The 88,300-nt window shown below is 42.3% G+C and carries 57 protein-coding genes; 30 read left to right on the forward strand and 27 right to left on the reverse strand.

The features are described 5' to 3' along the window. On the forward strand, positions 1 to 406 hold a 406-nt coding region (locus AS141_RS23140; protein ID WP_157243559.1), incomplete at its 5' end, for a zinc ribbon domain-containing protein. A gap of 16 nt (positions 407 to 422) precedes the next feature. On the opposite strand, the gene AS141_RS23145 is transcribed toward AS141_RS23140, so the two are convergent. Continuing rightward, positions 423 to 1,127, reverse strand: a complete 705-nt coding sequence (locus tag AS141_RS23145) for a 2OG-Fe(II) oxygenase (RefSeq protein WP_057940092.1) — start codon at positions 1,125 to 1,127, stop codon at positions 423 to 425. Positions 1,128 to 1,566: 439 nt separating this feature from the next. Between AS141_RS23145 and AS141_RS23150 the strand changes: the two genes are divergently transcribed. From AS141_RS23150 to AS141_RS23220, 15 genes are all read left to right on the forward strand, one after another. Continuing rightward, positions 1,567 to 2,256 (forward strand): head GIN domain-containing protein, encoded by a 690-nt coding sequence (locus AS141_RS23150; RefSeq protein ID WP_057940093.1) that lies wholly within the window; start codon positions 1,567 to 1,569, stop codon positions 2,254 to 2,256. Between the two features lie 198 nt (positions 2,257 to 2,454). Beyond that, positions 2,455 to 4,881, forward strand: coding sequence for an ABC transporter permease (locus AS141_RS23155; RefSeq protein ID WP_057940094.1), 2,427 nt, complete (start codon positions 2,455 to 2,457; stop codon positions 4,879 to 4,881). Positions 4,882 to 5,098: 217 nt separating this feature from the next. Further along, on the forward strand, positions 5,099 to 5,794 hold the full coding sequence (locus AS141_RS23160) for a head GIN domain-containing protein (RefSeq protein WP_057940095.1): 696 nt from the start codon (positions 5,099 to 5,101) through the stop codon (positions 5,792 to 5,794). 432 nt (positions 5,795 to 6,226) lie between these two features. Then, positions 6,227 to 6,469, forward strand: coding sequence for a type II toxin-antitoxin system HicA family toxin (locus AS141_RS23165; RefSeq protein ID WP_057940096.1), 243 nt, complete (start codon positions 6,227 to 6,229; stop codon positions 6,467 to 6,469). Beyond that, entirely contained in the window at positions 6,466 to 6,807 is a 342-nt protein-coding gene (locus AS141_RS23170) for a type II toxin-antitoxin system HicB family antitoxin (RefSeq protein ID WP_057940097.1), read from the forward strand. The genes AS141_RS23165 and AS141_RS23170 overlap by 4 nt, the downstream gene beginning before the upstream one ends. A 446-nt stretch (positions 6,808 to 7,253) precedes the next feature. Next, a complete protein-coding gene (locus tag AS141_RS23175; RefSeq protein WP_057940098.1) occupies positions 7,254 to 8,585 on the forward strand; it encodes a cytochrome ubiquinol oxidase subunit I in 1,332 nt (443 codons plus the stop codon). A 9-nt stretch (positions 8,586 to 8,594) separates the two neighbouring features. Then, complete coding sequence (locus tag AS141_RS23180) at positions 8,595 to 9,605, forward strand: cytochrome d ubiquinol oxidase subunit II (RefSeq protein WP_057940099.1); 1,011 nt, start codon at positions 8,595 to 8,597, stop codon at positions 9,603 to 9,605. Between the two features lie 351 nt (positions 9,606 to 9,956). Further along, a complete protein-coding gene (locus AS141_RS23185) occupies positions 9,957 to 10,889 on the forward strand; it encodes a DUF4097 family beta strand repeat-containing protein (protein ID WP_057940100.1) in 933 nt (310 codons plus the stop codon). Positions 10,890 to 11,065: 176 nt separating this feature from the next. Beyond that, positions 11,066 to 13,522, forward strand: coding sequence for an ABC transporter permease (locus AS141_RS23190; protein ID WP_057940101.1), 2,457 nt, complete (start codon positions 11,066 to 11,068; stop codon positions 13,520 to 13,522). A gap of 226 nt (positions 13,523 to 13,748) precedes the next feature. Further along, positions 13,749 to 16,109, forward strand: a complete 2,361-nt coding sequence (locus AS141_RS23195) for an ABC transporter permease (RefSeq protein ID WP_057940102.1) — start codon at positions 13,749 to 13,751, stop codon at positions 16,107 to 16,109. A gap of 195 nt (positions 16,110 to 16,304) precedes the next feature. Further along, entirely contained in the window at positions 16,305 to 18,734 is a 2,430-nt protein-coding gene (locus AS141_RS23200) for an ABC transporter permease (RefSeq protein WP_057940103.1), read from the forward strand. Between the two features lie 241 nt (positions 18,735 to 18,975). Next, positions 18,976 to 21,411, forward strand: a complete 2,436-nt coding sequence (locus AS141_RS23205; protein ID WP_057940104.1) for an ABC transporter permease — start codon at positions 18,976 to 18,978, stop codon at positions 21,409 to 21,411. 33 nt (positions 21,412 to 21,444) lie between these two features. Further along, positions 21,445 to 23,868, forward strand: a complete 2,424-nt coding sequence (locus AS141_RS23210; protein ID WP_057940105.1) for an ABC transporter permease — start codon at positions 21,445 to 21,447, stop codon at positions 23,866 to 23,868. 122 nt (positions 23,869 to 23,990) lie between these two features. Next, the gene (locus AS141_RS23215; RefSeq protein WP_057940106.1) at positions 23,991 to 26,360 is read left to right on the forward strand and encodes an ABC transporter permease; all 2,370 of its coding nucleotides are present in this window, start codon (positions 23,991 to 23,993) and stop codon (positions 26,358 to 26,360) included. Positions 26,361 to 26,521: 161 nt separating this feature from the next. Then, entirely contained in the window at positions 26,522 to 28,888 is a 2,367-nt protein-coding gene (locus AS141_RS23220; RefSeq protein WP_057940107.1) for an ABC transporter permease, read from the forward strand. 91 nt (positions 28,889 to 28,979) lie between these two features. Here AS141_RS23220 and AS141_RS23225 read toward each other — a convergent pair whose 3' ends face one another. Genes AS141_RS23225 through AS141_RS23235 form a run of 3 tightly spaced genes read right to left on the reverse strand, consistent with a single transcriptional unit; the run spans position 28,980 to position 30,084 of the window. Further along, a complete protein-coding gene (locus AS141_RS23225; RefSeq protein ID WP_198293596.1) occupies positions 28,980 to 29,567 on the reverse strand; it encodes an ABC transporter permease in 588 nt (195 codons plus the stop codon). Beyond that, positions 29,540 to 29,758, reverse strand: coding sequence for a permease prefix domain 2-containing transporter (locus tag AS141_RS26930; RefSeq protein WP_057940109.1), 219 nt, complete (start codon positions 29,756 to 29,758; stop codon positions 29,540 to 29,542). Before AS141_RS26930 ends, AS141_RS23225 begins: the two co-directional genes overlap by 28 nt. Further along, positions 29,758 to 30,084, reverse strand: a complete 327-nt coding sequence (locus AS141_RS23235) for a PadR family transcriptional regulator (RefSeq protein WP_057940110.1) — start codon at positions 30,082 to 30,084, stop codon at positions 29,758 to 29,760. The genes AS141_RS26930 and AS141_RS23235 overlap by 1 nt, the downstream gene beginning before the upstream one ends. A gap of 522 nt (positions 30,085 to 30,606) precedes the next feature. Here AS141_RS23235 and AS141_RS23240 point away from each other — a divergent pair. The 9 genes from AS141_RS23240 (at position 30,607) to AS141_RS23280 (ending at position 48,673) form a co-directional block, all read left to right on the forward strand. Continuing rightward, complete coding sequence (locus tag AS141_RS23240; protein WP_057940111.1) at positions 30,607 to 32,967, forward strand: ABC transporter permease; 2,361 nt, start codon at positions 30,607 to 30,609, stop codon at positions 32,965 to 32,967. A 286-nt stretch (positions 32,968 to 33,253) separates the two neighbouring features. After that, complete coding sequence (locus AS141_RS23245) at positions 33,254 to 35,623, forward strand: ABC transporter permease (RefSeq protein ID WP_057940112.1); 2,370 nt, start codon at positions 33,254 to 33,256, stop codon at positions 35,621 to 35,623. 262 nt (positions 35,624 to 35,885) lie between these two features. Beyond that, positions 35,886 to 36,194: a hypothetical protein gene (locus AS141_RS23250; RefSeq protein WP_057940113.1), complete on the forward strand. Its 309-nt coding sequence runs from the start codon at positions 35,886 to 35,888 to the stop codon at positions 36,192 to 36,194. 374 nt (positions 36,195 to 36,568) lie between these two features. Further along, on the forward strand, positions 36,569 to 37,870 hold the full coding sequence (locus AS141_RS23255) for an ATP-binding protein (protein WP_057940114.1): 1,302 nt from the start codon (positions 36,569 to 36,571) through the stop codon (positions 37,868 to 37,870). Between the two features lie 5 nt (positions 37,871 to 37,875). Further along, positions 37,876 to 38,082 (forward strand): ABC transporter permease family protein, encoded by a 207-nt coding sequence (locus tag AS141_RS23260; RefSeq protein WP_057940115.1) that lies wholly within the window; start codon positions 37,876 to 37,878, stop codon positions 38,080 to 38,082. 426 nt (positions 38,083 to 38,508) lie between these two features. Beyond that, positions 38,509 to 40,860, forward strand: coding sequence for an ABC transporter permease (locus AS141_RS23265; protein ID WP_057940116.1), 2,352 nt, complete (start codon positions 38,509 to 38,511; stop codon positions 40,858 to 40,860). Between the two features lie 161 nt (positions 40,861 to 41,021). Then, positions 41,022 to 43,406: an ABC transporter permease gene (locus AS141_RS23270; RefSeq protein WP_057940117.1), complete on the forward strand. Its 2,385-nt coding sequence runs from the start codon at positions 41,022 to 41,024 to the stop codon at positions 43,404 to 43,406. Positions 43,407 to 43,581: 175 nt separating this feature from the next. Continuing rightward, positions 43,582 to 46,023, forward strand: a complete 2,442-nt coding sequence (locus AS141_RS23275) for an ABC transporter permease (RefSeq protein ID WP_057940118.1) — start codon at positions 43,582 to 43,584, stop codon at positions 46,021 to 46,023. Between the two features lie 286 nt (positions 46,024 to 46,309). Beyond that, a complete protein-coding gene (locus tag AS141_RS23280; RefSeq protein WP_057940119.1) occupies positions 46,310 to 48,673 on the forward strand; it encodes an ABC transporter permease in 2,364 nt (787 codons plus the stop codon). Between the two features lie 33 nt (positions 48,674 to 48,706). Here the strand turns inward: AS141_RS23280 and AS141_RS23285 are convergent, their stop codons facing one another. From AS141_RS23285 to AS141_RS23295, 3 genes are all read right to left on the reverse strand, one after another. Beyond that, a complete protein-coding gene (locus AS141_RS23285) occupies positions 48,707 to 49,183 on the reverse strand; it encodes a DUF6644 family protein (RefSeq protein WP_087149460.1) in 477 nt (158 codons plus the stop codon). Positions 49,184 to 49,185: 2 nt separating this feature from the next. Then, the gene (locus AS141_RS23290) at positions 49,186 to 49,539 is read right to left on the reverse strand and encodes a DUF6152 family protein (RefSeq protein WP_057940143.1); all 354 of its coding nucleotides are present in this window, start codon (positions 49,537 to 49,539) and stop codon (positions 49,186 to 49,188) included. A 238-nt stretch (positions 49,540 to 49,777) separates the two neighbouring features. Next, the gene (locus tag AS141_RS23295; protein WP_057940121.1) at positions 49,778 to 50,938 is read right to left on the reverse strand and encodes an FG-GAP repeat domain-containing protein; all 1,161 of its coding nucleotides are present in this window, start codon (positions 50,936 to 50,938) and stop codon (positions 49,778 to 49,780) included. Between the two features lie 260 nt (positions 50,939 to 51,198). Between AS141_RS23295 and AS141_RS23305 the strand changes: the two genes are divergently transcribed. Together AS141_RS23305 and AS141_RS23310 are read left to right on the forward strand one after the other, a co-directional pair. Continuing rightward, positions 51,199 to 53,577 carry an ABC transporter permease gene (locus tag AS141_RS23305; protein ID WP_057940123.1) on the forward strand — a complete coding sequence of 793 codons (2,379 nt, stop codon included), beginning with the start codon at positions 51,199 to 51,201 and terminating at the stop codon, positions 53,575 to 53,577. Positions 53,578 to 53,728: 151 nt separating this feature from the next. Continuing rightward, positions 53,729 to 56,137, forward strand: a complete 2,409-nt coding sequence (locus AS141_RS23310) for an ABC transporter permease (protein ID WP_057940144.1) — start codon at positions 53,729 to 53,731, stop codon at positions 56,135 to 56,137. 306 nt (positions 56,138 to 56,443) lie between these two features. On the opposite strand, the gene AS141_RS27315 is transcribed toward AS141_RS23310, so the two are convergent. Next, positions 56,444 to 56,737 carry a zinc ribbon domain-containing protein gene (locus AS141_RS27315; RefSeq protein WP_082632402.1) on the reverse strand — a complete coding sequence of 98 codons (294 nt, stop codon included), beginning with the start codon at positions 56,735 to 56,737 and terminating at the stop codon, positions 56,444 to 56,446. Positions 56,738 to 57,042: 305 nt separating this feature from the next. On the opposite strand from AS141_RS27315, the gene AS141_RS23320 reads away from it, so the two are divergent. Continuing rightward, positions 57,043 to 57,984, forward strand: a complete 942-nt coding sequence (locus AS141_RS23320) for a PD40 domain-containing protein (RefSeq protein WP_057940125.1) — start codon at positions 57,043 to 57,045, stop codon at positions 57,982 to 57,984. Between the two features lie 87 nt (positions 57,985 to 58,071). Here AS141_RS23320 and AS141_RS23325 read toward each other — a convergent pair whose 3' ends face one another. Then, the gene (locus tag AS141_RS23325) at positions 58,072 to 58,671 is read right to left on the reverse strand and encodes an HD domain-containing protein (protein WP_057940126.1); all 600 of its coding nucleotides are present in this window, start codon (positions 58,669 to 58,671) and stop codon (positions 58,072 to 58,074) included. Positions 58,672 to 58,869: 198 nt separating this feature from the next. Then, positions 58,870 to 59,424, reverse strand: coding sequence for a hypothetical protein (locus AS141_RS23330; protein ID WP_057940127.1), 555 nt, complete (start codon positions 59,422 to 59,424; stop codon positions 58,870 to 58,872). A 628-nt stretch (positions 59,425 to 60,052) separates the two neighbouring features. Between AS141_RS23330 and AS141_RS26160 the strand changes: the two genes are divergently transcribed. Beyond that, complete coding sequence (locus AS141_RS26160) at positions 60,053 to 60,334, forward strand: hypothetical protein (protein ID WP_082632403.1); 282 nt, start codon at positions 60,053 to 60,055, stop codon at positions 60,332 to 60,334. A gap of 123 nt (positions 60,335 to 60,457) precedes the next feature. Continuing rightward, on the forward strand, positions 60,458 to 62,938 hold the full coding sequence (locus AS141_RS23340; protein ID WP_232424994.1) for an ABC transporter permease: 2,481 nt from the start codon (positions 60,458 to 60,460) through the stop codon (positions 62,936 to 62,938). Positions 62,939 to 63,154: 216 nt separating this feature from the next. Here the strand turns inward: AS141_RS23340 and AS141_RS23345 are convergent, their stop codons facing one another. The 17 genes from AS141_RS23345 to AS141_RS23425 form a co-directional block, all read right to left on the reverse strand. After that, complete coding sequence (locus AS141_RS23345; protein WP_082632404.1) at positions 63,155 to 63,877, reverse strand: DUF4197 domain-containing protein; 723 nt, start codon at positions 63,875 to 63,877, stop codon at positions 63,155 to 63,157. Between the two features lie 250 nt (positions 63,878 to 64,127). Next, positions 64,128 to 64,685 (reverse strand): phosphoribosylglycinamide formyltransferase, encoded by a 558-nt coding sequence (gene purN / locus AS141_RS23350; protein WP_057940130.1) that lies wholly within the window; start codon positions 64,683 to 64,685, stop codon positions 64,128 to 64,130. Between the two features lie 268 nt (positions 64,686 to 64,953). Beyond that, positions 64,954 to 66,195, reverse strand: coding sequence for a glutamate-5-semialdehyde dehydrogenase (locus AS141_RS23355; protein ID WP_057940131.1), 1,242 nt, complete (start codon positions 66,193 to 66,195; stop codon positions 64,954 to 64,956). Continuing rightward, on the reverse strand, positions 66,188 to 67,270 hold the full coding sequence (gene proB, locus AS141_RS23360; RefSeq protein WP_057940132.1) for a glutamate 5-kinase: 1,083 nt from the start codon (positions 67,268 to 67,270) through the stop codon (positions 66,188 to 66,190). The genes AS141_RS23355 and proB overlap by 8 nt, the downstream gene beginning before the upstream one ends. 222 nt (positions 67,271 to 67,492) lie before the next feature. After that, on the reverse strand, positions 67,493 to 68,365 hold the full coding sequence (locus tag AS141_RS23365; RefSeq protein WP_057940133.1) for a geranylgeranylglycerol-phosphate geranylgeranyltransferase: 873 nt from the start codon (positions 68,363 to 68,365) through the stop codon (positions 67,493 to 67,495). A 411-nt stretch (positions 68,366 to 68,776) separates the two neighbouring features. After that, the gene (locus AS141_RS23370) at positions 68,777 to 70,363 is read right to left on the reverse strand and encodes a glucoamylase family protein (protein ID WP_082632405.1); all 1,587 of its coding nucleotides are present in this window, start codon (positions 70,361 to 70,363) and stop codon (positions 68,777 to 68,779) included. Between the two features lie 162 nt (positions 70,364 to 70,525). Continuing rightward, the gene (locus tag AS141_RS23375; protein WP_057940134.1) at positions 70,526 to 72,007 is read right to left on the reverse strand and encodes a RagB/SusD family nutrient uptake outer membrane protein; all 1,482 of its coding nucleotides are present in this window, start codon (positions 72,005 to 72,007) and stop codon (positions 70,526 to 70,528) included. Between the two features lie 12 nt (positions 72,008 to 72,019). Continuing rightward, positions 72,020 to 75,034, reverse strand: coding sequence for a SusC/RagA family TonB-linked outer membrane protein (locus AS141_RS23380; RefSeq protein WP_057940135.1), 3,015 nt, complete (start codon positions 75,032 to 75,034; stop codon positions 72,020 to 72,022). 260 nt (positions 75,035 to 75,294) lie between these two features. Further along, positions 75,295 to 77,172 carry a 7TM diverse intracellular signaling domain-containing protein gene (locus tag AS141_RS23385; RefSeq protein WP_057940136.1) on the reverse strand — a complete coding sequence of 626 codons (1,878 nt, stop codon included), beginning with the start codon at positions 77,170 to 77,172 and terminating at the stop codon, positions 75,295 to 75,297. 315 nt (positions 77,173 to 77,487) lie between these two features. Beyond that, positions 77,488 to 77,877: a DUF1801 domain-containing protein gene (locus AS141_RS23390; RefSeq protein ID WP_057940137.1), complete on the reverse strand. Its 390-nt coding sequence runs from the start codon at positions 77,875 to 77,877 to the stop codon at positions 77,488 to 77,490. A 167-nt stretch (positions 77,878 to 78,044) separates the two neighbouring features. Beyond that, on the reverse strand, positions 78,045 to 78,851 hold the full coding sequence (locus AS141_RS23395) for a glycerophosphodiester phosphodiesterase family protein (protein WP_087149461.1): 807 nt from the start codon (positions 78,849 to 78,851) through the stop codon (positions 78,045 to 78,047). 283 nt (positions 78,852 to 79,134) lie between these two features. Continuing rightward, entirely contained in the window at positions 79,135 to 79,419 is a 285-nt protein-coding gene (locus tag AS141_RS23400) for a TFIIB-type zinc ribbon-containing protein (protein WP_057940138.1), read from the reverse strand. 512 nt (positions 79,420 to 79,931) lie between these two features. Further along, entirely contained in the window at positions 79,932 to 82,592 is a 2,661-nt protein-coding gene (locus AS141_RS23405; RefSeq protein WP_057940139.1) for a DUF7133 domain-containing protein, read from the reverse strand. A 135-nt stretch (positions 82,593 to 82,727) separates the two neighbouring features. Then, complete coding sequence (locus AS141_RS23410) at positions 82,728 to 83,969, reverse strand: hypothetical protein (protein WP_057940140.1); 1,242 nt, start codon at positions 83,967 to 83,969, stop codon at positions 82,728 to 82,730. 42 nt (positions 83,970 to 84,011) lie between these two features. Next, complete coding sequence (locus AS141_RS23415; RefSeq protein WP_057940141.1) at positions 84,012 to 85,193, reverse strand: FG-GAP repeat domain-containing protein; 1,182 nt, start codon at positions 85,191 to 85,193, stop codon at positions 84,012 to 84,014. A gap of 24 nt (positions 85,194 to 85,217) precedes the next feature. Next, on the reverse strand, positions 85,218 to 88,073 hold the full coding sequence (locus AS141_RS23420; RefSeq protein WP_057940142.1) for a PVC-type heme-binding CxxCH protein: 2,856 nt from the start codon (positions 88,071 to 88,073) through the stop codon (positions 85,218 to 85,220). A 47-nt stretch (positions 88,074 to 88,120) separates the two neighbouring features. Further along, on the reverse strand, positions 88,121 to 88,300 hold a 180-nt coding region (locus AS141_RS23425; RefSeq protein WP_157243560.1), incomplete at its 5' end, for a family 16 glycoside hydrolase.

The raw sequence follows: 88,300 nt of genomic DNA on the forward strand, positions 1-88,300 counted from the left end.
CCATTGCCTTGCACAGGCAATGGGCGATGTTTCGTTGGGTGCATTTTACAGTATGCTTGAATATAAGTCCAATTGGAACGATAGGGCATTCGTTAAAATCGACCGATGGTTCCCATCAAGCAAAAGCTGTTCAACCTGTGGATGGATAAAACAAGACTTAACCCTTTCCATAAGAGCGTGGGTCTGTGGATCTTGTGGTGAGATTCATGATAGGGATGTCAATGCGGCAAAGGAGAACATCTTAACACAAGGTATAAACGTATTGTCTGGTTGTGGGATACAGTCGGACACAAAACAAAAACGGGATGAGGCGTTGCCATTGGGCGAGTCTATGATCCCCGAAGCCCAACCCATCGGCTCCGGCCGTGGGTGGGTAATTCACCTAGTAAATCTCGGGCACTTATAGCACTATGTAGTATCATTTAACTCAAGGCATCGTGAAAAATTATTCCCAGCGTATGTCTTTCACCTGCAAGAACCTCACTGATTCCATGTTTCATATTTACCCGATAATAGCCCTTCGAACCTTTCACAGGACGAAAATTAGTTGTGAAAATCAGCATATCACCTTTTTTTGGTTTTAATACGGTAGCTTTTGATTGTGCCCGGGGAGTTTGTTGGGTCAATACAAATTCACCTCCTTTGAAATCCTTATCAGGTTGATTTAAAAACAGGACAACTTGTATCGGAAAGTATATATCCCCATACAAATCTTGATGTAAGGTATTGTACCCGCCTTTACCGTATTTCAATATCAAAACGGTTGCTTTTTCTTGGCCATGTGAATGGCACTGCTCCAGAAGTTGCTGGTGGGTATCCGGAAATATCTTTTCTATTTTTAATGCCTTCATCCAAAGGTTTGCAATAGATGCAAGTTTGGGGTAGACACTTTCTCTGATACTTTGTATGGGGTCGGGCAATGGATAATTGAAGTATTTGTATTCGCCTAATCCAAATCTGTAACGTTCCATCACTACTGTTTTTCTGTACAATTGATGGGTGTTGTACCCTCTTATCAGTTCATCGCACTGATCGTTTGTGAGAAGGTTTGGCACTATGGTAAACCCCTTTTCGTGCATTTGCTCAGCTATTTCCAACCAATTAAAGGAAGCTATTTTTTCTTTCATTGTATCGTATTTGATAATTCTCCATAAGCTACTATTACTGTCCTGAGCAGGCAGGAGGTGTCCATGGATACTATTGCAGTTATATTTTTAATTTTCTTTCCGGCAACTGTATTCCCGGTTCAACTGATGCTGCCTGTGATGAAATCTACGTTGTGTCTGATTTTTTGCATTTCTGTTTGCGCTGATATGAATACAAAGGTTCACCGGATGACATGAAGATAAAACCCGAAACTTGCTCACTTCATACTGCATTTGCTCGCATCTTTTTGGCTAGAACTACCATCAACAGAAATGATAGGTGTTCGCCTGCGAACAAAACACTGTTCCTTCGGACAGGATAAAAATGTGAAATACTGTTAATTAAGCCTCGCAGGCTTTTTTTGGCATTGGCACAATCTCTGAAAAAGTACCGGAAGAATATGACTGAATCCAATTTGCTATGAACTTCTCTAAAATCTCCGCCTTTGTCCTTCTACTTTTCCTGTTGGGCACTACAGCACAGGCACAATCCGAAACCCATACTCCAGGAGCCTTCACCGGGGTGGAATCCAGTGGAAGCTGGAATGTTTACATCACTATCGGCTCCAAAGATGAGGTAAGACTGGAGTCCAATGGTTTTGACCTCAGTAAAGTGATCACAGCCGTGAACAACGGTAAGCTGGAAATCAAACTGGAGAAAGGAAACTACAGAAATGTCAATTTTGATGCTTATGTGACGGTGCGGGAACTGGAAAATATAGGTTCGGGTGGATCTGGCGATATGATCGTAGAATCAGCTATTAACTCAGACAGATTGAATATCGGCCAATCCGGAAGCGGAAATTTGAAATTAAAAACCATAAATGTAGGCTCACTCCATGTGGGTATGAGTGGCTCCGGAAATTTGTTTATAGAAGGCGGGAATGCTGACACTGCCGATATCGGCCAGTCTGGATCAGGAGATTTCAACGGATTGGAAGTAATGGCTAATTCGGTTAAAATAGGCAAATCTGGATCTGGCGACACTTCCATTGGAGCAAGCGAAAAATTAACTGTGGGCTCTTCTGGCTCCGGAAATGTGTATTACAAAGGCGATCCTGACAATAAGAAAATAGCAAGCTCTGGCTCAAGCAAGGTGATTAAGAAGTAGTAAGAGCCAAGACACTTAGGTGAAAAATAGGACGTGAGGTTTGAACTATGCAAACTAATGGAAAAAGACTTCGACTTACATGCCTTTGGCAGTCTAAAAGCTCAGGCTGACACAACTTACTAAAGGCTCCATATCAACTTTACAATCTTGAGGTTTTACCATCTTCCAATCCTTAATTAATCTTTCAATCCAAACAATATGCTCAGAAACTACCTTAAAATATTGATCAGAAATACACGGAAAAATCCACTCTACATGTTTATCAATGTGTTTGGACTTGCCGTGGGAATGGCCGTGAGCATCCTTATATTCCTTTTTGTACAGCATGAACTGAGCTACGACACTTACAACGTCAAATCGGAGAGAATATATAGAATTTCCAGAAGTTGGAGTAATGCCAATGGGGAGGTGAGCTTGCATCTAGGTCATTTGGCTCCACCTTTCGGGCCATTGATCAAGGCGGACTTTGAAGATCAGGTAGAAGAGGTTGTCAGGTTTTTTAATGCAGGGCTTCTGATTAAATCCGGTGAGAACTCGTTTGTGGAAGATGAGTTTTTCTTTGCGGATCCAGAAGTGTTTGATGTGTTTTCCTGGAGAATGCTGGAAGGAGATCCGAAAACTAGCCTTATGGAGTCAGATGGAGTTCTGATCTCTGAGGATATGGCCAGAAAATATTTTGGGGATACAAAGGTCATAGGAAAGGAGTTCTTGGCAGAAGTGGATGGTATGACTATGACGTTCCAGGTTCGTGGGGTTTTTGAGAATATTCCTGACAACTCGCACATGCACCCGGATTTTATAGCATCTATGAATCCTGTGGTTCAGTTTTATGGTGGGTTGGAGCCGTTTATGAAGAATTTTGGTTCCAATAATTTTTCTACTTATGTCTTAGTGAAAGAAGGTTATGATTTCAAAGCCTTGGAGTCTCAGTTGCCGGCAATGATTGACCGTAATATGGGAGAAGCACAGGCAGGCATCCCGATGTCCAAAACAACAGCTTTAACCCTTTGGCCACTTGAAGATATCCATCTTTATTCCAACCTGGATTCGGAGATTGAGGCTAACAGTAATATAGACTACGTGTATATTTATCTGGCGGTCGCTCTGTTTATCCTGCTGATTGCCTGCATCAACTTTATGAATTTATCCACTGCCAGATCATCGATGAGGTCTATGGAAGTCGGCTTGCGCAAAGTGATGGGAGCGGACAAAAGCCGCCTGATCAGGCAGTTTATGGGAGAGTCGATAATGATGACGATTATTTCCATGATTTTCGCGCTTGTCTTGGTGTATTTATTTTTACCTGTTTTTTCCAATTTTACGGGCAAAGAACTTAGTCTCAACTTCCTGCAAAACCCTGAGTATATTTTAGCCTTAATTGGACTGGTGGCAATTGTGGGGTTGATCTCCGGAAGCTATCCTGCCTTGTTTCTTTCTGGTTTTTCTCCTGCCAAAGTACTAAAAGGGGCTTTCAAAGCGGGGAAAGGCCATGAGAAGTTCAGAGCTGTATTGGTAGTAGGGCAATTTGCGATATCCGTTGTGCTGATTGTAGCGGTACTTGTGGTAGTAAGGCAATTGGATTTTATGCAAAGCAAGGATCTTGGATTTGAAAAAGAGGACATTGTACTGCTTCCCTCCAGCCCTTCCATTGAAGAAAATTATTTGATACTCAAGGATAGGTTGGAGAGGCACCAAGGAATCAAATCTGTCAGTATTTCCAGCCGGGCACCATCCGGAAGACTGTTGGATTCCCAAGGAGGTACTGCGGAAGTCGATGGTGAAATGAGCCAACTCAACGTGCGGGTAGCGGATATCGAAGTCAGTCATAATTTCCTGGACACCTATGGAATTCCGATTGTGGCGGGAAGAGACTTTGACTATAATCTGGCAAGTGATTCTACAGAGGCCTTTATTTTGAATGAAGTTGCGGTCAGAGAGATAGGTTGGGCAAATCCGGAAGAAGCCATCGGTAAAAAATTCCTGTATGGCGGGCGACGTGGTTTTGTGACAGGTGTAATGAAGAATTTTCATTTTGAATCCTTACACCAACCGATTGTGCCTATCGTATTTATGGTTTCCCAAGACAGGAATAACCAGGTTAGCCTGAAGATAGATTCTGAAAACAAGGAACAGACCTTAGCATACTTAAAAGAGGAATGGGCCGCTTTAAGACCGGACTTTCCCTTCGAACCGACCTTTGTGGATGAAGGATTCAACAGACAATATGAAGCTGAAGAACGCGTCAAAGTCATCTTCACCTTTTTCTCTGGATTAGCGGTAATTATATCCATATTGGGCTTATTAGGTTTGACTACCTTCGCTACCCAGCAGCGGACACGCGAAATCGGCATAAGAAAAGTGATGGGTGCAGAAACCATGAATATCCTGATTTTGCTGGGTAAGGACTTCATAAAGTTGGTTTTAATTGGATTTCTGATCGCCATACCTATTTCCTGGTTTGGAATGTCCAGTTGGCTAGAGGATTTTGCCTATAAGATCGGAATTAGCTGGACCGTGTTCCTGTGGGCTGGTTTGATAGCAGGAGCAATCGCCGCGCTCACCGTGATGTCCCAGTCACTAAAAGCGGCCTGGGCAGACCCAGTCAAGAGCATTAAGAGTGAGTGATATTTCAGTATCAAATAGCAAAATAGTAGAGTCAAGGGCCATGTATTAAAAAAAGGCGAAATTTAGATGTTAGTGCAACCTTGTGATGAATAACTGCATCTAATAATAGGAGGATAGAATTTATAGCTTTTTTAAAGCTAGCACTTTACCACCTTTTAACTTTATAACCACTAAATTTTCCGGTTTTAAAATTTCACAATCTTTCAATTACAATACAATGAAAACCTATTCAAAACTTATCGCGTTTGCAGTCTCTGCTTTGGTGATGGCATCCTGTGTACAGGCACAACAAACAGAAACCAGAACTCCTGGGCATTTTACCAAAGTACATTCCGGAGGTAGCTGGGAGGTAATCCTGACTGAAGGAAACAAAGATGAAATAAAAATAGAAGCCAGAGGGGTGAGTATGGACAAAGTCCGGACCGAGATTGATGGGGATGTATTGAGTTTGGGATTGGTGAAAGGAAATTATAACAACGTGAAGTTGAAGTTCTACGTCACCTACCAAGAACTGGAAGGAGTAAAATGTTCTGGCTCTGGAACTATGGAGGTGAATTCTCCTGTGCGCTCAGAAGAGTTTTATGCAGCTCTTTCCGGATCAGGCGATATCATGATGGACATGCTTGAGGCGGAAGAGCTTTCTGTTTCTATATCTGGTTCTGCTGACCTTAAGATCAAGGGAGGAGCGATAGATCAGGCTGAAATCAAACAATCCGGCTCCGGTGATTTTCACGGGGAAAACCTTGCAATCGGTGTTTTGGAAGTAAGCAAGTCAGGTTCTGGTGATACGCATGTAGGTGATCTAGGCAAAGTATCGCTAAGCGCTTCAGGATCTGGAGACGTGATTTACTCTGGTTCTCCCACTATAGGGGATATTAGAACTTCAGGTTCAAGTAGTTTAAGAAAACGGTGAATCTTAAAAGCCTATTTTTCAATCCCTCAAGCGAAAGTTCGAGGGATTTTTTCTGAAAGTATTAATGGTTTAAGCAGTGAAATTAAAGTGCTAAAAGCCCTAGCTATTAAAGCCCAGCTCGACAGAGCTGGGCAATAGAGAAGATAGATTCCGCAAAGGGTGCTTCTACTGTATTACTTTTTATGATGGAATTGGATGCCTGAAAACCAGAGTTATCAAAGCCTATCCCATCGGGATGGATGAGCAATCTATAACTTTGGCGCAAGCCACATGACTTGTGCAAGGAGGCTATACAGTCTTAGAACCGCCCATTTATAATGCTAGTAGAAGTCCAAAGACTTCATATCGAAGGTTTAAGGCGTCAGACTTAAACCAGATTAGTTAGGTTTAAAAAATTTGGAAAATGCAACTAAATTCAGTTACTTTGAGTTTATGTCTAAGAAGGAAAAACTGATCGTCAGGTTTTTGGGCGTGCAATCAGACTTTCATTATGACGAGATGGTTAAACTGCTTGGGTACTTTGGTTTTAAGGAAGTAAAGAAAGGCAAGACCTCTGGTTCGAGGGTGAAATTCGAGAACGATGAAGGGATTCCTGTTATGCTTCACAAACCTCATCCAAGCGGAATCATGAAACAATATCAAATGAAACAGGTCAAGGAACTATTGGAGTTATGAAAAATCTGGAATACAAAGGGTATACGGGCAGCATTGAGTACAGTCCTGAGGATAGTCTGCTCTATGGGAAAGTGTTGGGAATCAGGGGGATTATATCCTACGAAGGAGAGACCGGAAAATATCTTGAAGAGGATTTTAGAGAGGCCGTAGATGCTTATCTGGCTGATTGTAAGGAAGCGGGGAAATCTCCTGAGAAGCCGTTTAAAGGCAGTTTCAATGTAAGGATACCGGCTACCTTGCATCAAAGGGCTGCTATATTGGCCATGGAGGCCAAGACCTCCCTGAACAACTTTGTGGCCGAAGCGATCCGATATAGGGTCGACAAAGAACCTGCCTGATTATTTTGTCAAATTCAAAGCAGAATTCATCGATGAAATAGAAAATATCCGTATTTTTTTTCATCTGAATTCTCACTTTTTTGCAGTGGATTTAAAGGGCCGAAAGCCCAAGCTATTAAAGCCCAGCTCGATAGAGCTGGGCAATAGAAAAGACAAAAACTCGCCATAAGCTCTGAAAGAGCGGAATCCGACGTACGCATGTTTCTTTAACCACAAATATTCCGCAAAGGGCTCGGCTACTATTTTTAATGATGAATGCCGAGTATTCAAAGTTGAATAATGAGATGACAGTTGACACTAGGGAATAGGCTGAATCTTGAGGTAAATTTCATGAAATTAACTTCCAATTTGACGAACTAATCCGGTCGTAATTGCGTCATTGACTAGAGAACCTTAACAGTTTTTCATGGAAGTTTTTCCTTCAAAAACCAATTGCTTGTAGTCCTATGGATGATCTTTTTGCCGCCAGATCCCAAATGGCCCTTTCGCTGGGATTTCACATTATTTTTGCCTGCATAGGGATGGTGATGCCTTTTTTCATGGCGACCTCACATTTCAAATTTCTTAAGACAAAAGATCCTGTTTATAAGGATCTCACTAAAGCCTGGAGCAAGGGCGTGGCAATTTTCTTTGCCACGGGTGCCGTGTCAGGTACCATGCTTTCCTTTGAATTGGGTTTGCTTTGGCCAGAGTTTATGCTTCATGCCGGCCCTATATTCGGAATGCCTTTTTCCCTGGAAGGAACGGCATTTTTTATTGAAGCGATTGCGCTGGGATTTTTCCTGTATGGCTGGGGTAAATTTAACCCTTGGTTTCACTGGTTTACAGGTGTAATTGTGGGAATCAGCGGCTTGGCCTCAGGGATTTTGGTAGTGGCGGCAAATGGTTGGATGAACAGTCCAAGTGGTTTTGATTATGTGAATGGGGAATTCCTCAATATTGATCCTATCGCGGCCATGTTTAACGATGCATGGTTTACCCAATCGCTACACATGACATTGGCTGCTTTTGCGGCGACAGGATTTGCTGTGGCGGGAATCCACGCTTATTTATTAATGAAAGGAGAGAATAAGACCTTTCACAAGAAAGCATTTACCATCGCCATAGTTTTTGGAGCCATTGCTGCAGTCCTTCAGCCTATTTCAGGGGATATTTCTGCAAAAGATATTGCAATTCGGCAGCCTGCGAAATTGGCGGCCATGGAAGCGCATTACCATACTGAACAGAGCGCGGATTTGATCATCGGAGGAATTCCCGATGAGGAAGCCAAGGAGGTGAATTATGCCCTTCGTATTCCCGGAGCCCTGAGCTTTCTGGCGCATGGGGATTTTGATGCTGAGGTGAAAGGCTTGGATCAGTTTGCTGAGGAGCATCATCCTCCGGTTACGGTCACGCACTTTGCCTTTCAGATTATGGTAGGCTTGGGAATGATTCTGGTTGGCTTGAGTTTGCTGTATTTCATTTCCAGTTGGAAAAAGAAAAGCTGGCAGGCTCAGCCCTGGTTTTTATGGCTTTTCGCTTTAGCTACCCCCTTGGGATTTATAGCCCTGGAAGCTGGATGGACGGTGACTGAGGTGGGAAGGCAGCCTTGGATCATCTATGAGATCATGCTGACCAAAGATGCGGTGACACCTATGCCGGGTATCCGATATTCCTTCTACATCTTTACAGCGATTTATCTTTCCCTTTCTGCAATTGTTGGCTTCTTGCTCGTGCGGCAGATTAAGGCAGTTTCTCAAAAGCCACCCTTGAAACACAGTACATCCGCCGACTCTTAACCTGATCTTATGCTGTACGTTGTCATCATTTTTCTTTGTTTATCCCTGGTCATGTACGTGATCTTGGGCGGGGCTGACTTCGGGGCCGGAATACTGGAACTATTCACTCCTTCTAGTATGCGGGATAGATTTCGGGACACTACTTATAAGACCATTGGGCCAATCTGGGAGGCCAATCATATGTGGCTGATTATTACCATTGTAATCCTTTTTGTAGGTTTTCCACGGATCTACACTATGCTTTCGGTTCATTTGCATATTCCACTGGCACTGATGCTGATTGGGATTATCGGCAGGGGAACTGCCTTTGTTTTTAGGCATTATGATGCCTATCAGGATGAAATGCAGAAAGTTTACAATCTCATTTTTACCTATTCCAGCTTTATTACCCCATTATTTCTGGGGCTGACTTTCGGAGCAGCGGTGGGTGGAGAAATCGATCCTGAGGCCAGGACTTTTTACGGGGCATATATCCATCCTTGGTTTAACCTTTTTAGCCTGGCAGTTGGACTGTTCACGGTGGCAATTTGTGGATTTTTGGCAGCAGTTTTCTTGGTAGGAGAGGCTAGAAAGGTGGAGGTTCGAAACCTTATTATTAAAAAAGCAAAGCTTTTTATGATTTTGGCTGTAGTGGCAGGGGGATTGGTTTTTATTTCTTCTATCATCGAGGATGTGCCTTTAGTAGATTTAATTCTGACCGAATGGATTACCATCGGGGTATTGCTTCTTGCAACTGGGGCCATGATTTTGCTATGGTTTAAGTTGGGAAAAGGAAATCGGAAGCTGGATCGATTTCTAGGAGGATTTATAGTTTCGGCTATATTACTGGCTTTTGGTTACCATTACTATCCGGATATTATTATCGTAAAAGCTGGAGAAAATCTTTCGCTGTTTAATTCAGCTGCACCCGAGAACTCCATTTCTTCACTGGCTTGGGCATTGATGATCGGGAGTGTGTTTATTCTGCCAGCACTTTTTTATTTACTGTATAGTTTTCAGAAACCGAAGGTGTTGGAATAGCATACTAGATCGGCAAGCAATCCTGTCTGTCGAGAGTAGGAATCTCCAAGTTTTTAAGATTTGCAAATGACGATATACTGGGGCTTGGATAATCTTTGAGATTAAACCCCTAAAGGTTAGGGCTTCAATCCTTACAAATAGCGAATGATAAAGTATTATAAAGCAGTGTAACCTTACAACCTTCTATCCTACAACTTTTTTCCTTTTGCCCGAGAGCGAACAAAACTGTCCGAGAAAAATTGTGAATGAATCAAGAATGTCCATTTACAGCCGGATTTCATCATTTTTTTTAATGGCATGCTAATGGGAATTAGAGACTCATTATCAACAGTGAATCTTACTCCCACACGTATGAAACTCTCAAAAATAGCCTCAGCATCCCTGCTTATAGTTTTGTTATCTGTACAGTTCGCGGCTTTTTCAGCGGATTTCAAGGTAGATCCCTACCTCACTAAAGAGTTCACAATCAAGGGTTCAGGTAATCTCAAAGTAGAAACCTCAGGTTCCTCAGTTGCTGTCACCGGTGCAGGAGGAAATCAAGTGATCGTCGATATGTATGTGAAGCTGAATGGACGGGAAATAGAAATTGAAGACGCGGAAGTAGAACGGGAACTGGACAACTATAACCTGGATATCAGCCAGAGTGGAAATACTATTTCTGTAATCGTGAAAAAGAGAAATAACAGCAGTCGAAATAAATTGAATCTATCATTCAAGATCCAGGTACCTACCGAAATGTCTTCCCAATTTCAATCCAGCGGAGGATCGATTTCAGTTGATGGGTTAAACGGAGAGCAGGAGATAGCAACCAGTGGAGGAAGCATCCAAGTGGTAAACAGCAGCGGATACGTGAATACACACAGTTCCGGGGGCTCTTTTAGACTTGAAAACTTCGAAGGAAATGTAGATGTGCAGACTAGTGGAGGTTCGATAAAGGTAAACCAGCTTACCGGTGATCTGAAAGTGAATACTTCTGGAGGCAGCGTCAATTTAGCGGATATCAATGGTAGCATTTCAGCAAATACCAGCGGGGGATCTATCCGGGCCGAGCTTTCCAATGTGGAGAAAGAACTTACCATGAAGAGCAGTGGGGGAAGCATTACCGCGGTTGTTCCGGATGGTTTGGGCCTTGACCTTGATCTTAGTGGAGGAAGGGTAAATTCTAAACTTTCCAATTTCAGCGGAGAAGTCAAAAAGGATAGAATTCTGGGTAAAATCAATGGAGGAGGGGTTCCGGTAACCATGCAGAGCTCCGGTGGAAGTATCAATCTGGAGTTTAATTAGTATTGAGTATAAAGTAACAAGGCTTAAGTGTTTAGTGTCTAGACTGCTAAAGCCCAGTATAAGGGAAAGCCTTCGATGTCAGGAATAAGGAAGGTTGAAAGCCACTCTTTTAACTTTCCAACATTAAAAACTTCACCACTTTCCAACTTTTAATACCAATATTTTAATTTTCAATCATGTTCAAAACCTACCTGAAAATAGCCTGGAGAAGCCTGAAGAAGAATAGGTTGGTGTCGTTCATCAATATTCTGGGACTGGCATTGGGTATAGCTACATGCTTGGTGATTAGTCTGTATGTGATTGAGGAATTTAGCTATGACCGTTTTTTTACAAATTCAGAGCGGATTTTCAGAGTTACCCTAGATGCTAGGATTGGAGAGCAAGCGCTTAAGGAAGCCAGCGTAATGGCTCCTGTCGCAGAAACTTTTAAAGAGGAAATACCTGAGGTAGAAATAAGCACCAGAGTCTTGAATCTACATTCCAATACTAAAGTCAGGATTGGGGAGAAGGTTATCAGAAAAGGCAATACGGCTTTTGTGGATCCTAATTTCTTCGAAGTTTTTGACCTACCATTTACTAGCGGAGACCCTGCCACCGCACTTGCTAAGCCTAACTCGATAGTACTTACAAAAGTACAAGCTACCGCTCTTTTTGGAAAGCAAAACCCCATTAATCAGGCAATCAAACTGGAAGGGATTGGGCACTATTCAGGCCAATATATAGATTTGTCCGGGGATTATACTGTCACCGGGATAATCGAAAACATCCCTGAAAATTCCCATTTCGATTTTGCTATGCTTGCATCTATGCTGGGTAATCCGGATTCCAAAAATCAAAGCTGGCTCTCAGGAAATTACATCACCTACTTGCTGCTGGATAGAGGCGCGAATGCTGATCAAGTGGAAGCTAAATTTCCTGTGCTTACCAAAAAATATATGGAGGATCAGATGAAGCAAGGTTTGGGACTTGGTTTTGATGAGTTCTTTGAAAAAGGAAACCACGTCTATCTAAAACTTCAGGCGCTTACGGATATTCATCTGACTAATCAGTTTGCAGGAAAAGGCGACTTTGAAGCTGGGGGAGATATGCAGACGGTATTGATTTATTGTGCTATTGCAGTTTTTATGTTGCTGGTTGCCTGTATCAATTTCATGAATCTTTCTACTGCCGGGGCCTCTCAACGGGCTAAGGAAATAGGAGTTCGTAAAGTCATGGGATCCGGCAAGCAGGATCTTATCTTTCAGTTTTTGTCAGAATCACTTATTGCTGTTTGCATTGCTATGGTTTTAGGGATTTTGCTGGCCAAACTAGCACTTCCGTTTTTCAATGATTTTGCTGACAAATCCCTTTCACTTGCGTTCTTATTCCAACCTATAGTTCTCCTTTCCCTTATTGCCCTCATTCTTCTGGTCACACTGATGGCAGGCGGGTATCCTGCATTCTTTCTTTCCGCATTTCAGCCTATAGAATCCTTGAAGAAGAAAATTTCCAGAAGCAATAGAAGCGGTTTGAGAAGTAGTCTTGTAGTATTTCAATTCTCGGTTTCAGTGGTACTGATCATCGGTACTCTGGTGGTTTCCCAACAGATGAATTACATCCAGAATAAAGACCTGGGTTATGATAAAGAGCAATTGATTGTCCTGCGGGATGCGGGACTTTTGGGAGAGCATCTGGATGTATTCCGGGATAGACTGAAATCAGATCCTCGGATTAAAAATGTCACTAAATCCGCCTTTATACCCTCTGGCCCAACTGATACAAACAGCCAAAATCTGGTAACGGATGAATCCACGTCAAGCACTTTACGGATGATCCAATATGGGATTGATGAAGAATATATCCCTACACTTGGGATGGAAATGGTGGCTGGGAGAAATTTCTCCTTAGGGCTAGGTTCGGAAGAGAATAACATAATTATCAATCAGACTGCAGCCAAGAAACTGGGGATCGAGGATGATCCGATAGGACAGGTTTTTGAAAAAAGAACCGATAACCAAGGTGGTAGAGAAGAGGTGAAAATTGTGGGGGTAGTGAAGGATTTTGTGGCCAGATCCCTTAGAGAACCTATTAAGCCTCTGATGATGGTTTACAATCCCTACTATAGTCTGATCCTCAAAGTAGAAAAATCGGAGCTTCAGCCTTTGCTCTCAGACATGGAGCAAACCTGGAATGGCTTTAATACAGGAGAGGCTTTTCACTATGCTTTTTTGGATGAATTGTATAATGAGACCTACCTACAGGAGGCGAAGATGGGCTCTTTCCTTACGGTGCTTTCCCTGATGACAATTTTCGTAGCATGTTTAGGTTTGTTTGGGTTGGTGACTTTTACTGCTGAGCAGCGGATCAAAGAAATCGGTATCCGAAAAGTATTGGGTTCTACTGTACATCAAATAGTTGCAATGCTCGCCAAGGACTTTATCAAGCTGGTCGGAATTTCCTTGATCATAGCCTTCCCCGCAGGCTATTTCTTTATGGATATGTGGCTTGAGAATTTTGCTTACCATATCGATATAGCCTGGTGGATTTATGCCTTGGCGGCGGGCATTACCCTGCTTATTGCTTTCGGTACAGTCTGTCTTAGAAGCGTAAAAGCGGCATTGATGAACCCGGTGGATAGTCTGAAAAGTGAATGAGATGAGTATTAAGTAGCTAGTATCAAGACATAGAATTTAAGATGTTTGAACCAAGATTTGAGAAAATAGATATCAGACAAGATAATTTAAGAGAGCAATGATTACCCGCCAACCCGTGGAACAATATAACCTTAAAACTTAACCACTTTCCAATTTTACAATCTTACCACTTCTTTGCACCTAATCTTCCAATCTTTCAATTTTCAACTATTTCAATCCTCTCAAAATGCTCAAAAACTACTTTAAAATCGCCTGGAGGAATATAGTCCGAAGCAAAGGATATGCTCTTATAAATATTGGTGGATTAAGTATAGGAATGGCTTCTGCAATTCTGATTCTTCTATGGGTGCAGAATGAAGTAAGTATGGATAGGAATCATCCTAAGTCCGACCGTATTTACAAAACGTACAATAGAGACACCTTCAGTGGGGAACGTTGGGTATGGGGCTCATCACCAAAAATTTTGGGTCCCACCCTTAAAAAGGATTATCCGGAAGTAGAGCAGGCGGTGAGAATTAATAATGCCAATTTCCTCTTTACAATAGGAGATAAGAAATCTAACGAATCAGGGGTCTTTGTCGATCCTGAGTTCTTGGATGTTTTTGATTTTCCTGTGCTTGAAGGGAATAGTTCCACTGCCTTGGGTGATCCCTATAACATGGTGGTGACTGAAGATTTTGCCAGGAAGCTTTTTGGTGAGCAAGACGCTGTGGGCCAAACAGTAAAAATCGACAGTACTGATATTTTTACAGTAACTGCAGTGCTGGAGAACATCCCCAATACTACCCGCTTTCAGTCGGATTTTTTTCTCTCCTGGGAATACATGAAGAAACTGGGCTGGGATGACGAATGGTGGGGAAACAATTCCGTGGAGACCTTTGTCTTACTTACAGAGAATGCCTCTCTGGAGTCATTTAATGAAAAAATAGAAAGCATTACCAAGGAGCATACAAATGGGGAATCTTCCACAGAAGTTTTTACCTATCCACTCTCGCAAATCCACCTCTACGGCAAAAGCGAGAATGGCAGGCTTGTAGGAGGCCGGGTGGTGACGGTGCGGATGTTTGCATTTATCGCCGTGTTTATTCTTGTCATTGCATGTATCAACTTTATGAATCTCAGTACAGCCCGAAGTGAAAAGAGGGCAAAAGAAGTGGGTTTGAGAAAAGTGGTAGGCGCAAGAAAAACATCACTAATAGCACAGTTTATAGGAGAAAGTACATTGATCGCCTTTATTGCAGGGATTTTAGCAATTCTAATTGTTGAGCTGACTCTGCCATCTTTCAATACGTTGGTCGATAAGCAGCTTTTTATTTCCTATGGCAGTTACGTTTTCTGGTTGCAATTGATTGGTTTTATATTGCTCACAGGGCTTCTGGCAGGAAGTTATCCTGCATTCTTTCTTTCCTCATTCAGCCCTGTGAATGTCTTGAAAGGCACGTTCAGATCTGCCGCATCTGCGGTTAATCCACGCAAAATATTGGTAGTGTTGCAGTTCAGCTTTGCCATCGTGCTTATAGTCTCCACCATCATCATCCAGCGTCAGATCAGCCATGCCCAAAAAAGGGAGCTGGGTTATGATAGGGACAACCTTATCTATGTAATGATGCAAGGTGACATTGAGAAACACTATGGCGCCATCAAACAATCTCTGCTTAACAGTGGGGCTGTCCAGGCAATGACTAAGTCTATGAGCCCGATCACCCAGCGTTACAGCGACGGTTGGGGCTATTCTTGGGAGGGCAGCACCCCGGAAGATGAGAAACTTGATTTCATCAGATTCAGTACAGATGCAGATTTCATGAAAGTGATGGGAACTGAGTTGGTTGAGGGAAGGGATATCGATATCCATCAGTTTCCAAGTGATTCGACTGCCATTTTGTTAAATGAAACTGCTGTGAGAAAAATGCGATTGGAAAATCCACTTGGACAGATCGTATCTGACGGAGATGACAACTACACTGTTGTAGGTGTTATTAAGGATTTTATTTTTGAATCCCCCTATGATCCCGTCAATCCTTTAATGGTATTTGGGCCTTCTTCCTGGTTTGGTGTGGTACATATACGCCTCAAAGCAGACCAGCCTGTCGCTGAGAATATCGCTTCAATTCAGGGAGTTTTTGAGGACTTCAATCCAAATTTCCCCTTCGAATATCATTTTGTAGATGAGCAATACGCAAGGAAATTCAATGATACTAGGCGTACCGCCAGCCTCTCAATACTTTTCACCATACTTACTATTGTGATTTCCTGTCTAGGGTTATTTGGCCTTTCCACTTATATGGCTGCAAATCGGATCAAGGAAATCGGCGTGCGAAAAGTATTGGGGGCAAGTGTGGGAAGTATCTCTTTATTGCTTTCCAAGGATTTCTTAAAGCTTGTCGGGATCGCGTTTCTCCTGTCCGTTCCGGTGGCTTGGTACGTCATGGATCAATGGCTTGAAAATTATCAATACAGTGTGGGGATAGAATGGTGGGTGTTTTTCGCCACAGGTACGGCTACGATGCTCATTGCTTTATTTACGGTAGGGTTTCAGTCGATCAAAGCGGCTTTGACCAATCCGGCAAGAACGCTGAAGAGCGAGTAATAGTAATATCAAGTAGCAAGACGAAAGTAGCTAGATAGGATAGCCTAGAGTTAAGAACCAAGTGCCAAAAAAGAATATAGGCATGAGATAATTAAGAGAGCAATGATTACCTGTGGGCCGGTGGAATAGTATAAGTTTAAAACTTTACCACTTTCCTGCTTTACAACAACTTCTTTTTACCTAATCCTTCTGAAAATGCTCAAAAACTATATCAAAATCGCTTGGAGAAATTTCATCAATCTAAAATCCTTTGGGATTATCAATCTGGTTGGATTGACTGCGGGTACTGTCTGTAGCTTGGCTATACTTCTTTATGTTCAGTCACAATTTGGATTTGAGGAGCAGTTTGACAATTTCGAAAATATCTACAAAGTCACCACTTTTATCAACAACAGAGGAGAGTTTCCGGATTCTGAATTGATTTCAGCCAGTCCATCCATAGGGCCAGGTTTAGTAGAGGATTTTGAAGAAGTCATTCGCCAGGCGAGGGTAGTAACTATGGGTGGAGAGTTCCTTATGAAACCGGAAGGATCGGACAGGTCTTTTTTCGAATCCAATAGCTATTTGGTGGATTCTACATTTTTCGATTTGTTCAGCTTTTCCCTGATCGAAGGGAATCTGAAAACCGCTTTGAAGGAACCTAGAAGCTTGGTGCTTTCATCTGGGCTTGCTGAAAAGCTTTTTGGGAAAGGCAATTCTGCCTTTGGAAAACAAATCCAGCTTACCAGTGGTGATGATGATCTGTCTGCCAAAGTCACGGCAATTTTTGATGAAACGGTAGGTAGTACCCACTTAAACCCCAACTTCATGCTAAGTATGTCGAGTACTGGCCTGGGGAACTTTGTATTGACCAACAATGGCTGGGCAGGAAACAATTTTGTTCATACATACCTGGAACTCCATCCGGAGGCCAATCCCAATGACTTAATTAAAAAGCTACCTGATTTTTTGCAAAGACACGGCGCCGAACAGCTCAAAGCCGGGAATATGGACAAAACGTTGGGTCTGTTTCCGATTAAAGATGTAAATCTGAAATCCACCAATTTTAGCCCTCCTCTGGGCAAAATTTCTGATATCAATTACTTATATATTTTGATTGCTATTGGCTTTTTTATCCAGCTAATGGCTTGTATCAATTACATTAATCTCACTACTGCGCAGGGTATGCGTCGAGCCAAAGAAATTGGAGTGAGGAAAGTAAATGGGGCTTCTACCAAATCGCTGATGTTTCAATTCGTTACAGAATCTATCTTCTTTTCTTTGCTTGCAGTGCTGTTTGCTATTCCGATTTTGATTTTAGCACTCCCGTACTTGAATCAGTTATTTGACAGCTCACTGATTATTCAAGATATATTATCTTTTAAAATGCTGGTTTCGATATCTCTGGTTGGGTTTACAACTGGAATCATCTCGGGAGCATATCCGGCATTTTATCTTGGTATGATCAATGTGAACAAAGTCTTTAAGGTCAAAAGCCAGTCTTCTAGATCTTCTTTCTCTCTTAGGAATGGACTGGTAGTTTTTCAGTTTGCGATGGTCTTTCTTCTCATTTATGCTGTTTCGGTAGTTTCCCAACAGCTAACTCATCTAAATGAAAAAGACGCCGGATTCTCTAAGAATCAGAAATTGGTGATTCCACTTAAGACCGCTTCCGCCTCAGCTAATTATGAAACGCTTAAAACTGAATTCGAAGCATTAGCCCAGGTGAACTCAGTCTCAGCCTGCGAATTTTATCCTTCCCAAAATATTTGGTACGACAATAAGATCTTCAAAAAAGGAACTTCTGTAAGTGAAGGCAAAGTAGTCCAATTGAACATGGCAAGAGAGAACTTCTTTGAGACCATGGGAATAGAACTTCTGGAGGGAAGATCAATTGCTGAAAATGACAGTAATCAGATGGTAGTGAATGAGACGTTTTTGAAAACTTTTGGAATCGCCCAAGAAGAAGCAGTGGGAACACTATTTGACCAATGGAGCTCGGATGGAGAAGTCAGTGAGCCTTGGGAGATAGTGGGTGTAATCCAGGATTACAATTACCTGTCGTTGAAAAGTGAGATTCTTCCCGTAGCCACTTTTTATAACACCCAACTTTCTAATGCTGTGGTAAGCTTCAATGCAGAAAGCCCTACTGAATTGCTAAGCACAATCGAAGAAAACTGGCAGGCTATTAATCCAGGAGTACCATTTGAATACTCCTTTTTAGATGAGGAGATGGCCAAAGTATATGCAGAGGAAGTACGCCTAAAAAAGGTAGCCTATACCTTCACCAGCCTTGCTATTTTGATCAGTCTGTTGGGGATTTGGGGACTGGTATCCTATAGTTTGGATCAGCGGACAAAAGAAATTGGAGTTCGCAAGGTTTTGGGCGCTTCCGTCACTGAATTGACCCAGTTGCTGTCCAAAGAGTTTGTTGTTTTGGTAGTAATTTCTATAGTGATAGGGGCACCTTTGGCATACCTGGCTATGGATTCATGGCTTTCTGGATTTGCCTATAAAATTAACAATACCAGCTTCTTATTGATTACCTCGGCAATTCTTACTCTTAGTGTAAGTATAGTCACGGTCATCTATAAAACTATCAACGCTGCAAATGCGAATCCCATCGATAGTATCATGAAAGAGTAGGCGGGAAGTTTTCGAAAATTCTATACTTTGCCCGAGAGCGAACAAAATTGTTCGAGCTGTAGATTTTTGAAATTCTAAATATGCCTTTTTGAGTGTTTTGAGACCATTTTAAGTGGCATAAAAGTAGACCTTACTCATGAGGTTAGCATCCAGAATCAAGAGATAAAAGTTCGGTTCATTGCGAGCGACGAAAGAGTGAAGCAATCGTTCAAACCTTATCACTTTAGAAAATTTCAAAATCATGCTGAAAAACTACTTTAAAATTGCCTGGAGAAATCTTTTGAAAGCGAAGGGTTTTTCATTTATAAATATTGCTGGTTTGAGCATTGCTATCGCAGCATGTATTCTTATTTCGATCTACATCCTTCATGAGACGAGTTACGATAAATCTGTCCCTAATTCAGCTAACATCTATCGTGTTGTAAACATGATAAATCTGGGTTCCACCACTGAGCTCGGCGTACATTTTTCTGCAAATATGGCACGTACAGTGGAGTCTGATTTTGATGAAGTGGAAAAGGCTGGGAGGATCATGGACAGCGATCTATTCTATGGAGCAGGAACCAACGAAATACAGATCGACGATGAGCAGATGCAGCATCATGAAGAAAAATTTGCTTACGCAGATCAGGCAATCTTGGATATTTTCAGTGTGCCAATGGTATTTGGCGATGCAAAGACTGCCTTGTCAGAGCCCAAAACCATACTAATTTCCGAGTCCGTATCCCAGAAATTCTTCAAAAATCAAAATCCGATCGGACATGTAATCTATTTAAACGGAAATCGGGAAGATCCCCACCGAATCACCGGTGTCATGCAGAATTTTCCGACCAATTCTCATTTGGACTACAACTATTTTTTAACCTTGTCAGGAGTAGAATTCGGTCAAGGTGAGCAGGATCGCTGGATTCAGTCTAATTATTACACCTATCTCACAGTCCGTCCTGATACGGATGTGACAGCTTTTAGCAAGGTACTCGGATCCACTATTATTGGCAAATATCTCAAACCGGCTATGCAGGCAGCCGGAATGACTTTGGCAGAGGGGCTCGAAGAGAAGGCTGACATATACCTTCAGCCGATGACGGATATCCACTTGTATTCTGCAAACATCGGTAAGGAATCAGGGTTTAGAAACGATATTAAAATCATCTGGATTTTTGGTACTGTTGCTTTGTTTATCCTGCTTTTAGCGTCGATTAATTTCGTGAACCTTTCCACTGCCAGATCAGCCAATCGAGCTAAAGAAGTTGGCCTACGTAAAGTAGTCGGATCAGGCCGAGCAAATTTAGTTGTTCAGTTTCTTGCAGAATCCATGCTCTTGACCCTCATTGCTTTTGTGCTTGGGGTCGTTTTAGCACAGTCGGTCATGCCGCTGTTTCAAGAAATGACCGGGATAGAGCTTGCTATGCCATGGGCAAATCCTTTTTTTATACCAGTACTTTTTCTTGCTGCACTATTGGTTGGCGGTCTTGCGGGATTTTATCCATCCCTTTATCTATCGGCATTTTCTCCTATCCATGTCCTGAAAGGGAAATTGAGATTGGGAAGTAAATCCGGAGGATTCCAGAGCAGTATGGTCGTGTTCCAATTCACCGTTTCGATCATCTTGATTATAGGCACGCTGATCATTAACGAGCAGATGTCTCACATTCTCAATTCAAAGATAGGTTTTGACAAGGAACAGGTGATTCAGCTATATGGCACCAATATGCTTGGAGACAAAGATGAGATTTTCAAGGACGAACTAGCTAGGATTAATGGGATAGAATCTGTGAGTATCAGTGATTATTTACCATTGGCAAATACCAAGAGAAATGGGAATCAATTTAACAATGAAGGAAAAGAAAATATAGAGGAAGGTATCTCTGGCCAGGTCTGGCAAATAGATGAAGACTATGTTGAGACACTTGGAATTGAATTGATAGCAGGTAGAAACTTTGATCCAAGTATAGCTTCAGATCAGGAAGCCACTATTGTAAATGAACAAATGGTAAAGGAGCTGGGATTGAGTGATCCAGTTGGTAAGAAAGTATCCCGATACGGGCAGCTAAATGAAATAATCGGAGTAGTAAAGGACTTTCGCTTTGACAATATGAAAGAGCGGGTTAAGCCATTAGCGATGTTCTTGGGAAAAAGTAATACCATCATTTCCGTCAAAACCAATACAGTAGATATGCCGGGATTACTAAAATCCATTGAGGAAAAATGGACTGGTTTTGCTCCTAATTTGGCCTTTCGCTATGCCTTCATGGATGATTCCTTTGCTCAGATGTACAGCAATGTACAGCGGATTAAAATCATCATGATGAGTTTTTCATTTTTGGCGATACTGATCGCTTGTTTAGGACTGTTTGCCTTGTCTGCCTACATGGTAGAGCAGCGGAACAAAGAAATGAGCATACGGAAAGTCCTGGGAGCTTCCATCCAAGGGATCTTTAGAATGCAAACCCAAAACTTCATTTTTTTGATCCTGATTTCATTGGTTTTGGCCATTCCAATCGCTTACTACCTGATGGAGAATTGGCTAAAAGACTACGAATATAAAATTGAAATAGGTTGGCATACATTCCTTATGTCCGGGGTTTTGGCGGTCACCATTGCCTTACTCACGATAAGTTATCACGCGATTAAGTCTGCCATGATCAACCCGGTAAATAACTTAAAAGGAGAGTAAAACAATTTAATAAACACACAATCCACTGCCATTATGCTGAAAAACTACTTTAAAATTGCCTATAGGAATCTTCTCAAAAAGAAGGTCTATTCCTTTATCAATATTGTGGGATTAGGAATCGGCATGGCTTGTTGTGTGCTCATTTTTATGTTTGTGCAGGATGAGCTTTCCTATGACAAGTACCATGAAAAAGGTGATCGGATTTATCGTGTCCTCCATGGTGAATTAGCTGGAGATGGAGTAGAAGAAGGATCTTCAACTGAAGATTATTGGGTTTGGGGGAATGCGCCTATTGGACCTGCCCTGCAGTTGGATTTCCCTGAAATTGAGAAGGTAGTTCAGTTTTCAGGAAAGGCAGATATCCTGTTTACGGTGGGGGATGTGACCCAGCAGGAAGATGGAATTGTATTTATGGATTCCACTGTATTTGATGTGTTCAGCTGGGAGTTAGTCGAAGGTGATCCTAAAACTGCTTTGGTTGCTCCCTACAGTGCAGTTTTGAATGAAACTACTGCCAAAAAATACTTTGGTGATGAAAAAGCCTTAGGCAAAACGTTAAAAGGAAGCGAAGTGTCGGGAAGATCAGCTGCTGGAGATTATACTGTCACAGGTGTCCTGAAAGATTTTCCATCTAATTCACATCTTAAATTTAACACGCTACTTTCCAGGAGTACATTCAAACAGTCCAGACCTGGGGTGTTTGACCAATGGGGCTATGTGGATTCTTATACTTATTTTCTTGTAAATGAGACATTTGATAGAGCTTCGTTTGAAGCTAAAATTCCTGGGTTTTTGGATCAGAGAAATCCGAACAAAGAATATCCTTATACAATTGCCATAGAACCTCTTAGTGATGTATACTTAAAAACATCCGCTCAAAGACAGCCTGGTGATACAGGGTCCCTGGCTAATATTTATGTGTTTTCGATCATTGGCCTTTTTATTTTGGGAATTGCCATCATCAACTTTATGAACCTCTCTACTGCAAGATCCATGGAGCGGGCGAAGGAAGTAGGGATACGAAAGTCCATTGGTGCGGATAAAAACAGTCTGATTTTCCAGTTTCTGGGCGAATCTCTGATCATTGTGCTGCTTGCTGCAGTAATAGCTGTTATTCTTGTATCAATTTCATTGCCGATGATGAATGACCTTACAGGAAAAGTGCTGGAGGTTAACCGTATCCTTAACTGGCAAACCATTCCTTTCTTTTTGGGTATTATCATACTGGTTGGGCTTTTGGCAGGATCCTATCCAGCTTTGGTCTTGTCCAGTTTCCGTCCGGTAATGATTCTCAAGGGAATTAATAAATCTGATGCAAGAGGGGGAAATCTTCGCAAGGGATTGGTAGTTTTTCAATTCAGCCTTTCAATCGCACTGATCGCAGGGACGATCATCGTCTATTCTCAAGTGAGTCACTTGCTGGATAAAGACATGGGTTTTGATAAAGAACACATGGTGGTGGTAGATTATAATTATGATGAGCAGGTCAACAATGTCTCTTCTTCTTTGGAAAATGAGCTCGAGAAAAATCCCAATATTCTTTCTGTTGCATTCTCACGGAGCGTTCCGGGAAGTCATTTTCCCAATGCAGGTACAACAATTGAGGGGCTTGACGGGGAGATGGTAGAGCGAGGACAGGCCATATTTCAGGTAGGATTGGATTTTATCGATCATTATGGTCTGGAGTTGGTGGCAGGAAGATCGTATTCGAGAGATTATCCTTCGGATTCTACCTCGGCTTTGGTCATTAATGAGGCGGCAGCCAGACAGTATGGTTATTCCAATCCCGCAGATATAGTAGGGAAAAAGTTTGACCAGTGGGGAAGGGCTGGAGAAGTGATCGGGGTGGTGAAGGACTTTAATTATATCTCGTTACACAATACCGTTGAACCATTGACTTTACCTTTTGAAGCTTATGCAAGTAGGTATGTGAGTCTAAAAGTAAAGGGAGAAAACCTATCGGCAACATTGGCTCAGATTGAATCCGTTTGGAAAGAACTGGCACCACATAGACCATTTATCTATAGCTTTCTAGATGAGGATTTCAATAAGCAATATGAAGCAGATTTCAGATTCAGACAGATCTTTACCACGTTCTCGGTATTAGCGATTTTGATCGCCTGTTTGGGGCTGCTGGGCTTAGCTACTTATACGGCAGAACAGCGTACCAAAGAGATCGGAATCAGGAAAGTACTAGGAGCAAACATCGGAAGCATTGTAGGCTTGCTATCCAAAGATTTCATCAAACTTGTCTTGATCGCTATTGTCGTAGCCACTCCGCTGGCTTGGTATGCCATGAATAAATGGTTGGAAGGCTTTGCCTATCAGGTGTCTATCCATTGGTGGATATTCCTGATCGCGGGAGCACTTTCTATCGTAGTGGCACTGTTGACCATCAGCTTTCAGTCCATCAAAGCTGCAATGATGAATCCGGTGAAGAGTCTGAAGAGTGAATGATACGTTTTCGGAGATAGGACCTTATCGTCATTGGTAACAACAAAGAACCGTGACAATCTCTTAATTAACCAGTATCATTTGGGTAACCTTGTACTATTTAAACGCTTTAAACGCGCTAACCTATGTTAAAACATAATTTTCTCCTAATTTACCGCAGCTTCAAGCGTTTCAAAAGCACCTTCTTGATCAATCTTATCGGGCTGTCTACAGGATTAGCCTGCGTGTTGTTTATTTTTCTATGGGTGAACGATGAGCTGCAGGTGGACAAGTTTCATGAGAATGATCCACGGCTATTGCAGGTAATGAAGAATCTTGATGAGCCTCAGGGAATCAGTACGGGAGAACATCTCCCGGGTTTGCTTGGAAGGGCACTTGCAGAGGAGATGCCCGAAGTGGAATTAGCTGTTTCGGTATTTCCCCCTGCTGAGCACACCTTTAATGGAGTGCTATCCCTTGATGATATCTATGTGAAAGCCGAATCGAAGTATGCAGACAGGGATTTTTTCGAAGTATTCACTTATCCACTTCTATGGGGTGGCAAGAGCATGGCCCTTTCCGATCCGTCTTCGGTAGTCATTTCCGAGACCTTGGCAGCAAGCCTGTTTCAAACGCCTGAGGAAGCGGTTGGCAAGTCCGTGTCTTGGAAAGGAGAAAGGCTTGAAGGGAAGTTTATGGTATCCGGAGTTTTCGCATCTCTTCCCGCCAACGCTTCCATCCAATTTGATATCCTCTTCAACTATGACCTACTTTTAAAAAACTCACCGGGTTTATCCGAATGGGGAAACAGCGGTCCAAGTACATTTGTACTTGCAAAGGAGGACTTGGATGTTTCCAGGTTCAATGATAAAATCCTCAATTTCGTCAAGTCGAAGAACCCTGAATCACAAATTACCCTGTTTACTCGCCCTTATTCAGACAGGTATCTGTATAATACCTATGAAAATGGCGTATTGATAGGGGGCAGAATTGAATATGTAAGGCTATTTTCTATCATTGCCGCTTTTATTCTCCTGATTGCCTGCATCAATTTCATGAACCTGTCCACGGCTAAAGCGACTGGACGCATAAAAGAGATAGGTGTTAAAAAGGCGATAGGTGCAGGCAGGAAAACACTTGTGTTCCAATATTTGGGAGAATCTCTGGCGATGGTTTTTTTATCTTTTCTTGTTGCGATTACTCTAGTGGTGGTATTGCTGCCACAGTTTAACCAGATCACAGGGAAGCATCTGTACATGGAAATGAACGGATGGTCAATTTTGATAAGCCTTGCTCTATTGGTCTTAACCGGAGTAATAGCCGGCAGTTATCCGGCACTGTATCTGTCCGGTTTTAATCCCGTAGCGGTATTAAAAGGGAAGTTGCAGGTTTCCACAAGTGAAGTTAGGGTAAGAAAAGGCTTGGTGGTCTTTCAGTTTGTACTATCTACGGTATTGATAGTAGCCATGGTAATCATCTCCAATCAATTGGAGCTTGTGCAGACGAAAAATCTTGGCTTTAGCCGTGATAATGTTATCACATTTACAGCAGAGGGAAAGGTAGCTGAAGCACCGGAAACTTTCCTGTCAGAGATAAAAAAGCTGGATGGAATCATCGATGCATCCTATATGGACGGAGATCTTGTTGGCCTTCACAGCGGCACCCTTGCCGTTGACTGGGAGGGTAAAGCACCTGACAAAGTTGTTGATTTCGAGCTTTTAGGGGTTGGTTATGACCTGATAGAAACTCTTGGAATAGAACTGGCCGAAGGGCGATCTTTTGAGCGGGAATTCGGTTCGGAAGATTCAAAACTCATTTTTAACGAAACAGCCATTAAAGATATGGGGATTACGGATCCTATCGGTAAAACGGTCAGTTTATGGGGTGAGGAAAAACAGATTGTCGGTGTGGTCAAAGATTTTAATTTTGAGTCACTCTATGAAAAAGTGAAGCCTTTATTTTTCAGGCTATTGCCAAAAGCCAATAACATAGTGGTCAAAATTAAGGCAGGAGCAGAGCAGGAGACTTTGGCCCGGCTTGAGGGGTTTTATAAGGAGCACAACATGGGTATTCCTTTTGAGTATAGCTTTCTTGGCGAGGATTTTCAAAAGTTATACGTGTCGGAAATGCAGGTAGCTGCCTTATCACGCTATTTCGCCGGATTGGCCATACTCATTTCTTGTTTGGGGCTGTTTGGTCTCGCGGCTTTTACTGCCGAAAGGAAGACAAAGGAAATCGGTATACGTAAGGTAATGGGAGCCAGTGGCTGGATAATAGTCAGGCTGCTGTCCTGGGATTTTGCAAAAATGGTATTAGCGGCCATTGTGGTTGCCTTGCCTTTAAGTTTCTATATGACCAAGACCTGGCTGGACAATTTTGCATACCGGATCGAACTGGAATGGTGGATGTTTGCTGGAGCAGGCCTACTGGCCATGGGCATTGCTTTGTTAACTGTAGGTTTCCATTCTATTAAAGCTGCAATGATGAATCCGGTGAAAAGTCTGAAAAGTGAATGAGTAGCAAGTAGTTATTAGTATCAAGACGCTAGAGTCAAGATCAAAGCTTTTAGATGACCAGATATTGAAGATTAGACAACTAATTAATCCTTAACCATCTTTGTCAGTATCAAGATTCCAGACCCTAGAGTCACGAACCAAAAGACTAAACTGATCTGTCTATGTTCCGACATAACCTCCTTCTGATCTTCCGAAGTTTCAAGAGGGATAAGAGCACTTTCTTTATTAATCTAATTGGCCTCTCTACAGGGCTTGCCTGCGCCCTTTTGATTTTTTTGTGGGTCAGCGATGAATTGGGTTTTGATCAATTTCATGAAAAAGATAAACGGCTTTACCAGGTGATGGTGAACAGGCAATCCGGAAATGGGGTTCAGACAGAAAATTTTACACCGGCATTTTTAGCGGAAGCTTTGGCTGAAGAAATTCCAGAAGTTGAAATGGCTGTTACAACTGCCTCCATACAGGGCTTTGAAGACATTAAGCTTTCTATTGCTTATGAAGATGTGGTACTGAAAGAAAAGGGAAGGTTCGTAGGAAAAGATTTTTTCAATATGTTCTCCTATGAGTTGATCCAGGGAAATACAGGACAGATATTGGCCGATAAAAATTCCATTGCTCTGTCTGAAACACTTGCAGTCAAGTTGTTTAAATCTGCAGAAAATGCTATTGGAAAAGTTGTGACACTAAAGGTTAAAGAAGAGGGATATGTGGTCTCCGGTGTTTTTAAAGATATACCATCAAATTCTTCACAAAACTTTGATTTTTTAATTTCTTGGGATGCGTATAAAGGGTATCTGCAGCCACAATGGTATGAATGGGATGAGTTATTATATCGAACCTATGTTTTGTTGTCGGAAGGGTCAGATCCTGAGCTGCTAAATGAGAAAATTGCCGGGTTTATTAAATCAAAGTATAAAAACTCTCCGGACGAACTATTCATTAGGCCTTATTCCTCCGGATATCTACATGGAAAATATGAAAATGGTGTTCAGGCAGGTGGACGTATTGAATACGTAAAATTGTTTTCAATACTTGCTGTATTCATTTTGGTTATAGCATCAATTAATTTCATGAATCTCTCAACGGCCAAGGCCTTCAGCCGTGCAAAAGAAGTGGGCATCAAGAAATCGATGGGAGCAGGAAGGAAAACAATGATTCTTCAGTATTTGACCGAATCACTAGTGCTCACCCTCTTTGCGCTAGTTTTGTCCATAGCCGTAGTACAACTTCTTCTACCTCAGTTTAATCTATTGACTGGAAAAAACCTTTCCTTGGTCTTTGACTTAAAGATGTTCATTGCTATTTCTGTAGTTGTTGCTTTTACAGGACTGTTGGCCGGAAGTTATCCGGCTTTTTATCTTTCCGGATTTAATCCAGCACTTGTTCTTAAAGGGAAATTAAAAACCGAAAAGAGTGAGGTTTCTGTTCGTAAGGGATTGGTAGTGTTTCAATTTGCCTTGTCTGTACTATTTATAGTGTCGGTAGTGGTAGTGTACAAGCAAATCGATTTAATCCAGACAAAAAATTTAGGATATAATAAAGACAATGTAATTTACTTTGATTCTGAAGGATTTAAAGGGGGGCAGGATTTAGCGTTTATATCAGAGTTGCGTAATATTCCCGGTGTATCCCATGCTTCAGGTACATCTGAGATTATAGTTGATCCGGGCGCTATCATGACTGGAGTTAGCTGGCCCGGCAAAAATCCGGAGGAGGAATTTGTATTTCACGGCGCCGGTGTCATGGAAGGAATGATAGAGCTGCTTGGGATTGAAATAAAAGAAGGCCGCTCATTTTCCTATGATTTTCAATCAGAAAATGATCAGTTGATTATTAATGAAACCGCTTTGGAACTTATGGGACTGAACAATCCCATAGGTCAGGTTATAGATTTTTATGGCAATGCCGAAATAGTAGGGATCGCCAAAAATTTCCACTTCCAATCTTTTTATGAGGAAGTTAAACCCTATGTTTTTTTATTGGAACGTGGAGCTATGCAATTTATGGTGAAACTTGAGGCCGGAAATGAACAGGAAAGCCTGTCAAAGATTGAAGGACTTTACAGAAAATTTAATCCTGAGTATAACTTTAATTATAAATACCTTGATCAGGATTATCAAGCCCTATACGCTTCAGAACATCGTGTTGCGGCACTTTCCAGATACTTTGCAGGCATTGCTATCATAATTTCCTGTATGGGATTGTTTGGACTGGCAACTTTTACCGCCGAAAGAAGGATCAAAGAGATAGGTATTCGCAAGGTTTTGGGCTCCAGTGAGTGGAAAATTTTGACCCTTTTGACCCGGGACTTTGCGAAAATGGTTTTAATATCGGTTGTTGTCGCAATACCTATAAGCTACTATGTGACCAAAAGCTGGTTGGATGGATTTGCATTTAAAATAGAGCTTGAATGGTGGTTTTTTATCGGGGCAGGGGCATTGACTATGTTGATTGCTCTACTTACAGTTAGTTTTCAGTCGATCAAAGCTGCATTGATGAATCCCGTGAAGAGCCTGAAGAGTGAATAAGAAGTCAGAAATATAAAGTTTGAAGTACGAATTTTAAAGATGAAAAGTAACGTATTTGTTAATAAGATTGGGTCTTGAAGAACTGTTAAACTTATTCTGACCGAAGGCTAGTTATTGGGTTTGCCAGAGCCGTCTTTATTGCCTGTCCACTGACAGTCAACAAAGCAATTATGACCGCACCGACAGCAGCGGCAATAAATATCCACCAGTGGATAGTAATCCGGTATTCAAAGCCTTCAAGCCAATTATTCATAACATAGTAGGCAATAGGCAATGAGAAAAGGATCGAAACAAATACAAGCTTCATGAAATCCTTTGACAGCAAAGTAGTTATCTGAGTTACACTTGCTCCCAAAACTTTCCTGATGCCGACTTCTTTGGAACGTTGCTCAGAGGAAAAAATCACTAACCCCAATAATCCCAGACAGGAGATGAAAATTGCAAGAAAGGCAAAATAGCCTGAGATCTTTTTGACTACTTGTTCGCTTTTATACAAAGAGGCGTATTCATCATCTGCGAACTGGTAAGTGTAGGGAAAGTCGGGATTTAAGCTTTTGTGAAGTACTTCCAGCGATTCGATTATTTCTGTGGTCTTTTCAGGATCGATCCGGATGAGGGCTACACCCCATAAGTATCCGTCATCCAGCCTGATTACCAACGGTTCAATGGGGACATGCAATTTGTAAAGGTTTTGATGAATTCCGGTCGGAAGTAGTTGAGCACTCTCCAAGAAAATTTCCACTTGGCCTTACGGGCAGAGTCCTCCACTTCTTTTCTGAATACCTCGAAGAGATCACCCTCGATCTCTTCGAGATAATCCTGCCGGCAAAACCAGCGGAGGAATTGAAGTGCTTTTTTTGGAGGTTGCATCAGCCAAAGGAGATTTTTGGAATCCTGTTGTAGATAGTGTTTCTTAAAGCAAACTGCTCATCGAGAACCCTTTTGCCAAGTGCAGTAATAACATAATATTTTTTGCGTCTGCCACCACGTGCTTCGGTAATGCCTCCGAATCTTGATTTTACATAATCTTTTTCCTCCATCCGTTTCAGTACTACATGTACCGCGCTGATGTTCAATGATTTGTCCAGCTCTTTTTCAAGACCTTCAAGAATCGATACACCATAGGCCTCATCGTGAAGTGCCGCCACCATCAGTAGTACCAGTTCTTCAAATTCTCCCAAAGAATGTTGTGCCATTTTACATTTATTTACTTAACAAAAGTGAAAGTAATGTATTTGATTCATATTTGTTAAGTAAATACTGATTTTTTTGTCAAAGAATCCCAATTATATGTTGCCATCGAGGACTCTGACTCCGGCGGAGAGATAACTCTTTGATGGACAGCTCAAATCGGCAATACAATTGATTTGCCCGACTGCGGACATTATTGTCCGTACTTTTTCGATCTGACATCTATTCTTACCCCTTGATCGCGGAATTTGGCCTATTTCGCATGGCATGAATGTGGAAGAGTGGACTAATGGTGTCTAGAGTAGGTAAGTGCTTCATGTACTAAGAACAACGAAGAAAGTATCAAGAGGTGAAATTTAAAGCAAGAGTTAGGAAGGGGAAAACGAAGATAGAATCATCGGTCCTCTATCCGGGATACCCCAACAAACTGAAATCTTGATCACCGGCAACTATTCAACTCTCAATCTTCCTTCGCCTGAGCACCTGCGGTGTATCGGACAATTTCTTCTGATCTTTTTATCAAAACCATGCTGAAAAACTATTTTAAAATTGCCTTTCGCAACTTGATGAGAAACAAGATTTTCTCCATGACAAATCTTGTTGGGTTGTCGCTCGGTTGTACCTGCACCATTTTTATACTCCTGTGGGTGTACGATGAACTTACCTACGATAAGTTTCATGAAAACTACAGAGATATCTATCAGGTGATGGCACATCGTGATTACAATAACCAGATTTTCACAGATAAAAACATGGTTTTTCCACTTGCTGCAACTTTAGAGCAAGAACTGCCAGAAGTAGAGAAGGCGGTCATGACTTCCTATGCAGAATCTCATGTTTTAGGTTTTGGGGATACAAAACAGCGGAAAGACGGGATGACAGTAAGTGAAAATTTCTTCGATATGTTTTCCTGGCAATTTCTTCAGGGTAATGCCCAAACAGCCCTACCGGATCCCAGTTCCATTATTTTGACAGAGTCTGCGGCAAAGGCATTTTTTGGAGATGAGAATCCTCTACATAAGACGCTGAAGATCGATAATGACAAGGAGGTAACTGTCACCGCCATCCTCAAGGATCTGCCGGGAAATTCCAGCTTTCAGTTTGATTACATCCATCTATTCAATTATTCGGATGAGAGTTTGCTGCAGGCGATGACCAACTGGGGGAATTCATCCTGGAATGTCTTTCTTCAAGTAACTCCAGGCACCAATCCGCAGGAACTTTCACAAAGAATTACGGACATAAAAATCGAAAACAATCCGCCAGATAAAGAAATCAGTGAATATTTCGCTTTTCCGATGAGCAAATGGAGGCTTTATGGGGAGTTTAAAGATGGGGTAAACACTGGTGGTATGATTGTTTATGCCCGGCTTTTTTCAATTGTCGCAGTAATTATCCTTTTGATTGCCTGTGTCAATTTTATGAACCTATCCACAGCCCGCTCTGAACGAAGGGCAAAAGAAGTTGGTATACGGAAAACGTTGGGCTCAGGCAAGAGGCAACTCATGCTCCAGTTCTTTTTTGAGTCTATGATACTGACTTTACTTGCTTTTCTTGTGTCAGTGCTTACTGTTTACCTGTTGATGCCTTGGTTCAACCAGCTTTCAGGCAAGACACTTTCTTTAGACCTTAGCTCTCCAGTATTTTGGATTATCTCGTTGGCTGTTGTGACATGTACAGGTGTGATTGCCGGCAGTTATCCCGCGATTTACCTTTCTTCTTTTAATCCGATTAAGATCCTCAAAGGCACTTTTCTGGCAGGTGGTAAGGCTGTATTGCCAAGGAATATTCTGGTAGTCGGACAGTTTGTTATTTCCATTTTGCTGATTTCCTGCACACTCATTGTCTACCAGCAGATTCAGCATATCAAAAACAGGGATATCGGGTACAACCCTGATAACCTCATCATGATATCATCCTCTGAAGATATACAGAAAAACTTTTCGGTAATCAAAGATGAGCTTCTCAAAACAGGAATGGTCCAGGCAGCCACCCGCACATTTTCACCTATTACGAGTATCTGGTGGAGGTCTCCATCCCCTGACTGGGAGGGAAAACCTACGGACATGAACCTGCTTATGGCGGGTATGTATTCAGATGTTGATTTCTCAGAGACTATGGGAGTCAAAATGCTCCAAGGGACAGATTTTGCGGGAATGCCTAGCGACTCATCGGCTTTGATTCTTAATTTGGCGGCGGTAGAAGCCATGGGCTTAGAGGAACCTGTGGGCATGCAAATGAGATATGGTAACTCTTCTTACACTGTCGTTGGCGTGACAGACAACATCGTGATGGATTCGCCTTTTAACCCAGTAGATCCCATGATGGTCTTCTTTGATCCTACAAGTACTTATTCGATCAGTATAAGGCTTAGGGAAGGTACTTCTGTTCAGGCTGGATTGCAGTCTGTGGAAGAAATATTTCGAAAATATAACCCTGCAGTCCCATTCGAATACCAATTTGTGGATCAGGAATTTGAACGAAAGTTTTTGTCTGAAGACCTAGTGAGCAAAATCATCACAATTTTCTCAGGCATAGCAATATTTATCTGCTGCATTGGATTGGCAGGACTTGCTTCATTTACGATTGAAAAAAGGACTAGAGAAATCGGTGTACGTAAGGTTTTGGGGGCTACAGTTTCCCAGGTTCTTCTACTTGTTTCTAAAGACTTTCTGAAGCTTGTGCTGATTGCCTTTATCATTGCGGTACCATTCGCTTACTGGCAAATGGATAACTGGCTGAAAAGCTACACTTATCATATTACCATCAGCATCTGGGTGTTTGCACTAGTGGGATTTGCCGTGTTGTTTCTTTCTCTGGTAGTTGTAAGTCTGAATACATTGCGTGCAGCTATGACAAATCCGGTGAATAGTCTGAAGAGTGAATGAGGGTATGGGGTGAAGTACCAAGAAGCTAAATCCGGGATAAGAGAATTGAGACTATCACCTTAGAATACACGATAGCCTGATAAACCATCACTTTCCAGCCTATGACTTCCTACATACCTTCGCGTGGACTTGTTCGACCGTACACGGACAAACCTGTCCGCAGATGTTTCCAAATAATGGATGAATAGCTGTTTTTGAGGGAATTGAGCCTTATAATACTGGCATAAAAGTGGAAATGCGACACTAAAACGTTTTCATTTCAGACTGCACATTTTCCCCAGAAATTATGCTAAAACATCAACTTATTCTTATCTATAGAAATCTCCGAAAGGACAAAAGTACTTTTCTGATCAATCTCATCGGGCTTTCCACAGGCCTTGCAAGTGTCCTGCTGATCTTTCTTTGGGTCAATGATGAACTTCAGATTGACAAAGGGTATGCTACAGATTCACAACTCTATCAAGTGTTGGAAAATGTGGATCAGGCTGGTGGAATGATCACCAGGGAAACCACCGCTGGACCTACTGCACAAGGATTGAAAGATGACTTTCCTGAAGTGGAATATGCAGTGACCACATTTTCCAATAATATCAACAGTAGTATCCTGTCAGTAGAGGATCACGATATAGCCGCCCGAAAGCTATATGCCAGTGCTGATTTTTTTAAACTTTTCCCCTACAAAATCACTCAAGGCAATAAGGAAGAAATTAAGTCAGCCCCCAACACGATTGTTATTTCTGAGAGTTTAGCTGTCAAACTTTTTGGTTCTTCTGAGAATGCAGTGGGCAAAGTGGTAGAGTGGGACCATGAAAAGGATCTGACTGTTGCTGGAGTATTTGAAGACCTACCGTCCAGAACATCCATGAAGTTTGATTTTGTGATGTCATTTGAGGATTTCTGGACTGAAAACGAATGGGTGCAAAGTTGGGGAAATACTGCACCAACCACTTTTGTCCTGTTAAGGGAAGGAACTAATGTGGATGAATTTAATGCCAAAATCAAGGATTATGTAAAAACCAAGACTGAGGGAGACGTCACGCATAGATCCCAATTTGTGGCTAAATACTCAGACAGGTACTTACATGGTACCTACGAAAATGGAATACAAACAGGCGGCAGAATATCCTATGTGAAGCTATTCTCCGTTATTGCCATTTTCATTTTGGTGATTGCATGCATCAACTTCATGAACCTTTCCACTGCCAAAGCATCCAAACGAATCAAAGAGGTGGGAATAAAAAAGGCTGTAGGTGCAAGACGGGGAGAATTGATAGCTCAGTATCTAGGAGAGTCCACTATGATGGCGTTTCTGTCGCTTTTGTTGGGATTGTTATTGGTTATTTTGCTTTTGCCCCAATTCAATATCATTACCGAGAAGCAACTTTCTCTTGATTTCAGCCCTATGCTGATAATGGCAATCCTTGCCATAGTATTGGTCACTGGTCTGATCGCGGGAAGTTACCCGGCACTGCATCTTTCTGGTTTTAGCCCTTCTACGGTTTTGAAGGGGAAAATCAGCAGTGCTGCAGGAGAGCTGTGGATCAGAAAGGGATTGGTCGTATTTCAGTTTGCGCTTTCAGTGATTCTAATCGTCTCAGTCTGGGTGGTGTACTTGCAGATAGAATATATACAAACTGAGAATCTGGGTTATGAAAAAGATAATGTTCTACTGATTAATAAAATAGGGGAGCTAGGGGATACCGATAAAATGGAAGCCTTTATTTCTGAGCTGAAGGCTGTCCCGGGAGTAGTGGGTGCTACCAGTTCCGGCCATGATATGACAGGGCATAATGGAGGTACTTACGGAATCCAGTGGCCGGGCAAAGACCCGAATGACAAGACGGAGTTCGAGCGTATGGCGGTCAATTACGGTATGATTGAGATGATGGGGATTCAGATGAAAGAGGGAAGGATTTTTTCCGATGAGTTTGGAACAGAGTCAGAAAAAATCATTTTCAATCAAGCTGCTATTGAATTTATGGGAATTGAAGACCCGATAGGGAAGGTTATCAATTTATGGGGGGAAGATAAGGAGATTATTGGCGTGACTGAAGATTTCCATTTTGACTCGTTTCATGAGGTGGTCAAACCACTGTTTTTCTACTACAATCCCGGGGCAACCAATTTGGTGGCAGCGAAAATCAATGCAGGTGATGAAATAGAAACTATCAAAAATATCGAAGCGCTACATAGCAAATTCAATCCCGGATTTTTGATGGGCTATCGCTTTTTGGATGAGGATTATCAGGCACTTTATGTAGCGGAGCAACGTGTAGCTACTTTGTCAAAATATTTTGCAGCGATAGCCATATTGATCTCCTGTTTGGGACTGTTTGGCCTGGCTACATTCACAGTAGAAAGGCGGGCCAAAGAAATTGGGATCAGAAAAGTACTGGGGGCAAGTGAACTAAAAATAGTCAGCATATTATCGGGGGATTTCACCAAAATGGTTATGGTGGCAATTTTGATTGCCTTGCCACTGAGCTTCTTTATAGCTCAGGAATGGCTGTCAAGTTTTGCTTTTAAAATAGGCCTGAAATGGTGGTTCTTTATTGGAGCAGGAGCATTGACTATGCTGATTGCCTTACTAACGGTTAGTTTCCACTCCATCAAGGCTGCGCTTATGAATCCGGTGAAGAGCCTGAAGAGTGAGTGATGTTAGTAGCGAGTAGCTAGTATCAAGTAAGCAAGTAGTTAGAATCAAGGGCCAAGGGTCAAGAATCAAGTGCTACGAACCAAAAACCAAAGATTTCGGAGTCCGAAGATAGTTGTAGAAAGCCCACGGTCAACAGTCTACAGCCTTCAGTGGAATAATTATAGGGTTGAAAGCCCGAATTATCAAAGCCCAGACCACCGGGCTGGGTGATTATAGGCAAGAAGCATGCTTCAAACTCTGAAAGAGCGGGATATTAACAATCATGGAATTCCTGACCATAAAGTTGGAAGAAGACCAGACGAGACCGGTACCGGATGTGCACCCTAATGCCAGGCAATGGCAGATATTGGAAACCTTTTTATGCTCGCCCATAGAACAAGTATTTGATTTTCGCAGAAATCAGCATGAAAGGAATGAACTGGAAATGGCCATTATGAATGTGGTCATAGATCTCCACACCGAGACCATAAAAAAGGCTCTCCCCATAAGCTACGCATCATCAAAACACAAGCGGCTTGTGATAAGCAAATGGGTGAATGGCAGGAAGATGTGGTTTTGCTGGAAAAAGTAAAGAGAGAAACAGCCTAAACCGCTGGACTAAAGTCCATGGGTTTGCACCCATGGTTAAGCTTATTCAAGCCCTTCAGGCTTGGGACATGTGATTGAAGCATGGAAAAGCACGAGTCAATACACCGTTTTTTATGATTGCTTGGGTTGCACAAAGTTCCCCGCCCTGCTGCTTCATATTCTGCTGCGCAGTTGCGTGAAACCAAAAATCCCCAATTTTACTGACCGCCGATCTGCCTTAACAGAACAAAGTTTCATGTTATTTCCTTTGAAAAAGTGTTAATATTTGCATTAAATCATTTGAAAAAGTGTTAATATTTGCATTAAATACTTTGATAAAATGTATATTTCCATTCTGGACAATGTAAATATATCCTTATGAAGAGAACCGCAACATCAGAATTGATCAAATGGAAAAACAATATCAACCGTAAGCCTCTCCTTGTCCGGGGAGCAAGGCAGGTGGGGAAAACATGGTTGATCAAAACCTTTGGCAAAGAGGAATACAGACAGGTCGCCTATGTGAATCTTGAAAGCAACAAATCATTACAAGCTGTTTTTTCGGAGGATTTTGATGTCAGGCGTATAATAACTGCTTTAAAGATAGAAACAGGTGTCAACATTGAGCCTTCCGACACTTTAATTATATTGGACGAAATTCAGGAAGCTGAGGGAGCATTGACATCCCTGAAATATTTTCAGGAAAATGCACCCGAGTACCATGTTATTTCCGCGGGGTCATTGCTCGGAGTAGCTTTGGGTAAGCAAACTTCATTCCCCGTCGGGAAGGTTGATTTTTTGGATCTCTATCCCTTAAGTTTTTCAGAGTTCTTGATGGCTCTGGGAGAGAATGATTTACTCGATCTTTTGGAAAGCAGGGATTGGGTTTTGATCAAAACCTTCAGAACCAAATTTATTCAGCTGCTAAAACAATATTATTATATCGGTGGCATGCCTGAAGTAGTTTGGAGGTTTTCGGAAAATGCTGATTTCAATGAAGTGAGACAAATACAAAGGCGGATTTTGGAAGCTTATGAGCAGGATTTTTCCAAACATGCACCTCATGAAATTGTGCCCAGGATCAGAATGCTCTGGAACTCCATTCCCTCACAATTGGCCAAAGAAAACAAAAAATTCATCTATGGAATAATCAAACAGGGGGCCAGAGCAAAAGACTATGAATTGGCAATGTCCTGGCTGATTGATTGTGGTTTGGTGTATAAAATCAAAAGAGTAGCCAAACCGGCCATTCCTCTTAAAGCCTATGAGGATTTGAGTGCCTTTAAATTATTTGTGGTAGATGTAGGTCTTTTGTGTGCCATGGTGGAAATGGATGTGAGGACATTGCTGGAAGGAAATAACTTGTTTGAAGAGTTTAAAGGGGCATTGACAGAACAATTTGTGCTACAACAATTGATACTAATGAAAGAAATGTCTGTCTATTACTGGTCTGCCGAAAAGGCAACTGCTGAAATAGACTTTTTGGTGCAGTTTTCCGGTCAGATTATCCCCATAGAAGTAAAGGCCGAAGAAAACCTGAAAGCTAAAAGCTTAAAACTGTTTTGCCAGAAATATAAACCGATCATGGCTATCAGAACCTCGATGTCCGATTTTAGAGAAGAGGATTGGATGCTCAATTTACCTTTATATGCCATTGGTAAATTTCCAATTGAGGAATAGGCTTTTTGAATTCAGGACTAGTGATTGTCTTGCCATTAAGTTACTATCTGATCAAAAACTGGCCGGATAATTTCGCCTTCAAGATCGACCTTGAATGGTGGTATTTTACCGGGGTGGGTCTGTTGACGATGTTGATTGCCTTGCTGACGGTGAGTTTCCAGCCGGTGAAGTCGGCGTTGATGAATCTGGGGAAGAGTTTGAAAATTGAGTGATGTTAGTAGCGAGTATCGAGAGTCAAGAGGCAAGAACCTAGATATTTATGTGAAAAGCAAGATGTTAGATGAGAAGTTGGAGAGCTAAGGAAGAGGATTGACGAATGGGAAAAGACTCCGTCTTTCATGACTTTGGCAGACTGGCTGCTCAGTCTGATACATATTTTTTTGCGGACGGGAATAGAAGCAAAACCGTGAGCTGAAGAGGAAATCCCTGGGGATATGGTATTTGGTAGAAAGAGCACTGGATTCTTCAATTATCATGAAAGAAAAGGTGTCTTTAGTTTTCCATCTCTTCGCCCGCCCCCGAACGGTTTTGTTCGAAAAGCTCCTCAATAAATCCGATAAGCCACCTGTAATAGCTGGAAATGCAGCTTTGCACTGGCACAAAACTCGCAAATACAAAAGAAATCAATTCCTAAAGTCATGCTCCGACACAACCTCCTGTTGATTTTCCGAAGCCTGAAAAGGTATAAAAGTACGTTCTTTATTAACTTGATCGGTTTATCCACAGGACTTGCCTGTGCTTTACTGATTTTTCTTTGGGTAAGTGATGAGCTGGCTATCGATAAGTTTCATGAAAATAATAGCCGTCTGTACCAGTTGATGGAACATCGAATATTGGAAGGCGAAATCGGGCTATCTACGTGGACTTCAGCGCTGACTGCACCAACCCTTGAAGAGGAGCTGCCGGAAGTGGAATATGCCGTCGCTTGCTTTAATCTTAAGGATTATACACTTTCCGTAGATAGCAAGGATATTCAGGCTGCAGGCCAATATGTGGGGGAGGCTTTTTTTAAAGTTTTTTCTTTCCCTCTTATCCAAGGAAATGAGGAGGAGGTACTTAACGATAGAAGTTCAATAGTGATATCCGAAACCCTGGCCAAGAAGCTGTTTAATACTACTGACGTGGTGGGTAAAATGATAGAATGGCAGCACGAGGAGCACTACCAGGTGACAGGTGTTTTTGAAGACGTACCCCAAAATTCCTCGATGCAGTTTGATTTTGTGCTACCTTTTAGAATATATATGGAAGATGCCGGATGGGCTTCCCGCTGGCGGACCTCCTGGCCGCTTACCTATGCGTTATTAAAGCCCGGAACCAATGTGGATCAATTGAATGAGAAGATTGCTGATCTTATTGAAAGGAAAACCAACGGTGAAGTCACCCACCGTATCTTATTTGCAGCTCCTTACGCCCAGACTTACCTCTATGGCAACTATGAAAATGGTAAACAGGCTGGAGGAAGAATCGATTATGTGAGATTATTTTCCGTGGTTGCTGTTTTTATACTCTTGATTGCCGCGATCAACTTCATGAATTTGTCAACGGCAAAGGCTTCCAGAAGGTTGAAAGAGGTGGGGATTAAAAAAGCGGTAGGTGCCGGGCGTTCTACCTTGGTTCTTCAATACCTTGGAGAATCTACACTGATGGCAACGATTTCGCTGGTCGTAGCCATAGGATTAGTGGTATTGCTTCTGCCCCAATTCAATCAAATTACCGGCAAACAGCTTTACCTGCCCCTGGATTCATTTCTTATCCTGTCCTTTCTCTCGATTACTTTGGTCACCGGACTAATAGCGGGAAGCTACCCGGCGTTGTATATATCCGCTTTCAATCCTGCCAGGGTACTGAAAGGATATGTGGACAAATCAGTAGGGGAACTGTGGGTCAGAAAAGGCTTGGTCATAGTGCAGTTTGCCTTATCTATCATCCTTATCGTAGCGGTATGTGTGGTTTATAAGCAAATAGAGTTTGTCCAGAACAAACACCTGGGATACGACAAAGAGAACATCCTCTATTTTAACAGAATGGGATCGGCAGAGAACTTGGAAACATTTCTTTCAGAGATCAGAGAATTACAAGGAGTGGTCAGTGCATCCAGCATCGGCCATGAGATGACCGGGCACATAGCTTCTACTCAGGGTGTTCAGTGGCCTGCCAAAGCTCCCAATGATATAACGGAGTTTGAGATGATGCCCGTTAATTACGAAATGCTGGAACTACTGGGAATAGAGATGGCAGCTGGGCGGGCATTTTCAAGAGAATTCAAAACCGATTCTGCAAAGGTTCTCTTTAACGAGGCGGCAATTGAGCACATGGGAGTCACTGATCCGATAGGTAAAGGGGTGAAGTTATTTGAAGAAGAGCGGGAGATTATTGGTATTGTAAAGAATTTTAATTTCGAATCACTGCATTCAAAAGTTAAACCGGTAGTGTTGTGGTTAGCTCCCCGGAGAACCTCTACCATTGCAGTCAAAGTGCAGGCCGGTAAAGAGCAGGAAACAATCGCCCGGCTTAAATCGCTTTTTCTGACATTCTATCCTGGGTTTCCCTTTGATTTCCAATTTCTGGATGCAGAATACCAAGCTCAATACATAGCCGAACAACGGGTGTCTGTACTTTCCCGGTATTTTGCAGGAATAGCTATTCTGATTTCTTGTTTGGGTTTATTTGGCCTTGCCGCATTCACAGCCGAAAGAAGGGTCAAAGAAATCGGTATCCGTAAAGTTTTGGGCTCCAGTGAATGGAAAATCATACAGTTGCTGTCTGGTGATTTTGCCAAAATGGTATTGGTGGCCATTGTCATAGCACTGCCTTTGAGCTATTACCTCACCAAAAATTGGCTGGACGGATTTGCCTACAAAATTGACCTGGAATGGTGGTTCTTTATCGGGGCAGGAGCTTTGACTATGTTGATTGCCTTGCTTACGGTTAGTTTCCAGTCCATCAAAGCAGCGTTGATGAATCCGGTGAAGAGCCTGAAAAGTGAATGAGGAGAGTAGCTAGTATAAAGTATTTGGTAGCAAGCGGCTAGAACCAAAAATTATGAACTAATAGATAAGAGTCCAGAATCTTGAGAAAACCTTACCACATTACAATCTTTCAACTTTCTAATCCACCTCGGTGGACAAGTATTTAAAATCTTTCAATTAAAATGCTCAGAACTTACCTGAAAATTGCCTGGAGAGGGCTTCTAAACAAAAAAAGCTATGCATTGATTAATATTGGTGGATTGGCTGTTGGGCTTGCAACTGCTATATTAATTGGGCTGTGGATCTACGATGAGGTCTCTTTTAACCGCTCTCATAAACATTACAAGACCATCGCCCAGGTGATGTTGAATCAAACATTTGACGGGGAAGTTTCGACTGGTACCGGCCAAGCTTTGCAATTAGGTCCGGAACTCAACGGCAAATATGGTAACAATTTCAACTATGTGGTCATGTCCTCAGGTACAAGAGGTTCTGTATTATCAACCGGAACAAATCCCGCTACCAAAACAGGGAGGTTTATGGGTGATGAAGCACCGGAGCTGCTTTCCCTGGATATGCTCTCAGGTTCTCGGAATGGTTTAAAAGACATCAATTCGATCTTACTTTCTGAATCGACTGCAAAGATTCTGTTTGGTGAAAAAAGTCCAGAAGGGGAAATTGTGAGGATAAATAATAAAGCTGATCTGGAGGTTACGGGTATCTACAAAGACATACCGGAAAACTCTTCTTTTGCAGATCTGGATTTTATTGCGCCTTGGAATTTCATGGTGAAAGATGAAGAATTGGCAGATAGGGTAGGCTGGGGAAACAACTGGTTTTTGGCCTATGTGCAGCTGGCAGATCATGCGGATATGGGCAGTGTTTCAAAAGCCATAGCAGCTATAAAACGTGAGAATATAGTTCAGGAAGATGCGGATCGGATAAAGCCTGAACTTTTCTTGCATCCGATGTCTGATTGGCACCTTTATTCCAAATTTGAAAACGGAATAAGTGTCGGAGGAAGAATTGAATTTGTATGGTTGTTTGGTACGATTGGCGTATTTGTATTGTTTTTGGCCTGCATCAATTTTATGAATCTGAGTACCGCACGATCTGAGAAAAGGGCTAAAGAAGTAGGTATTCGCAAGGTGGTAGGTTCTTTTCGAAGTCAGCTGATAAGCCAGTTTTTCAGCGAGTCATTAGTCGTGACCTTTTTGGCATTATTCTGCTCAGTCTTCTTGGTCTACCTTTCGTTGCCTTGGTTTAATGAAGTCTCGGGCAAAAGTATCTTGCTACCATGGAACAATTGGTTGTTTTGGGTGGTGATCGTTGGCTTTACTGTACTTACCGGACTTATTGCGGGTAGCCTACCCGCTTTTTACTTTTCCTCATTCAAGCCGATCTCAGTTCTGAAGGGGACTTTCAAGGTAGGTAAATTTGCTGCACTTCCGCGAAAGGCTCTGGTGATAATCCAGTTTACAGTCTCGATCACGCTCATTATCGGGACGATCATCGTTTACCAGCAAATTCAGTTTGCCAAGAATAGACCTGTGGGCTATGGAAAAGAAGGTCTGGTCAGCATACCTATTAAAACTGCCGCGGTCAAAGATCAATTTGAGGCCATCAGAAATGATCTGATAGCAACCGGGATGGTAAATGAAGCGGCATTGTCGCAAAGTTCAATTACCAACACATGGACTACCAATAGCGGTTTTGATTGGAGAGGAAAGGATCCAGGAATGCAGGATGTGGTGATAACAGCTGCTATAAGTCATGAGTTTGGAAAAGTTGTGGATTGGCAAATTGTAGAGGGGAGGGACTTTTCTAGAGACTTTGCATCTGATTCATCTGGTTTTATTCTAAATCAGGCAGCAGTCGAGTACATGGGTTTTGAAGACCCGATCGGTGAAACCATCAAGGCTTTTGACCGGAGTTATACTGTAATTGGTGTAGTAGAAAATATGGTGACCCAGTCGCTATATGAGCCTGTAAAACAAGCGGCTTTTTACATCGATTCTTTCAATAGAACAAGGCTTATCAATGTAAAAATCAATCCAGATGTCAGCGTTACCGAAGCTTTGGCAGAAATAGGAGAAGTGTTCAAAAAACATGATCCATCAGTACCGTTTGAATATAGTCTAGCAGATGATGAGTTTGCCGCTAAATATTTATTTGAGGAAAGAATCGGGAAACTTACAGGCTTCTTTGCTGTCCTGGCTTTGTTGATCAGTTGCCTGGGACTTTTCGGGTTAGCCTCATTTATTGCCGAGAAGCGAACCAAGGAACTGGGGATCCGCAAAGTATTGGGAGCTTCAATAAGTAGTCTTTGGAGAATGCTTTCCTATGAGTTTGTCTTACTTGTGGTTATTTCATGTCTGATTGCTATTCCTGTATCCTACAGCTATTTGCGTGGTTGGCTTGACCAGTTTGAATATAGAGTTCCATTGTATTGGTGGGTATTTGGAGTCGCAGGATTAGGAGCCATGGTGATTACATTATTAACCGTCAGTTTCCAGTCCATCAAAGCTGCCCTGATGAATCCAGTGGAGAGTCTGAAGAGTGAGTGATGTTAGTAGCTAGTAACAAGAGTCAAATATTACGAACCAAGAACCAAAGATTACAGAGTCCGGAGATAGTTATAGAAAGTACACGGTCAACAGTCCACAGGTGCTGTTCATATGACACGAAAGATGGCGTAGGAATCAAGATTCAAGATTTGTAAAGACATTTAAGATATTAAAAATGCTATACCACTACCTCAAAATTGCAATCCGGAATCTTTGGCGAAATAAGATGTTTTCGTTGATCAATATTCTAGGGCTGTCTATAGGAATGGCAGCCTGTCTTCTCATTTTCAGGTATGTGAATTTTGAACTGAGTTATGATGAGTTTCGTAAACCCACACTTTATCGCGTAACAAGCTCAGCATACCTGAACGGAGAGATGGTTGAGAATCGGGCCCAAACTGCTCCTGCACTTGCTCCCGCTATGGAAAGAGATATTCCCGAGGTAATTCAGGCAGCCAGATTAGTCCATACTGCACCATTAATGTCGGATCCCGTTATCCAAGTGGGTGACCGCAGTTTCCATGAGGAAAAGATTTACTATGCTGATTCCTCTTTTTTGGAGATGTTTTCGTACCGGATGGTGCAGGGCAACTCTGACAAGGCGCTTTCCAAGCCAGGCTACGTGGTGTTATCTGAATCAATGGCCAAGAAATATTTCCCCGATCTTGATAGGCTGTTGGGGCAATCTATCACTTTTTTTATGGGAGATCGGGGACAGATGCAGTTGGAAGTCAGTGGGATATTTGAGGATATTCCACACAATTCCCATCTTAAGACTGATTTTATCATCTCCTTCAATTCCATCCCCTGGAATCTTGAAGAAAACTGGGATTGGGGGAATTTTTATAATTATGTCGAAATTTTACCAGAAAGCGATCCTGGAGTTGTAAAGCGCAAGCTCTATGATATATTGGAAAAATACAGGGGAGAAACATTGGCCGAATTGCGAAAGGAGGGGTACAATCAGGAATTTGACCTTCAGCCCATCCGACAAATACATCTTGATTCAAATCTGGAAGCAGAAGCGGAAGTAAACGGAAGCCGTCGGACCGTCTCTTTTCTTACACTTATCGCATTTTTTATATTGATTATTGCCTGGATCAACTACCTGAACCTGACAACTGCCAAGGCAATGGAACGGGCCAAAGAGATTGGGATCAGAAAAGTGGTTGGGTCAAACAGAGCGCAATTGATCCTCCAATTTATGGCAGAATCTTTTTTGGTCAATTTGGTAGCAGCGGTACTGGCAATTGTGGTTTCACAGCTTTTGATGACTCCTTTTCAAACACTTACGTTGGGGTACTTTGCCCCGATATTTGATGCAGAGCTGGGAATAGGCATCATAGGCTTGTTTTTGCTAGGGACTTTTTTTTCCGGAATTTACCCGGCAGTGGCATTGTCGTATCAACCTGTTCAGATGATTAAGGGAAGTCTTCCAAACTTCGGAAAGGGAGCTTTGCTGAGAAAAGGACTGGTCGCTTTTCAGTTTGCCACTTCCATTGCTTTGATAGCAGGGACCCTAGGTGTACGAGAACAGTTGGTTTTTATGCAACAACAGGATATAGGGATGGATATAGATCAGATCCTTATCGTGAAAGGGCCGGGCAGCAAGGATTCTACTTATCAAAACCAATTGAACTTTTTTAAAAGCGAGGTGCAAAAGTTGCCCGCAGTGCAGCAAGTAAGTGTATCATCCAATATTCCGGGACAACAATTGGGCTGGGGTAGGGCCTTTTATCAACCTGCAAAAACAGAAAATAGAAAAAGCGTTAATATCGTCGCTGTGGATGAGGATTTTTTTGGATTATATGGTACTGAATTCTTGGCAGGCCGCAATTTTTCGCACGAGTTTTCTTCTGATCGCGGAGCCGTCATTTTTAATGAAACAGCCATTAGGCAGCTGGGATTCAATAGTCCTGAGGAAGCGGTCCAGCAAACGGTAATCTGGGATGAAGCGGACAATGATCAGCATCCGAAAGAAATTCTTGGGGTAATTCGGGATTTCAATCAGGAATCCCTGCACAAGGAAGTGGGACCTATGGTCTTTGCGCTGAAAGAATACCTGAATGCCCCATGGGCTGGGGAATATTATTCTCTCAAAATTGCATCTAGTGATTATCCAAAGGCATTAAAACAAATACAGAGCAGCTGGAACCAAGCGTTTCCGGGGAGCCCATTTGACTACTTTTTTCTTGATGATTATTTCAATAGCCAATATCAGTCTGACAGGCAGTTCGCAAAAATTTTCAGTCTGTTTGCCAGTTTGGCCATAGTGATTGCATGCTTGGGTCTTTTCGGCCTATCATCTTATATGACCTTGCAACGTACCAAAGAAATTGGGATACGAAAGGTTTTAGGAGCAACTGTCTTCTCTGTGGTGAGCATGCTTTCCAGGGATTTTCTCAAACTAGTGGGGGTAGTCAGTATAATTATCCTGCCTGTCATATACTTCTTTATGCAAAAATGGCTTAAAAACTTTGCCTATCAGATGGAAATCAGCTGGTGGATGCTGATTCTACCCGTGGTACTGGTCTGGTTTATGGCTCTGGTGACCGTTAGTTTTCAAACGGTTAAAACGGCACTGGAAAATCCTGTCAAGAGTCTGAGAAGTGAGTAGGGAGAGATAAATTATCCGGTACGGTAGATGGATTGCTTTACCTTGAAACTAACCCCATCCGCAAAAATGGAGGATCCGGCAATGGGAATTCCCCAGTAAATTTTGAATAAATCGCACGCCAACGAACGTTTTTGTTCGTAAAACACAGCATAGTAAAGTCAAATCCTTTGATTTGGCGATTGGGAGCATATTAATAGTGGTATGAATGTCGATAAGAAATAATGGAATGTTGGCAATAGGGCTGATTATAAACAGACCATTAGAAATTAATTAACCTACTCAGATTATGTGGCATAACTATTTTAAAATTGCCTGGAGAACAATAAAAAGTAGCCCAATTTACAGTCTGATCAATATTTTGGGCCTGGTATTGGGTATGAGCTGTAGTTTGATTATCGGGATCTGGGCTGTTCATGAAAAGAGTTTTAATGATTTTTTTCCCAACGAAGACCTTGTTTACAAAGTAAGAGTAAATGGTTCTTTTAATGGGGAATTACTAACTAATAACCTCACTCCGGCACCCTTGGCGGAAGTTTTAAAAAATGAAGTTCCACAAGTGGAGTACGCTGTGAAATATGCAGATTGGGGCCCACGGATTTTGATCAAAGACAGCAATACCTCCATTCGGGAAAGAGGGCTTTTCGCATCCGATGATTTTTTCAACATTTTTGCCGTGAAAGTTGTGGCTGGGGATCCGGTAAAGGCCCTTTTATCCAAGAATCAAGTAGTCATAACAGAAAGTACAGCCGACAAATTATTTGACAAACTTTCCCCATTGGGCGAGAGCCTTATGATGGAAGATAGTGATAGTCAACTGAAAGCTTATACTGTGGGGGCCGTCATTGAGGATCTACCCTCCAACAGTTCTATTCAGTTGGGATGGGTAATCAACTTCAAAGAAATAGAGCAACCTTGGATGCACTGGGGCAATACTTCCTATCAAACCTGGGTGAAAGTCAAACCCAATACCAATGTTGAGCATATGGTATCCATTGCCAAGAACATTTATCCCAAATACAGCGACTTCAAGGACAATTATCCTATTTTTCAACCCCTGTCAGATGTTCATCTATATGAAGAATATGAAAATGGGAAGGCAGTAGGTGGAAGAATAACATTAGTCAACAACCTTTCATTGGTAGGCTTCCTGATCCTACTGGTTTCCTGCATCAATTTTGTCAGCTTGACCACTGCCAGGGCCACTGCCAGAGGAAAAGAAATAGGCATCAGAAAAGTGATTGGCGCGGACAAGCAGACTTTATTTGCACAGTTTGTGAGTGAATCAATGCTAATTGCAACCCTATCCCTTTTCATCACAATCTTACTTACTGTCATCCTAGCCTTACCGCTTTTCAATAATTATTTGGCTACTCAACTGGCTTTAGAATGGGGTAGCTACAGATTTTGGGGACTTCTGGCTGCAATATGGATTTTGGCCACCTTAATGTCCTCATTATACCCATCAATTTTCATGGCAGGTTTACCTGTGTTTAATGCATTGAAGCAACAGGTGAAACCGGGATTGAGCGGAGTGTATTTTAGGAAAGGGCTGATTGTCTTTCAGTTTTGTATTACTGCACTTTTCATAGCAGGCATATTGGTGTTGTACAGCCAGCAGGAATATGTAAGACAAAAGAATTTAGGTCTGGATAGAGAAAATGTTCTCTATTTGCCATTGGAAGGCGATTTATATCAAAATTTAGAAGTTCTAAGGCAAGAAGTTCTGAAATCACCTTCAGTGGTATCGGCAACGGTGGCCACCCATTTACCCATCAATATTCAGGCAAATTCGGGTGATTTGGCTTGGCCTGGAAAGGATCCCGATTTGCAAACAAATGTGTCCGCAACTTGGGTTGGATTTGATTATGCCAAAACAATGGGGATATCCTTGGCAGCAGGCAGAGAATTTTCGCCCTTGTATGTGGGTGATTCTACCGCTTATTTGGTTAACCAGGCTGCTCTGGATATGATGGGTATGGAAGAGGATCCAATAGGAGCGGAAATTTCCTTCTGGAATGGTTCCGGTCCCATAATCGGTGTGATGGAAGACTTTCATCTTCAATCTTTACATACCCCTATCACTCCGTTGATCCTGGTCCTTGAGCCAGAGAATGCTTCATACCTTCTTGTAAGATCTACCAAAGGACAACTGCAACAAACCATAGCAGATTTGAAGGATATAACAGCACGGATCAATCCACAATATCCCTTTGACTATCATTTTTTGGATTCGGAATATGAACAACTATACCTTTCTGAACAAATGATCAGCCGTCTCATCCTCATTTTTGGGATAATATCAATTTTGATCTCCAGTCTCGGACTTCTTGGACTGGTGGCCTATACAGCGTCAAGAAGAATAAAAGAAATCGGAATCAGAAAAGTGCTAGGGGCTTCTGCTCTTGAGATTACCACGTTGCTTTCAAAAAGTTATCTTAGCCTGATCCTGCTAGGTTGGCTGTTAGCTATGCCTTTATCATGGATTATATTGAATGGCTGGTTGGATAATTTCGCTTATAAAATAGAACTGAGCTTGTGGTATTTTGCATTTGCGGGGATTCTCACACTAGGCATTGCTTTATTGACCGTTAGTTTCCAGTCCATTAAAGCCGCTCTTATGAATCCCGTGAAGAGTTTAAAAAGTGAGTAGGATTAGCAAAGATTCTAAATCCAAAAATTTGGTTCAGTATGCCAATAAACGCCCGCAAATGATAACAACAATCCAAACGGCCATGGAGACTAACGCGGGTATTTTAAAGTGTAAGGAAGGTCTGGAAGGATTTTCCAAGTCGAATTGACCTTTAAAAACAAATTTGTGAAATAAAAGAGCGTTTAGTGCCGCCACCATCAGCAATGCCATCTTTAACCAGAAGGTCGGGTCCAAACCCAGTGTTTTCGCATTGGTAATAAATAATAGTAATCCTGAAGGGATTACCAGGATTAATCCGCGCTGAGACCAAGGTAACAGATAATGCGACATTTCGACCACTGGCAGATTTTTGGAAAAACCCAATAGACGAAAATCAAATAAAACCGCAGCGCCCACTAGAAGGACAATACCCAGAATATGGATAATCTCCAATGCCGGATACATCCATAAAGATTGCCGGATTGCAGTCGCCCAAGTTGAATCCTCAAGCCAGTGAAGGTATTCCGACACGATTACCTAAGCTCGTACTTCTTCTTATTAACGTATATGGTTTCAGCTCGCATTTCTCCCTTTTTGGTTTTATGAGGGTAGGCAATAATTCTTACTGAAGTTCCTTTTTTGATCATTTCCGCAGATAGTCCGCGTGCTGTCATACGGCTTGCCGGAGCCAGAATGACTGTCCATGGTTCATTTTGATAGCTTGCCTTGGCTATCGTATGGGGATTCTCGAAAGTGGATTCTTCAATGGTGGATTCAAAGTCCAGAACTTTAGTCTGATCATAATTAGCCCAGCCATGATGTAGATATCCAAATGAGACACATAGAACAAATAGGAACAAGAGTGTGGTGTTTCTTAGATAGGTCATGATCATTTGGAGTTTGATACAACTTAAATTTAAAGAAAAATCCAGTTAAGTCATTTATAATCAGTATGTTTTAACGAAAAATAGTCTGATTGTTTTGTGGTATTTACCGATGGATACCAGAGGTGCTGGCGTTGGGAGTTTACACTTTTCCCCTCACCAACGTCAGCTTCACTGTCGTTTTCCTATAAGCCGTTACTTTTAGTTCACCAGATTAAGAAAAGACATTTAACCCAATCGGTCACTTCACTTTATTCCAATAGATCTTGAGGTTTTTGGTGGATCTGCCGGACGCGATCAGGTCCAGCCTACCGTCTCCATCCAAATCTGCAGCCTGTAAATCTTCACAGGCCATTCCTTTTTTGTCAATCCAGATTTCATCATATTCTGAGAACGAGCCGTTTTTGGGAATAAATAGTTTGATTCCGAATTCGCCTGCCTCATTTGGGAGCCGCCATCCCACTGCGATTTGATCCGATCCCAAACCCAGAAAATCTCCAACGGCAAGCGCATGGCCGTCTTTAAGTTGGGTATGAAGAATATTTCTTTTTATGTCCTGTGCGCGAAGATTTTGATCGAGACCTTCATATGCTACCAGTGTGGTTCCGTGCATCGGTTCGATGGTAGCCAGAAAATGACTTTCTCCAGATTCATTCCCTAACCGAAGTTCTCCCACACTTGGACCTGTGGGGAGGTTGATTTTTTCTTTTTCCCAAGAAGAATTTGAGTGAGTTAAGCGATTGACACCTTCTTTTCCTCCCAAAAGGATAGCATTATCTGTTTCTTTGCCGATCACATCCAAGTTATGGGTAAGATGCATACTTTGGTCAATTACCTTATAGCTCCAATCTTGGGAAGGGTTTTCGGGGAATTCATAGGCAATGACTTTTACCCCAGCTCCTTCGCCATTTGCATTTCCTCTGCCATGGAGCGGAACTACAATCAGATGAGCGGTATTGCCATTTTTTACCCAGCGCATTCTATGTGTTGTAGGTTCATGATGGAGTTGTATTGACGTCCATTTTTGCGTGGGATCATCTGGTCGGATAAGGTAAAACACTGCTCCAGACTTTTCGGTATCCGAAGTTTCACCCGGATTCCATTGTGCTCCTACAGCTACTTCTACTTTTCCATCCCCATCGATGTCCTGCGCTGCAATGCAGACATTGTCTGCCTCGGTGAGATTTTCTGCGATTACATGCTTTTTCCAGTCCCCGTTTTGGTACCAGACAAAGGTTTTTTTATCTGCCAAAAGGATATCCTTCTTGCCATCGCCGTCGACATCACCAATAGCAACTCCATAGCCAATGGATAGTTCAGAATCAAGAATCTGTGATTCAAAAACAGGTTCTTTCTGTGGTTGAAAGATTAGAAGCAGGTAGAAAATGTGGATAAAAAACATGGTTTTTTAAGGGTGTTACTCTTTAAATATAAGGGTTTTAGAAAGAAAATCGGAGGAATTGATTTTTTAAGGAAAAATGAAAACTGGATTGAAACCTAGCGTTAAACCAAGTGAAAATAAATCGACCGAGAGCGAACAAATTTGTTCGGAGTTTGATTTCCCTAAAATTAAAAAGGCCGGATTTGAACGATTATGGGCATTTTTTTATGGCATAATAGTGGGAATTAGCGAAGGGGATTCCCTGACCTCTATCCAAAGCCATGCTTCGAAACCACCTTAAAATTGCCTGGAGAAACATACAGAGAAACAAGGTTTTCTCATTTATCAATATCGGTGGACTATCGCTTGGTTTGGCTTGCTGTATGCTGATTCTTCTTTACGTGAAGGACGAAGCGAGCTTTGACAAATTCCAGGAAAATGGTGAAAATCTCTATCGGATTAAGGTCACCATGTCCAATGCTGAGGGTTCAAATACCATAGCAAGCACGAACGCTATTCATGGTCCTACATTCCAGGAGGAAATCCCCGAGATCACTGAGGTAATCCGTACCCAAAGTCAGCCTTTCGTTATGAGAAAAGGTGACGAACTGCTTAGCACCAATGTCCTGTTTGCGGATCCGGAATTTTTCGAGGTCTTTACCCTTCCCCTGCTGTATGGGGATCCAAGTGCCGTACTTTCTGATATTGGTTCTATTGTGATTACAGAGGGTATGGCGAAAACTTATTTCAACACAACTGATGCTGTTGGGAAAGTGATAGAGCTTAAGATCAAAGAGGAATTCAAACCGTTCACTGTATCGGGAGTGGCTAAAACCATTCCCCAAAATTCATCGCTTCAGTTCGATTCTGTAATCTCTTTTGCCTTCGAGGAGGTAAATGGCTGGACGGATACCGAATGGTTGGGGTTTTATATGAATACATTCGTCCAGCTGGATGAGCGGGCAAATTTGAAAGAAGTTACGGGGAAAATGAATAAGGTCTTTGAGCGCAATGTGGCGCAGGAACTGAAGGATTCTCCCGGTTTTGACAGCAAGATAAGTTTTGGACTGCAGCCTTTTATGGATATTCATCTGGATGCAGAAATCGGCAGCGGCAGAAATGGACTGGAGAAGGCCAGTAGCCCGGTATATTCTTACATATTATCTGGCATAGGATTGTTTTTATTGGTGATTGCCTGCATCAATTTTGTGAATCTGGCTGTGGCAAAGACTCTCAAGCGGGCCAAGGAAATCGGGATCAGAAAAGTAATCGGCAGCCACAGGAGACAGTTGATTTTACAGTTTCTCACCGAGTCCTATTTAATGACATTCATTGCTTTGGTGCTGGCATTTGTTATCACACAGCTTTCTCTTTCTGCATTCAATGAGCTAGCTGATAAGCAACTAGCGCTTTCTTATTTATTGGACTTTCAGTTGATTTCCCTTTTCGTTGTTTTGTTTGTAATCACTGGTATGGTGGCAGGATTTTATCCGGCTTTGGTGTTTTCAGGCTTTAGTCCATCGAAGAGTTTGTATAATCGGGCGAAGCTGTTGCAGCAGAACTTCCTGACCAAAGCCCTGGTCGTGTTTCAGTTCACGCTTTCTATTTGCCTGGTAGTTGGGACTATCGTGATTTTCAGTCAATTCAATTACCTGACTAAGGTAGATCTGGGTTACAACGATGATAATCTGATGAAACTAAGCGGTCTTCGCGGTATAAAAGGGGGCATAAATGGAATCAAACAGGAAATCCAGTCACTTCCAGGCGTAGAATCTGTGAGTGCATTTAACGGAAACTATAATGGAACCGGCGCCAAAGTAGGAAATGAGCAGATAGATTTTGGCTATATCGGCGTGGATGATAATTTCTTGGGTACCATGGAGATTACATTGATTGAGGGAAGAAATTTCTCCGTGGAGTACAGCACTGACCCCACCGATGCGATTGTAGTGAATGAGGCATTTTTGCACGAGTTGGGCTGGACTTCCGGGGTGGGGAAGGAGGTGAACTTTGAGTGGAAAAAAAAGAAGATGTACATCATCGGCGTAGTGGAAGACTATCATTATGCATCCCTGAAGGAGAAAATAGCGCCTCTTGTGATGACGCAAGATCCTAACTATGACCTGCAATCATTTTTCATCAAACTCAATCCAAACAACACTGCTGAGACAATCAAATCCATTGAAACAGTATTTAGAAAGTTCGTCCCCTATATGCCATTTTCCTACAGCTTTGAGGATCAGAATAATCTGATGAAATATGAGCGGGAGCAAAAGTGGAAGCAGATCACAACGATTGCAGCTATGCTCTCCATTTTCGTGTCTTGCATCGGACTGTTTGGTTTGGCAGCTTTCAATGCGGAGTCCAGAATCAAAGAAGTGGGTGTTCGCAAAGTTTTGGGAGCCTCTGTTGCAAGCATAGTAGCCTTGCTTTCTTCCGACTTTGTTAAACTAGTCCTGATCGCCATGTTGGCAGCATTTCCGATTGCATACTACGGAGCCCAAGTCTGGCTGGAGGAGTTTGCCTATCAGATTGATATCCAGTGGTGGTTCTTTGGCCTTGCGGGGTTCTTGGGAATAGCTGTTGCTATGCTGACTGTAGGATTTGAAGCGTTCAAAGCGGCATTGATGAATCCTGCGAAGAGTCTGAAGAGCGAGTGAAGATAGAGGAGAGTAACCAGTATCAAATAGCTAGGATTTAGGAGCCAAGATGTTAGAGCCAAGAAATAAGAGGCTAGACAAGAAATATTGAATGTAGAATATCGGATGATGATTAATGAAGATTTGGGGGGCCTTCCAACCTAATAAAACCATGCTAAAAAACTACCTGAAAATCGCCTTCAGAAATATTCGGAAAAACAAACTTTTCTCCTTTCTCAATATTGCCGGACTGTCTATAGGAATGGCAGTTTGTATTCTGATTATGCTATTTGTGAATTATGAGCGGGATTTTGATAGCGTTCACACGAAAAATATCTACCGTCTGGATGAGGTGCAAAAGTGGGAAGGAATGGTTGCTCCACAAAAAGTAGCGTTATCCATGTATCCTATGGGGCCGACATTGCTGGAAGAATTTCCTGAAATCACCAATTTCACCAGGGTAAGACGGGGAGGAGAGCTTAAGTTTAAGAACGAAGAAAAAGATGCTATACTCTCAGATACCTTTTGGGCAGATTCTTCCTTTTTTCAGCTATTTGATTTTAAACTTATAGAAGGAAACCGGGCTACTGCTTTGTCCGAGCCGTATAGTCTTGTGCTGACAAAGATAAATGCAGAGAAAATTTTCGGGGAAGAATCTCCTTTAGGTAAAACCCTCACACTTTCTGAGCAAGATACTATTTCCTATACTGTGACTGCTGTAATGGAAAATATCCCTGAAAACTCTCATCTGAAATTTGAGGGACTTACTTCTTTCAGTAGCTATGTAGGACCTGAGGCTATGGGAAACTGGGGTGGAAATTGGCTGACTACTTATCTGGAATTGGGTGAAAGAGCAGATATTGAGGTAATGGAATCAAAATTCCCTGCTTTTCTTATTTCCCATATGGGAGAAGAAAGGGCTGGAGGGTACGAGCTTTTCCTTCAGCCTTTAAGTGAAGTGCATGCCGGTTCTACAGACATCACCCATGATTATATCAACTATCAAAAATTTGACGGAGCATACACAAGTATATTTTTCTACATCGCACTAATCGTACTTTTCATCGCCGGGATCAATTTTGTGAATTTGTCTTCAGCCAAATCAGTAAGCCGTGCCATGGAGATCGGCGTGAGAAAAGCTTCTGGTGCTTCCAAGTCCCAATTGTACTTACAGTTTATCGGGGAATCAATTGTAATCAGTCTGATTGCGATGGTGCTGGCAGCAGTTTTTGTATCACTTGCCTTGCCTTTTCTGAACGAATTCAGTCAGCGGCAGCTTGAGTTTCCTTTATTCAGTAATCCTCTTTTCTTTGTGTCTATGCTGTTGGGAGCTATGTTAGTTGGAACACTTTCTGGTTTGTACCCTGCTCTTTACCTTTCTAGTTTTAATCCGGTGAAAGTCTTAAAAGGCTCTCCGGTGACTGGAAAAAGAAAAGCTGATTTTAGAAATGTGCTGGTAGTAGTACAGTTTAGCTGTGCTATTTTTCTGATTATTTCAACCCTGTTTGCTTCACGTCAAGTGAGATTTATGCAAGAAAAAGACCTTGGCTTTACCCATGAGCAAATTATCACTATCCCTTTTGGTGGACGCTATACCGATCGTTATGAAACTTTGAAGCAAGCATTGCTTGAAAGTTCGCAGGTGGAGGAAGTAACCGCCTCCGGGCAGCGACTGGGAAATAACCTACATCAGACAGGCATTACTTTTCATGGAGCTGGACCAGCAGTAGATCTGGCTACCTCCCAAGTGGTAGTGGATCCTGATTTTTTGGATGTATATGAGATAGAATTGATAGCTGGAAGGAACTTTAACGACAGCGAAGCGGATAACGGGAACACCTATTTGATCAATGAATCTCTTGCCAATGAGCTGATTCAAAAGGATGGAGAAGGGAAGGACATAGAATCATTAATTGGTTCTCAGTTTGGGTTTAACGGAATGGATTCGGCAGGAAGATTAGTGGGGGTGGTCAGGGATTTCAACTTCAATTCCCTTCACCACAAAATAGAAACGCTGACAATTTTTAATCAACGTAATTGGGGATTTGAGGAGCTGTCTGTCAAAATAAGCGGTGAGAATGTAACTGAAGCACTTGCCCAAATCGAGTCCATCTGGAATTCTCAGATCCCTGAACGGGAATTTGAATATCAGTTTCTCGATGATCACTTTGCGGAATTGTATAGAGCTGACCGAACTGTAAATAGCATTGTGGGCATGTTGACGGGGCTTTCAATTTTGATTTCCTGTCTTGGTCTTTTCGGTCTGGTGTCATTCACTTTGGAGCAGCGGGTGAAAGAAATCGGAATTCGTAAGGTTTTGGGTGCTTCCGTGACGACTGTGGTCGCAATCCTTTCCAAGGACTTTATCAAGCTGGTTTTGGTTGCTATTGTAATTGCAGTTCCGGTCTCCAGGTATGTGGTGAATCAGTGGATTCAGGATTTTGCGTACCGTATCGCTATTGAATGGTGGGTTTTTGCAGTTTCAGGTTTGGTGGCAATCCTGATTGCCTTGGCGACGGTAAGTTCGCAGGCGTTCAAAGCAGCACTGATGAATCCTGTGAAGAGCCTGAAGAGTGAGTGATAAGAGTACAAAGTATCTGGTATCAAGTAGCTAGAACCGAGAACTATGAACCAAGAGATAAGAGTCCAGAATCTAGAGAAAACCTTACCACATTACAACCTTTCAACTTTCTAACCCTTAATCTTTCAACTTTTCAACCTTCCAACCTAATAAACCCATGCTCAAAAATTACCTGAATATTGCTTTTCGACATTTGTGGAAGGATAGGCTTTATTCGCTGATAAATATTGTCGGACTTGCAGCAGCTACCCTATGTCTAATCCTTGCTGTGGTCTATTGGAATGATGAGCATAGTTTTGATGGCTTTCATGCCAACAATCCAAATCTATACAGAGTTACCACCACGTTCATAGATAAGAAAGGTGCTGATCCAAAAATAGTAGGAGTAACAGCCTTTATACCTTGGGTTAAGATGTTCTCCTTTGCCGCATTGACATCCCTGTCATGGATTTCACCACAAGATCCACAGACCCACTCCCTTATGGAAAGGGTCAAGTCCTGTTTTATCCATCCACAGGCTGAACAGCTTTTGCTTGATGGGAACCACCGGTCGATTTTAACAAATGGCCTGTCGTTCCAATTGGCCTTATATTCAAGCATACGGGGAGAGCTTATGAACCCTGAGCCTGAAGAGTAACCCAAGTAAAGTGTTTTCCGAATCTTATGATCCTTAAAGTAATTTACTGGCAGAAAGGCGGATAATCAAAAAATAAAGTATCCAATGCCAGAATTTCAATTATCAACATGCGCATTAAAATAAGCCAAACTTCAATTCCATAAGTAGTGTGGAAGCAGCAATAACCTGTTTTTACCCAATATCAAGGTGATAGGATCAAGAAAAATAAACCTATAATCAATATCTTTAGTCCATTCATTTATCCAAAACAGTTTTATGGGAAAATTTTATGGAAAAATTCTACTTTCTTATCCTATTCCTTTTCGTACCAATGGTTCTATTTGCCCAGGAACCTGGACAGGTTAGTCTATTTGACAAGGAATTAAATCGTTTTTTGAACGTCAGGGATTTTACGGTTTCAACAGACGGTCAGGAAGCCTATTTTACTATCCAGAGTCCAGCCCAGGATATCTCTCAGCTAGTGAAAATCGTCAAGGAAAACGGAGAGTGGTCAGAGCCTGAATTGCTGTTGTTTGGCGATCCGTACATGTATATGGAGCCTTATTTGACCCATGATGGACTTAGGCTTTTTTTTGCTTCTGACAGGCCGCTATTGGATTCTGATTCGGAGGGAAAAGATTTTGATATTTGGTATCTGGAACGTCAGGACAAAGCTGCTGGGTGGTCAACTCCTATCAACCTAGGCCAGCCTGTCAACTCTGAGTTGGATGAATTTTTTCCAACACTAGCCGAAAACAATAACCTATATTTTACCTTGGATTCGCCTGAGGGATTGGGCAAGGACGATATCTACCGGAGTGTATGGGAAAATGGAAGTTATTTGGCTCCTGAGTTATTATCCGACAGCATCAACAGCAATGGCTATGAATTCAATGCTTTTATCTCTCGAAGGGAAGAATTTATTCTTTTCACTAAATACAATGAAGAAGGGGGAATGGGGAGCGGGGACTTATATCTGTCCCAAAGGAAGCCGAATGGAGAATGGGAAAAGGCAAGGAATCTGGGAATGCCCATCAACACTAAGTACATGGAATATTGCCCTTTTTACGATGAGGAAAATGGAATTCTCTATTTTACCAGTAGAAGGAACATGTTGGTTTCTAAAGAATTTCGGGATCTTGCAGATTTTGAGCAAACTGTCAATGAAGGTGAAAATGGTTTGAGTAAACTCTATCAGGTAAAACTGTCGATTAGGGCATTGCGCCAGTGAGAATGAAGCTAGGTATGTGAATCAACCAGCTATGCTCCGTACCCACTGTTGAGCTTGATTTCCTTTATGATTGCAGTGGAGCTTGGGTCAGTCCTCAGGTTTTATCAAAATGCCTTTGTCCACACTTTCGTTGATTAACTTCTCAGCATAGTCCCAAATAGCAGAAGAACCCTCTTTTATTGCCTTTTTTTTGTTATACACTTGTTGATAGGGCACATTGAATTCCGCCCAGGTCCCACCATTATTTGAGGTGTTTTGTAACAAAGGCTCAAACCTATCCATTGCTTTTGCGAACTTGGCATCGTCTGTCACGCCTTCTTCAAATTCTTCCCAGATCGCAACAAACTCTTCGGCTTGTGCCGCCGGTAAAAGTCCAAAAATACGCTTCGCTGCGAGAAGTTCTTCTTCTGTATTGGTGTGGTTTTTTGTAGAATCGTAGATAAATGTATCTCCTGCATCAATTTCTACGATGTCGTGGATTAGGACCATTTTTACCACTTTGAGAACATCAATTGGCTTGTCTGAATGCGATGCCAACACAATGGCCATCATGGCTAAATGCCAGCTATGTTCAGCGTCGTTTTCGTGTCGGTCACTGTTGAATAGCCTGGTCTTTCGCTGGATGTATTTTAGCTTGTCAATTTCTTTGATGAAAGCTACTTGTCTTAATAAATCGTCAATCTGCATTTTTTTATAAGTTGTTGAAGAATTTTTAGGTTCCGTGATGTCTTTTAGAATCGATGCAAGTGGTATTCAGTACCTTGAGAATTTACGTTAACTATGTACTCAAGGATTCTTTATGGAGCACAGTCAGGAATTCTTCAACTGCAACCCGCTCAAACAGTAGATGTGTAGAGTTTTTGGATCAAGCTAACTGATATGGATTCAACCTTGGATGAGTTGTTTAGCTTTACTTTCAGAACCTTCGTTTCTCCATTCAATTTGTATAGTCCCGTCGTAATAATTGATAGTAAGTCTATTCACATTCCCTTCCCATATAATAGTCTCGTTGGAATAGGACTCTGTTGGAGAACCGAATTTTTTGGTGAAATAGGTGATAAAGTCGTTAACCCCACTTTCCATATTGGGTATATCCCGCTTGTTAAAAGTCCATCTGCATTTGTATAAGCTGCCGGACAAATAGGTTAATCTCAGATCGTGAGCTTCTTGCCCGTTTACTATCCTTAAAGGAAAGCCTTGGTAGATTCCCTCCTGAATTCCTGCATCTAAATTCCTTTTTACACTTTCTGCCAGCCATTGATTGTTCTGATAGATTGATTCTTTGCCTGTGATTAATTGAAGTTCACTTTTCAAGCTCTCAAGAGTAGAAGCTAGCTGAAGTCCATTGATACTAGTTGCATCATCTATTTCTTCTTGAGCCAATAGGGAAGGGCTGATAAGTAGCAAAAGGTAAAAAAGTGAGTTTTTTAAAATTTGCATTGAAAAGAATTATAGGTTTTTATTGGAATTTAAATTGTCTAGAACGGTGCCAGTGGTTACTCTTTTATTATCAGAAAAATTGGTGAAATCTTTTTCAGATGCAAGTTATGGGATAAAATAAATAGAGAGAAGGATTCGGCCATGAAAGCAAACCGCATTTTACGCTGTGGAGGGTCTGCCAAAACCAAATTTAATGGTTTCAGCTATTCGTTATCGAATGCTAGACAAAATAGGAGGCTGAGGATGTTTTATCGCTGAAAATGGCGACCTAATATGCTGTGGGATATTCGGCTATGAGGTAGGAGAGTAGTGTCAAAAATAGTCTGTCCATCTTTTTATGATTTGCTACTTAGTTGCTATGGTGTTGACTTTGCCCACTGGCGGACAAAATTGTTCGGTGGATTTGTTTTTGTAAGTGGCTTATATGTCAAATCAAGCCAATTTGAGGGGGTGCGAATGGCATGGAAGTAGAAGAGAATCAAAAGCAAAGAATCAAGAGCAAAGAGCCAAGGTTTAAGATAATAATATTTAAACCCCTTCGATCCCAATAGCTATGTGGGACGCTCAGGGTGACACTTCAGAACCACAATAAATGCATCAATAAATACACACGTAAACATCCAAACCCATGAGTCACATCGCCATTCCAATCCCAAACCTTCCTGGAAAACAAAACATCGATATCCAGGTGATCATCAACAATGAGGTGAAATCTCTTCATTACAAAGTGGAGCTTCTCTACTGGGATGATTGTGAGAACCCTACTGCGCATCGCGCAGATTGTATCTCCGAGATGCTGACCAAACACGATCCAAGCTGGACAGTGTATTATATCGGAGCCCCGACGGATAAATTTGTGCCCATCACCTTTGTGGACAGAGAGAGCAAGAAGTGGATGCAGGTTAGGTGATACTTCGACTTCGTTCAGTACTAGTTTACGATTAGTGATTGGGGATTTTGTCATTGCGAACTACGAAGGAGTGCGGAAATCTCTTTTTGATATTCCGACAAAGCAGGGCAAAATCGAATGTTGATGTCGAAATACCTACCCCTAACAACAGGGAATAGCATCTTTCAACTTTACAATTTTATCAAAATGTGGCGGAATAACCTCAAACTATCTCTAAGGAATCTTCTCAAGCACAAGTCACTGACAGTGATAAATGTGCTTGGAATGGCAGTTGGTCTGGCAGCATGCTTGCTGATTGGGCTTTTTATTTTTGATGAATTGTCTTATGACAAGCACATCAAAGATGGAGAACGGATATACCGTGTAGCTCTGGAAACGGCAGAATCTAGGTGGGCAGGCAGTCCTGGGCCACTTGCAGAAGGTTTGAGAAATGACTTTGCGGAAGTGGAAAACGCTACCCGGATCATGAAGTTTCCCGAACTTGACCAGATGCTATTGAAGAGTGAAAGCAGTGGCGAGGCAACACAGTTTTATGAAACAAAAGGATATTATGTGGACTCTACTTTCTTTGAGGTTTTTAACTACGAGTTTCTATCCGGACATTCTTTAAGTGCGCTGGGATCGCCCAATTCTGTGATTCTTTCCGCATCGCTTGCCAAAAAGTTTTTTGGTGAGGCTAACCCAGTGAATCAATCCCTTACGATTGGTTTGCCTTTTGGGGACTTTGATTATACCATTACAGGTGTATTTGAGGATACAGGGGTAAAGTCTCATATAGATGCGAATTTTTTCCTATCCATGCAAAACGATGATATTGGAAATGCGGTGAAAGGAATGACCAACTGGGCGACTAATAACATTTTCTATACTTATGTGAAGCTTCATCCGGCGGCAGATATTGAGTCTTTTGAGAAGAAACTTATTCCGTTTTTTGAACGTCATGGGGCAGAAGATTTGAAAGCCATGGGAGGTTTCAGCAAAAATCTTTTCCTTCAACCCTTGGAGGATATTTATCTGGAATCCAATATAGACTATGAGTTGGGAACCACCGGAAACAAAATGACGCTGTTTGTCTTCGGATCGGTGGCTGTGTTTATCCTCCTGATCGCCTGTATCAATTTTATGAATTTGGCAACAGCCAGATCCGAAAAGCGATCGAAGGAAGTTGGGATTAGGAAACTGTTGGGAGCAAATAAAAGCGGATTGGTACGGCAGTTTTTGGGAGAATCTATGATAATTTCCTTGCTGGGATTACTAGTGGCTTTCCTGGTTGCTTCACTTTTGATGCCTTATTTCAATCAATTGACTGGTAAAGAGTTGGGTCTGTATCAACGGACTTTACCTTTACTGATGATTTTCTTGCTGGCAATCGTGGCAGGTTTGCTTGCTGGAACCTATCCGGCATTTTTTCTCTCAGCCTTTACTCCTAGCACTGTACTGAAAGGAAAATTCAAAGGCAGATTATCCGGATTTTCGCTCCGCCAAGTCCTGGTAGTTTTCCAGTTTGCTATTTCAGCCTGCTTGATTTTGATGGTTTTTGTGATCAAGCACCAACTGGATTTTGTCCAAAATCAGGATTTGGGATTCAAAAAAAATCAGCAATTGATTCTTCCCCTCAAAAGTGAAGATGCTGTAGCCAAGTACGAGGTGCTAAAAGCTAGTCTACTGCAGAATCCAAACGTGAAATCAGTTACGCTGGCGTCCACTTATCCCGGTATAGAAAGTATAGAGGATATGATGTACTATGCAGAGGGCAAAACAGTGGAGGATGTTGTAAACATCACCAATGCATATGTCGGGGATGATTTCGTAGAAACACTTGGATTTCAGATGCTGGAGGGAAGGACATTTACCGAGAAGTACACCTCAGAATACCCAATGATGATTTTAAACGAATCAGCAGTTAGGTCTCTGGGCTATGAAGTAGCTGATGCTGTAGGAAAGAAGGTTCACTTCGAATGGAGAGGGAAGTTGAGTACGTTGGAAATAGTAGGTGTGGTGAAGGATTTTAATTACCAAAGCCTTCATACGAAGATTAATCCTTACGCTTTTATTAAGGAAAACCGGGGAGGATATTTGATCGCAAATTTCGAAGGAAGTGGTACAAACGAAGTTATGGTAAGTGCAGAGGCCAGTTGGGATAAACTCAATATTTCAGATCCTTTTGTCTATTCGTTTTTGGATCAGGACTTTCAGCGTAATTATGAGAAGGAAGAGCGTGTGGCTAACGTTATTATAGGATTTGCCTTACTGGCGATCTTTATTGCCTGCCTAGGTCTGTATGGATTGACGGCCTTTATGACCGAGCAACGAACTAAGGAAATTGGCATTCGTAAGACGATGGGAGCGACTGATTGGAGCATTGTAGCTTTGCTTTCTAAGGATTTCGGCAAGACCGTTTTATTGGCAATTCTGATCTCTGTTCCAATAAGTTTATACTTGTCAAAAGCCTGGCTGGAGAATTTCGCCTACAAAATCGAACTGCAATGGTGGTACTTTGTCGTCACAGGCTTAGTAGCCCTATTGATAGCAATGCTCACCGTAAGTTTCCAGTCTGTCCGTACGGCACTGATGAATCCGGTGGAAAGTTTGAAAAGCGAGTGAGGGAATGAAAGTAGTTAGAATCAAGATCCGGGAGCCAAGAAGCAAGATACTACCGCTTTTATAGCTCAAAGAATGGTTTGGTAGTGGTCTGTGACACAGACCACGGCAGTGGCAGCTGAAGGCCTGAATTATCAAAGCCCAGCCCGGTGGGCTGGGTGAAAATAGTCAGAAGCATACTTCAAGCTCTGAAAGAGCAGTCTAAAATCCTGAAGATGCTTACTTATCCGCCTGCTTGGCATAGCCAAATACCTTTTGGAGTAAAGGGGATGAGCGGGAAGAGATATCTTCACGTATTTTCAGTTCCTCTTTGGCTATTTCTACAAATAGTCCGTCAATCGCCTTTCTGGTCACATAAGCAGTAAGGTCGGTGTCTACTTTTTTCACGAAAGGAACCTTGTTGTATTGGGTCATTACATCCTCCCAGTATTTTGTGGCATCGGTTTTCTTCAGACTACCATCTATGATGGGGGAGAATTTCTCCGTAAGGGCAGGAGACGTGGTGGTATTGAAGTAACTAGTAGCAGCATTGTCTTCTCCCAAAAGGATGTTTTTCACATCAGCTATACTCATTTGCTTGATCGCATCTGTAAAGATAGGCTTGGCTTCTATAGCTGCATCTTCGGCAGCACGGTTGAGGCCGGTGATCGCCTGATCTACCATATTGCCCAATCCCATCGAGCGTAGGGTTTTTTCTACGTTTCTAGCTTCTTCGGGAAAAAGGATTTTGACATCGAGATTTCCTAGATACCCATCTTTTGCTCCCAGGCGTTCTGCGCTGATTCCTGTGGCTTTTTCCAACGCTTCTTTTAGACCAGAGTTGATCTCAGTGTTACTGGGAAGCTTGATTGCCTGACCAAAGGAAGCAGTAATGGTAGTGAAAGAAGCAAGAGTGACTAAGAAGAAAATAAAATAGGAGGTAATGGGAGATTTATAAATCATTGGATAGTTTTTAGAGGCGTCAATATTCAAATTGTATAAATACCAATCTGAGGTTAAGTTTACAAACGTATTGATTTGTGATTCATTTTTAATTCATCGAGGGCTCTCGCACAAGTGTGCAGAAAAGACTGCTGATTTTCGTGGATTATACTGGTCAATATCTCTTTTTTGATCTTCGGTTAAAAGTTTTAGTTCGCAACAATTCTGCGCAATTAGATACTGGTATTTTTAGAAAGAGTTGTAATAAGTTTCATAACAAGCCTTCAATTACTTCAGGAAAATGCTTGTGCTCTAAAGCATGTACTTTCTCGGCTATGGTTTCCGGGGTGTCTTCCGGGGTAAGTGGGGTAGAAGCCTGGAAAACTATTCTTCCTTCGTCATAATTCTCATTGACCAGATGTATGGTGATGCCGGTCTCAGTATCGCCGGCAGCTTTTACAGCTTCGTGGACAAAACTTCCATACATGCCTTTTCCTCCATATTTAGGAAGAAGTGCCGGATGTATATTCACCATTCTATCAGGAAAATCCCGCGTTAGATCTACTGGAATTTTCAAGAGGAAACCTGCTAAAATCACCCAATCGATGTTCTCTTCCCGGAGCTTTTCTAGTAAGACTCCTGCATCCATTTCCTTTCTTGAGAAAATGAAGGTAGGAACATCGAATTTCTTTGCCCGCTCCAGTACAAAAGCTTCGGGCTTGTTGGAGGCAACCAGCACAATTTGTGCTTTATCCGAATTCTGGAAATGAGCCATGATTTTTTCGGCATTGCTACCGCTTCCGGAGGCTAAGATTGCGAGGCGTTTCAAAATGTTTGATTGGTTTAATCTGGTACGAAATTAAGGGAAATCTCCCGTAAAGATGGGTAGTTTTTGAGGGTTTTATGGATAGAACTCAATAAAGAAAACCAAAAAGCCATAACGGGATTTTCTTGCCAAAGCCAATCTCCAGTTCATCCAGTACTAAAAAACTATTTTCAACTTTTTTAATTTGTTCGCCATCTTTCAATTTTCCAACAATAAAATATTCGAACGTTTAATGATAAATAACGAATGTCGAAGACTGATCACTGCAAAACTATCCTCTTACCTGTCCATTTCCTCTCACTATCCACTTATAACTACAAAGTTCCTTCAAGGCCATTGGTCCACGGGCGTGGAGTTTTTGGGTACTGATGCCGATCTCGGCCCCCAGTCCGAATTGGGCACCGTCGGTAAATGCAGTGGAGGCATTTGCATACACAGCAGCAGCATCCACTTCAAGAAGAAACCTGTCGATGACTTCTTGATTTTCTGCTACTATAGCCTCGGAATGCTTGGAAGAATATGCTGCAATATGATCTAGCGCCTCATCCAGATTTGCAACAGTCTTGATGGCTAACTTCAATCCTAGAAACTCCGTCCCAAAATGGGATTCTTCAGCTGGGGAAATCAGTTCACTACTGTTCAACGCCGCAAAGGCTTTTTCGTCAGCGAAAATCTGAACCTTACTTTCCAGCATGGGATGAATGATGTCATTCAGGACAGGCAGATGAACTTCGTGAATCACTAAGCAATCCAAGGAGTTACAGACGCTGGGTCTACGCGTTTTGGAATTGAAAGCAATCTCCGTTGCTTTATCCAAATCAGCTGATTCATCCACATAGGTATGGACTATTCCCGCACCTGTTTCTATGACCGGCACCTTTGCATTCTCCCTTACGAAATTGATCAATCCCTGTGAACCCCGTGGTATAATCACGTCCACAAAACCCACTGCTTCCAGAAGGGCTTTAGTAGCAGCCCGGTCTGCAGGTAAAAGCTGGAATGCCTCGGTAGTCAAGTCATTTTTCTCCAGTACCTGATGGATCAAGCTCATGATGGCGCGATTGGAATAATCTGCATCAGATCCACCTTTCAGCACCAAGCCATTTCCTGACTTCAGCGCTAATGTAAACACATCAAAAGTAACGTTTGGCCTAGCCTCGTAAATGATCCCAATCACCCCGAGAGAAACAGTTATTTTCTCCAGTGAAAGTCCGTTTTCCAAAGTTTTGCTCTCCAAGACATGGTGCAAAGGGCTTGGTAAGGCACTTACCTGGATGATTTCTCCTGCAATATTGTGGATCCGCTCTTCGGTGAGCAATAGCCTGTCATACATAGGATTACCCGGTTCCATACGATCCAGGTCCTTTTGGTTTTCTTCGAGTAGAAAGTACATGTTTTCCACCGCAGAAATTGCAAGATTGTGTAGGACCTGATTGACTTTTTCATTGCTGAGACCAGTCAGTTTTCTTGCCCCTTTTTTTACTACTTCAAATATGTGTTGGTACTCAGTCATGATCGAAAATATAGAGGTAATCGTAGTGGATTAATGCTTTTTGGTTCTTTTGACCAACTCTTTCGTTGGCTATTTTGGAAGAATACTCTGCTCGGCCTAGACCTATTTTATGTCCGGACTCATCACGGATAAGCAGTATATCTCCTTTGGAAAACTCCCCTTCCAGTTTAATAATTCCAATCGGCAATAAACTTCGGATTACTTCGGAAGTAAGGGAGGTTCTTGCACCTTCATTGATGGTAACTTCTCCTACGTAATAATGTTCGCCATGTGCGAGCCATTTTTTGGCTCCATGTTTGGCTTTCTGTGGCTCAAACCAGGTACAGCGCAAAGTTTTGTCTGCAAGTTCATGTAGAACATTTTCCCGGTTGCCGTTGGCAATAATCACCTGAATGCCCAGATCGGCTGATTTCTTGGCCATGGCGTATTTGGTAAGCATACCTCCTCGGCCGAAAGACGATTTGGATGCGGAGATGTAATTGGATACCTCTGGCATGCTGGAAGCAACTTTTTCTATAAGTTCAGAGCTGGGCTCAGAAGGATTTCCTGTGAAGATCCCATCCACATTGGTCAGCAATACCATCGTATCCGCATTGATCATAGCGGCCGTAAGACTAGCCAGTTCATCGTTGTCGGTGAACATCAACTCAGTGATGGTAACGGTGTCATTTTCATTGATAATGGGTAAAATATCCTGTGAAAGCAATGCCTGTACGCAGTTTTTCATATTAAGAAAATGCTTTCTATCACGGAAATCCTCCTTTGTTACCAAGATCTGCGCAACTGGCTGATCGTGCTTTTCAAAGAAATTCTGGTATTGATTGATCAGACGTATCTGGCCTGTAGAGGCCCATATTTGTTTCTTAAATACTGGATTGAGTTTCTTGGGAAGCGGAATGGCTTGTCTCCCAAACGCCACTGCACCAGAGCTGACCAGCACGATTTTCTTTCCACGGGAGGTCAATTCCTGGATTTGTGATACAAGCTTCTCCATGCGTTCCAGATCAGGAAGTCCGTTTTCCTGAGTCAGTACATTTGACCCGATTTTGATTACAAGTAATTTGCTGTCTAGCATTCTTAGAAAAATTTGCCTGAAAATAGGGAAGATTTGGGACTTATGATCTTGGATTTAAGATTTACGAGACAATTCCCTGAGTTGAAGATTGACTTCTCAGGTTGAGGGCTAAATACATGCTTGATGTTGTAAATCGTAAACCGACATCCGTAAATAAGCAGATACACTTTTTATATTCCAAAATAAACGTAGGTAGTTATCTTTCTAATTAGTGGAATGGAACTACAAAAAAGCCATACTGATTGTCCCCACCAGCATTAAAGCCTTGGCAATTGCGCTTAATTTTGTGAAATGGTCCTTGCGGTCTGCATAGTAGATTCGATACATGAAATAGATGAAAAAGATCCCCAATCCTCCAAAATAGAAGAAAATTATGGGTCGGTTTAATTCGAATGTCACCACTAATATTGCGCAGACAAACACGGCTGCAATCAGGAAAATCACAGCTTTTGTTTTCCGAAATCCAATCACTATGGGCAAAGTACGGCATCCGTGTTTTCTATCTCCCTGCCTGTCTTCTATGTCTTTGATGATCTCACGGATGAGGTTGAGAAAGAAAGCAAAAATGGCGTATGTAAGTACTAGAAGCTCTGATTTTTCGAAATAGAATGCAATCACATAGATGGATATGCCAGTGAGAAGTGCTACAGAAAAATTTCCGATAAAGGGTTCTCTCTTCAGCTGATTGCTGTAGAACCAAAGCAAAAAAGCCGCAAAGAAATTGATTAAAGCTATGCTGGGACTCACCAAAAAACCTAGTCCAACTGCTGTGATATTCAGTATGGTATGCAGGAGAATAACCACTCGGCGCTTGATGCCTTTTCCAACTACGACATTTCCAGGACGATTCACATAATCGATTTTGACATCGTAATAATCATTGATCATATATCCGGCTGCCGTGATCAAGAGGGTGGAAACAATTAATAGATATAGATTATAATCTTGCAATACCGGTAAGCCGGATTTGTTGGTTTCAACCAAAAAATAGGCCGTCATTAGCTGTGCGAACCCCACCATCAGCAGATTGATAGGTCTGCTGATCCGAAATAGTCCTCGGATGGATATGGTTCTTTCCACAGTCATGGTATTCATACGTCAAAAATAGATTCAATTCCTTTCACATCTAGGGAAATAGCTAGGTATGTGGAAATTAAAAGGTTTTTAAAGTTTTTTTAACCACTGAGAGCACAAAGGTTTCGCGGAGGGCACAGGTATAAGTGTAAGGGGCTGTATGCATTGCCTCATGTAGGTAGAATAGAAGTTTAAGTTACTCGTAAAGGAGATAACTATTATTTCTATGGAGGGTCGAAAAGAATTTTCGTTTTGATTCAACTTGAATGAGACCTGAAGGAAGTTAAAGGGTTATTGTTAAAAACAATATCGGAGTGCCGTGGGCTTTTTTGGATCGGAGGGAATTCTCATAATATGGACTTTAAAAATCAAATTTGATCGAAGGGTCACTAAACGTAATCTCCGATCAAATTCGATAGTCTGAAAAAGAGTTTATTTTTTCAAGCTAGGACTCTCAAAACCCAATTTCTTCAAACCTTCTTGCACTTCAGGAGCTCCCATAAATAATTTCCAGCCCAATCCTGTTCTGTAGTTTTCTATCATGGCCACCATAGGCCCTTGGTCAATGGCCAGGTATCGGGTAGGGTAGAAGTCATGCTCGGGGCTCATCGCATCGTAGAATCCATATCTGCCAAGTACTTTTTTACCATAATTATAATAGAGGTTTTTAATGACTTTCATAGACTCTTCAGGAGTATATGGAATAGAGGAAATTGCAGCAGTAGGAGAGATTACCCCTGTATCATTTCCGGGAAAGTGCGCATTGTAGCCATTGATAGAGTAGGAGGCAGTCAGCCCCCACAAATCTTCTCCATAACCTGCAAAGTTGCCTGGATTCCCAACACAATATGCTCTGTTGATCAGTGTCTGATTGGTGTTTTCCTTTTGATAGTCAGCATACTGATCTTTAAGTCCCATGGGATTCAATCCCAGATAGGAATAATGCGCCCAAAAAAGCGGCCCGCCCATCTTTTCTGCTCCGTTATGCTTAAGTTGAAGTTCGTATCCAAAGGCTTCATTCTTAGCTTTTATAGCTCCACTTCTTGCCCAGCCCTTGTGATATGCAGCTGGATCAATGGTATGAGTAGGAGAGGATGCTGCCAGTACATAGGTGATCAGACATTCGTTGTATCCTTCTAATGGGAAATTCATATCCCATGCATATTCCGGAGACCAGTGCCAATAAAGTACATCCTGGCCGTCTCTGGTGTACCAGCTCCAATCCATTTCTTTCCACAATTGATCAATGCGGGACGCTACAGCTTTTTGGCGGTCATCTCCACCTTTGAAGTATTCCCGCACGGCGATCAGGCTCTGCATCAAAAATGCAGATTCCACCAGATCACCTCCATTATCTTTCTGACCAAAAGGCTGGACTTTTCCGGTTTGACCATTCAGCCAATGAGGCCAAACCCCCTTGAATCGGTCTGCTTTTTCCAGAAATCCCACAATCTTTTCAAATCGCGCTACACCCTGTTCTTTGGTAATCCAACCTCTTTCCATTCCTGCTATCAGTCCGAAAATTCCCATTCCGGATCCACCGGTGGTTACCACATGTGCATCATTTTGAGGATATTCCCCATCCATATGAATTCGCTCTGGCCCCATTCCTGAATTGGGCTCAGCTCCATCCCAGAAATATCGGAAAGTGTAGAACTCCACCATATTCAAAAGCTCTTCATCTGTCATTTTACGAGTTTTGGCGGATGCACTTCCTACAATGGAGGAATCCGCACCAGTGTAGGCTCTGACCTCATAGTTCAGGTCAAGTTCCATTCCCAGATCATTTACAAAATCCAGATAAATAGTGTCTTGTACCAAGGCCCGTTGGGTATAGGTCTTGTCATCCATACTTACCCATATTCCGTATGAATCTGCTTCCGGTGTTTTGTCCCATGCCAGCTCCACGTGTATATCGTAAGGAGTAGCTCTAATTGTGCTGGCTTTTTCTTCTGCTTTTTGACAGCCAAAAGAAAGGAGGACAAGAGCAGCCAAGGAGAGTGTGGATTGGGCTTTCATAAGTTTATGTTTATTTTTTCAGCTGACACATGGAATCTTGCCTGATGGGTAATCATCTCTTTATGTGACGCTTGGGTGATGCTCGATTTCATGGCTTGGAAATATGGAAAGGAAAGAATAAAGGAGACTCCCGCCCCAGCAAGTAGGCAGGAGTCAAGGGGTTTAGTAACCCGGGTTTTGGGTGATTGAACCTCCGCTGATATCTATTTCGGATTGTGGAACTGGATATACCTCATGTTTACCTGGTGTCCAGGTGATTCCCAATTCGGCAAATACCTCCTGTGCACGTCCTTGTCTTACCAGATCAAAGTAGCGGTGCTGCTCCATGGCCAGCTCTATTCTTCGCTCATGATAGATTGCCTCTCTGAGTCCTGATTGATCAGTCATGGTTAAATCTTGTAAAATGCTGTTATCACCCTGACGGGCCCTTTCGCGGACCATATTCACATACTCCAAAGCCTGAGCTGGATTTCCAATCTCATTCGCAGCCTCGGCAGCAATCAAAAGCAAATCAGCATATCGGAACAAACGTATATTAGCACCGCTGTTCCCGAAGCCGGATGGTGGTCTTTCAGGAAGCCAGGCTTTCCGGCTGAATCGTGCATTTTCACCCATATTCGGGTCAGCCACCACTACTTCTCCGGAAGGCAACGTATCCCCATTAGTGATAATGGTTGCTACCAGCCTGGGATCATTTTCCTCGTAGGCAGCCATCAGATCATCTGAAGGACCATTAAACCCCCAGCCGTTATTCGGATTGCCGCGGATCCCCTGGACTTCATTGAACTGAGATCCTCCGCCTCCCGCTTCAAGAGCTACTGTCGATACTTCGAAAATGCTCTCTGAAGAATGCTCCCCTTCTCTTCGGAAAATACCTTCATAATCGGGATAAAGCTCATATTCACCACTGGAAATAACCTCCTGAGCCAGATCAAATGCTTCCTGAAAGTCATTTTGAAAAAGATGCACTTTTGCCAAAAATGACTTTGCAGCACCTGCCGTGGCCCTGCCAAGCTCGGAAGCTTCATATTCAGATTTCTCTGGAAGATTTTCTGCCGCAAAATTCAGATCCTCTTCAATGAATGCATAAATCTGATCGGTTGAAACTCTCGTCTGAACATACTCATCCGGATTCAACGGACGGTCTATCAGCGGTAAGTCTCCGTATGTCCTTACAAGGAAAAAGTAGAAGTACGCCCGCAGAAATCTTGCCTCTCCGATGAGTCTGGTTTTCAACTCCTCATCCATATCGATTTCGGGTACATTTGCGATCACCTGATTGGCACGAAACACCCCCTGGAAATATCCTGACCATATCCCATTGACCGCAGTATTATTTGCATCAAAAGTAAAATCATTGATATCCTGAAGGAAGCCTGCATCACCTGGGACAGATCCCTTGTCAGCGTCATCAGAGGCGATATCTGTAACTCCTATGTAGGAAAATACATGTACGTTAAAACTTCTCAGGTGCGCGTATATGGCATTCACAGCCTGCGTGGCCTGCAGTTCATCTTGAAAGAAGTTTTCAGAAGTTAGCTCTCCAAGAGGAGCCTTATCCAAATAATCCTCGCAGGAAACCAGACCTACGCTCACCAGAATGCTTAATCCAATAGCTGCTATTTTATAGTTTATCTTATTCATAGTTAAATGGGTTTAGAAGCTGGCAGAAATTCCTAGGTTAAAAGTTCTTGCGACGGGGTAAAGACCACTGTCATATCCTGTACCGATCACAGATCCACCGCCGATCTCAGGGGTGTATCCAGAATATTTCGTCCAGGTGAATACGTTTGTTCCTGAGAGATAAACCCTGAAGTTTTGGACCTTGAATTTATTCAAAGCCACCTCAGGAAAGCTGTAGCCTATCTGCACATTCCTCAACCGAAGGAAAGAGCCATCTTCCACAAATCTGTCTGAGACTTCATAGTTGTGGCCCCCGTTAGTAACTCTGGGTTCTGTATTGCTGGTGCCTTCCCCTGTCCATCTGTCCAGATAGCTGGTTTCGAAGTTGTAAGTGTTGAAGCGGGTCTGTTTTTTGGCATTGTAGATTTCATTGCCATAGGTCCCGTTAAAATCCGCACTGAAGTCAAAACCTTTGTAGTCGAATCCCAGATTAAAGCCAAAAATCAAATCAGGAATAGGGCTGCCCAAAATCACACGGTCATTGTTATCTACGGCTCCGTCATTATTTGTGTCTTCATAAATCAAATCTCCCTCGACCTCAGAGCCTCTTTTGGGAATAGATGACAGATCAGATTCATTTTGGAAAACCCCTGCGGTCCTGTATCCATAATAGTGACCTATAGATTCACCAACTATCGTTCTAGAACCTAAGTAGCCGCTGATCCCTACCGCCCCGCCGAAGATAGCTTCATTGCCATCTCCTAAGTTTAACACCTCATTGTTTACTGTAGAAGCAACTATTCCGAAGTTATAGGCAAAGTCGCCTTTTTGATCTCTCCAATTCAAAGTCAGATCAATGCCGGAGTTTTTGACACTTGCAGCATTAATAACAGGGTTATTTGCAGAGCCCACATAGGCAGGAATTGGAACTGAAACTAAGATATCATTGGTTTTGCGAGTATAATAATCCAATTCACCAGTCAGTTTCTCGTCAAAGAACCCGAACTCAAGTCCTATATTGGAAGTAACTGTCTCTTCCCATTTAATAAATGGATTGGCCAACCGGGTCAACGTTGCGCCATAAATCAGTTCTTCATTTTCACCAAAAACTGCATTCTCATTCCCTGTTACCACGGGCCTGCCTTCGTAAAAGGCGATTTTGTCATTTCCGATTTTCCCCCAGCTACCCCTGATTTTCAGGTTGGATAGGAAGGATTGGCTTTGCAGAAATGCTTCCTCGATGATATTATATCCTAGCGCTACTGATGGGAAATTACCATATCGGTTTTCCTTACCAAATCGACTTGAGCCATCTCTTCTGAACGTACCGGTAAAGAGGAATTTGTTTTTGTAGGTATAATTAGCCCGGAAAAGGTAAGAAAGCATTGCCCAGTCCCCTGCGGTATTGTTATTTGTCTGAGTGGTCAGCTCACCTGCATTGAGGTACCAAAGTGAGGGGTCTTCGCCAGGCAGATTTCTTCTTCCGCCTCCAAGAGTCTCAGTATAGAAATCCTGAGTAGTGATACCTCCTAAAAGATTCAACCGATGGTCTTCCCATTCTTTACTGTAGTTTATGGTATTTTCCCAAAGGATATTTCTGTTTCTCAGATTTTCCGCATTGACTGAATTCTCCGGATTCTGCTGCGTTGGGGATACAAAGAAAACAGGGGTAAAAGTCTTTGTATCCTGAAAAGCCAGATCCAGACCTACATTACTTCGGAAGGTGAAATTTTTCAGGAATTTGACATCCATAAAAAAGTTGCCCACACCACGGTAATTATTTGTCCGGTTGTTTGAGTTGTAGTCAAATTGAGCCGCCGGATTTCCAACTGGGCTGGTATTCGTGTAGCTGCCGTCTGGCTGGGTCGGGTCAAAAATCGGATAAGCACGGTAGGCATTGCCGATGACTCCAGGCTCATTTTGCTGATTGTAGTAGATGAATGAAAGGTTGTGACCGAAAGTAACCGCATCGCTGAACTTATATTGGTTATTCAGCCGGAAGGTCAACCGCTCGAATTCAGATTCTTTCACTACTCCTTGTTGGTTAAAGTAATTGACGCTCAGGTTGAAGTTGGTTTTTGCTGATCCTCCGTTAGCACCCAGGCTTACATTATTGATTGGTGCATTTCTGAAAATGTAATCCTGCCAATCAGTGCCTTCAGCATACTCATCCACATTGTAAATAGGTTCATTTCCTACGTTTTGCTCCAGTTCATTGGCCAGCTGGGCGAATTGCCTGGCATTCACCAAATCGATTTTACTGGCTACTTGCTGCACTCCTGTATATGCATCTACACTGATTCTGGTGTCTGTATCAAATGATCCTTGCTTTGTACTGACTATGATTACACCGTTAGCCCCCCGGGAACCGTAAATAGCTGTTGCAGAAGCATCTTTCAGCACCTCCATAGACTCCACATCGTTTGGGTTCAGGAAATCAATATCATCTAAGAGCATCCCATCTACCACATAGAGAGGAGAGGAATTGTTCAATGTGCCCACACCTCTGATCCGGACAGTGGAACCTGCTCCCGGAGCACCGGAGTTTTGGGTGATTTGAACACCACTTACACGGCCTTGCAGTGATTGTGTGACATCTGAAACAGGAAGTCGGTTAATGTCCCTGGAATCCACACTGGATATTGCTCCGGTGAGATCGCTTTTGCGCTGAATACCATATCCGACAACTACAAACTCGTCCAAATCCCCAAGATCTTCTTCAAGGGAAATATCTATGGTTGACCTACCGTTGATCGGAATTTCTTGTGTTGTAAACCCTACAAAAGTAAAGACAAGCACTGCATCTTCCGTAACTTGTAAAGAGTACTTGCCGTCCAGGTCTGTAACTGTCCCGTTGGTGGTTCCCTTGATGACCACGTTCACACCGGGCAGCGGTTGGCCGGCAGCATCAAGCACTGTTCCCTGAACTGAAACATTGTTCTGTCCGACCGAATGGTGGACGATAAATAAGGAGAATAGGAGAAAGGATAAAATAAAACGCTTGCTGTGATGCCAGACATTTTTCCTCTCTGGTAGTAATTTTTCCATCGGGCTAATTGGGTTTAGTTTTAGTTAATTGCATGCGGTATCCCGCAAAGCAGCAACTGAAACTAACTAGCCTTATACCAAGCAGTACAAAAAAATCTTTGAAATTGATTGAAAAAGGATGTTTAAATAAGCCCTATTTAAACTTCTATTCCTTTTTTAATTTCACTAAAAAATAGGCTATTTCGATAATTTAAAAGATTATTGATAATCAATTCACGCTTTATTATCAGGATGCCAGTTAACCGGAAATCCTGTAGAAATCAATTCAATTCATGGGATTTTTCCAAAACAATGTCTTCCCATTCCGGATGGTGAATTCCTTTCAGTTCCAGCTGCAATTTCACTTTTACCCGGAAGCTGCTGATGGCGTTTATCCGCAAATCAAGCAACTTGGAAAGCTCATCAAGTGTGAGTTTATCATGCTCTGCAATGACGGTGTAGGAAAGATAAAATGCCTTTTCTATTGGTAGGCGGATGCCATGGAATATTGTCCCGGCCGTCGCGGATTCTATATGTCCGCAGCGAGAGCATCGGCGGTGAAAAATCTTAGAGCTTTTCGAGAATTTGCCATGGTTGCAGGCTTTGCAGGTGAAGCCGTTTTCCCATTTTACCTGCTCCAGGTAGCGAAGGCAAGAGCTAGAATCCGGGAAAATATTTTTGAAATCAGCATAACTCATTCGTTTATTGGTGATTCTTGCCTGGAGATTTTCTTTAATCTGTGATTTTAGTTTCCATATATCCTTGTCCAGGATCGAATTAATCCGTTTGATTTCTTCGTCTTTTTCCAGGATTTGCTGATTATACTCCAGTAGCAACTGGTTCTTTTTTGCCAATTCTTGGGTTCTTTCACTTACCCTTTGTTCCAATTCCCGATTGACTTTATCCTTTAGCTGTGCATTTGCTTCGGCTTGCCTTAAGGAGCGAAGCATTGCCCGGTCCCGGTTTTCTTTGAGGATTTTCACACGGTCTCCCAACGCTAATGTGAGTAACAGCATTTCCATCAAAAAAGCGATGTGTAAGCTGTAGTACAACACAGTACTATGGGGGATAATGGCGGTGTGTACCATAGCTTTCAGAGCCACTCCCAGAAATAAAATCCCGTAAGCAACTACAAACAAACGTGCCACACTGTAGCCTTTGACCAAGACATATATACTGGAAAACAGGATCAGGAAAAAGGGAATGATGTCGTAAACCTGGATTTCCAAAAGGTGGGGATAATAAATTAACCCCAAGAAAAAAAGAAATGTTTTTGCTCCTAAAATGAGCTGAAAACAGCGATGCATGCTGGGGAATCTTCTCTTCAGATTGAGGAAGTGAGTGGAGAAAAGCAACGCAAAAATTACGATCAGATAGCTTGAAAGCCCCAATGCGGGCTGATTCCATCCAGGTTTGTTAGGCCATAGATACTGGAAAGCAATGCCATCCACACAGGCTGCGAATATCCCTACACAGATTAGGTAAAAGACGTAATACAGGTATTTGACCTCCTTGATTGCCAAGTAAATCAGCCCGTTGTAAAGGGAGATAATCAAGATCATCCCATAGAAAATCCCGTACAGAAAGTACTCATTCAAAGCATAATAGATGAAGCGGTTGTATGATCTGAAAGCAATCCTAATATCCGCCTTTTGGGATGATCTGATCTTGAAATAGTAGATAGCTATTCCTGAAGTTTCGTTTGAGACTGGGATTTGGAAGTTTTTATGAGAAAAAATCCTGTCACCAAACGGTGCTTGATCTCCTAGTTTTAATTCACGAAATCCTTCTTCTGAAGGGATATAGGCCGTAATTTGGTCTATTGTCTGATCATAAAATTCCAGTAGCCATTGCTTCTGGCTAGTAGGTGTTTTCTGGATAGCTACCTTCACCCAATACGTATTCTCGGTAGAGAATTTATTCTTGTTAAAATCAGGATTGATCTTGAGTCTGTCTGCTAACTGCGGAGATAGAATGTCCTCCAGTTCAATTTCATTGGTTTCATCTTCGTAAAATGTTAGCCTGTCTATGGCGTAGATTCGCTCGTCCAATTGATCATTGATCTGAAAAGTATAATTGGAAGATTGGGCATAGCAGGATAAAGTAAATAAAAAAAGCAATACGCTTAGGGTAACTACATTTCTAAAAATCCTATTCATAAAACTCGGGGTTCATTTCTGAAAAGAAAGTCAAAAACAAAGCCTGAGTTATTCATGGTTAGCTATGATTGCCAAGATTTCCGGGTAGAGTAATGAGTATCGAAATGGATTTCCGAGTTAAAAGCGTGATACAAATCCGGAGAACTCAATGAATTAGTTTGGATGGACTTTTTTATAAATACCTCTTTGCCCCCATAGATTGCCGCTGTAAAAGGGCGCAAACCTTACCATCATTCAGGTAAGATTCATAATATAAGTTCAGCTTCCATCTCCGCTTGTGGAGTCCTGATTCCTGAAGGTCTATAGATTAGACTTTCACTTCAAACGCTCGAGTTGGCCTTTTCGCTTGACTATGTTTTTATAGTCCCATTGGATGTTTTTTGATTTCTCCAGCCATCGTTCCAATTTGATTTTGTCGATTTCATGGATTGATTTATAAAAAATTGATGCGTCTTTAAATTTTTCACCTTTCTTATCCAGGTCTTCTTCTTCAAAATCAGCCCCACTCCAAAACATGAGCCGTATTCCAGGTTTTTGCTTACTATAGCCCACTATAGGATTTCCTTCCAAAAACCATACGGGATGACCATGCCAGATCTTGCTTTCTGCTTCAGTCAGGAATTTAGCTATTGTCATTGCAAGCAGGTCGCAGACCTCTTCCAGTTCGGTTTGACTTTGGTTATAAAGCTTGATTTCCTCTTTCATTTTACCGAAAATTGCTGGTGCAAAGTAATGGGCCTATTTTACGAGGTAAAATATAATTAAAAAATGAATTCTCTTCACTTCAATTGCCTTTTGAAGTCAGGGAGCAAGGTTAAATGATAAGAAGGCAATTTTCTGTATAGTTGTTTATTTTGAGTTACTAGGGTTCCTTACTTCCGTTCTTCAATTAGCTCCAGCAGTAACTCGGGTTCGTCGGTAGTGATGAAATCCGGGTTTTGATCAAGAAACCAATTCAAGTCTTCAGGTTTGTTTACCGTCCAGGCATTGACTGTCAAACCTAGTTCCTGAGCTTCTTTGATCCACTGAGGGTTCTTTTTCAGAACGTTTATATTGTAGTCAAACCCAAAAAATCCGGCTTCCTTCAATTCTGCCGGAGTTTTGTCCCCATTAAGGTATGCGACATTCGCTTTAGGATCCATTTCTATTGCCTTCAATCCACCCTCATAGCTGAATGTGATGTAATCCACCCATTTTTCTGCTTTCATTTTCTTCACCGCCAGCACAGACTTTTCGGCCACTTCTTTGCTTCGTTCCACAGAAATTTTAGAAGGCTTTATCTCAAAAATCAACTTAGTGCCTTTTTGTTTTTTGCCTGCCTTTAGGTATTCTTCTACAGTAGAGAGCTTCTCACCATTCTCATGCTTTTGGGATAAAAGTTCTTCGAACCTGGAGGTTTCAATTTCCATTCCCTTAAAATCTGCATCGTGGTTTACTACCAAAATCCCATCAGCAGTCATCCAAACATCAAACTCAGAACCTTCACAACCTAGTGCTACGGCTTGTTTTAGGGAAGCAATGGAATTTTGGGGAAGATTAGTGGCTTTCCACGCCCCGCGGTGGGCGATGACTTTATTTTTGTGAAAAGACTTCTGCGCAAATGATGCAGAGCTGGCTACGAAAAAAGCAAGAAGAGTGAATAGAATGGTGTGTGAGGCTTGAATCATGCTTGATTTCATGGAAGTAATTTTAGTAAAGCTCCCAAAAATAAAAAATGTGAGCTAATGAACTATCCCGCTTGAAATAATTCATGTAAACTTAATGGTATGATTATTTAACTGCAGCGGGCTCAGTGAGAAAACCTTATTTTTTGGACAGTTGTATTTAATTAGGAAAAAGTTAACATAAATGTTGGACAGAACTCTGGATACATAATTTTAAACACGCCCGAAAAAAACCAGCTACATTAATTACTTAAAGTAGCTGGCTAATATTTTACCTGAATTTTAATGGTTTTACAGGTCAAAAATCGAATAGATCCGATAAAAATGATTCTTTCTTTTTATAAGGTCTTCTATGACGTTCTTGATCGGAGTAGTGTGATTCTTTAGGATAGCGCTTTTCAAATCCTGGGTTTTCCTCATAAGCACTATTGGTTACACCACCTGACGGAGATGTAGAGCGTTCGATGATTTTATCCAATTCACCTCTATCCAGCCAGATCCCCCGGCAATTGGGACAATAGTCAATTTCAATACCTTGCTTTTCGCTCATTAGCAAAGTTTCATTACAGCTTGGACACTTCATTTTAATTAATTAGGTTTTATTAATAATTTCGGACAAAGGTTTCTGTCAGTATGGAGCATTACAGTTCCCGTTGAGATTACGGGATTAATCCAATTGGGTTTTATTTCGACTGGGATTTTGACCTTGCTTATGGGTAGAGATGTCTAACTACTTCTGGTTTATGAATCATAGAATATTTCAAGCCAAAATAGGAATTTACTTAAATGTCTGATTTATAGCTAATTGGAAAGGCGTTTTTAAAGTTAGGTCTTCTAGTTAGAATAAATTTTTCTTTAACTTAGATTGATTTTTACCATGGAAAACAAAAGCTATAGCTATAGGTACAGTGCCAATGAGTCTAGCCAATAGTGCGGTACCTGACCCCTGATCAATTACCTTCTAGTCATAGCACTGTCCCCAAATTAAACTGATTTTGCGACTCTTCGTAAAATGTCCACCGCGGTTAAATTAAAAAACACCTTGAGATTCAACGATCCCAAGGTGTTTTACCCCATGTCTCTATTCTTAAAAACTTACTTCTGCTGCTCCAGGTAAGTAATCAACGATGCCAACTCCTCAAAGGAAAGTGAATTTGCCAAGCCGGGAGGCATCATGGAAGTCTCCATTACCTTACGGGTTTTGATTGTGCTCTTGTCTAACTTGGTAGCTGTACCGGTAATGTCCTGAATCACTACTTCGTCTGCCGTCTCGGCGGTGACAAAGCCCATATAGGACTTGTCGTCATTTGTGTCAATCAATACAGATGCAAAACCCTGTGATATGGAAGCATTTGGTTTCAGAATTGATTCAGTAATCTGAGATCGGTTCATGATCGAGCCTATTTGGCCCATAAAAGGGCCTTTGAGTGGCTGGCCTTTTTCTATACTGTGACAAGCCACACAGCCTTGGCTGGTGAAAAGTGTTTTTCCCTTCACAGGATCACCTTTTAATTCCTGCACAGCAATCATTACATCTTCGATTGAAGATGCACCAACCTGTCCTTTTTTACTCTTGATTTTCTCTAGGTCAACTTCTGTTTCCTGGATTACCAGATTTGATTCTTCTTCTCCAAATTCGGCAATGTCCATTCTGTTTCGCTCATTGAGCTCAGCAAAAAACTGTCTTTTAGTAGCTTCAAAATTGTTGCGCTCGCCCACCAGGAAATCTTTGATCTGTTCTGAAGATTCCCATGTGATTCCTTTGTAATACGGACCATGCGTGTCCGGTCGGGTTCCCCACCACCAGGAGCCGTCGTAAGGCGCTTCTTTCTTATACAAACGGGAAAGTGTGCCTAAAATCTCCATTTTCAGCGCTACATCATCTGTAGCACCATAGGCTTTGATCAGGCCATCCACTGCTTTTGCATCATGCATGTAGCGCAAAGCCCAAAGTGCAAGCTTAGAATCTTCTGTGCCAATAGCATCTACTGCCGCGTCTACAGCGTTCAGGGCTACCAGTGATTTCACCGCTACATGTGGGAGAATGATAGCAGAATTTGGAGTGGCATGGGGGCCTTCAGTTCCTTTTTCTGGCTGCTTGAATGAGTCAGGAACCTTTACTTTCAACAATTCATCAGCTGCTTCTGGATTCCCGATTCTTCCCAACGCTACAATAGCAGCTGATTTCACTCGGTCATTTGGATCCGTTACCCCTGCTATAAATGGATCAAGTGAGACTCCTTGAAGGCAGGATTTGCGATCAGCCAATGCACGTAATGCGAATTCCCTCACTTTCTCTTCCTCACTTAATTTAACTAATTCTCCGTTTCCACTTTCGCAGGTTGCCTGCGCGTAAGTGTAGATGCCAGCAACTCTGGCTTCCAGTGACAAGGTCTTATCAGTAGCCACTGAAAGTGCCGCCGCTCCAGCTTCCTCAGGGAAGCGGGCAAGCATCTCGCGCTGTGCATGGAATCGGGAAGCTGAATTAGATGCCTTTAGCAATTCAACTAATTCTTCTAATGTTGCAGTTTTTAGATCAGGGATAGCTTCGTAAGCCCAGTCTTTTGGCACCACCCGAACTACGTATCCTTTTTCTTCACTTCCAAAATAACCGGCGCCGTCCCAGGCTGCGAGGAACATTCTGCCTGATGCGTCCACATCAATGTCTGTAACCTGGGCAAGTTTGATAAATTCCTCATCCTGTTGGGTGAATCCCGGCCCGTCCATGGTCACCCGGTGAATATACAACTGGCTTCTTCCCCAATCTGCCATCATCGGTACATGGTTGTATTTGGCTGGCCAACGGGCATCATCCATAAAGTAACTGCCAGTACCGGATCCACCGCCGAGATCTACCAAAGCTGGGATCGTTTCTTCAGTGAAGTTTTTGAAAAAGTTAGGATAGCCATACTCCCCTGACTGGGTATAGTGGATGAAGCGGATATTCCAGCCACCTCCGTCGTTGGTATTGCCCCGGGTGTAAATATTCATAAATGGATCAATGGCCACATCATAAATGTTTCTTGTTCCGTGGATGTATTCTTCCATTTCGGTACCGTCAGGGCGCACGCGAACAATCCCACCGCCCAGCATTGTCATTTTCTTCCCGTCTCTATCGGTGGCATTGTGAAATCCGAAGTCTCCAACAGCTATATAAATCCAACCATCAATACCCATTCGGATACCATTTGTTGAGTGATCGGTACCACGGGAACGCAGGGATTCTGGAGAAGAAATCCCTTCGATGAGCATTTTGGCAGGTCCATCAGCTACCCCATCGTTGTCCTTGTCTTCAAAAACCACCAGATTCATTCCTTCAGCCTCACCTGTTTGCTCGGAAAACTGGGTGTGAAGCACAAATACCTGATCTCTCACCGCGATGATTCCCCTTGGATTATCCACTTTCACAAATTCCGTGTGAGAGTCCAATTCACCGTCATTATTGCTATCTACCAAGCGTACAATGGAACCTTTTCCGGGCTCCTTACCCAGAGAACCCATCATGTCTACACCAACGAATACATTTCCATTGGCAGCGACAGACAAAGCCGCTGGACTAGGCACGATATCCGGGCCTGCAAAATTGGTCATGATCAATTCTGTGCTGTCAGCCCCATGCTTGGCAGTGTCCAGCGGGAATTGTGGATAGTACTTTGTAAGCTCTTCCAGGTCGGCTTTTCTGTTATCCGGTTTTGAGCAGGCTAATGTCAAAAGAGAAACAGTTACTGCCAGTATAGGAAATGAAATTTTAGACATGCTAAAAGTGAAATTATAGGATTATTATATTGAGGGTGGCTATTTGCGCCTTCAAATATATCATGTTGTCTGACAAATCCCCTTCAAATATCAACAGAAACTCAGTTGTAGTGAATTCTGGCGTATTTGTGATGCTTAACGGTTAAATGGGGCTTCGTTTATCCAATTGAATCCGCGATTCATCAATAAATAATCTGATTTCTTCTTTCTTGTAACTGTGATGTCCATCTGTTTTTCGCCTAATGTCACAAGAAGTTGGTATTCACCTTCTGGATTTTCACGGATCTTCAGTAGGTAGGGGTCCTCTTGTTTGCCCGAGCGTACAAAATGAATCTTACCATCCTCAGTAAAGTCCTCAATAGTGTAGTAGTGAGCGTTTTTACCAGAAGTTTTCACATCCAGCCGATTTTGGTCTATCATGACCTTTGTCCAGTACACTCCTGCACTATCGGGCAGGTTATTCTGAGAAAAAGTATAAGTGCCTTCCCATTTAGTTGTCCTTTTCCTCATTATAGGTTGTGACATAAAATGCCCAACTATCATGAGAATTGGTAGTAATCCGGCAAAGAACAATTTTCCTGCAAGCCATAAATTACGCTGGGATTTTGTTTTCCAACTTATCCCTGGAGTAAAAAGCCGTGTTGGTTTTTGGAGAATGAAAAAGTCCAGCAATACCTTAACCGAGGGCAAAAGAATCAAAATGGAAAAGAAAAGCAAATGTGAAGACATCAGCTTTACGGGAACATCAAAGCTGAAATTCACCAGCACAATATTCGTAGTGACAGCGATAGAAATCAGTGCTCCCAATACAGCCGTTCTCCGAAAAAGCAATAACGATCCTGCCGTGATTTCTGAAAGTCCCATGAAGATCTTATAGGTGTCAGAGTAGCCAAAGAATCTCCAAGCCAATCCCATAGGCGAAGAATCTCCGAAAGTCTGCTCAAGCGTATAAATCCCAGGACTGGGAAACTGTCCGATCATAAATTTAGCTACTCCATAAGAAATCAAAACCAACCCGACATAATAGCGTGCATAGATCAGTGACCAGGAAAAGAGTTTGGTGATCCAGGACCTTTTTCTAAAAATTACTATGAATAAAAGAGCTAGAATTAGCGCAATTATAGGGAAGCTGATCAGTTCCATATAATTAAAAGTAGTATCTCCGCTGCCATTCATCTGTGGCTTTACAAAGTCAGGATGTCCTAATACTGATCTTGCAATTAGGATTGTGAATTCATCCCTGATTGCTACAAAGTACTTCAGGAGTAATTCATTGAGTAAGGGGATGTAATGAAAAGGGGAAGGAAATGCATACACAACAATATAAAAAGCGATCCAGGTTTTAAGAAAAAGTTTAGGGCCGGAAGTTGAATTCATGGTATATGCATATGAAGTTTATAAATGAAAAAGACAACGGATTTATTTCATTTGATTTTCAAAGAGGAAAATCCCATTCTTATTGGCGATTATAATATCCGGCTTCCTATCCTTATTTAGGTCTTCCACTGCGATATTCAATCCAGCTCCAGAGTCATTGTCTATGATATGCTCTTCAAAAAATGGCCCTTTACCAGGTGCGATTTTATAGTAAAGCAAATACGGTGTATCAGCATCTCCGGCATCATTTCCATTATGTGCCAGATATCGCTTTCCGGTGATCCATTCTTCCTTGCCGTCACCATCCAGGTCAGCCATGATGGTGGCATGGGTCTGGGCGGTAATCTCGCTGATAAGGTGGGTTTCAAAACTTCCATCCGCCAGCTGCTCCTGCCACCAAATACCCAGCGCATGGGCAGAAGAGCTGAGTACGTCATTTTTCTGATCCCCGTTTACATCCAGAACCTGCATATGAGCGGCAGGTTCACTTACTTTTACTGCATGGAAAATCCAATCACCGGATTTTTTATCTCCTTTACCTTCAAACCAACCTTCCGATATGACCACGTCATTGAACTTGTCTCCATTGATATCCCCGAATCCCAAACCATGTGAAAAGCGGTCTGTACCCGGGACATTTTCTTCCGAAAGAGCAAAGCGTTTCCATACTGTTTCTCCAGGTTGGGTAGGGGCCTGGAGCCATACGATCTGTCTATTTTCATAGTCACCACTTAAGATGTCCAGTCGTCCATCACCATCTATATCAATGAATCCCGGAGATTCAATCGAAATTCCTACAGAGTCTGCAATAATATGTTTTTGCCAATTACTGCTTTCTATTTTTGGGTTTTCAAACCAATAAGCCGGAGTTCCTGGATAGTCAATGATAACTACATCATCCCAGCCGTCCAGATTCACGTCCATTCCAAGGTTCAGAAAGGAATTGGAGTATTCTTTTCTCGGGTCAAAAATTTGGGACGGAGCAATCTCATGTCTTTTCCAATCAGGAGCTTCAAACCAATAATACCCCGCAACTATATCGAGTTGACCATCCTTATTCAAGTCAGCCACAGCTACCCCTTCGGAAAGAAAATCCCGGGAGATTACGGTCTTTTTGAAATCAGGGCTGGTGTGAACCTGACAGAAAGCACCATTCGAAATAGACGTAAGCGAAAGAGTGGCGGACAGTGCAATTCCGATAATTTCGAGAATATTATATTTCATAGTTCCTGGGATAGGGATGATTTTTTAACGTTCCAAGGCGATCTTGGATAGTTGCTTTTTCAATTCATGGTTTGAATGAGAATCGGATTCGGCAAGTGATTTCTTAAGTTTAAGTAATGCTGCACTTGCCTGAGGAGTTTTGAGATCACCAAGTTTCTGTACAGTGTACTCCAATAGGAGTGGATTTGCAGCTTTTTCTGCCAGGGCGATAGCACGATCAGCATCCAAACTTGATAATGGTTCCATTGCATACCAAAGCATCAATGGAAGGTTGTGGTCTTCCAGGTCTTCAGATCTTTGTACCAGGGCATCCATCACTTCCCAGCGATCTTTAGGGTTTATGCGTAATAGGGCAGAAGCCAGGTAAAGTCGTACCAAAGCAGACTCGTCGTTTTTTGCCATTGTTGTGAATCTGGCCAAGGTCTCCTCAGACACCGTTTTATCTTCCACTTCAAGTTGGATCACCCAGCTTCTGAGGTATTCATCTGGATCAGACATTAGTTTGCCTAAATCTTTCTCCGACAGCCCGTGTGTCACATGAAGTGTCCAAAGTGCCCGTAGTCTATTTGTTATTTCTGGATCATCGGAAAGGATTTTCTTAAGTACAGCTTTAGCCTCTGGAGTAGCCCCACGCTCTTGTAAGATAGTTCTTGCTTGACGGGCATACCATTCATTTTTATGAGTTTGGTAATTGGCAAGTTCAACACTACTCGATTTAGAAAGATCTACTTTAACCCAAAGATCGTCTTCGTGGGAGATTTTGAATATTCTTCCCAGAGACTTATCATGTACATCTGGATTGGGGCTATGACACTGATTTTGATCGTACCAATCAATTGCGAAAACGGAGCCGTCTGGGCCATACTTGAAATTGAGCCATTGGGACCAAGAATCATTCATGGCCATGAAGTCATTTTGGTGTGTTGCCTCATAGCCCGAACCATTTCGGGTAAGTTGATCAATATTCAACCGCGAACCATTGATATTGTTCATAAAGATGTTGTCCCGATATTTTTCCGGCCATGTATCCCCACCGAGGTATATCATCGCCCCTGCGTGGGCATGGCCACCTCCTGCTGAGGCTGAGCGAAAATTACCGGCGTGTGGTCCGCGGTCACCGACCCAGTGCACATGGTCTGCGATGGTTTTGATATCGTCATAGGTGTACGGATTAAAATGACTTCCAGCTTGTCTTTGGTAGCGGGCGCCTTGAATCACATGATACATGTGCGGAATCACACAAACTGTAATAAAAGGATGACCATAGCTGTTGAAGTCAATGCCCCAGGGATTACTGCTGCCTTCGGCAAATACTTCAAATTCATGCCGGGTAGGGTGATATCGCCATACGCCCGCGTTGAGTTTGGTCCGCTCGGCATCAGAAGATCCGGGTTTGCCCACATTGGAGTGGGTGAAAACCCCATGTGTGCCATATAGCCAGCCATCCGGTCCCCAGCGGAGATTATTCAGTACTTCGTGGGTATCGTCTGTGCCCCAGCCATCGAGAAGTATGACTGGCGGGCCGCTGGGTTTGTCATTTTCAAAATCTGCTGGAATGAAAAGAAGATAAGGAGCAGCCCCCAGCCAGACACCGCCCATACCAACTTCGATTCCGCTGACCAGATTAAGGCCTTCAGCAAAAACTTTTCGTGAGTCCAAAGTCCCATCGCCATCTGTGTCCTCAAAGATCAAGATACGGTCTTTTCCCTCACCTTCAGGTGCCGGAGTAGGATAGGTGTGCCCTTCTACCACCCAAAGTCTGCCCCGATAATCCAGTGTAAAGCTAATCGGTCTGATTATTTCAGGTTCGGAAGCAGCAAGAGTGACCATAAATCCATCAGGCGGAGTCATTGCGTTGGCAGCTTCGGTTCCAGAAAGCCCGGAATTCAACACCGGGTCTAAAGGAGGCAAGATGATGATGTCTCCTGGCTTTAATTCATTGGGGAAGGAAGGCCGATTTGGATAAAACTCGAAATCATCAAAATTGATATGTGCCCAAGTGTCATGCGCTACGTAGGGGATTTCAGAGATTCCGGTTTCCTTATCGATGATTCTGATGAAAATTGTCTGCCCCAGATACTCATTTAAATCCACCACTACTGGCTGAAGAGTAGCTCTGCCCTGACCTGTGGACTGAAAAATGACTTCATCGGATTCTACCAAAACAACTTCAACCCGGGTGTCTGCCAAAGCGCCTCCTGAAACCATGAAACTGGCATAGGGCTGAGTAACCTCAAAGGGAACTGAAGTGAGGGTTCCCGTTTGTTTGTAATTCAGGGTGCCTCCGCTGCTGAGGAAGTTTTTGCCTTCAAAATTTATTTTATCCTCTTTACTGTGAACAGGTGAGGGATCCGAGTTGAAGATGGGCGCTGCAAATGCATCACCAGTAGCAGTCCAGTCTCGAAGCGTACCTGTCTCGAAATTTAGGTTGAGGTTTTTTCCATCTTTCTGTGGGATCGATCCCTTTATTGCGGTTTCTTTTTCATCTCCTTCGATCAGCTCAAATTTACCGGCCATCCCTGCAGCCCTGTGACCTGGGATCGAGCAATAATAAGTATCATCGCTTACAGCTACAAAGGTGATGCTGGTCGTAGATCCTTCTTCCAAAATAGTCTCACTCTTGATTCCCAGCTTTTCCATAGCGATATCATGCGTCATGATTTCACCATTTGTAATGGTGATAGTGACCCGGTCACCTTTCTTAGCTTTCAGTGTAGGGTTCCGGGTCCCATCGGGAGCAAAATATCCAAGCATAGTAGCTTGCAGCTTGAACTCAATATTAGAAGTCTGGCTGTATGTGATAGTGGGGCTGGAGGTGAAGGGAAAAGCATTTGCGCATAAAATCACGCAAAAAAACACGAGTGTCCAGTTTTTGATCATGGTACTTGGGTTGATTGATAATCTTAAATGTTAAATCAACTCATAATCTATTCCTTTTGAGGCAGTTCTTCAATAAAAATATCCTTAAATGCTACTCTGGCTTTTCCACCGCCGTGAATTTGCAGGCCGATTAAACCAGATTGGGGAATAGAGCTGTCTTGTTCCGTATAATCTACGGTTTGGTGGCCATTGATAAAAAGCTGGATTCTGCCATTTTCAGTATGGAC

It is taken from the genome of Algoriphagus resistens (assembly GCF_001442615.1).
GTDB lineage: Bacteria > Bacteroidota > Bacteroidia > Cytophagales > Cyclobacteriaceae > Algoriphagus > Algoriphagus resistens.

What these genes read in the sequence shown, in the direction of transcription:
- AS141_RS23145 (WP_057940092.1), bottom strand. Translation starts at nt 1,127, where the DNA reads ATGAAAGAAAAAATAGCTTCCTTTAATTGGTTGGAAATAGCTGAGCAA.
- AS141_RS23150 (WP_057940093.1), top strand. Translation starts at nt 1,567, where the DNA reads ATGAACTTCTCTAAAATCTCCGCCTTTGTCCTTCTACTTTTCCTGTTG.
- AS141_RS23155 (WP_057940094.1), top strand. Translation starts at nt 2,455, where the DNA reads ATGCTCAGAAACTACCTTAAAATATTGATCAGAAATACACGGAAAAAT.
- AS141_RS23160 (WP_057940095.1), top strand. Translation starts at nt 5,099, where the DNA reads ATGAAAACCTATTCAAAACTTATCGCGTTTGCAGTCTCTGCTTTGGTG.
- AS141_RS23165 (WP_057940096.1), top strand. Translation starts at nt 6,227, where the DNA reads ATGTCTAAGAAGGAAAAACTGATCGTCAGGTTTTTGGGCGTGCAATCA.
- AS141_RS23170 (WP_057940097.1), top strand. Translation starts at nt 6,466, where the DNA reads ATGAAAAATCTGGAATACAAAGGGTATACGGGCAGCATTGAGTACAGT.
- AS141_RS23175 (WP_057940098.1), top strand. Translation starts at nt 7,254, where the DNA reads ATGGATGATCTTTTTGCCGCCAGATCCCAAATGGCCCTTTCGCTGGGA.
- AS141_RS23180 (WP_057940099.1), top strand. Translation starts at nt 8,595, where the DNA reads ATGCTGTACGTTGTCATCATTTTTCTTTGTTTATCCCTGGTCATGTAC.
- AS141_RS23185 (WP_057940100.1), top strand. Translation starts at nt 9,957, where the DNA reads ATGAAACTCTCAAAAATAGCCTCAGCATCCCTGCTTATAGTTTTGTTA.
- AS141_RS23190 (WP_057940101.1), top strand. Translation starts at nt 11,066, where the DNA reads ATGTTCAAAACCTACCTGAAAATAGCCTGGAGAAGCCTGAAGAAGAAT.
- AS141_RS23195 (WP_057940102.1), top strand. Translation starts at nt 13,749, where the DNA reads ATGCTCAAAAACTACTTTAAAATCGCCTGGAGGAATATAGTCCGAAGC.
- AS141_RS23200 (WP_057940103.1), top strand. Translation starts at nt 16,305, where the DNA reads ATGCTCAAAAACTATATCAAAATCGCTTGGAGAAATTTCATCAATCTA.
- AS141_RS23205 (WP_057940104.1), top strand. Translation starts at nt 18,976, where the DNA reads ATGCTGAAAAACTACTTTAAAATTGCCTGGAGAAATCTTTTGAAAGCG.
- AS141_RS23210 (WP_057940105.1), top strand. Translation starts at nt 21,445, where the DNA reads ATGCTGAAAAACTACTTTAAAATTGCCTATAGGAATCTTCTCAAAAAG.
- AS141_RS23215 (WP_057940106.1), top strand. Translation starts at nt 23,991, where the DNA reads ATGTTAAAACATAATTTTCTCCTAATTTACCGCAGCTTCAAGCGTTTC.
- AS141_RS23220 (WP_057940107.1), top strand. Translation starts at nt 26,522, where the DNA reads ATGTTCCGACATAACCTCCTTCTGATCTTCCGAAGTTTCAAGAGGGAT.
- AS141_RS26930 (WP_057940109.1), bottom strand. Translation starts at nt 29,758, where the DNA reads ATGCAACCTCCAAAAAAAGCACTTCAATTCCTCCGCTGGTTTTGCCGG.
- AS141_RS23235 (WP_057940110.1), bottom strand. Translation starts at nt 30,084, where the DNA reads ATGGCACAACATTCTTTGGGAGAATTTGAAGAACTGGTACTACTGATG.
- AS141_RS23240 (WP_057940111.1), top strand. Translation starts at nt 30,607, where the DNA reads ATGCTGAAAAACTATTTTAAAATTGCCTTTCGCAACTTGATGAGAAAC.
- AS141_RS23245 (WP_057940112.1), top strand. Translation starts at nt 33,254, where the DNA reads ATGCTAAAACATCAACTTATTCTTATCTATAGAAATCTCCGAAAGGAC.
- AS141_RS23250 (WP_057940113.1), top strand. Translation starts at nt 35,886, where the DNA reads ATGGAATTCCTGACCATAAAGTTGGAAGAAGACCAGACGAGACCGGTA.
- AS141_RS23255 (WP_057940114.1), top strand. Translation starts at nt 36,569, where the DNA reads ATGAAGAGAACCGCAACATCAGAATTGATCAAATGGAAAAACAATATC.
- AS141_RS23265 (WP_057940116.1), top strand. Translation starts at nt 38,509, where the DNA reads ATGCTCCGACACAACCTCCTGTTGATTTTCCGAAGCCTGAAAAGGTAT.
- AS141_RS23270 (WP_057940117.1), top strand. Translation starts at nt 41,022, where the DNA reads ATGCTCAGAACTTACCTGAAAATTGCCTGGAGAGGGCTTCTAAACAAA.
- AS141_RS23275 (WP_057940118.1), top strand. Translation starts at nt 43,582, where the DNA reads ATGCTATACCACTACCTCAAAATTGCAATCCGGAATCTTTGGCGAAAT.
- AS141_RS23280 (WP_057940119.1), top strand. Translation starts at nt 46,310, where the DNA reads ATGTGGCATAACTATTTTAAAATTGCCTGGAGAACAATAAAAAGTAGC.
- AS141_RS23290 (WP_057940143.1), bottom strand. Translation starts at nt 49,539, where the DNA reads ATGACCTATCTAAGAAACACCACACTCTTGTTCCTATTTGTTCTATGT.
- AS141_RS23295 (WP_057940121.1), bottom strand. Translation starts at nt 50,938, where the DNA reads ATGTTTTTTATCCACATTTTCTACCTGCTTCTAATCTTTCAACCACAG.
- AS141_RS23305 (WP_057940123.1), top strand. Translation starts at nt 51,199, where the DNA reads ATGCTTCGAAACCACCTTAAAATTGCCTGGAGAAACATACAGAGAAAC.
- AS141_RS23310 (WP_057940144.1), top strand. Translation starts at nt 53,729, where the DNA reads ATGCTAAAAAACTACCTGAAAATCGCCTTCAGAAATATTCGGAAAAAC.
- AS141_RS27315 (WP_082632402.1), bottom strand. Translation starts at nt 56,737, where the DNA reads ATGCTTGAATATAAGGCCAATTGGAACGACAGGCCATTTGTTAAAATC.
- AS141_RS23320 (WP_057940125.1), top strand. Translation starts at nt 57,043, where the DNA reads ATGGAAAAATTCTACTTTCTTATCCTATTCCTTTTCGTACCAATGGTT.
- AS141_RS23325 (WP_057940126.1), bottom strand. Translation starts at nt 58,671, where the DNA reads ATGCAGATTGACGATTTATTAAGACAAGTAGCTTTCATCAAAGAAATT.
- AS141_RS23330 (WP_057940127.1), bottom strand. Translation starts at nt 59,424, where the DNA reads ATGCAAATTTTAAAAAACTCACTTTTTTACCTTTTGCTACTTATCAGC.
- AS141_RS26160 (WP_082632403.1), top strand. Translation starts at nt 60,053, where the DNA reads ATGAGTCACATCGCCATTCCAATCCCAAACCTTCCTGGAAAACAAAAC.
- AS141_RS23340 (WP_232424994.1), top strand. Translation starts at nt 60,458, where the DNA reads ATGTCGAAATACCTACCCCTAACAACAGGGAATAGCATCTTTCAACTT.
- AS141_RS23345 (WP_082632404.1), bottom strand. Translation starts at nt 63,877, where the DNA reads ATGATTTATAAATCTCCCATTACCTCCTATTTTATTTTCTTCTTAGTC.
- AS141_RS23355 (WP_057940131.1), bottom strand. Translation starts at nt 66,195, where the DNA reads ATGACTGAGTACCAACACATATTTGAAGTAGTAAAAAAAGGGGCAAGA.
- proB (WP_057940132.1), bottom strand. Translation starts at nt 67,270, where the DNA reads ATGCTAGACAGCAAATTACTTGTAATCAAAATCGGGTCAAATGTACTG.
- AS141_RS23365 (WP_057940133.1), bottom strand. Translation starts at nt 68,365, where the DNA reads ATGAATACCATGACTGTGGAAAGAACCATATCCATCCGAGGACTATTT.
- AS141_RS23370 (WP_082632405.1), bottom strand. Translation starts at nt 70,363, where the DNA reads ATGAAAGCCCAATCCACACTCTCCTTGGCTGCTCTTGTCCTCCTTTCT.
- AS141_RS23375 (WP_057940134.1), bottom strand. Translation starts at nt 72,007, where the DNA reads ATGAATAAGATAAACTATAAAATAGCAGCTATTGGATTAAGCATTCTG.
- AS141_RS23380 (WP_057940135.1), bottom strand. Translation starts at nt 75,034, where the DNA reads ATGGAAAAATTACTACCAGAGAGGAAAAATGTCTGGCATCACAGCAAG.
- AS141_RS23385 (WP_057940136.1), bottom strand. Translation starts at nt 77,172, where the DNA reads ATGAATAGGATTTTTAGAAATGTAGTTACCCTAAGCGTATTGCTTTTT.
- AS141_RS23390 (WP_057940137.1), bottom strand. Translation starts at nt 77,877, where the DNA reads ATGAAAGAGGAAATCAAGCTTTATAACCAAAGTCAAACCGAACTGGAA.
- AS141_RS23395 (WP_087149461.1), bottom strand. Translation starts at nt 78,851, where the DNA reads ATGAAATCAAGCATGATTCAAGCCTCACACACCATTCTATTCACTCTT.
- AS141_RS23400 (WP_057940138.1), bottom strand. Translation starts at nt 79,419, where the DNA reads ATGAAGTGTCCAAGCTGTAATGAAACTTTGCTAATGAGCGAAAAGCAA.
- AS141_RS23405 (WP_057940139.1), bottom strand. Translation starts at nt 82,592, where the DNA reads ATGTCTAAAATTTCATTTCCTATACTGGCAGTAACTGTTTCTCTTTTG.
- AS141_RS23410 (WP_057940140.1), bottom strand. Translation starts at nt 83,969, where the DNA reads ATGAATTCAACTTCCGGCCCTAAACTTTTTCTTAAAACCTGGATCGCT.
- AS141_RS23415 (WP_057940141.1), bottom strand. Translation starts at nt 85,193, where the DNA reads ATGAAATATAATATTCTCGAAATTATCGGAATTGCACTGTCCGCCACT.
- AS141_RS23420 (WP_057940142.1), bottom strand. Translation starts at nt 88,073, where the DNA reads ATGATCAAAAACTGGACACTCGTGTTTTTTTGCGTGATTTTATGCGCA.